This window comes from Nocardia coffeae (assembly GCF_019890715.1).
Taxonomy (GTDB): Bacteria; Actinomycetota; Actinomycetes; order Mycobacteriales; family Mycobacteriaceae; genus Nocardia; species Nocardia jiangxiensis.
The window spans coordinates 571893-687235 of sequence record NZ_JAINZY010000003.1; the positions used below are offsets into that span (position 1 = coordinate 571893).

A 115343-nucleotide genomic window follows, 5' to 3' on the forward strand; every position below is an offset into this window, starting at 1 on the left:
AAGCTGCTCAAGTTGCGGGTCGCTCATCTATTGGAGGTCGCAACCGGATTCTGTGGCGGGGATCCGCTTCGGCCCGGCCCGGGTGAACCGAAGCCGTGCTACGACCCAGGGGTGACAACTTTGACCCAGCGGCGATGGGCCAAGGTCGAGGAATTGACCAGGCTCGACAAGGACCAGGCCCGGGTGCTCGGTTTGGACAGGGTTGGCTATCGCACGCTGATCAGGTGGGAAGCGCGGCGTCGCCGCTATGGGGCGATCGGCTGCGCCGACGACCGCTGGCTCCGGCCGGCACTCGGGCACTTAACGATCAACGAGCAGGTCCGCGAGGCGATATATGCCGTTCACGGCGAGTGTTTGTACAGATCGCGAATAAGCATGCGTACACGGGAACGGCTGATCCACCAATACGTTCGAGAGCAGTTCGGGCAGGAGGCAACTGGGGATATACCGAGCTACGAGACCTTGCGGACGGCCTGGCACGACTGGTTCGGGTCCGGAGGCGGACGGCAACGCTACGTCCGGTCCGCGGCGAAATCCACCTCCGGTGAGCACGTCGTCATCCACCGACCTGGGCAAGTGGTCGCATTGGACACAACGGTTATGCCGGTGAAGGTCCGTGAGACTGTGTTCGGCGATCCGGTGTCGGTGCACCTGACTCTCGCGCTGGACGTTTGTACTCGCTCGCTGGTGGGGTTTCGGCTCACATTGGTATCGGACAGCTCGATCGACATCGCAATGTTGTTGCGCGACATTACGATGCCCCTGCCGATGCGCCCCGGCTGGGGCGACGACATGGAGTGGCCTTACCCCGGGTTGCCCGCAAACGTGGTGGCGGATTTTGCCGGTCATCAAGTCGCCGGATTGCCGTTCTTCTCTCCGGAGACCGTCACCACGGACCACGGCTCGGTCTACCGCAATCATCACCTTGTCGAGGTCGAGCGCGTACTCGGATGCAACATCCTTCCGGCGCGTGTGCTGCGCCCGACCGACAAACAAGCCGTCGAACGAAGCTTCGGTGCGATCCGGTCGCTCCTGTTCGAGTTGCTGCATGGCTATACAGGCGTCGATGTCGCTGACCGAGGTGAAGATCCAGAGGCCGACGCTGACCTGACGATCGAAAAAGCCGAGCACGTGATCGCAACGTGGATCGTAAAAGTCTGGCAGAACAGGAAGTTGGGAGAGCACGCACCATCGTGGGATCCAAAAGGTGATCACAGTCCCAACTCCCTGTTTGCAGCATCGATGGCACAGGGCGGATTCGCGATGCAGATACCGAGTCCGGAGCTCTACTACGAACTCCTGCCCGCGCACCACGTCCAGATCCATCATGAGCGTGGCGTCAAGATCGGCCGGTTGTGGTACGACGGGGACGCTCTCGACGAGTATCGCGACGAGCCCTCGGCGCGAGGCGGAAAACATAAACGCCGCTATCTGATTCGCAGCGACCCACGCGACGCACGATCCGTGTTCTTCCAGGACCCGAAGACGCACGACTGGCATTCACTGCGCTGGAAGGGGTTACCGCCCGGCGACGAGATTCCATCATTCGGCGATGCTCGAGTTCGCGAAATGCTCACCGCGGCAAGGAAGTCCGGATTGAAGCCGCAGACCGATCGCGAGCTGCTGCCGGTGCTGCTGGATCTCCTCGGCGCCCACGCACCAGTCGAGTCCTGGAAATCGCTCCCGAAAGCCAAACGAACCGAGATAACCCGAGACGACGCACGAGGCCGTGCGGCCGCCGCGGACCGCCCTGTCGAACAGCCGGTGCGGCTCGTCGAGCCCAAACCGGCTGCGGCGCAGGTATCGAAGAGACCGATGGTCGCCGAACCACGCAGGCCGCAACAGGCTCGCGACATCGACAACGCAGTCGACGCCGACCGGCGCGACCGTCGAGCGCAAGCACTGCAACAGCAGGCACCGCTCCCGCCCCCGGCACGGCTGGGTGAAGCATTCCGGCGCGGAAACCTGTTTCTGCTCACCAACGACGAAGCCGCCGATTCGACCCTGGCGGAATAGAGAGGTTGTTTGTGCCCAACAGTACGGATTCGCCAGTGGTGCAGTTCATTCTCCCCGAGCAGGTCCCAGATCGGGAGACCTTCGAGGGCTGGACACGCTGGCGACTGACCCGTCACAGTTTTATTCCAGCACCACGCATCAGCTCGGACGAGTACGAGCTGATGAGGCCGCGGGAGCAGCAACTTCACGATCTCCACAGAGCAGCTACTCACGCGAACCTGCCCATGCAGGACACCCCGATGAGCAATGAACTCACGCGAGTAATGCGGGCCCGGCTGCAGAACAACGCCCTGAAACTCAAGCCCAACACCCGCGCGGGGCTGATGATCACCGGCGGCGGCTTCCAAGGGAAAACCGAGACTGCCTGCGAAATCGCCGCCGCGTTCGAGGACTCTTGGCTGGACTTGCACAACCACCTCAACCCCAACGCAATCCCCGGCACCCGGGACCTGCACGTCCCTGTCGCCTACGTCCAAACCCCGGTCACTGCGAAACCGAAGTCCACGTGCCAGGCGATCTTGGATTTCTACGGCGCCGAGCACAAAAATATGACCCTTCCACAGCTGACCCGCCAAGTCCGGGCCTCGCTCCACGATCACGGCACCCGGGTACTGATCCTCGATGACATCACCCGATTGAAGATGCACCGAGCCGACGATCAAGACACCCTCGACCTGCTCCGGGCCTTCATGAGCATGAACACCACCCTGGTCCTGATCGGGGTGGACATTCCGCGTTCCGGATTGCTACGAGCAGGAAAATATGACAAGCACACCGGCGACTGGATCTTTCCACCGCCCTCGGCGAATCTTGGCGACCGCAAGGAAACACAGACCGAGCGTCGCTTCAAGCTCATTCATTTGGAACCGTTTCGCTACCACACCGCAGCCGGCATAGCCGCTTGGACCAACCATCTCGACGGGCTACAGCAAAGCCTGCGACTGTTCGCTTCCCCACCGGATATGCTCACCGGCGGCCGCATGCCCGAATACCTCTTCCGCCGGACCAACGGCGTCGTCGGGCTTCTCGAACTCCTCGTAGAGGAAGCCTGCACCGAAGCCATCGCCACCGGCACAGAAACCATTACCGAGCAGCTATTGGACAGCATCGCTCTCAACCTGGGCGATGTTCCCGGACGCCCCCGCATCGACAATGAAATCCCTGATGTTCCATCGTCGGCGCCACCCAAGCGTCGCCGGAGCCGTCCCCGAAACACCGTATTCGACGACCGAGGTTTGCCGCCCGACAGCGACAGCGAACATGCCCCCAACGTTGCCTCGTAGCCTGGACCCGCTGCCGGACGAGTCGCTGCCAGGGTATGTACTGCGCTTAGCCCACCGACTCGAACTCACGCCCGCCAGGGTCCTAGCGCTGACACTCATGGCTGAAACCACGCGAAATCCGTATCCCTCGCGCCTCAGCCACGAGCTGATGGTCAAGCTCGACCCCGCAACTCGCGCAACATTTTCTACCGCCACCCGTCTCAACCATGCCGAGGCCGACGCGCTCACACTCCAATTCCTGGCAGGCAGGTACCCGATCCCCGAGGCGCCGCCAGCCCACCGCCGCTACGGCAGCCAGCGCGCATCACGTCAATGGTGGTTGCTGACCGGGCCCACCCGGTACTGTCCAGACTGCTTGTCCGGTGATGGCTCGCCCATCCAACAAGCTCACGGTGGCCCCTGGCGCCGAAGCTGGCGGCTAGCAGTCGTTTTCGCGTGCACTCGACACCGTCTTCTACTGCGCCACAGCTGCCCCGATTGCGGCCGCAATGTCCACGGACACCGTGGCGCGCAGGAACGAATCCCACTGATCGCCGGACAGGGCATTCCCGACCTTCACCCCACTCAATGCCGTTGGGACGCAACCAGATCGTCGCGGACATCAGAGGTAGGCGCACAGTGTCGAGCCAGACTCGATCGGCCCGGATCTCCGGCGCTCGACGCCACCGCGGTCGCTCTTCAACAGCGACTCAATCAGGCACTCGATCCCGACAACCACGAGCCGGTCCTCAGCGCTGGTGAACTCACCGAACCTGTCCGATACTTCACTGACCTGCGCTTGGCGACTCATCTGGTCTACGCCACATGGGACCAGGCCCGTGAGCTTGCCCCGGCCACGGAGTTCACGGCCGCGGTCGATGCCTACGTCCAACGCAATGCCCCGACAGCCAATTTCAAACCCGCTCCGCTCGCCTGGGCTCCGCTCGATGCCAAGGTCGCGGCAGGACTCCTTCTCTCAGCTGACCACATCCTCAATCGTGACAGTGCTGCTGCCGTCCGGCAAGAACTCCACAATCTATTGCCCGACAAGCTATTTCAGGCCGGTCGCACATCCGTGGCCAGGCATTTCTTCGACAGTCGGGATGAATGCTCTCCGGCGCTTCAACGAGCACTGACGCCTGGTGTGCGGCGGTACTCCTGCACTCGCCGCGCCGGCCAGCGCATACGAGCTCCGGAACTTCACACGGACCTACCTCCGGAGAACGTTCCACAGCAGATACCCCACGAAATCGCCGAACCCCACCTGCGGCAGTTCACCGGCATCTCGCACCGTCTTCTGCACCGGTACGCCGCAATCCGTCTAGTCCAGATGATCATCGGCGGATCGCTCGGTGACGCTGCCTTCTATCTGGGGGTCAAAGCGATTCCCAATCCGAGCCACGGCTACGGGAGGGTCTGGGGCAGCGGCTCCACCGTCGGAGCATGGATCAGACGATGCGGAGTGGATGAGGAACTCCGGACCGCGATCGGTGTCATCGCTCAGGATCTTCGGCAGCGGCCAGCGGTGAACTACCATCACCGACGAGCGGCGCTGCACACCTGGGCGTTGCCGGCCCCGCTGTGGCACCGCATCATCGATCAGCATGCGCCCGGCTCCGTTGGCGTCGACTATCGCGACGAGTTCTTCCGGCTACATGCCTCGGCAACCATTTGGAGCAAGACCGTGTTGAGCGAGCGATGCTGTGCACCACCCTGCCTGCTGCCGGTGATAACCAGTCATGCGGCCCCCAACGGCAATCACGTTCAGCAACGCTTACCCATCTGGATTTGCGGCCGCCCGAGCCGGTCGCCGAAGACCTACACCCGAAGGTTGACCGCAGCCCTGGACTCGGTCGCAGCCGACCTCCGCGCCACCGTCGACAGTATGCCCCCCGGTGCAGTATTGATCGGTAAGTGAAGCGGTTTTCGCCCGTTCATGCTGATACCGATTGCGTCCCGTTTCCGGGTTTTGCGTTCCGCAATTTACTGATCAGCGCGGTGCCTGGCTACCCACCACCGCTGACGCGCTTGGGGCGAAGTGAAGAGCAGGCGTCGCAGGTTTGTCTCCCGACGGGGCATTGCAAGGATGGGACCGGCACTGAACAGCGGTTTTCGTGGAGAACGTTTGACAATTGAAGCGAGATTCGGCTACCCAAAGCCGTTTCCACCCGATTGATCGGCTTTGGGGCACGTTGCCGGGCGTAGAAATGAAGGCTCTATAGAGCAAATGCGAGAGTATGATTCTCTTTTATGGAGAGTCAAACTGTGTCGAAGGTGGCTCTGGTCACAGGCGCCAGCCGTGGGGTCGGTGCGGCGGTCGCTCTGGCTCTGGCTGAGGCCGGCTATGCGGTGGCGTGTGCGGGCCGATCGACGCGGGAAAGGCCGCAGCGCACGCCTGGCACGCTCGATGATGTGGTCGAGCGGATCCGTGCGAGCGGTGGGACCGCGATCGCGGTGCCGACCGATCTGGCGGATCGTGGCCAGGTGGCCGAGATGGTCGCGCGGACCGCCGCCGAACTCGGTCGGCTGGATGTACTGGTCAACAATGCGGCGGTGACCTTCGTCGGCGACCTCGACATCCCGCTGCGCCGTCACGACCTGGTGCTGGCGATCGATCTCGACGCCCCGCTGCAAGCCATCCGGCACGCCGCTTCTCATCTGCGTGCGAGCGGCGAGGGTCGGATTGTCAACGTGTCGTCGCTGGCGGCGCTCAAGCCGGTGCCGGGGCTGATGTCTTACGGCATCGCCAAGATCGGTCTCGAGCGGATGACCGTCGACCTCGCTCGCCAGTTTGCTGCCGAGCGTATCGCCGTGAACTGCTTCCGTATCGATGTGCCGGTCGCATCCGAAGGCACCGTGGCCAACATGCCCGACGTCGACCACACCGACTGGGAGCCGCCGGCCGTCGCCGCCGAGGGGATCGCCTGGATGCTGCGCCAACCGGTCGACTACTCGGGCCGGCTCGAGAGCATGGCTCATCTCGCTCGCCGCGAAGGGATCATGCCCACCGTCGCGGCTCGGCCGCTCACGCCGACCGAGATGTTCACCGGTGTTCACGACCAGCAGGAGAGCGTGTTCATCAACGGCTGATTGCGCAGTCACGACGACGCCGCTGAGGCAACGGACGGAACCACCCCGCCGCGGGCGGCATAGGCGAGGACATTTCACCGCCGACTTCCTGGTAGCGGCCGCTTCGATCTCGCCCGCGTGCTCGATGTGCTGGATCGGATCGGCGCGCTGAAGTGGGTGGACCCGAGATCATTTCGAACGGATAGAGGGATAGATATGAGCGAAGATTTGGGAGCGGCCGGGCTGCGCTTCGAGCGCGACGGGGCCATCGGCTGGTGCTTCATCGACCGGCCGGAGGCGCGGAACGCCTTCACCCCCGCGATGTACTTCGGGATCAAGCGGGCCGTGCGCCTGGTCAACACCGACCCCGATCTGGCGGCCCTGATCATCACCGGCACCGGCGACGTGTTCGCCCCCGGTGGCGACCTCGGCAGTCGCTCCGACCCGCGCGACGTGTTGCCGCCCGATCTCGGTGGCCAGGACGTCCTGCCGTTCCTCACCATCCGCGACAGCCGGGCCCCCGTCGTGGCCGCCGTCAACGGCATCTGCCAGGCGGGCGGGTTGTTGATCGCCATGCTGGCCGACATCGCCGTGGCCAGCGACCGAGCCACCTTCCGGGTTCCCGAACTGCTGCGGGGGATCCCCGACGCCACCTTCGCCGCTGTCCTGCCCGCTCACGTCGGCGTGGCCGTGGCCCGCGACCTGCTGCTGTCGGCCCGCAGGTTCGACGCCGCCGAGGCCCAGCGCCTCGGCGTCATCACCCGGGTCGTCCCGCACGACCAACTCCGGGACGCCGCGGTCCGTGCGGCCACCGAAATCCTGCACACCGCGCCGACTGCTCGCGCCCAGGTCAAGCGCATGCTCAACGAGCGGTACGGCCTCATCGACTACCAGACCATGTTCCTGGCCCTCGAGCAGTCACCCGAACTCCGCGAAGGCATGCGGGCTTTCATGGAAAAGCGGCCACCGGAGTGGGTCCCCGAGGATCGTGCGCAGGACCCGGGCCACCGATGACGGGCCGCGTGTGGTGACGAAGCCGTAGAACACGTCGCATCAGGTGAGCAGCACGCCACCATCGATCTGTAGCACCTGACCGGTGACGAACGCGGCCTGCTCGGAGGCCAGATAGACAGCGGCGGCGCCGATCTCGGACGGTCGAGCGGTCGCGCGAGCCAGGGCGGTAGTGCGGCGGAAGGGGGCGCGTTCATCGGCTCGACTGGCGGCAGGATCGGTGAACAACCCTGTCCCCGGGTGGAATCGGCTGCCCGAACTGGTTTCCGCGGCGAAGTCCTCCGGCACCGTCCCGTACGGGGCGATCGCATTCACGGTGACATCGCTCTTACCGACCTCGAGTGCCAGCGCCCGGGTGAACGCGTGCACCGCGCCCTTGGCCGCCGAGTACACCGCCATGAACGGGTCACCGATCAGCGCGGCCATCGACCCGATGTTCACAATCCGGCCGCCTCCGCTGCCGAGCATGTGCGGCAGGACCGCGCGCGTGCACAGCAGGGTGCTCATCAGGTTGATGTCCAGATCGGCCCGCCACTGATCGGGCGTGCTGGACACGAACGGCTCCACCGCCGCATTGCCGCCGACATTGTTGAGCAGCACATCAATTCGGCCGAACCGCTCGATCACCTTGTCGACCAGCCTGCCCACCTCGTCCGCGACCGTCACATCGGCGGCGTACCACAACACGTCGTCGGCACCTTGTTCGCGGGCCAGGTCGGCAACCCGTGCGCCGGCTTGCTCATCGCGGCCCACCAGCACCACTCGCGCGCCTTCCCTGGCGAACGCCAGGGCGGTGGCCCGGCCGATATTCGCCGTCGCCCCGGTGACAATGACGACCTTGTTGTTCAGTCCTGCGTCCACGAACTCCCTCTCGATCAACTGAAATCTCGTCCAGCCTGCGCAATGCGATTCGGGCGGTGGCTGGCTGCATCCCCCGAGTCGCCCGCGACGCAGCGGAGACACGTCGCCCCGCCACTCCATGGTGCGGTCGTCCACGAGCAAGTCCATTCCCTCGGGGGAAGCTCGCCCGATCCGACAGCGCGAACGCCACCACTTCGACCCCTCGTCCGCGATACCCATGCGGCCCAGCGGGGTTCGCCATGGGAGCGGACGCAACGTCCGCGCGAGCAGCGCGGTCCCGATGAGGAGGACGGTGAAGATCCGGAGCCAGTCCGCCATCGTCGGGGAAATACTGGCGGTATAACCAACCGCCCGCAACGTGCCGAGCCGATCGACCCGTTCGACGAGCTGGGCCAGCCTCATGATGTCGGTGATGTCGAGATCGCCCAGAGCACAGGCTGTCCGACCCGTGCTCGATTGGGTCGCGGCGCGCGGTTCGTCACGATCGGTTTCGTCTTCGGCGTCATCTCGCACACTGCGTGCGACGGTCTCACCTGGCGATCCCCGCTTTCGGATGGCTTCGAGGGCATGTGCTCACAGGGGCTATCTATACGTTGATCGACAAGTGTCGAATTTCCTTTTCGAAATGCGGGATCGGTCCATGCAGTCGTCAGCGGACCTCGGTCAGGTCGTAGGCGGTGACGCCGTCGAGGGTCGTGGCGGTGAAATTCCCCCGCACCCAGGCGTCGATCGCGGTCACCTGACCGCTGCCGGCACTGCCCACAGCACTCATGACGCGCAGCATCCCCTCGTCGAGGAAGTAGTGGATCCTGTGTTGTGCCACCGCTGTTTGGAACCATGCCAGAGTCGGCGCCGGGTCGGTGCCGTTGTAACCGCCGACCGCGAGTACCGGGTGTCGGGTGGCCAGTTGGTAGGAGGCGGCGCTGTTGGAACCGATGATGGCGGCCACCCAAGTGTAGTGACCAGCATCGGTGTCCAGAGCCTGCGTCAGTTCGGGGCCTGGTGACACCGCTCCGGAGAACGTGCCCTCGATCAGCCGGCCGAAGGCGTTCAGGCCTGTCATCCGGCCGCCGGGCACTGGACCGTTGCCGTGTGCGGTACTCGTCTGTGCCGAAGCTGATCTCGATTCCGGCGTGACGCTTTGTACCGCAGCGGAATTGCCAGCTGGACCCTCGGGTGTGCCGGACCGTCCGAGGCCGGTCGGGAAATGAAGGCCGGTGCTCGGGCCGGCGCTGGGAAGCGCACCGCCGTGGGGGATGGCCACGGTGGCGAGTGAATAGGCGGCTGGGCCGATCAGGCTTACGACCACAGCCGACAGCGCGGTGGCCGTCGCCGCCGGGTCGGACCGGCGCCTGGTGAACAGCACCGCAGTCGCCGCGGCGATGCCCGTCACGATCACCAGTGGTATCAGCCAGGCATTCCAGTACGGTGTGCGGTGTAGCAGTACGACTGCCAGCGCTGTGGTCACCGCAGCTGTACCTGTCAGCAGCACGGTGCATCGAATATCGTTGCGGCGCTGCCACATCAGCGATGCCCCGATACTGACAGCACCGGCGATGGCGGGAGCCAGTGCGACGGTGTAGTAAGGGTGCACGATCCCGTCGGCGAAGCTGAACACCGCCCCGGTCACGACCAGCCAGCCCAGCCACACCAGCAGCCCTGCCCGGACAGTATCCGTGCGCGGTGCGCGGCGCAGCACCCACAATCCGGCCCCGCCCAGGATCACGGCTGCCGGCAGCAACCAGGCGATCCCACCGCCCATCTCGCGACCGAACAGCCGGTCCCAGCCGGCCTCGGCATTGGTGTTGCCCAGTCCGCCGGTCTCGTGGCCAGTCAGCCGCCCCACTCCGTTGTAGCCGAGGGCGAGTTCGAGCACGCTGTTGTGCTGTGAGCCTCCGATGTACGGACGGGAACCGGCCGGCCACCACGCCACCAGCACCGGATACCAGCCCGCCGACAGCACCAGCGTGGCCACCGCGGCGACCGAGATGGCGAACTTTTTGCGCCAGGAGCCCTGGGCCGCAAGCAGATACACGAACGCGAAGGCCGGTAACACCAGAAACGCCTGGGTCATCTTCGCCAGGAACCCGAACCCGACCGCCACCCCCGCCACCGGCAGCCACCATGCGGCGCCGTCCTGCTCGACGGCGCGCAGCACACCATAGGCGGCGATGGTCAGCAACAGCGCCAGCAGCGAATCCGGATTGTCGTAGCGGAACATCAACGCGGCCACCGGAGTCAGCGCCAGCACCGCACCGGCGACCAGTCCCGCGGTATGCCCGGCGGTGCGTCGCACGGTCACGTACAGGACGCCGACGGCCGCTACCCCCTCGAGCGCCTGCGGCGCTAGCACACTCCAGGAGTGGAAGCCGAACAGCCGGACCGACAGATCCATTACCCACAACGCTCCGGGCGTCTTGTCCACGGTGATCGCGTTGGCGGCGTCACTGGACCCGAACAGCATCGCCTTCCAGCTCACCGACGCGGCCTGGACCGCCGCGGCATAGAACTGATTGCCCCAGCCCGAGGCGCTCAGATCCCACAGGTATAGCGCGCCGGTCATCGTGTGCAGGACCGCGACCGAGATCGGCTGCCACCGTAAGGTTCGCGACCGGACCGTTGGCGTGGTACCGGTGATCGTGGATGAAGTCGTGGATACGCGCACGGGCGTCTTCACAGGCCGGTCCTCTCGAAAACGGTCGGCGTCATCGCGGTCCGGAGACCGGAATATCCAGCGCGGCAGCGAAACTCGGCCAGGCCGCGTGCAGGTCGTCCTGCCAGTACAGCCACGAGTGGGTGCCCGCCGGGGTGAACGTGAAGGCAGCCGGGATCCCGAGGTCCGACATCCGTTGCTGCACACGCCGATTGGATTGCGCGATGAGCGCCTCTTCCGGGCCGCCGCCCAGAATGATCTGTCGCCCCAGCCGCAGCGGGTCACCGGCGGCGATCGCGGTGTCGTGTTTGCCGGGAGTACCGTTGCCGGCGGCGAAGACGACGTCGATGCCACGCAGCTTCTCCAGATTCTGCGGCGCCGCGGGATTGTGGGCAACCCAGTCCGCGCCGCCGACAGGGCCCCACATGTTCGCCGGATCGCCGCGGCCCAGTGCCAGAACAGCCTGGACCGCAGCCGCGCAGACCGGATCGCCGAGATCGTTGCAGCCGCTGAAGGATCCGACGCTGCGGTACAGCCCCGGCGCGGATTCCGCCAGTTGCAGCACCGAAGTCGCCGACATCGACAGCCCGGCGATCGCATTGCGGCCCGTCGCGCCGAAGGCGGTGTCCAGGACCGGCGGCAACTCCTCGGTAAGGAAGGTCTGCCACCGATTGCGGCCGAGGACCGGGTCGTCGTGCAGCCAGTCGGTGTAATAGGTGTAAGCGCCGTCGATCACGGTGACCACGTTGAGGTGTTTGTCGGCGGTGAACGGGATCAGGTCTGTGGTGGATTCCCAGGTCTTGACGCCGTGCGGGGTGTTGCCGTCCTCGGCGCCGTCCAGCAGGTACAGCGTCGGTGCGGGAATGCCGGTGTCGGCGGGCCGGATCACCTGCAACCGGACGGTCCGGTCCATCGCCGCAGACCGGACCTCGACGACGAACCGGCGGGCGTCCACAGGGGTGACCGCCACGATGCGCGAGCCGTCCGGCGCGGGCCGGGCCTGTGGGAAGACCGCATCGACTGCGCTCGGGGGATCGGTGGCCGCGCCGGCCGCGCCGGTGGCGGTGGCTACCGCCATCCCTGCGATGATCGCCGCGGCGATCCGGCGACGTACCCCGTGCCGCAGAGCCATGTCCTGCCTTTCCTCCGAGCCTGTGTCGCCCAGCCTGTTTCGATCCGAACCTCGGTCACACCGCCGGTACCGGCGGTGCGGAGCAGCCGATCACACGTCCCGCCGGCGCAGCGTGTACGCGCAGCTACTCACTGCGAGGACCACCCACACCGCGAATACGAGGGCGCCCGCGGCCGGGGCGAGCAGTTCGGGAGAGCGGGTGTAATGCGAGAACGCGCTACCGGCGTTGGAGGGCAGGTATTTCAGCACCAGCGACCAGCTGTCCGGCAGTAGCGCGGTCGCGATCGGCGGCAGCATGAGGACACCGCCGAGCAGCACGCCGATCCCGATGACGAGTCCGCGCACCAACATTCCCAAGGCCAGCCCGATCGCCGCGACACCGGTCAGATACACGGCGGTGCCCAGCAAGGCGCGCACTACGTCGCCGTCGGTCAGTGGCGGCGCGACGACACCGTCGTGCAGCAGCATCGCGGTGCTGGCGGGGTAGGTGATCAGGACGCTCACCGTCGTGGCAGGTGCCACGATCGCGGTGAAGGCGAGGAGCTTGGCCCACAGCACCGGCAGCCGGGTGGGTACGGCGGCGAGGGTGATGCGGATCATGCCGGTGCTGTGTTCCCGTGCGCCGACCGCCACACCCATCACGCCGACGATCAGCAGCGCGACAGCGGACCCGCTGAGGATTACTCCCACTGGATCGGAGAATCCGCCCGGGGCCCCCGGGCGTGGCGGATGTCCCGGCGCGGTCCCGTGACCGGTCACCGCGGCGCTGAGGATGCCGAGGCCGATCATGAAGACCGTGACGGCGGCCACCATGAACCAGGTCGATCGGAGTGTGACGAGTTTGATCCACTCCGACCGCAGCACCCGCGACAGTCGGATCGGCCGTACGTCGGGCCACTCGGCTGTCGCGGTTCGTGACCGGCTGTGGCCACGGCCATGGTGGTCGTCGACGGCGGTGGTCATCACGCGACCTTCCGGTGGGTGAGGTGGCCCTGGAATCGGGTGGCGTCGGCGGCCAGCGACAGATACGCGGTCTCCAGGGAGGGCTGCACCGCGGTCAGGGCGTGCAGTTCGATGCTGTGTACGAAGGCGATCACGCCGATCTCGGTGGCGGAGCGGCCGGTGATCTCCAGCCGCTGCTCGTCGACGCGGGTGATCGCGACATCCGCGTTCGCTACCAGGCCCGCGAGGGTCTCGGCCTGCGGGGAGACGACCTCGACATGTCCGGCCTGTACCCGGTCGATGAGTTCCGCCATCCCGATATCTGCGAGGAGCCCGCCATGGCCGACGATCACGAGATGGTCGGCGGTCAGCTCCATCTCGCTCATAAGATGCGACGACAGGAACACTGTGCGGCCCTCGTCGGCGAGACCGCGCAGGAACGAGCGCAGCCAGCGGATGCTGTCCAGATCCAGCCGGTTGGCCGGCTCGTCGAGCAGCAGGATCCCCGGGTCGGCCAGCAGCGCGGCGGCGATGCCCAACCGCTGGCACATGCCGAGTGAGAACGATCCGGCGCGTTGCCCGGCGACCTCGGTGAGGCCGACGATCTCGAGCACTTCGTCTACGCGCCGGTTCCCGATGCCGACGGTGGCACCGAGTTGCCGGAGGTGGTTGCGTGCCGTGCGACCGTTGTCGAAGGCATTCACGTCCAGCAGCGCGCCGATCTCGTGCAGCGGCTTCGTGCTGCGTGCGAATGCCCGGCCGTTGATCCGCACCACACCGGAGGTCGGCCGATCCAGGCCCAGCATCATCCGCATCGTCGTGGATTTCCCCGCTCCGTTGGGGCCGAGGAATCCCGTGACCAGTCCCGGGCGCACCGTGAAGGTCAGATCGTCGACGGCGGTTATGCGGCCGTACCGTTTGCTCAGGTGCTCGACCTCGATCACCGTGTTCTCCCTCGTCATCGGTTCCACCGGGAGGTAGTCGCCTGGTTCACCCTGCCCGGGATCGGCGCTGTTGCCATCGTCGCCAGGCAGGCATTCCCGGTACGCCTGCGGTAGTAGCCCGTGGCTTCCTCGTACTGCCCCGGTCGCAGGAACCAATGCTCGAATCGGGCGACAGGTGTTGCGCGAGAACATGTTTCGCTCACGAAGTCCAGGATCGGCAGCGATCTGCGGAACGCGAGGACTCCGGCAGTATCGCCCTCGCGTTCCGCAGATCGGCCGAGGAACTACCGGCTACCAACTGCCGGTATGCGGCCGGAAGGGTCCCGGACCAGGCCCACGGTCATGGCCGTGATCGTGGTCCCAGCCGTTCACCTCGTGTCCCCAGCCGCCGGGGAGGCCGGCCCAGTCGATCGCGGTGATACCGGCGGGATTGTCACCGGTCGCGGCCAGAGCGGGGGCCGCGACGACCGCAAGCGGGGCGGTCACCAGGGCTCCCGCGACGGCGATCCGCACCGCGGACCGCTTCATGCGGACCGAATTGGTTATGGAAGGCAATGGCTTTCCTTTCCGAGGGGATTGATGTTCGATGCAGGTTCGCGGGGCCATCGGGCGGGGCATTTCGAAGCGTGGCCCGCGAGGCAGATCTGCTGTTCGCGCGGCGGCAGCTGCGCGCGCGGGCCACCTGATTCAGTGTGCCGGGCGACCGCGACGGTGCCATCGTCGCCGGGCAGGCTTTTCCTGTACTCCCGGTGCGGTAGCCGATCCGCGATCGGGTGCCGCGCGTACGCCGGAGGTGGTACTGCCGCTGGTCCTCGACCGGATCAGGGAGGCCGCAGTAGCCAGTCCCGGATGCCGGGGATGCTGTAGGCGATTCGCCAGGTCCCGAAGTGCTGTGAGGGTCCGTCGCCTGCAGCGGGCACGGTGCCGGGAAGTAGCGACACATAGTTGATCGGTGCGCCCCGAGAGGCCATCGCGGCAACATCGATGGCGGCCTGTTCCGGAGTCGCGCGGCCGTCCCAGGCGGCGGTCGTGACCTCGGCGCCGGCCTGTTCGACGACCGCCATGATCTCGTTCTCGCCGGGGTAAGCCTTCGTATCACCCTGGGATACGGTGACCCACAGTCGTTTTCGCGCCAGCGGCGCGGCTTGGTCGGCGGGCCACTGGCCCGCGACGATGTAGGAGGATGCGAACAGGTCGGGGTAGCGGATGTTCATTCCCAGTGCCATCATCGCGCCCATCGATTGGCCGGTCGCGTGCAGACGGGATGGATCGATGGAGTACCGCCCGAGGAGGTCGTGCACCAGGCTGATCGTCGTGTCGAACAGCGGCGACGGCCGGTAGTCGTCACTGATCACGACGGAGTCGTATTGCGGTGCGACGACGAAGCATTCGTGCCGGGCCTGATCCTGTGGGTCGGCCCAGCACACGGCGCCGAGTCCCTGGACGAGAGGGCCTTTCACGTCACCGCCGGCGATGCTGGCGTCGTGCATGAAAAGCACCAGCGGGTATCGGCGTGACGGGTTGTAGTTTCTGGGGACGAACAGGTTGTATCGCAGGACCCGGCCGGTCGTGGGTTCGGTGAACGACTTCTGCTCGAACAGGTCCACCAGGGGGTCTACGGCGTGGCCGGTGGTGATCGCGGCTCCAGCGGCGTAGCTCTGCCTGTCGGTGGTCGTGATCGGACCGGTCTGGGTGACGGTGGCGGCCGCCGGTGTGAGGGTCAGGTGGAAGGCGGAGCCCAGCGCTGGTCCGGCGGCATAGGGGTCATGTCCGTCGGACGGCGAGGGGGGTGCGGTCGTGCTCGGTGGCGCGGAACCCGGTGGCAGGCCCCACAATTGCGCCACCGGATCCGACGGGGACAGCTCCACGATCACGTAGCGGCCGTCGGCTGGGCTGGCGGTCACCGCGGTGGCGGTGTTGGCGTAGACCTTGGTGACGGTGCGGCCGGCCACGGAGTACGCCGAGGTGCTCAGTGCCGACGTGGCGATGCCGGTGTCGTACTCGACGGCGACGGCGATCAGTTTCTGGCCGTCACCGAACACTCGGGTGATCGCGGTCGCTCCGCGGATGCGACCTGCTGGAGTGCCGGTCGAGCATGCGGCCGCGAGTGCGGCGGCCGTTCCCGCGCCGATGCTGCCGAGGAGAAATCGGCGCCTGTTCATCGCAGCTCCTGTTCCTGTACTGTCACTGGGCATTCCAGCCGAGGCCGAGCTATGGGTGCAGCTCCCACAGCATCGCGACGATCCTGTCGGCGGCCCGCTCGGCGGCGCCCGCGGCGTACGGGGAATCCTGGGCGGCGTAGGTCGCATGCTCGTAATCCCAGGAGCGGGCCATGTTCTTGTCGCCGCCGTCGAGCATCGACAGCACGAAGGTGATCGGAAACGGTGACCGCTGCTTGATGAACATCGCGGTGGCGCTGGACAATTCGGGAGCAACTCCGGCCAAGGCGCCCGCGCCGATCCACAGCACCCGGATCAGGGTGTCGCGTGCCGGGCCCGGTGTCGTGTCGAGGGTCCGCACGGGGGTGGTGACGTGGTTGCTGCCCCGCAGTCCCGGCAGTGAAAGCGAGTCGGTGACCAGCAGTAACTGTGCTGGCGCGGACGCGGAGGTATCGATGGTCTCGGTGACGCGCACGGCCTCGCTGCCCAGCCGTTCACCCTGCAATGCCAGCAGCAGCCACCCTGCTTCGTGGGAGTCGACCGTCGCCCACCGCAGATCGCGGCCGATCGTGTACCGGTTCGACACGTATGCCGGGGCTTGGTCGCCGCAGGCGCCGACGAGGAAGAATCCGAGTGTGCCGCCGCCGTACTGGCGTTCGACGTGGTCGACGGCCGCGCCGGCGAGGTCGGCGGTCACCGCGAGTCCGCCGTCGCTCATCACCGACGCTGACATCACCGCGGACTGCACGTCGTAGTTCATCAGGACGGCGATCGGGTGACCGGCGGTGTCGTCGATGCGCGCGATGGCCAGTGTCTTGTCCGACGGAAGCGACTGCCCGGCCCCGAGCCACCATCCGTCGGCGGTGCGGGCATTACGGTTCACGTTCACTTCGCAATGTCCGGTGGCGCAACCGATGCGGGCGGACCGCAAAGCGGTGACCGCGGTGTCCGCGGCGGCGGCCGCCGCGGCCGTCACCCGGTTCGCCAGTGTCACCGATTTCGTGGCCTCGGCGGAAGGCAGGCCTGACACGGTGATCGCGTGCGGGGTCGAGAAGGTGTGCGTCACCTGCACCAGAACGTTCCGGTCGGTGGTCGTGGTCGCGGCGGCGACGGCGGTGCGGACGCGCGTGACGAGGTCGGCGGGCAGAGAAGTGAAGTCGGCGACCACCAGCGCGATCCGCGTCGTGTCGTCGTCCACCACCAGGACTCGGACGTACAGGTCGTCGTGCACGGTGGTGAAACCTTGCATGGGCAGCAGATCCGGGCTGATGGGAATCACCGCTTTGCCCGCCCCGGCGCGCAGGTTCACCGGGGGTACGGCGCAGGTGGCTCCTGTCTCGGCGATCGTGACGGCCGCTGCGGTGCCGCCCAGCAGAGTTCGCCGTGAAATGTTCACTGCGGGAGGACATTCCCTTCACCGTTATAGGGCCGGTCATCCGGATCGGTGCGGTGGTTCAGTTCAGGAACCGGCCGGGTTTGGCCAGCCATCGGTCCATGTGGTCGTAGGTGGTCCGGAGTGTGTCGCCGTACTGTCCGGGTTTCTGGGCACATTCCTGGCAGGGGGTGATGATGTGGGATGCGCCGTCGACGAAGGCGATGGACTTGTCCTTGCTGCCGGCGACCTGATAGATCTTCTCGGCCGCGAGGAATTCCCAGTGCCCGGTCATACCCATGGTGAGTAGCGGCACGGTGATCCCGGGGGCGGCGCCGATCGGGGTGGTGTTGCTGGAGGCCCAGTCCACACCGGTGAGACCGTCGGCGTGGTAGGCGAAGTCGGGGCCGACGCGGATGGCGAAGGTGGACAGGAATCGCTTCACCGAGGTCTTCAGCGCGTCCGTCGCATAGGTGCCGGACGTGGGCTGGAGGTTGCTCGGCGGCCGCACCGTGTGGACCACCTCGGTGGTCTCGGTGCCGTCGGCGTGCAGCAGCGGCCAGGCGTCGGTGGTGTGGGCCAGGTACGACGGGTCCTGGGGGAAGAATCTGTTGTCCGGAACGAGGTAGTTCGCGCCGGGCACGGTCATCGAATCGTCGTCGGGAAATCGGGCTGTGCCCGCGGCGATCTCGGCCTTGCGGGTCTGGGCGTCGGCGATCAGCCGGTTCATCCGGGCGGCCACCCCGCGCTGGAACGCGGCGGTGAACGATGGAGTGTAGTGCGAGCCGGTGGGTGTGAATCCGTTGGCCGGGTCGTACAGGTCCAGCGCCGGATCTCGTGTGGCCGGGTCGTTTTCGTCGGTGATGGCAGGGTCGAGGCTGAGCAAGGTCATCGTGGAGATGCCGTAGTTGGCATCCGCGAGGAGAATTCCGTCCGCTTTCGGCAGGTGTGCCACAGCCTCGCTGCACGGCGCGATCTTCTCCGGGCCATTGCAGGCCTGTACGCCGTTCTCGGCGATGTTCTGGTACGACGCCATCATCGCGCCGCCTCCGCTGTGGCCGAACAGGACGACTTTCTTCACCGTCGGCAGGCCACGCAGGTAGCCGACGCCTTCGGCGGCGCCGGTCATCCAGGTTTCGGTGTCGAGGTCGTTGGAGGCCCCGTTCTTGCCGGCCGAGCCGTCGGCGCACAAGACGGTGTATACCCGCTTCGACAGTTCGGTGCAGGCCGAGAACTGGAAGTAGTCCTGCTCGGCGTGCATCACGAAGACGGCGATCGCCGCTTTGTCTGTCCGGACGGCCGGACTGTAGAGCGCGCCGACCACACCGTCGCCCAGCACGACCGCCTCGGGCGCTGACGCCACTACAGTGGTGGTCCCGGTGCTGCTGGAGGTGCAGGCGGTGGCCGCCGCGGCGAGCAGCGCCGCGACGGCGCCCGGGATCGCGCGGCGAACGGACTTCCGGATGCGGCCGGTCACGATGTGGCGCCTCCGGTGAGGTCGTAGACGGCCAGGCCGTCGAAGTGCCGGACCGGGTAGTGGGCCGACACCCAGTCGTAGATGTCGGTGTGGCCGACCGGGTGCCACCAGCCGGCCTCGGGACTGTAGGGCGGCAGACCGGCGGGAACCGGTGTCTTGCTCGTGCGCAAGGTGTCGGGCAACTTGATCTCCGGCACGAGGTAGTAGCCGATCCGGTGGGTGCGGACCAGGTCCTGGAATTGGGCCAGGGTGGGCACGGGGTCCTGGGCGATGAAGCCGCCGATGGCCATGACCGGGGTGCGGCTGGCCAGTTCGAGCTCGGCGGCCGGACCGGACCGGTCGATCGCGGCGGACCAGCGGGTATCGGTGGCTTTCAGCAGGGCGACCACGCGCGGGTCGTAGTCGCCGGTACCGAGCAACACGCCTATCAGGCTCTGGAATGGTTGGGCCGCACCGGATTTCGACTCATGGCGGGCCGGGCCCACGAACAGCACGCTGCCGATGTGAGCCTGCGGCAGGGTCGCGGCGGTGTAGGCGGCGGATCCCGCGAGCCCGCCCACGAGGCCGAGCACCAGCAGCATCGCAGTGGCCCGGGTGGGCACCCGCCGGGAGACCGCCCCGACCGCCGTCGCGACCAGCGCGAGCACTGCGACCACGGTGATCACGAGGATGGTCCAGCGCAGCCACGGCTGCCACGCGGGGTTACGGTGCAGCAGAACGAAAGCCCAGATTCCGGCGGCCGCGATCAGCAGCGCGGCCGCGGTCTTGCCGTACACATCCCCGCGTCGCCGCCACGCCTCGTGTGCGCCGAGTGCGACACTGCCGGCGATCGCCGGTGCCACAGCGAGGGTGTAGTAGGCGTGCAGGCCGGTCTGCATGGCGGAGAACACCACGGAATCGATCAGCAGCCACAGCCCGCACAGCAGTGCCGCCCCGCGCACCAGATCGGTGCGGGGTTCGCGCCATCGCAGGATCAGCACCAGCACGAACGCCACCAGCGCTGCGGGCAGCAGCCAGGAGATCTCCACACCGATCTCCCCGCCGAACATTCGCGTCAGGCCGCGGTCCTGCCCACCGAGGTTGAACATCGGCAACCGGTAGCCCGGCGGCGGTGCCGAGAACAGATTCTGGCCGAAGCCGCTGTCCCCGGAATAGCGCGCGAATCCGTTGTAGCCGAAGACCAGATCCAAGAAGGTGTTGTTCGTGGACCCGGCCAGATAGGGACGCATGGACGTGGGCCAGACGATGGTCAGCAGCACATACCACCCGGACGAGACGATCAGCGCCGCTGCAGCCGCGCTCAAGTGCAGCACTCGCCTGCCCACGGTGGTGGGTGCGACCAGCAGATAGGTCAACGCCAGCGCGGGCAGCACCATGAGGCCCTCGAGCATCTTGGCCAGGAACGCGAAACCCAGTGCGACACCAGCCCAGACCAGCCAGCGCATGCTCGCTTGCGGCAGGGCCCGGATCGTGCACCAGGCGGCGGCGGTCATCGCCAGCACCATTGCCGCGTCCGGGTTGTCGAACCGGAACATCAGCGCCACAACGGGAGTCACCGCGAGGACCAGCCCGGCCAACAGTCCGGCGCCGCGGCTGCGCGTCACGCGGGTGACCGCGTCGTACAGCAGCGCGACCGCGACGACGGCCATCAACGCCTGCGGAACCAGCAGGCTCGCGCTGGAGAAACCGAACAGCTTCCCGGAGATTCCCATGATCCATTGGGAGACAGGGGGTTTGTCGACGGTGATGAAGTTCGCCGGATCCAGGGAGCCGAACAGAATCGCTTTCCAGCTCCACGACCCGGACCAGGCGGCCGCCGCATAGAAGCTGTTACCCATGCCGTTGACGGTGATGTGCCACAGATACGCTGCCGCGGTACCGGCCAGCAGCAGGACCAGGCCCGCACGCTCCGACCGGCGGGCAGGCGGCAGCGCCCCGGACTCGGCGGAGAGCGGGGTGTTGGCGTCCGAACCGTTATCGGCGGTGGTCGCGACCGCCCGGGAAATCGTCACCGGACCAGCCTGCCGGGTGGTTTCGCCGCGGCCATCCGCCCCGGGCAGGCTTTTCCGTACTGCCTCAGGAGTAGTCGCTCGCTGTCGTCGCGTCGCCGGGATACCACTCCAGGTGTATATTGGCCGGCCGAGTCCGGCGGTGGCTCGGTGGACATCTACCCGGTCGTGTACCGAGGGCGCCGCCGGGCCTGGGCGCCGAGTGCGCGGTGGTGGACGAAGTGGTCGGTGCCGGGTAGATCGGTGCCGGGTGGGACGACCTTGTCGATCGCGTCGAGGACGTCGTCGTCGAGCCGGATGTCGGCGGCGGCCAGCGCGTCGTCGAGATGCCGCATTGTGCGCGGCCCGACGATGGTCGAGGTGATGGCGGGATGGCTGCCGACGAAGGCCAGGGCCAGCGTGGTCAGCGAGATACCCGCCTGCTCGGCGAGCACGTGCAGGGCCTGCACCGCGTCGAACCGCATTACGGACGTGAGGTCCTCGGCGGTGCTGACCGATCCCCGCATGAAAGGGCTCGCGGGATCGAATCGTGAACCCGCGGGCGCTTTTTCGCCGCGACGGTACTTCCCGGTCAACCAGCCACCGGCCAGCGGGCTCCACGGAATCATCGCCATCCGGTGCCGTCGGCAGGCGGGCAGCACCGCCTGCTCCACCGATCGGGCGAAGATCGAGTACTGCGACTGCTCGCACACGAATCGCTCGGTGTGCCGCCGCGCGGCTGCCCACTGGGCCTCCACGATCCAGTCCGCCGGAAACGAGGAGGAGCCCAGGTAGAGCACCTTGCCCTGGCGCACCAGGTCACTGAGCGCGCCGAGGGTTTCCTCGAGATCGGTGTCCCAGTCGAGCTTGTGCACCTGGTAGAGGTCGATGTAGTCGGTACCCAGACGCCGCAGACTGGCCTCGACCGCCTGGGTGATCCACCGCCGCGAGCCGCCGCGCTGGTTGGCATCCGGGCCCATCGGGTAGAAGCATTTGGTGGCGATCACGACCTCGTCGCGCCGCGTCCGTACCGCCTGCCCGACGATCTGTTCGCTCTGGCCACCGGAATACACGTCGGCGGTGTCGATGAAATTGATCCCGTTGTCCAAGGCGCGGCCGATGATCCCCAGGCAGTCGTCGACGTCCGTATTTCCCAACTGCCCGAACATCATCGAGCCCAGGCATTGGACGCTCACGGTGACACCGGTGACACCGAGTGTGCGGTACTGCATATTCTCCTTTCCTGCCGCAGAGGTCCGATCCTCAGCCGGCTGTGCGGGCTGCGTAGCGCTGTGTCCATTCCTTGCGGGATCGGATGGACAGGTCGACGTCGGTGGCCTGGGCCCGCAGTGCGCCGACGGTGGCCTGTTGTTTCGGGATGTGCTCGAACGGATCCCATTCGAGGAAGCGGCAGGCGTTCTGCCAGGTGATCTTGTCGATGTCGGCGTCCGGCGCGTCGGCGGCGTTCAGTTCGCGCAGGACGAATTCGGGGGCGTTGGGCCACAGTGAATCCGCATGGGGGAAGTCGCATTCCCAGGCGATGATGTCGATGCCGATCTTGTCGCGGTAGGTGAGCGCGGTGGGATCGGTGACGTAGCAGGCCATCACGTGCTCACGGAACACCTCGCTGGGCAGTTTGCCGCCGAAGTCGCGACGCAGCCACTTCTGGTTGGTGTAGTGCCGGTCGGCGCGGTCCAGGAAGAACGGGATCCAGCCGACACCGCCCTCGGACAGGGCGACCTTCAGGCCCGGGTAGGAGCGGAACGCCGGGCCCCACAACAGATCCTGCACGGTGATCTGAGAAATCGTGGGCGCCAGGCACATCAGATTGTCGATCGGTGCGTCCGGGGCCAGTCGCAGTGCGCCGAACCCCGCGCCGATGTGCAGGTTCATCACCGTGTGGTGGTCCTGCAACGCGGAAAATACCGGGCCCCAATAGTTCTGGTCGAAGTAGCTGGGCAGGCCCTCGAGGTGGGGGAGTTCGGGCATCGAGACCGAGCGGCAGCCCTTCGAGGCCAGGCGCTCGATCTCGGCCACGGCCAGCTGCGGATCCCACAGCGGCAGGATTCCGAGCGGGATGAACCGGCCCGGGTACGCACCGCACCAGTCCTCGATGTGCCAGTCGTTGTAGAGCTCGATGATCCGGACGGTGATCTCGTCCTTGACCTTCGCCAGATGCCCGGCGCTGAAGCCCGCGTAGGTCGGGAAGCACATCGAGGCGAGCACGCCGTTGGCGTTCATGTCCCGCACCCGCTCGTGCACGTCGTACACACCCGGGCGCATCTCGGCGTAACCGGCCGGATCGTGGTCCCACTCCTCGGGTGGCCAGGACACCACCGCGTTGAGGCCGGTGACGCCGACCGGGTTACCCCGGTACACCCAGCGGTCGATGCCCTGATCGTCGACGACGACGCGCGGCATCACGTCGGCCAACGCGGCCGGGGTGTGGTTCTTGAACATATCCGGCGGCTCGACGGCGTGGTCGTCGATGCTCACCAGGATCAGATCGTCGATATCCATGGCAAATTCTCGCTGTCTGTTCACCGACCCGGGAGTCGGGTCGGTCACATCTTCCGGAAATCCCAGCTGGTGATCTTCTGGGGTGACAGCCGCAACCAGGCGTGGCGGCCGTCGTAGTGCATCTCGTCGCGGCCGGTGTACTTGCGGGCGAACAGCCGCTCCGGTTCCGCGAGCACGGAATCCGTTGTGCCGGTGCGCGGTACCTCGCCGACGGGGTCGAGCCGGCCACGGATCTCCACGCCGCGCAGTTCGTTGAACGCGTGTCCGCCGTCGACGAGCACGGCGACCTGTGGATCGCGCGTGATGTCGGTCCAGCGCTGGCTTTTCACGACGGAGTTCAGCCACAGGGCGGTGCCGTCCCAGACGAACCACAGCGGGGTCAGGTGCGGTCCGTCCGGGCTGGAGGTGGCCACCCGGCAGGTGCGTTCCTGTGCGAGGAACGCGTCGACCTCGTCCCGGCTCATCGCGATCTTGCGGCCGCGGCGTTGTTCCTTCATCGAATCCTGTTCCCTTCCAGGGGTTTACCGGCCGAGCATGAACGTGACAACGGGCGTCGCCGCCGGAAACGATCCGGAAACACCAGCGGTGAAATACCCGTGGTCGGCGGTGAGAGTGATACCGGTGATCGAGGAGGCCGCCTCGCTGCACAGGAACAGCAGCGGCCCGGCCTGTTCGATCGGCTGTGACACCTCGACCCCGGCCGCATCCCGGTAGTCGGTGCCGAATCCGAGCCAGCGCTCGGCATTCGCGCGCGCCAGCGGGGTGTCGGTAGCGCCGGGGCAGATCGCGTTGATGCGGATTCCCTTGCTCCGCAATGTCAATGCCCGGGTGGCGACATAGGCGCAGACTGCCTGCTTGGCGAACATGTAGTCGGCCTTGCCCTGTTCGACCACCCAGCGTGCCGCGTCGTGGAAGTCCGGGATGGCCAGATACTCCTGCAGCAGTGGCAGATTCGACTCCCAGCCCAGACCCGCCGCCGAGGAGATCAAGCCGATCGCCGCACCGCGCGGCAGTAGATCATCTGCCAGCAGGCGGTCGATCAGGTAGCGGTGGCCGAGGAAGTTGATCCGCTCGATACCGGGCGTGCCGTCCGCGACACCCGCCGCGCCCAGCAGCGCGTGCACCGGGCCACCCAGCGACTCGACGGCCGTGTCGATGGAGTCGGTGTCGGCGAGGTCGATCGGGATCGCCTTCACCCCGTCGGCGGTGATCGGCGCGATGTCGGCCACCAGCACCTCCGCGCCCGCGTCGAGCGCGAGTTGTGCTGCCGCAGCGCCCATTCCGCTGGCTCCGCCGACGACCAGCACCCGCTTGCCGTCGAACCGGAACGCATCGAACAACGTCATTGTCTCTCCTGTCACTGAAGTTCCCGCAAGGTCTTTCGCGCCGATCAAGTGACCACGCCCGCGATCTTCAGATCGAGCACCTCTTCCGGGGCGAGGCCGAGTTCGGCGAGCACCTCGTCACCGTGTTCGTTGAATTCCGGTGCGCGCCCGGGTATCGCGGGCTGCTCACCGAATTGGACCGGGGCCGCGGCCAGGCGGAAGCGGGCCCCGGTGGCGGTCGCGCACTCCTGGACGTAGCCGTTGGCGACCGCCTGCGGGTCGGCTGCGGCCTCGAGCGTGTGCTGTACCACCGTCCACTGACCGGTGAAGGCGGACAACCGATTCCGCCAGTGTTCCAGCGGCCGCGCGGCGAACGCGGCGGTGAGGATCTCGATCGCCTCGCCGCTGTGCGCCATCAGCGCGGCGTGATCGGCGAAGCGCGGATCCCGCGCCAACTCGGGCCGCTCGATCGCTGCACAGATCGAAGGCCAGTAGCGGCCCGCCTGCAGGCAGGTGAACGAGAGCCAGCGCTCGTCGGCGGTGCAGTAGTTGCCGGTCAGTGGGTTCGATCGGGTACCCACCGGCGGCGGTGTCCACGGCACATCCAGCTGCAGCGATAGCGCCATCGCCTGACCCATGGACCAGATCGCGGTGCCCATCAGCGAGACGTCCGCCGTGGTGGCCTCGCCGGTGCGTTCCCGGTGGAACAGCGCACTCGCGATCCCGCCGGCGATGGTCATGCCGCCGATCGAGTCGCCGAATCCGGGTGCCGGTGGAACGGGAACGTGCCCGTACTCGGGCCGCATGACCCCCGCCGCGACGCCCGCCCGGGCCCAGAAAGCCAGCGAATCGTAGGCGCCGTGATCCGCCTCCGGGCCGCGCTCGCCCTGCCCGGTACCGCGCACATAGATCAGGCGCGGGTTGTGCACTCGCAGATCCTCGACGTCGATGCCGAGCTTCGTGCGCACGCCGGGCAGTTTGTTGGTCAGGAACACATCCGCCGTGGCGACCAGCCGGTACAGGACCTCGCGCCCGGCCTCGGAGGTCAGGTCCAGGCCGAGGCTCCGCTTACCGCGATTGGAATGCTCGAACAGCACGTGCACGTCGTCCGGCACGACCGCGATCCCGGAGGACGCCAGGCCCCGCATCGCGTCACCGCGTTCCACGTGCTCGATCTTGATCACGTCCGCGCCCCAGTCCGCCAGCAACGCGGAAGCCGCGGGCACGAACGTGTGCTCGGCGACCTCGACGATCCTGACACCCTGCATCACCGCAGTCACGGGCATCCTCCTGATTCCTCACCCGGCCGCCTCGGCGCACGGAATACTCTGTGCCCAAATACAATTCGAGCGCGCGCACCGGAGCACCTCTTGCGCGGCAACCGCTGCCGCTCCCCGTAATGCGATCACCGATCGCATTACTTGATTCGGTATTATGCGAGCGTTGATCGCACAATGTCAAGGTTCGGTACGACAGGACGGAGCGACATGCACTCTCACCCGCTGGACTCCGCGTCCCGGGGCCCGGCCACCCGCTCGTGCGAGCCGGGCCCGGCCGATGCCGCGGACATACCCGGTGCCGAGCCGGGATCGGCCCGCTGGTGGGCCGATCGCGCCACGACCGAGAATCGGCGCCGGCCGCGTGCCGGTGGCCTGTCCACCGCGCGGATCATCGAGGCCGCGCTGGAGTTGCTTCGCGAGGGCGGTGTGGACGCGCTCACCGTGCGCGCGGTCGCCGATCGGCTGAACACCCGCAGCGCCTCCCTGTACCGCCACATCGCCGGCCGCGAAGAACTGATCGCGCTCATCGCTGACCACGTCATGGGTGACATCCGCATCTCGCGCACCGGTCGAGGCTGGCGCGCCGACGTCGAAGCGTTGATGCACGAGATGCGCCGCGTCATGCTCTCCCAGCCCCTGCCCGCGTCAGCGGCCCGCAACACCGCCGGATACGGACCGAACACGCTGCGCCTCATCGATGCCGCCCTCGAGTTGTTCCTCGAGGCCGGGCTGGCACCAGAACAGGCCGCGTACACCACCACCGCCATGATCCAGCTCGTCGCCGGTGGCGCCGACATCCAGCGCAGTGCCGTGGGACGCGGCCCCAGCGGCGCCACCCGGTCCGCCGGATTCGCCGAACTCCTGCACGACCTGCCCGCCGACCGCTTCGCCGCCCTGCGCGCCGCCGGTGCCGACTACGTCGCGGCGCCCGCGGACGAGGTCTTCACCCATACCGTCCAGATCTTCCTGGACGGTATGGCAGCCCAGCTGGGCGGTCAGGACCGAGCCGGTCACAGGCGACGGTTCCGTCCGGTGTCGACCAGCCCGGATCGGTAGGCGAGCACGACCAACTGCGCCCGATCCCGGGCGTCGAGCTTGCTCATCGCCCGGTGCACGTGGGTTTTGACCGTCAACGGGGAAAGCACCAGATGCGCGGCGATGTCGTCGTTGGACAATCCGTGTGCGACCAGCGCGACGATCTCTCGTTCACGGTCGGTCAGAACGGAGAACACCCGGTCCGGATCGTGCGCTGTCGCGGGCGCCGAGCCGCTCGGGGCCGGTGCGGCTGCAAGTCGGGCGACCAGAGCGGTGGTGGCTTTCGGCGAGAGCAGAGCGTCGCCGCCCGCGACCACCCGGATACCGTCCAGCAGCACGGCCGGGTCGACGTTCTTGCCCAGGAAGCCGCTGGCGCCGCGCTGGATGGCCTCGATGACGTACTCGTCGTCCTCGAAGGTCGTCAGCACGATCACGTGCACGTCCGGCAGTGTTGAGTCACCAGTGATCCGCCCGGTGGCGGCGAGACCGTCGACGCCGGGCATCCGGATGTCCATGAGCACGACGTCGGGTTTCGTCGTGCGAGCCAGCGCCACCGCCTCCGCACCGTCCCCGGCCTGTCCCACGACCTGCATATCGGGTGCACTGTCGATCAACACCGCGAAGCCCGCCCGGATCAACGCCTGGTCGTCGGCCAGCAGAACTGAAATCGTCATACGGGTTCCTGTCCGGTCGATACCTGATCGGCCGCCAGCAAGGCACGGACCACGAACACCCCGTCGGCCGAGGGCCCCGTACTCAGATCGCCACCGACCGCGGCCACGCGTTCGCGCATGCCGACCAAGCCCTGGCCCGCACCGGCCCCGTCCGGATGTACACCGGGTGCGACACGATTGCGAACCTCGATGTCCACCCTCCCGGGAACGAACCGCATGGACAGATCGGCCTGCCCGTCGCCGTACTTCATGGCGTTGGTGAGCGACTCCTGGACCAGCCGAAACGCGGTGAGCTCGGTGATCGGATCCAGCTCCGCCGGTTTGCCCCGGGTCGTCCACCGCACGTCTAGCCCGGCGGCCCGCATCGACGCGATCATGCCGGGCAACTGATCCATCCCCGGCGCAGGCTGAACGAGGGCCACATCCTCGGACGTTCGCAGCAAGCCCAGCAACGTGTGCAACTCACCGAGGACCTGCCCACTGGCCTTGCGGACTTCCGTGACCGACCGCCGCGCATCCGCGGGACTGGTGTCGAGAACATGCAGCGCCACCCCGGAATGGACCGCGATGACCGCCACATGGTGCGCGACGACATCATGCAACTCCCGCGCGATGCGCACACGCTCGTCGACTACCCGCCGCTGGGCCTCCTGTTCCCGCGACTCCTCCGCTCGGCGCGCCCGCTCCTGCGCGGCCTCGATGACGGCGCGCTGAGCTCGCACCGCGACTCCCGCGGCAACCGCCAGCCCCGAGGTCGTCGCGATGAGGTAGGCGCCGTCACGATCGGTGAATACACCGTGGTGCGCGGCGATCGCGCCCAGAGTGATCACCGTATTGCCGACGCCCGCGGCGACGGCCCGCCACCGGGATCCCGCTGCCGCGACGCCGTACAGCGCGACCAGCGCCGGCACCCGATTCGGCGAATCCGGTGTCACAGTCAGCAGGTCGACCACCGAGATCGCCAGGCAGAACCCCCACACCGCCATCGGCGCGTAGCGCCGAACCGCCAGCGCGCCGCACGACAACGCCAGCAGTACCAGCATCACGGCATACATCTCCGCCGATCGAGGGCCGCCCCGAGTAGGCATCGAGGCCGCGGACACGAAGACGACGACGGCCAGCACGGCATCCCGGACGCCCGGCATACGCCAGCGCGTCCGGATCCCGGATACCAGCGTCGCGGAGACCACGGATGAACGGTAGCAACGAGGCTGTTCGTCGGCTCTGCCCGGCAATCGAGCCGAGAGCCTCTGAACAGCCAGTTTTTCCCGGATTACGACGGCAACCGTGGATCTGGGACCGGAAGATACTCCGCTGGGAGTACCCAGATGCCCGCCCGTTCCCTCCGACTACTACACCCGGAGTACCCGCGCCGAAAGGCGAAGACGAGGGGATGCTCCGTAGAGCATTCCCGCCCGGACTGAGATTCTCATTTCAGCGAATGTCATTCTCCGGAGGTCTTGTGATCGGTTCGCACCACCACCCGGGCGATCCATGGCGGCCCGTCTCGCTGCGGACTAGGGAGACACACCCAATGCAAGCTTCGTTCGTGGGTCCGTCATATCCAGTCAGGCGGCCGGGAGGCCCCCCGGTTGCGGACATTCCGGGCGTGGGCATCGCGCGGTTGCCCTCCGGGCTGCGCCTGGCCTGTGTCGACACCACCTTCGACTCCGACCCGTTCATCCTTCCCGCCTTCGAATCGATCGCCCGCACTGCGCCTGCCGGCGTCTGACTCCGCGACCGACCACGAGCACCCCACCCACGGCTTGCCACTGCCAAGAACGAGCAGGCATCTATCACGGCTGATCGAAGGCCGCCACAAGTGGCCCGGCAGCCATGACCGTGTTGTATCCCATCGCCTTTGAACCCGAATCTCATCGAAGTAGCTAGGTAGCACATCGTGGCTGAACCGACAGACATCCAACATTCACAGCCAATGGCAGCCGAGGACGCGGGCCGGATCGACTCCGCGCGCTGGGGGCGCTTGGTCGCGATCCTCGTCGCGCTGGTGCTGTACTCGGAGATCGCGCCGATGCAGCTCGGCATGGTTTCGATCATCGTGCCGAAATTCGCGGCGGCCTTCCCCGGCGCGGGAGCCGGCGTGACCTGGGCGGTCACCATCGTCGGCATCGCGGGCGGCGCCACCATGGCGCTGCTGGGCAAGCTCGGCGACCTGATCGGCAAGAAACGCATGACGCTCCTGTGTGGTCTGCTGTTCCTGATCGGCGCCCTGCTGTGCGTACTTACCTCGAGCTGGCCGCTGTTCCTGGTCGGGCGTGCCCTGGGCGGCGCGTCATGGGCGCTGACCGCGGTCGAGTACGGCCTCGTCCGAGACCTCTTGCCGCGCAAGTGGATCCCGGTCGCGATCGGTGTCATCGGGACCGGGTTCGGTATCGGCGCGGTGCTTACGCCCATCATTTGCGGTGCACTGACCGACCACTACAGCTGGCGGTCGGTGTTCTGGTTCCTCATCATCTATGTCGCGGTCACGACACCGCTGGTGATGGTCTTCGTCCCCGAGTCACCGTTCCGGGTCAAACAACGCCTCGACATCCTGGGCGCCGTACTGTTCGGCAGCTCCATCGGCCTCATCCTGCTGTACATCAGCGAGGGGTCGAGCTGGGGCTGGGGACGCGCCACCTGCCTGGCCTACCTCATCGTGGGTGTGGTTCTGCTCGCCGCGTTCATCGGATGGGAACTGCGGGTACCCGAGCCGATGATCGAGTTGTCGCTCCTGCGGTCCCGGGCAGTCGCGATCCCGATGGCGGTGGCATTCCTCATCACCCTGAGCATCGCCACAGTGAACATCATCATCGCTTATATGTTCCAGACACCGAAGGCTCCGCAACTGGAGGGGCAGGTCGTGGCGGGTGCGGCAGCCCAAGCGCACGTTCCGCCATCGCTTGTGGAGAAGTTCGTGACCTTCCGGGGCGACATCAGCTATGCCAACGGCTTCTCGGTCTTGCAGATGGCGCTGCACATCACCGTGTGGACCGCGTTGTTCGGCATGATCTTCGGCGTTGTCGGCGGCTGGCTGTGCCGCCGCATCGGCGCGCGCCTGCTACTGATCACCAGCGGCGTCTTCCTGCTCGTCGCCTGCGCGTTGTGGATCAAGTGGCACTCGACCTGGCAGGAGCAGGTGCTCATCGGCGTGCTGTACGGAATAACATTCGGGTTCTACTACGCCGCCAATCCCAACCTGCTCATCGATGCCGTCCCCGCCGAGCGTCAGGGAATCAGCGCCGGCATGCTGGCGGTCTTCGGTTCCATCGGCACCTCCGTCGGCACCGCCGTATTCACCGCGATCGTGGCCGCTCACCCCTTCCAGCTGGTCGCCAACCAAGGGGGAAAGACGATCGTCAGCAATATTCCGAACGTTTACACCGACACTGCCTACAGCCTGTCCTACATCGTGGTGGGCGTCGTACCGGCCGCCCTGGCAGTGCTGCTCGCCATCGCTTTGCGCACCGGTCGGACGCCCGCGCGCGGGGGTGCCTCCGAGGCGACTCTGTTGACCGCAGAGGGAGGCGCCGGAGCGGTCTGACGAACGCCGGAAAAGCCGCCGCTCGTTCGGGCAGGCAGGGCGGCTTCGACGGGCGCGAATTCGATGAAGCGGAACCATCGGCTGTCTTGCGGGGCTCCGACGAAGTGGATCCATCATCTGGATGCGCAGCCTCAACTTCCAGCGCGCGGTAGTCGCGCCCTGCTGCAAGCGGGCGCCGAGGCCGCTCGCGTCAGGCCGGGGAGGTGACCGCTCGGCTGTAGTGTCTGGCGAAGAACCGGACCGCGCTGTCGGCCTCGAACCGTGGCAGCTCCTTGTGCTTACCCGAGTTCACGTGCAATGACTTCTCCTTCGAGGCGAAGGCGTCGAACAGCACGAGACCCTCCTCGCGCGAGATATGTTCGTCGTCCCACTGCAGGTCGAACTCGATCGGGATGGTGATCTGCTTCGCCTTCTCGGCCAGGGCATCAGGCCAGTGCTGACCGAAGACCGCGGCCGTGATCCGGGGTTCGATCGCCACGAACGGTATGCCGATCGCGGTGCCCATGTTGATGCCCCAGAAGCCGACTGGCCCACCGGCGCCGATCTCCGGGAGTTCCTGCAGGGCGTCCAGGGTTGCCTGGTACTCGGGCACGGCGAGCTCGGCCAAGTGGTCGTTGTAGCGCACGACGATCGGGCCTTCCGGCTCGCCCGCCGCCCTGGCCCGGAACAGCTCGGCGGTTTCCGCCTCGTCGTGCCCGCTGCGTGGCCGGTCTCCGTGACCGGGCGCGTCGAGGACGGCGACGTGGTAGCCGCAGCCGGTCACGAGCAGGTGGGCTCGGCCGGACATCGCCGGGTGTTTCTTGTGGTTGCCGCCGCCGTGGGCCATCAGGATCAGGGGCGCGTGATCGGCCGGGCTGGAAGTCGGCGACCAGAGGACGCCGGGGACGCCGCCCACGGTGAAGTCGCGTTCGAGTATGCCGTTCGAGGACGATTCGGCGGTGAACTGCAGAGAATGCACAGGTAGTGCCTTTCGGGAGTGCCTTGTTGTCGAGGCGCTCCCGGCGACATTTACATCAATCGCCCGACCGTGACGAAAAGGGGGAGCACCCACTTGGATACAGCGTTCATGGGTCCCACCTCCTCGGACGATGTCGCGGTCACTGAAAACTACCAGCCGATCATGGTCCAGGCCAGCCCTTTTCGTCGCCACGTGGACAGATTCTCGACGGCATAGTTCGTGTGCTTCGTTTCTGTACAGTGAGCGAGATCCCAAGCAAGGTTTGGGATCTCGCTATCGGTTCTGCGGCAGGAGACCCCGGAGCGAGCGGAGGTTCCGCCTCAGCCGGTTCGTCCGGTGACAGCGTCGCCGAGTTCGGTGCCATCGAAGCTCTTCGGCAGTGTCAGGGACAGGATCTGGAATGGCTTGGTGGTCAGGTCGGTCGGGTTGCCGAACAGTTGAGTGCGTTCGGTTTGTGGAGCGGGGACGTACAGTCGGCGATCACCGCCGATGAAGCCACCGTCCGGGCTGATCAGCCGGGAATCCGATGCGAGTGTGACCATCTTCCCCGTGGGCGGCAGTAGCAGGATGCGGTGGTTGTTGATGTCCGAGAGGTAGAGGTTTCCCGCGGTGTCCATGGCGCACCCGCCCGAGAGGGGTATGTTTGCCAGCTGTTCGACGTGAGTGGCGAGTTCGTCGTCCGAGAGGCTGCCGTCGCGCAGGATGTCGGTCCTGATGCGCCGGAACGGGCCTGTGGGAGCCGCCCAGTAGAGCCAGACTCCGTCGGCGCTCAGCTCGATCAGGTCGCTCTTCGGTGTCTTGTGCCGGTTCTGGTGCGCACCGGCCGCGGGTGTCGTTGTGGGCGTGGGTGTTTCGACCGCCAGCATCTCCTTGCGTCCCGAGAGGCGGCGCAGGGTCGTGCCTGTTGCCAGGTCGTGGACGATGAGTGCGCCGAGGCCGGATTCACTCAGGTAGATGATGCCTCGGGAGATTCGCAGATCGTTCAGCTGCGCGCCGTTCGGCAGGATGTCGCTGCCGAACCGGATGACGTTCAGGACGTTCCCGGTCCTCGGATCGAGTTGGACCAGTTTCTGCGCTCCGGGTTTCGGGGTGGCCAGTTCCGGGGGTGACGCATCCGGCCGCAACCCGCCCTGGTCGACGCACCAGACCGTGTCGTCGGCGAAGATGTGCACCGAGTTGACGTAGACGAAGGCGTTCTGGCCGTCGTCACCTGCCTGCCACTCGTTCCACGTGTTACCGGGAAAGGCGGTGACGGTGCCGTCCGGCTCTCGGCGAGCGAGCGAGGGGGTCTGCTCGTGGCCGGGGAATCGCGGCAGGCCCAGGAACATGGTGTTGTCGCTGGTGAGTGCGACCTGGTTGGCCATCCACGGTGAGGTGGCCGCGACCGTGAGTGAGAGCAGCGGATCGGCCGGGGCCGGGCCACCGTTGTCGGTGTTACCTGCGCGGGTGCAGCCCTCGATCATGCTGAGACCGAAAGCGCCTGCTGCATAAGCGAATTGGCGACGTGTAATCTTCATCGACTACCTTCTCGTTCAAAATCAGCGGAAACGGGGAAGGACGTCCTCCCCGAATGTCCGCAGCATCTGCTTCAGTTGCGGCATCGGGCCGCGGTTGGCCAGCCAGAGACGGCGGATCCCGGCGGTGTGCAGTTCGCCGATGCGGTCGATCCAGTCGGCGACGTCTCCGGCCATACCCCAACGGTCCAGCGCGAATTGGGTGAGTCCGAGCCGATCCATGAGTGCTTCGTTGAGACCGCCGGAGTGCTGGTGATCGGCCAGGGTGTAGTTCCGCACGTACTCGCGCAGGGCGGTGTGCTGCTGCTCGGGCACGAGCCGGTCGGTGACCCCGTGTCGCATGCTGTGGTGCAGGATCGAGGCCAGCGAGGCCCGCACTTGTGCGCGCGCCGTGTTCCGGTCCGCGCCGAGTGCGCTGCGCACGGTGAACCACGGCTCGGCAGGCGTGCGGCCCCGCGCCTGCGCGCCGCGCGCGACCTGGCTCAGTGACCAGCTCACGACTTCGGCGGTGAGCCCGGTGCCGATGGAGACCGCGTCGCCGATCGCGCCCGCCAATTCGAGCATGCGTGGCCCCTCGGCCCCGACCGAGATCCGCACAGGTCCCCGGGATTCTCCGAAAGTCCTTATCTCCCTTCCCCGAAACGATCCGTGCCCGGTGGCGAGAACGTCACGGACGCAGGTGACGTACTCTTCGAGCCGGGCGCGGGTGGCCGGTTTCCGGCCGATGCTGCGCACTGCCGAGTCACCCGTCGCGATCTCCATGAACGCCCGGCCCGCGGTCAGCGAGTCGAGTGTGGCGAGGAAGGCCGCGGTTACCTGTGGGTCCCGGGTCCACGGGTTCGTCGGTCGCATGCCGACGAATGTTCGAGTCGTCCCGAGCGCCAGTAGCGTGACTCGCGCCGTGGCTTCGTTGAGCCGGAATCCGGTGTCGCCGATCCCAATCGAGTGCAGGCCGTAGCCGTCGGCCATGCGGGCGAGTTCGATGAGTTCGCTCGCGTGCGTGCGAGTGAAGACCGGCTCGGTAATCGTGAACTGCATCGCGAACTCGAGCGTCTCGCTCATGGTCCGCCCGGCAGCGCCACGATTCCGTCATCCTGGATGTGATCACCTGCGGTGAAGCCGAAAAGAGACTGGTTCACAGTTAATTTCGTGTCCATCCGGGACGTTCGCCGTGGTCTGCGCGCTCACTGTCGGCCCTGGGCACTCGGCAGGCGCATGTGGCGGCTGAGAACCGCGCGGGAAGTGCGCACATCCACGACCGCGAGGCCGGGGGCGAGCGCCGCGCGGGCTGCGGAATACCCGTTCTCCCCGTCGATCGTCGCGGACCGGACGCCTCCGAAGGCTTCGGCCAGCGCGGCGAGGTCGGGTGGGGGCACCACAGCGGCCTCGGCATCGTCGGTGTCCTTGCGAAGTCGCTGGTACTCGGTGCCGAGGGCCTCGTCGTTGAGGATGAACAAGGTGAGGTCGACGCCGGACCGGATGGCGGTGTCGAGTTCCTGAGCGTGCATCATGAACCCGGCATCGCCCTCGAACACAACGGTTTTGCGTCCGGGCGCGCCGAGCGCGACACCGATTGCCGTGGTCAGGGTCTGCCCGATCGAGCCGAAGCCTTGTGCGGCGAAGAACCGGCCGTGGCGTGGTGCGCCGAGGAACGCTGCGGCGAACCCGGAGCAGTGCCCGTTGCTGATGACGACGATCGCGTCGTCGGGGATGTGGGTGCTGATCTCGGCGACGGCCCGCCGGGGGTCCACGGTGCCCGGTGCGATGGGCGGGGCGAAATCGCGCAGGTCCTCTTGCCAACATTCGGTGGATGGTCCTGTGGGGGTGAACCACGGCCGTCTCGTGGCTTCGGCATCGGTGAGGGCGACCAGGTGCGTCATGGCGCCCGCCGCGGTGGCCGGTAGAACCTCGCCCTTGCCGGCTTCGTCCACCACCTTGATCACGCGGGCGTCGGCGAACAACCTTCCGCTCTGCGTCGTGCTTCGGCCCATGCTCGCGCCGACCGCGATCACCAGATCCGCTCGGCGCAGAACGCGTTCGGCCGCGGGATGCGCCAATCCACCGGCGATCCCGAGATCGAGGTCGTGGCCGTCGAAGAGTCCCTTGGCGGGAAGGGTTGTCGCCAGTGCGGCACCGAAACGATCAGCGAGCACTCGCATCGAGTCGGCCGCTTCGAAGGCGCCCTTGCCTGCGATCAGCACCGGCCGTGCCGCCGTGGTCAGCAGTTCGTGCAGGTGTTGCGCGGCCGAGAGGTCATCGCTGTCGTCCACCAGGATCGTGCGGGCCAGGTCCGGATCAGCTGCCCGCACAGGTGCCGTGAGCAGGTCGGCCGCGATCCCGAGCACCACGGGACGCCGCGTGCCTTCGGTCAGTGCGATCGCATCGGCCAGCGCGGCGGCAGGGTGCTCGTCGAGCGTCATCCGCCGGTAGGTCGCCTCACACGAGGTGACGAAGGCTTCCTGGTCGAACGTCTGCGCCCCTTGGTAACCGGCCGGGGTCTCGGCCGCGATCAGCACGAGTGGCGACCGGTTGCGCGAGGCGACGACCAGCGATGTAGCCACATGGGTGAGTCCTGGTCCGTGGGTCACCGAGCAGATGCCGGTGTGGCCCGAGGACCATCGGTAGCCTTCGGCCATCGCGACCGCGGCCGACTCGTGCCGTACTTCGACGATCGCCACACCCTGTTGCCGCAGCGCGAGGAACAGGTGCATGTTCCCGTCGCCCATCAGGCCGGGCACATGCGTGCACCCGGTTCGCGCGATCGCCTCGGCGAGTGCCTGGGCGTGCGTGCAGGTGGCTTCGACTTCTGTGATGGTGCTCAAAACTGGTACCTCCGCAATCCGCCGTCGACCGGAATGACCGTGCCGGTGATGTATCCGCCCAAGGGGGAAGCCAGGAGCGTGACGAGCCTGCCGATGTCCTCGGGCTCGCCGTAGCGACCGAGCGGAATCTCCTTGACGTGCTCGGCGCGGTCGGCGTCGGTGTAGTTGCGCAGCATCTGTTCGGACAAGATGCGTCCGGGAGCGATCGAGTTCACTGTCACGCCGTCCGGGCCCACCTCGCGGGACAGTCCTTTGGACCACGCGTGCATCGCCGCTTTCGCGCAGAACTCACCGCTCACGCGCGTGGGTTCGGACTTGCCGGTGATGTTGACGACGCGTCCCCAGCCGCGTTCGCGCATCGCGGGCAGGAACCGAGTGGTGAGCTTGCGCTGCGCGATGAAGTTCAACGTCATCGCCACGTCCCACTCCTCGTCGGTCGCGGTGAGCCCGGACGGTCGGCGCCCGCCAGCGCTGTTGATCAGGATGTCCACCTGTCCGAGTGCCTGTTCGGCCTTGGCGCGCACGGTTTCCCGCGCGGCGTCGTCGGTGACGTCGGCGGCGATCACGGCCGGTCGCGCAAGCCCTTGCGCGACCAGTTCGTCGGCGAACTCGGTCAACGCCGCCTCCCGGCGCGCGACGACGGCCAGCCGCACGCCCTCGCGCGCCAGGCAAGTCGCGATACCGCGACCGATGCCCGCGCTGGCTCCGGTGACCACGGCGCCGCGGTCCTTCAACTGCATATCCATATCTCTCCTTGGCTCAAGGGGTTTCGCGGCGCTGCCACGCGGGCGCGGTCTCGCCGGGGTGTAGTCGCGCGGTGACTTTGTCGCCGGACTGGATACCGCCCGGGCGGCGAGCGAGTTCCACTTTGAAAACCTGCGCACCGCTGCGGCAGGTGATCTCCGTGCGGTTGCCGAGGTATTCGACGAGGGTGACCTCGGCCGGGATCCCATCCGCTCCGTCGGCACGCGGCTCGACGACGAGCGCCTCGGGACGGATCAGCACGTCGATCGGTGCACCAGCTGCCGGGTGAGCGCCGTCGTTCCCGAGGGCGATCGGCACGACGGATCCGCCGTCGTGGGTGATCAGTTGTGCGGATCCGCCGTCGACGGCTGTGGCGGGCAGGACGTTGACCGGTCCGAGCGCTTCGGCGACGAACCGGTTCACCGGCCGGTCGTAGAGTTCGTCGGGGCTGCCGATCTGCTGGGCGATCCCGTTGCGCATGACGACGACCTTGTCCGACAGGGCCAGCGCTTCGGTGCGGTCGTGGGTGACGTAGAGCATGGTCAGCCCGAGTCTCCGTTGCAGCGAGTGGATTTCGGTGCGCATGCGGGTACGCAGTTCGGTGTCCAGATTGGACAGCGGTTCGTCCAGCAGGAGCAGTTTCGGCCTGGTGACCAGTCCGCGAGCCAGCACGACGCGTTGTTGCTGTCCGCCGCTCAGGCCGGTGGCCGGGCGCGGCCCGTAGCCGCCCAATCCGACCAGCTCCAGCATTTCCTCGGTGCGCTCGGCGATCTCCGCCTTGGGCAGCCGCTGCGCTTTGAGCCCGTAGGCGACGTTGGCGAAGACGGACATGTGCGGCCACAGGGCGTAGGACTGGAAAACCATGTTGACCGAGCGGCGTTCGGCACGCACATGCGTCTTGTCCGACGCCACGGTCCGGCCGTCGAGTGCGATCGTGCCGTCGCTGACGCGGTGCAATCCGGCGACGCATCGCAGGGTGGTGGTCTTGCCGCATCCGCTGGGCCCGAGCAGCGTGACGAACTCGCCCTGCTCGATGGTCAGGTCGAGTCCGGCCACGACGCGGTTGACGCCGTGGTAGGCCACCAGGTCCTGCACCTCGAGCACAGTCGTGGACCGCCGGTCCTGTCCGGGCACAGTCGTTTTCCGTCGTTCGACGCTGGTCATTTCTTCCTCTCCGCAAGCCGGAACAGGCCGCGCAGCACGCCCATCCCGGCGAAGATGACGACGAGTTGCAGTAGTCCCACCGCCGCCGCCTTGGTCAGTGCGCTGCTGGAGTCGTTCCACGCGACCACCGACAGCACGCCGGTGTCCGAGGTGGACAGCACGACCGCGACGTTGAGCTCACGCAGTGTCAGTACGAAGATCAGGATGAACGCGCTGATCACCGATGGTCGGATCAGTGGCACCAGGACCGACCACACCGTCTTCATCGGAGACACGCCGCAGACCTGCGATGCTTCCTCCAGCGAGCGGTCGATCTGCTGCACGCCGTTGGACACCAGCCGGACGGCGTGCGTGACCGAAATGGCCACCAGGCCGACCCCGATGAACGACAGCGTCCCGTAGAGCGGGGTACGGATCAGCAACAGCAGTAGACCGGTGCCCATCACCAGGCCGGGCACCGCGAGCGGCATCGTGGCCACGTACGTGAGTGCCCGCGCGGTGCGCACCTTGGCACGGTCGGCCAGATACACCACCGCGATTCCGACGACGATCGACAGGACGGGCACCGCGATCGCCAGTGCCAGTGAGTTCAACGTCGCGGTCCACACATCCGAGGTGGAGATCGAATCCCAAAGGTTGCGCAGCGACAGGTGCATGCCGGCCAGCGTCGGCGCGAGGTACTGCGACATCGCCATCAGCACCATCGCGATCAGCGGGATCACGAACGTGATCACCCCGTAGACCACGGTCACCACCCAGACCACCGCCGCGGTGACCCGGGACGGCCTGTTCTTCGTCTCGGAGTGTCCGCGCCCGCTGACCGACACGTACTTCGTCTCGTTTCGCACCGATCGCCCGTACAGGAACAGCCCGACCAGGCACACGATCATCAGCTCGCTGCTGACCGCGGCGGCGAACGGCAGATCCTGCGATTCGCTGTACAGCGCGTTGTATACGTTCACCGACAGGGGGGTGAACGCACCCCGCTGCCCCAGGATCTCCGGCACCGAGAACTCCCCGAGGGCAAGGATCCCGACGAACAGCACCGAGGACAGCAGCGACGCACGCAACAGCGGGAGCACGACCCGGAACGTCGTGTAGCCGATGCCGCGGCCGCACAACAGTGACGCCTCCTCCATCCGGCTGTCGATGCGGCTCATCGACGCCGACACGAACAGGTAGGCGTAGGGCACGTAGTGCGCGACGAGGACGAACACCATGCCGGGCACGGAAAGGATGTTCGGCTGTAGCCAGCCGGGGATGCCGATCGCGCCGAGCGCCTTGTCGATCACGCCGGTCTCCGGGGTGGCGAGCCACACCCAGGCCACCGCGGTGACGAACGGCGCCATGAACATCGATCCCATGCACAGGTTCTCGCGCAACCGCGAGCCACGCATGTCAAGCCGGACCGTCGTCCACGCCAGCGCCGTGGCCAGCGCGGTGGACAGCACACCCACGACGAGCGCGAAGCCGAGGGATTTGACCAGCAGGCCCAGCATCTTCCCGGTGGCGAACACCTTCACCACCGAGTGCAGGGTGAACCCGGCGGAAAGATCGGTGGCGTCGTTGGAGAACGCGGCGATGACGATGTAGACGATCGGCCCCGCGATCAGCACGAGGACGACAACCCAGGTCAGGACCAGCAGAAGCAGGTCCTGCGGTGAGCGCGATCGATTCGCGGGCGCTCCCGGCCGGGCCACCGAGGGGCGGGGAGTGGCGGCGCGCAATGTCGTGGTCATGAGGACACCTGGAACGTCTGGTCCCACTTGTCCACGAAGTCCTTCAGCTGATCACCCGCGTACCGTGGATCCCGCTGCCAGTCCACCCACACCTGCTGCGGCGCCTTGTACCACGGCAGCGTTCTGGCGAACCGCCGGTTCTCCTGCCAACCCTGGATCGTCGAGCGGCCACCGGTCGCCGTGGTCATCGCCTGCTGACCCGCCAGGCTCGACGACCATTCGGCGAACAGCCTCGCCGCGGCCGGGTGTGGCGCCTTGGACGGAATCTCCTGGTAGAACTGGCTGGCATTCATCGGCGAGATCGACGAGAACCGCACCGGTGCGCCGCTGGCGGCGAGTGGGCCGAAGATCGCGTCGTCGCCGAAGATCGTGGCGCTGTAGATGCCGGCCGAAACCTCTTGGGAGATCGTCTGGATGCTGGAGACGATCGCTGGTTGCTGCGCGGCAAGCTTTTTCAGGTAGCCCCAACCGTATTGATTCGCGAGATTCGCCGCGAGGTTGGCGTAGTAGGCCATGCCCGAGCCGCCGACGCCCGGGTCGATCAGCACGATCTTGCCTTTCAGCGCTGGATCGAGCATCCCCTCATAGGGGTTGGCGGCCAGTCTTTTCTGCGTGGCCTGCGGCACGGTCTTGGTGTTCCAGGCGATCGCGCCGGTCGTCTCGTACAGCGGGTACGCATACCCCGGAATCGTGCGATCGGCAGGATATTGGTCCGCGCTGCGCGGTGTATACCTGGCGAACCATTTGTCGCCGTTGAAATCCTGGAGCTGCCCGAGGTTGCTGGTCTGGTAAATGTCGGCCTCTACCTTGTTCGCCCGCTGCTGCATGCTGAACGTGGTCGCCAGCGTCGAGGATGCCTGCCGCTGAATGTTGACCTTGATCCCGTACTTCTGCGTGAATGCCCGGGTCCATTGCGCGACTTCGGACTGCACGATCGGGGTGTATATGGTCAGCGCCCCTTCCGCTTTCGCGGCGGTAACCAGTTCGCTCAGCGAGCCGGGGGTCGATCCTCTGCTCGCCCAAGGGCTCACCGGGCCGCTGTTCCCGCAGGCAGCTAGCGCCGAAGCCAGCAAGGCCAGCGCCACCGCGCCGTACCGCGCTTTCTCAGGGATCTTCGTCATCGTTGACTGCCTTTCCGGTCGGAACACGCGAAATCACTCAATCAACAGGCATCGTCCCCGGTCAACGCAGAGTTTTTTGGGGTGGCGAAAACCAAAACTAATCACCGGTGAGTGATAACCCGGGGCCACCGAGCCCATAAAAAGTTCTCGTTTGACCGGGCCCGGTGCGGCTCGGTTGAGTTGAGGAGAACCTTCGCGACTTCGAAATCCCTTGTGGGAGAACCAACCAGGAGAGTGGTAAATGTCTTCGGAACGCCCCATGTCCATTACCGTGGCGGGCGAGTGCATGGTCACCCGCCCGTTCGGGGTCCACAATGAGCCCGAGTTCGACGAGGTGCTCAACCGGCTGCGCTCGGCCGAGCTGACCTACGCGCACGTCGAGACGAACTTCGGGCACTTCTCCGAGGTCGAGGCCCCCGCGCGCGGCGACCAGGTCGGCAGCTACTTCCTGACCCACCCACAGGTCGCCGCCGACCTGCGGGCCGCGGGCGTGGACATCGTGTCGCTGGCCAACAACCACAGCATGGACTTCGGCGCGAAGGGCGTGCATGCCACGATCGCGCACTGCGACGCCGTGGGCCTGGCGCATGCCGGCACCGGCCGCGATCTCGAGGAGGCCCGCGAACCCGCTTACCTGGAGACCCACCAGGGCCGCGTCGCGCTGGTGTCGGTCAGTTCCGGCAACAAATCGCACGAGTGGGCCAGCCATCCCAAGGCCAGTCTGCCGGGGCGGGCCGGGGTGAACCCGCTGCGGCCGATCATGCGCTACCTCGTCGAACAAGAAGCCGCCGAACAGCTCAAGAACATCGGCCGTTCCCTGGGCATCCTGCGCGAGACCAAGGCCGGTGCGGAGGGCTCCAGCGGTCTGCTGATGAACGCCGAGCCCGGTGAGTTCAGCCTCGCCATGCCCACCGACCAGTCCACGACCGGCTCCAACCTGTGGCGGCCGTCGGACCACTTCGAGGTCCTGTCCAGCAGCAACACATGGGACCTGTCGGGCAACCTGCGTTCGGTGGCCGAGGCGGCGACGATGGCCGACCTGGTCATCGTGGCGCACCATTTCAGTGTGTCCGAGGGGCCGCGCGGCAACACGCCGCCGCGGTTCGTCCAGGAGTTCGCGCACGCCTGCATCGACGAGGGCGCCGACATCTTCGTCGGACACGGCTGGCACAAAACCCTCGGCATCGAGATCTACCGCGGCAAGCCGATCATCTACGGCCTCGGCAACTTCTTCGCCCAGTCCGAATTCGTCCGCCGCGTACCCTACGACGCCTTCGAGACCTGGGGCCACGACATCGAACGGCTGCAGACGCTGACCCCCGCGACACACCCCCTGCACCCCGGCCTGAACCAGGGCAACGAGACGTGGTGGAGTTCGGCGATCCTGGAGATCGACCTCGACGGCGGGACGCTGGACTCCATCCGCCTGCACCCGGTCGAATGCGGCCGTAAGGTCGGCCGCGAAGTCGACATCCGGCGCCCGATCGGACACGGCGAGCAGCCGCTGACCGACGGCCGCCCGTTCACCGCCCACGGCGAGGACGCCGAACGCATCCTCGAGCGCTACCAGCGCCTGTCCGCCGAATTCGGCACCACCCTGCAGATCGAAGGCGAATCCGGCCTGATCAAGGTCTGACCCGCAGCCTCGCGGGCCCGTGCGAATCCGCACGGGCCCGCGGATGGTGAGTGGTAGCGTGACACAAGCAAATTCGAAGACCGGAGGCGACGACGCCCGTGCGCACGCGAGGCCCTGACCAGCACCGGCTCCTGCACGGTCTCACCTTCGACCAGCTGCACGCGATCCGTACGATTGCGGCCACCGGGTCGTTCCGCGAAGCCAGCAAGATCCTGTGTCTCACCCAGCCCGCGATCTCGCAACGGGTCCGGCAGATCGAACGCATGCTCGGCGCCCCGATCTTCGAACGGCACTCCGGTGTCGGCGTCACCCTCACCGCGGCCGGCGAGACGATCCTGCAGTTCTGCGAACGCTCGATGCTGAGCCTCGACGAACTCGCCGCGGACCTCGAGTCGGCCCTGGCTCCCCCGAACGACTCCGAGTTGCGGATCATGGCGCCTTCGGACCTGATCGAGTATGTGCTCCTCCCGATGCTCGCCCCGTTCCACAGTCGGCAACCGCACGTCGAGGTACGGGTGCGTCAGTCGGTCGACCGCGCCGAGATCGTCAACATGCTCTCCTCGGGCAAGGTGGATCTGGCCTTCGACCGCTCGCCGACACACCCCTCGCTGACCACGCTCGCCCGCATGAACGAGCACCTGTACCTGGTCGCGCCCAGCGACCACGAACTACTGAAGCTCTCGCCCAAGGATCGCCCCGCGGCGATCGCGGACCATCCCTTCGTGACCTACGCACCCGGTATGCGCACCTGGAACCTCACCCAGCGCTGGGCGGCCAAGGTCGGCGCCACCATCGTGCCCACCATCGAAACCCGCAACGTTGCCCTCATGAAGCACGCGATCAAGCAGTACGGCACCCTGAGCATCCTGCCCGGCGTCGCCGTGTCACAGGAGATCCAGGACGGCAGCATGGTCGCCGTGGAAATCGCCGACATGCCGCTGACTCGCACCACAGCAATCGCCGCACATCCCGGTGAGGACCAGGCACCGGCCATCCACAGCTTCGTCGAGGAACTCGTCGCCGCCTACGCGCAACGCTCGGACACCACGGCCGCCGAAATCCGCTGGGTCGCACCCCAACAGGAATCCGCCACGAGCTGACACAGCCGCCGCGCCGACTCATTCTTCCTGCGTCGGATAGGCATCTCGACTATGCCCGGCACTCGCGTGGCTCGACCCGGTCGGCGCACCGGTAAGGCGCGTGACGAGTGCGCGCCGACTGCAGCCTTGCCGCCGACGCCGCCATCTCGGTGTCGACCGGACGGATCCTATGCGCGACGGTCTATCACACTGGTTGCTGACCAGTAGCCGTTCCTAAGGCGCTACTCGTTGCCGGAGCAGCCTGATCGCCGCCACCGAGAGGCAGATGTTCGGCCAGGACAGCGCCGACGAGCCGGATGATGGCTTGCCGGTCGGGGAAGATGCCGACGACGTCGGTGCGGCGGCGGATTTCCTTGTTCAACCGCTCTTGGGGATTGTTGGACCAGATCTGACGCCAGATCTGTTTCGGGAACGCGGTGAATACCAGCAGATCCGCGCGGGCGACATCGAGGTGACCGGCGACTTTCGGCAGCTTCTCTGCCAGCGCGTCGAGCATCCGATCATATTGCGCGGCAACCGATGTGGCGTCTGCTTGGTCGGAGAACGAGTGCAGCAGCGTCCGGACCCACGGCCAGGAACTTTTCGGGCAGACGCTCATCAGGTTGACCATGTAGTGGGTGCGGCAGCGCTGCCACGACGCGCCGGGCAGGGGGCGCCGATCGCTGCCACGAGCCCGGCGTGGGCATCGGAAGTGACGAGATTGACACCCGACAGGCCGCGGGCGACCAGGGTCACGGAAGAACGCCAGCCAACCAGCACCGTCCTCGCCGGAAGTGACTTGGATACCGGGGATTTCGCGGTATCGCTCGGCGTTGACGCCGGTGGCGACGAGGCAGTGCACGTTCACCACACGCCCGTTCTCGCGGACTTTCAGCACCAGGGCATCAGCGGCGGCGAACGTGTACGGGCACTGTCCAGTGGCCGGGTCCGGAACGCTTCGACCCGGCCGTCGAGGTCGCGGGCCATCATCGAGACCTACGATTTCGACAGGCTTTTGATGCCCAGGGATTCGACGAGTTTCTCCATCCGCCGTGTCGATACCCCGAGCAGGTAGCAGGTCGCCACCACCGAGGTGAGGGCTCGTTCGGCGCGTTTGCGGCGTTCGAGCAGCCAGCCCGGAAAGTAGCTGCCCGACCGTAATTTCGGGATCGCGACGTCGATCGTGCCGACACGGGTGTCGAAGTCTCGGTGCCGGTACCCGTTGCGGGAGTTGGTCCCGTCGGTACTGCGTTCGCCGTAGCCGGCGCCGCACATCGTGTCGGCCTCGGCGCTCATCAGCGATTGCACGAATGAGGACACGATCTCCCGCAGCAGGTCAGGGCTGTGAACGGCGAGTTGGTCTGTGAACGGAGCATTCGGGTCGATCCGCTGGACAGCGGTCATCGCGTGAACTTTCTCCTCGAAGACTTTGGTCGGTCTGGTGAGGATCACGCGGTGACCATCCTCTACTCGGCTACGACACGCTCAGACTTTGCTGATGCTGGGGGTCGTACACCACCTTGCCGGACGCAACCGCCATCCGAGTCCAGGGCAACGGTCGGCATGACGCTTCTGCTGGGGTAGCCACGACTCGCCGCGTCCGAGTGCGCTTGCCGCCAACTGGCGCGGAGCGCTTTCTTTGCCCAGTGGCTGGATCGCTTTGTGGGCCGGAGCTCTCTCGGCTAGTGGGTTCGTGAGCTGGGCGTGCGCTTGCGCGGGCCAGTACTGCTCGACAGATGATGTTCGGCGTCGGCCAGGAGCGCTGAGGGGGTTGTGGCCAGTGCTTCGGCCAGATCCCATAACCGGTCGATTTGCACGCTGCTATTGCCCAGCTCGATGCGGGCGATGGCCGGCCGGGACACTCCCGATGCGGCCGCGAGCTCGTCCCGGTTCATGCCGGAGGCTTCGCGGGCGCGGCGGACTGCGGCACCGACGGCGTCCCTCCTCATCTTGCGCACCTTCCGTTGTTGCGGAGACAGTGAGGCTTCCGGTACCGGCATGGCCGCATCATCGCACGCCACCGATGGTCCGCCCGCTCGTCATCCGCGCAGGGCGAACCGAATACCTGATCCGCAGCATATCTCATGCGATACAAGGACCAGTTAGGAGTGTGCGACACGCGGTGGCAAATCTGGCCTGATCGAACTCCGCGGTGCGAGGCTGTGGCGGGTCATCCAGCGGGCGTATCGAAGCCCCACTCTCCATCACCGTCACCGCAATATTCGAACAACCGAAAGGGACAGCAGTTGTCGACAGTGATCGCGAAGGGTGTCAACAAGGGGGTCAGCGCAGAGGCTGAGTCATGGCTCGCCGCAACGGATCTTGCTGGCAATCACAAGGCGGCTCTGCAGTTGTCACGAGCGGTGGACCCGGCACGGCATGGGTTCGCCCGTCGTCGCCCGCTGAGCTTGGACTGCTCGGTGGAACGCACGGAGTCGATCCTGGGTCTATTGAGAGCCGAGCAGGTACCGTCCGCCCAGGCCGTTGAAGCCTTGGAACGATGCCCACGCACCGATCGTCGCGACGCCGAGCGCCAGGCACGTCATGAGCAGTTCACCCGTGCGAAAGAACTTGTCAGGGCAGAACGCCATGCGCTGGGGCAGGAACTGTCCTCTGCGGTCGCGGAACACTGGGCACAGCACGGCATCGGCCCGAAATGGCGCGAGGCATGGATGTTCGATGCGGTCGCCACCTGGTGGATCCGGCGAGCGGGATGTGTGCCGGCCTTCTGGCTGGTCGGTGAGACCACGTTCGGGATGCTGCACCGATCGGGATGGCTCGCCTCCAACCACGCCATGCACTCGCTGTGCCAGGGCCGACGCTTTTACACCCGCTTCCACGGTGATCACGTCTCGGCGATGCCACCGACAGTCGTCGGTTTCGGTGTCGCCCGATTCATCGGCATGTATCGGCGACTGCACGAGGACCGCAGCCCGGACTGGGCCGAGGTCGCCGCTGAAGCGACCGATCCCACTGGCATGCCTCTGTTCTTCAACACCGCCGACGCAGAAGCTCAACAGCGATGGCTTGTCACCGATGGATGGGTTCGCCTCGACGACCACGGTTTGCGCCGCGGCGCACGAGCCCGTGCCGAGATCCGCAGACGGGCCGAACTCAAGGCGAAGAACATGGCTCCGGCGAGTACCCGCCGGTGATCGAGTCCATTGCCGACTTGTCGTTTCATTGCTGGCGCCAGCGTCCCTGGCGCCGCACCGGCAGTAGTTACGGGAGGTGATGATGCACGAGAAGGTCAACACGGATGATGCGGACTTGGGGAGGTTCGTTGTTCGCAGGATCAAGGAGTGGACCGCAGCTCTCGGCGAACAGCCAGCAGGAGTACCGGTTTGGGAATTCCCTCTGCGCGCGTTCGAAATCGCGGCCGATATGGCTCGCAGCGGGGCCGATCCAGACGCGCCACCGATGCCTGCTGAGGTATGCCTGGAGTTGTTGGCATACACCCCGATCCGGCTCCGCAGCCGCGACGGAGCCGAGGTCACCACCTGCCTCGCGCAATGGGCGAGCGATACCGGACAAACCGTCCTGGAAGTTGTCAGAGACTTCCAGGACGGGCACCACGGCGGTGAGTTCTCGTGGGAGGAAATCGATAGCGACGGAGTCCACCACACTCCGATCTACAGCAGGCGACCGTCATGAGGCCCGATACAGGCATAAGTCATCAGGCGTGGAAGGAAGCGGTAGGCCACAGAGGGGCGAGCTATTGCTGTGCAATTACCGCGACACGCGAATCTGTCAGTAGGACAAGCTGATTCGGAGGTAGCTGCCATATGGATCCATGGACTGACGGTGAAACCGACCCCGGGGAGCAGATGCTCGCCGAACTGTTGGCCGCTTACGGCCCGGACTGGCCCACACGGCTCACGCAGAACGTGCGATTCGATCCCAATGCCGAACCCATCGAGTTCGCCCCACCGGACACCGATGCCATCGTTGTGAGAAAAGTCTTCCTTCGGTTGGCACTAGCGGAGGCCGAGCAGTTCAAACGACTGGGCAGGAAGTCTGGCCGCACACCTAGTGAACTGGTATCGACCTGGATCGCGGCCCGCCTCCGCACCGAGCCCGACACCGATACGGTCCCCGACGAGGCCGATCCGCAACAGTAGCCGGGCCCGCATACGTTCATCGGCAACGAGAACCGGGTGCTGGTCAAACTGCCAGTTGGCGTTGTGATCGGCATCGTCCTCCAACATCGTCACTGACCGCAAACTCGATGTGAGCGATATGGTCCAGTCGTCATGAACACGGCGGCAAACGGCCCTGTGAATTCGTTATTCGATTTCCGTTGGCGCATCACCATGATGTCAGTGGCCTAATTGTCTGTCTTCTGGTCGATCGAGTCGAGGAACTCGGCGAACTCCTCGGGGTGGGCGATCGGCAGGAGGTCGTTTTGCAGGTCGTGAGTGGAGTCGTAGGTCTGATTGCCGAATTTCATCCGACTGTGGTCACTGATCAACGCCATCTCGGCGAGTTGGGCCACCGTCTGCAGCTCTGCTGTGACCGGCCCGGGGTCGACGTCATGCGGAGAGCCGAACCTGCCACCTGGTCCTGGTGCGGAGTCCACGTAGAACCCTTCCTGCTTGTCTTTGTTCAGCTGCTGGATCTGTGCCGGGCTCTTCAGCGGCGCAATGTTGTCGTAGTCCCCCCAGAACGGGCCCAGGGCCCGACTGTAGTCGTCGGTGGCCTCGATCTTGTCCGGGTGCTTGGTTGAAAAACTGAGATGCTGTGCCGGGAACTCGCTGGTCCCGTGGCCGTCGCTCCAGTTCTGTTGGGCGGTGTCGTATACTGCGTTAGCCCGAGCCAGCTCTTCACGAGCCAGGATCAGCAACGACCGCGCCCGCCCGGCGGAACCGCGTCCGAGCAATACCTCTGCATCGCTGATCAGCCCGACCACGTTGGTCATCAATGTCCGCCAATACCAGCGGGACCGCTGCGGATTCATTCTCACACCCACTACTGCATGATGACGTACTGCACGCGCTCTATTCCGATGTTTGGGCGCAGTTGGTCAGATCGATGAATCTCGACGGCGCCCGGACGGGCGCGATGCCGTATCAGCGAAATCCGACGTCACGATGAAGTCGATGTCGCTCACTCTCCTACGCTGTAGCGCTGATAGGCGGTTCGGCACGACCGCCCCGGGGCGGCCTCCGGCGTGCTCGCTTCCATCTTCAGCTGATGATCGCCATGTAGCGGCGTGCCACAGTCTGGGCCGGCCGCGGATGAAGGTTGCGACGTGAACGGGCGCGCATCGGCACGCTGGCGGATGTCGTTGATGTGTGCCATGGATGACGATTGGAGTGGGCGGCGAGCGGGCAATGAAGGCGATATCGATCTTCTGCGGTTCGACCTCATCGTCGATACCTTGTCGTAACTGTGACCGAGCCTCGTCTGTTGCCCTTGGCGATCGGGCTGCTGGGGTGACTGGGCTCGGGCAAAAGTTCGCTGATTTCGTTGACGCGGCTCAGTTGGAAAGCAGAAGAACTCCAGGCCGGAGATCACCGTATCTGTGTGTGCCGTTTAGGCCGTGGAGGCCAGCGACTCACGCAACAGGGCGGCGGTGGATAAGCGGTCCGACTCGATCAATGCCAACGAGGCATTCTGGTGCTGGCGTCCGCTGACATCGGGGCGGGCGAGGCAAGCGCTGTCCATGTGGCCGTCAACCGCTATAACTGTGTAATGCGGTGTCTGGCGTTATCGCGGCACTGCACAATCAGGCGGGTGCTGGCTAACCGTCCCTGACATTGGTGCGTATTAAGCGATAGAGGCCAGCATCGGGGACCTGCTCGCCTTCGTCGATTAGTTGTGCGAGCGTCCTTGTGATAGGTGCAAGTAGGATACGAAGTTGCCCATAGTGTCCACCGCTACTTCGGATCAGACGTCTGTAGTAGTCGTATACCCGATTGTAGAATAATTTATCAGGAATTTCTGACTGCAGGGCTCGTAGAGGTGCAGGCGCGAAAATATATTCTCCGTTTGTGACGAGCGTCCAAATATACATAGAAACAGCTTGGCGCTTATTGTTGTCGAGCATCGGGTTCTGCCCCGAGGAACTACTTGACAGGCTATCTAGCAGATAGTTCCAGGAATCCGTGTCTATTGCCCAATCTTGAAGCGCGATCCGACGCTTCCGGTAGTCGATCAGAGAGGAGCTTTCTTCTAGTTCGAGTGCAAGTCTGCGAACTGAGTTTGCAAAAATATATTCAGACTCCGACCAGGCTCGGAATTGCGATCGCCCAGCTGGTTTGTACGGGATGTCAAGATATGCAGCGGCTTCGTTCTGCGCTCCGCCCATGGATAATTGAACAAGTTTGATCGCAGCGAGCCGTCTGGCTGTGCGAAGGTTTCTAGTAGGCACTGACGAGAAATGCTTGTCCCACCATCCCGGCTCGAGAAATGACGGAATGCTGCAGGGGGCAAAGTTATAGGAATGAAGTCTACGTCTATCTCGAACATCTCGGGTACTGGTCATGCCAACTGTGTTGAAGTACTCCATGATCGGTGCAGAGATTTTCTTAAATTTTTTCGAGCACGTGATGGATTGTAGATTCACGTTGTGCGCCCAAGTCGCGTCATTTTTTTCTCTATCAGGGTATGCGGCCTGGAACATGAAATTAACGAGGTCGTAGACCTCGGTGCTGTTCAGGATTGCGTCTGCGGTCGACAGTAGAGCTGCGGACCTGATCGGGGTAGTTGGCGGTGAATCGATAGGAGATTCTTTTCTGTAAGACTTAGGGTAGCGTAGAGCAAGACTCTCAACGTGAGCATCTACGGCATACCGCAAATTGGCCTTCACGAAATCGGAAGACTTTGGCCAGGATGCGGTAATCAATGCGGCCGTCAGGCGGAGATCGGTTATATTGAACTCCTCGTGTGTAATATTGCCGTGAAGTACATTTAGAATTCGTTTCTGGCAGTTAATTATCTCTGCGTCTGGTTTATCTACGTGTGAATACTCTGCGGCTTTCAAGTAGGTGCGGCAGAGCCTATCGGCCGATCGTCGATGTGAGATGTCTGTTGATATTCGGCATTGCGACGGGTGCGCAACGAGGGAGTTTGGATTCCATATCAGGCTGTCGCTGAGCGCGCTGCGTCGTGCGTGGAATGATTCTCGTGGGCACTGATCTGATAGGATGCAGTTATGTTCAATGCATGCGAAGGCGACAGGTAGGTGCCAGTATTTCATCCGGGCGCCGCCAAGCTGCCGTTGCATTTCTGTCGAATTCCCCGTTAGGCATTGTGGGCAGAACCTAGGGGTTATGTGAAATATCCATTTATCCCATCTTCCTGCAAGCGATAATCCGATAGAGGGATATGCGTCCTTCCATGGGGAAAGGGTCAGGTTTTCAACCTCGGATTCGTTTAACTGGGTTACAGTCATGAACCGTTCCAACTCCGCATCGGACAACTGCAGTAGTTTTCTTCCGTTCACGAAGTCTGGGCGGTTCGCAGCCAACCCTGATGCTTGACAGAACTGCAATGGAGTCAGGTCGAGACGGTGTGCTGACCGCAACACGTATCCAACCAGGGACTCACCTGCCAGTGGCACCAAGCTGCGAGGAAGCCGGGACCCTCGTGGTGGGGTACTCCTGCGGCTCACGTCGGCTGTGCCCAACGACTCTGTCGTGTCAGAACCATCCGCTGACCGTAGGGCACCAAGCTCTGACCGGCCAGCCAAACGTGTCAAGTCGTGTGGTGATCCTATGAAGCAGAGCCAATGACCGCACGAGTGGTGGTGACAACTAAGACTTGTATGTGACAACTATGATCTGTCGTCACAGGCTCGCGGAAATGGGGTATTTCCCCGATGGTCGGTGTCGGTGGGGCGTGTCAGTATCGAGACATGTATCCGTCCATGCCCGCCTTCGATGCCCGTGGGGTCGAGTCCACCGCGCCGCGAATGCAGCGGCGGTCCGGGGGCCGTGTCGTGGGCGGGGTGGCCGGTGGCATCGCCGATCATCTCGGGGTCGACGTGTTCAAGGTGCGTGTCACCTTCGTGCTGCTGTCGGCGCTGATGGGTGCGGGTATCGCCGCGTACGGGATGCTGTGGGCGTTCACTCCGTCCGGTGCGGAGGGTCCGGCGCCGACGGCTCGGGAGCGGCGGCAGGGGGCCGGGCTGGCGCTGCTGGGTGTGGCGCTGGCCGTGTCGATGTCCTGGTTGTTCAGCGGTTCCGCGGCCCGGGTGGTCGGGCCGATCGTCGTGGTCGCGGTGGGTGCGGCCCTGGTGTGGCGGGAATTCGACGCGGAGGGTCCGCGGTCGATGTTCGGGCTGCCCGCGCGGCCCACGGTGCTCACCTGGACGCGCATCGTGGCGGGCGCGACGTTGATCGTGGTCGGGTTGGGCGTGGTGGTCCTGGGTCGGATCAATCTGAGTTCACTGGGCTCCGCGCTGATCGCGGTCGCGGTCACGCTGATCGGGGTCGGCCTGCTGACCGTGCCGCTGTGGCTGCGCATGATGCGGGCGCTGAACTCCGAGCGCGCCGCCCGCATCCGCAACGAGGAACGCGAGGAGATCGCCTCCCATCTGCACGATTCGGTACTGCAGACGTTGGCGCTTATTCAACGGCAGGCCGAGGATTCCCAGGAGGTGGTGCGGCTGGCTCGCAGTCAGGAGCGCGAACTGCGCAAATGGCTGTTCGAGGACGCCACGCCCGCTCAGTCGAGTCTGGCCGCCGCGTTGCGCACCATCGCCGGTGAGGTGGAGGACCAGCACGGGGTGAAGGTCGCGCCGGTGACCGTCGGCGATGTGTCGATGGATCCGGGCGATACCGGATTCGGGCTGCCCCGAGAGCATTTCACCGCACTGCTCGGGGCGACCCGCGAGGCGCTGGTCAATGCCGCCAAACATGCCGGGGTGCCCACCATCGATCTGTTCGCGGAGGTCGAACCGCATCAGGTGGGTGTGTTCGTGCGCGACCGCGGAGCCGGTTTCGATCCGGCCGACGTTCCGGCGGATCGTCAAGGCCTGGCCAAATCCATCCATGCCCGGATCGAGCGTCGCGGCGGCACAGTGGTGATCGATTCGACGCCGGGACGCGGTACCGAGGTGCGGATCACGTTGCCGCGCAGTGATTCGGAGGGTGCGGAGGATGCGCCGGGTGCCGGAGGTCCCGGTGATGCGGTGGATCCCGAGAGACCGGGCGGGATGCCGGGTGCCGGACCATCGGGTGATGCGGCGAATTCCGGGGTCGTCGGATCCGCGTGGCCGACGGACGCGTCCGAACCCGCCACCGTTCCCGAATCCGATTTCGGAAGGCACTGAGGCGCAACCTGTTCCGCGTGCGCCTACGACGTGCGAATCGGTTCGGCCAGGACGGTCCCGACCCCGCGTCCAGGAATCCGTGCCGTGTCGGGCCGGCCGGGCCGCTGCGGTCTTCCGCGGACCTGTTCGCGCGTCGAACAGGCATGATGAGTACGGGCGGGGCGGGGTGCGATGTGGTACCGATGATGGCGATGTGCCATGCCCACAGCATGTGTGAGTTTCGGTCTCAGGTGAGGAGATGCAGTGTCCATCCGGGTGTTTCTGGTCGACGACCATGCCGTGTTCCGCTCGGGTGTGCGGGCCGAACTGGGCCGTGAATCCGATATGGAGGTCGTCGGTGAGGCGGGTGGGGTGGCCGAAGCCGTCGCCGGAATCGCCACGGCCCGTCCGGATGTGGTGCTACTGGACGTGCACATGCCCGACGGCGGCGGAGTCGCGGTGCTGCAGGGTCTCGAACGCGGCAGGCAGGGCCCGGTCTGCCTGGCGCTGAGCGTGTCCGACGCCGCCGAGGACGTGATCGCGGTGATTCGCGCGGGTGCGCGCGGCTACGTCACCAAGACCATCTCCGGACCGGAACTGGCCGACGGTATCCGGCGGGTGGCAGGCGGGGACGCGGTGTTCAGCCCGCGCCTGGCCGGTTTCGTCCTGGACTCGTTCACCGGACGTTCTCCGGCCCCCGAGCCGCCGCTGGATCCGGAGCTGGATTCACTGACCCCGCGCGAACTCGAGGTACTGCGCCTGCTCGCCCGCGGCTACACCTACCGGGAGATCGCCGAATCCCTGTTCATCTCGGTGAAGACCGTGGAAACCCACGCCTCCAACGTGCTCCGCAAAACCCAGCAGTCCAACCGGAACGCCTTGACCCGCTGGGCCCACCGCCGCCGCATCGACTGAGCTGTTCCGCCTCTCCGGGACTTCAGCGTGTCGTTGGGGAGCGGAAGGGTGCGGGCGACGAGATCCATCAGGGTCGCGGCTGCGGTTATCAGGGTGTCGCTCTTGCCGGTGCCCGGCGGCCCAATGAACGTGAGATTGTATTGCGCGCGAACCCATTCCAGACTCGGCAGGTAGTCGAACGTGGCTTGCGGGATCGAGGATGCCGACACCTGCTGTCCAAGCTGGACTGAAACGCAGACGAGAGCTCATCTCGGACCCCGTGCGGCGAGCAGTTTTCGGTTGCGCAGGAACGGTTTCGACTGCGAAGACCAGGTCGTTGCCTCGTGTCTGACGTGATCCGACTCGATCAGGGCTTTCCGGCGCCCGGTGCGGGTGCCGGATAGGCCACCACTCGCCCAGTGGGTTCCGACGACTCGGTGCCGCCATAGTGCTGTCCGACGACGAACAGACGCGGATTGTCATCCCGGCTGAGCGTGCAGGCGAAGGCTCCCCGGTCGAATTCGACGGTGGCCAGTACCTCGCCGCCTTCGTGCACCCGGACGCAATGCTGGTTGCTCACATCGGCATACCAGACCGCGCCCTCGGTATCGAGGCAGATCCCGTCCGGATGGTCGCCCGGGGTGTGCGCCCATACGCGACGGTTACCAAGGTCGCCATCGGGTCCGATGTCGTAGGCGGTGAGCCGGTTGGCGTAGGACTCGGCGACGATCAGGGTCTTGCCGTCCGGCGTGAGTGCCATCCCGTTAGGGAAGGCGAGGTCGTCAGCCACCTGACGGACGCTGCCCTGCGGAGTGACCACGACGATGAGCCCGGGAGTGAATTCACCACCGGGGAAATCGAAGCCGATGTTGTTGACGAAGGCGTTGCCGAGGTCGTCGACCACGACCTCATTCCACGGCTTGTCCGACACCGCGGAAAGGTCGGCGTGCCTCACGAGTGACCCGTCGGGGCTACGGCGAACGAGCTGTCGCTGTGCGGAGTCCACGACCAGCAGTTGCCCGTCGGGCAGAAAGTCGATGCACATCGGGAACGATGGGATCGTCGCGATCACCTCGTGGCGGTGATCGGCGCCGAGCGCAATCACCTGGTTCGCTCCCCAGTCGGAGAACCAGAGTCGTCCGTCACGCCAGCGCGGCGACTCGCCGAACACAACTCCATCGAACAGAACCTCGGGCACACTCAAGTCGGGTCTTCCTTCCTTCGTTGGTCGTAGTACTGACGTGGTAAGCCTCGAATACTCATCGCGCCTGACGGGGCGAGATTTCGCCATTCGAAGCCGGGGCCATGACGAATTCCGAGGGCCTTGGTCGATGCGAGCTTGGAGCGATCAGGCGTGGTCGGGCGGGTTGGCGAGGTGGGCGTTGATGCGGCCGAGCAGGCCGAACAGTTGCGCGCGTTCGTAGTGAGTGAGCGGGGTCATTATGTGCTCGTTGACGCGGTCGAGGACGCGGTCGAGTTCGGCGAGGCGGGTTTCGCCGTTTTTGGTGATGGTGATGACGTTGCGTCGTTTGTCGGCCGAGTCCGGGGTGCGGCGGACCCAGCCGTGGTCTTCGAGGTCGTTGAGGACCGAGACGAGGTCGCTCTTGTAGATCCGGGTGTGGCCGGACAGGGCTGCCTGGCTAGCGGGGCCGAACTCAGCGAGAGCTGCGAGAACCATGAAGTGGTCCCGGTGGGCCTCCACCGTGCGCAGGGCGTTGCTCGCGACGCGCTGCGTCTGGACGGCCGTCATTGCGACCAGGCGCGTGAACAGGCCCTTGAACCGCTCGGGGGTCTGATCGCCGTGGTCGAATCGCAGGTCGTCGCCGGTCTCCATGTGGGTGAGCCTACTCCTCTTGCGTTAGTGCCACTAACGATCTAATTTCGTTAGTGGGGCCAACGTTAGTTTGTCCCACTAATTGAGGAGGCCATCATGACCAGCACCGACGCCCTGATTCGCGAGCTTGCCGACCGCACCGAACTCGCCGACCTGGTCGCCCGCCACAGCGTGTGGGCCGACGAGCGTTGCTATGACGAGACCGACCAGCTCTTCACCGAGGACGTCGTGGTGGTCTCCCCGCGCGGACAGGTGCACGGCATCGCAACGCTCGTCGAGCTCGTGCGCTCGGGTGATGACAGGTACGTTCGCACCCTGCACAACAAGTCGAACCTCGTCATCGACCTCGACGGCGATACCGCCACGGTGCGCGCTCACGACATCGCCGTGTTTGTCATCGACGACAAGACCGAGGCTGTGGCGGCCGGGTTCCACCGCTACGGTGCGCGCCGCACCGAGGGCGGCTGGCGCTTCGACCGCCTCGAAATCACCCCGATCGCACTCACCGAAGCCCTCGACCGGGCCCTGTAGGTCCTGTCCCGATGGGGTGAATCGATCAGCCCCTGGGTTCGAGGGCCGGTCGCGCATCATGGCGCGACGAACAGTGGGAACTGCTGGAGCTACTGCTGCCGAAATCCGAAGGCCACGTTGGTCGTAACTTCGCCAACAACCGCCTGGTGGCGTTGAACAGGGCGTATGTGTCCAGTCGCAGATGAGAGCAGTGCTGCACTTCCCTCGCATCTTTCCTGTTCACCCGCCTCGCCCCGGCTGCGCGAGCCCAGGTGCCTGTCTCGGCTACGGACACCGTATCCGCTGGTAGCGGAGGTGCCGAAGATTCTGCGATTCCTTTCCGGCCTGAGGTGGATCTACATATCGGGAGGCAACAACCTCCTGCGGCCTTTCTCGAAGGCCGCTGCCTTCGACAAGAGATGGTGTGTTCATGGAACAGCAGGTAGTGATCGGTGTCGAACAGCTTCGCCAGGCCTTCGCCAGTACCCGAGCCATCCTGGAGGAAGTCCGCCGCGACCAGCTGGGGTTGCCGACGCCGTGTGCGTCGTGGGACGTCGCGGCGTTGATCAACCATTTCGTGGGCTCGGCCCGGTGGGCCGCGTCAACCGTGTCGGCCGAGGACGGCCCGGCCGAATGGGACTTCGCGGCCGGGGATTTCGTCGCGGCCTACGACGACAGCATCGAGATGGTGCTGGCAGCATTCGGGGTCGATGGCGTACTCGACGAAGAGTTCGTGCTGCCGTTCGGCGCCTACTCCGGGGCGAGAATGCTGAGTCTCACTGTGCGCGAGCAGTTCATCCACGGTTGGGATCTCGCCAGATCGATCGGCCGTCCCGCAAACCTGCTGCCGGAGCTGGCGACGGACCTGCTCTCCGACGCGCGAGTGGAGATCACCGACGAGCTGCGTGGACCGGACACTGTCGCCTTTTTCGGTCCCGCCGTCGACGCAGGCGACGATGCCTGCCCCGCAGACAGGCTCGCCACGTTTCTGGGACGTTCGATCTGACACAATCGCACCGGCCGTGCTCGGAAGGAGACGTCACAGGTGCCGGATCAGGCGAGCTTCGTGCAGCAGACCGAACCGTTCCGGCGTGAGCTGCTGGCTCACTGCTATCGCATGCTCGGATCCGTTCACGATGCTGAGGATCTCGTCCAGGAGACGTACCTCCTCGCGTGGCGCTCCTTCGACAGTTTCGAAGGCCGGTCCTCGCTGCGCAGTTGGCTCTACCGCATAGCGACCAACGCCTGTTTGAAAACGCTGCAGCGGCAGAGCAACCGACTGCTGCCCAGCGGTTTGGGTGGCGCCGAGCTGAATCCACTGGCCCCGCCGGTTGCCGGCGGGGCGGAAGTGGTGTGGCTGGAACCGATTCCCGACGCCATGATCGGTTCGCTGTCGGGAGATCCGGCCGCCGTCGCTGCCACGCGCGAGGGGGTGCGACTGGCGCTGATCGCATGCTTGCAACACTTGTCCGCACCCCAGCGCGCGGTGCTGATCCTGCGGGATGTGTTGGCCTTTCCGGCACATGAGGTGGCCGCCATACTCGGCACGACGACGGCAGCTGTGAAGAGCACACTGCAACGCGCGCGGGCTCGGCTCCGACAACTCGACCAGAGCAGCGATCGGACCGCCGAGGTGAACGACCCACGTGCGCGTGCGTTGCTCGACAGATACATCGCCGCGTTCGATGAGTCCGACGCCGCCGCGCTCGAGCAATTGCTCAGCGAGGAGGCAACTTTGGAGGCAACCACGATCCAGACGTGGTTCGCCGGGCGTGCCACCTGTGTCCCCTTCCTGCGTGAGCACATGCTTGGTGCTCCCGGCGACTGGCTCATGCTTGCCACCTGGGCCAACGGACAACCTGCCGCTGTGGCTTTCCGCCGCGTAGGCGACACCTACCACCCGTACGGAGTCGTCGTGCTCACGGTGATCGGTGACAGGATCACCAGGGTGGTCTCCTTCGCGGACCCGACCCTGGTGCCCCTGTTCACTCGATACACAGACAGTTGAATTCGGCACGGGGTGATCATCGGCTCGGGCACTCTCGAAGAGAATAGTGCCGCGCCGGGGGCGCGAACCTGCGACAACCGCTCTTCACCCGCTGCCCATGATCAGCGCGGTACGGCTGGGTAGCAGATATGGGTGACTCCTGAGCAGGGCTCCACGCTGTATGTCGTGCTCGGCATCCGGGTGTTCATGAAGCTCCAGGTGATCCGGTCGTAGGCGACGTTGGCGTGCTGGCTGCCACGCTGATGCAGACGGAGTTGCACGATCTCGGCCAGGGAGGTTAACGCCGGGCAGGTCGAGGCGGGGGTTCATGAAGGTGTTTCACCAGATTCCAGCAGGCTGGGTCGGGCCGGTGCACCACCGGTGAGTCGCTGGGATCGGTTGTGGCCGTGTGCGTTCGACTCCTCGAAGGGGCCGGTCGGTGTCAGGCAGGGGTACACGCAGGCGATGGTGAGGTGGGCGCAGCGCTTTCTCGTCTCACGGGTTGGGGCGCAAATTGTGGACCGGCCGCCGCTCAGAGACCGCACGAACCAACGACACTGGCCACCGTTGACGATGACACCAATCACACGCTGGTTCTGTGTGAGTACATGGAGTTACCCATGTTCTTGCGAAACCAGTTGTTGCGTGGGTGGCGGGGTCGGTGGGTGCCGCGAGGTCCGCGTTGCCGGGCGGCGGTTGGGTTTTCGGCTTCTACATGATTGCTACGACGATGACTATCAGGATCAGGAGGCCGATGAGGAGGCCTACCGCGACGGCCAGGGGGGCGGCGTTGGGGCCGAGGGAGGAGAGGGTGAAGGACGGTTTGCGTTGGGGGGCGGGCGCTTTGGGGGCATTGGCGCGGGGCGGGCGCGGGAGCGGGGTGGAGTGCGGGCTGCGCAGGCCCGCTGCGGAGTTGCGGGCCGCCCAGGCCGGGATGGTGCCGTCCTCGGTGCGGACCGGGGCGCCGAGGATATAGGGGCCGGTGCCGGGACCGAATACGGCGGTGAGGATTTCGTTGCGGGCCTCGGCCATGGTGGGACGGCGCTGCGGGGCGGGTTCCATCATGTGCAGCAGGACCTGGGTCAGTGCGCCGCTGCGGGTGGGCGGGATGATCTGGGCCATCGCGGCGCGCGTCACGATGACCTCGTTGTCCTCCTCGATGCCGTAGGGCGGATGCCCCTCGATCGCGGTGTACAGCGTTGCGCCGAGCGAGAATACGTCGCTGGCCGCGGTGGGCTGTGCGCCGCGCGCCACCTCCGGCGGCAGATAGGCGGGGGTGCCGGTGATCACGTCCTCCGGCTCGTCGGACAGGTCACCGGCGCCGCGTGAGATACCGAAGTCGCTGAGTTTGACCTTGCCGACCTCCGCGCCGCGGTCGGCGACCAGGATATTGCCGGGCTTGATGTCGCGGTGCACGATGCCCGCGGCGTGCGCGGTGGCCAGCGCATCGGCGACCTGTGCGCCGATCTGTGCCACTTCGATCGGCGAGAGCGCATCCGCCAGCGCCATCGCCTTGGCGACGCTGCGGGAGGGCAGATACTCCATCACCAACCACGGCTCACCGGCCTCGAGTACCACGTCGTAGACGGCGATGGCGTGTTCGTGCGACAGCTTGGCCGCGACCCGTCCCTCGTGCACGATCTGATCGCGGATCACGCGGGCTTCGTCCTCGCTCAGTCCTGCCGTGGACAGGACCTGTTTGATGGCGACGTCGCGGTTGAGCAGCCGGTCGGTCGCCAGCCAGACCGCACCCATACCGCCGCCGCCGAGTTTGGACTGCAGACGGTAGCGGCCGGCGACCAGATAGTCGGGGCCTACGATGGAGCGGGCGCGTTCGGTCACGGGCGCGAGAATAGCCGAAAACCATCCTGACTGGCCTGCTTCGGGACCATGAGGTTGAAGGGCGCACCTCGTGGCGGCAGGTTTTCACCGCTGTCCGGAGCGGAGATCGGACTTCGGGTGCGGGTGCCGCCGCAGGTCACGATGGTGCTTCCGGCTGCTGCTGCCGCTTTTCGACGAATCGGCGGCAACGCGTCCCATGAATGCATCACGATCGCCCGTCCGGATCACGGCGGCGGGTCACCTACCCATCACCGACGTCTCGCTGGAGGAGACTGGGACTCGTTGCGGCCCAATTCGGTCGACACTCGCCGAGTGTGTCCGGGCATCTTTGCGGGATCTCCGGCCTGCCTGATGCCATTGTCGGACAGTCGATTCGGGCTCTTTGCCCGGAAAGTTCCTGTAGCAGTTGATGTATCGAGATACTCGGGTTCTGGCGCATCACTGCCGCAGCCGGGTGGATCCCGGGCTCGGTCACAGACGAGGGCGGCGTTGTTGTCGCGAGTAACCGCCGTTGCGGCGATCGGCCGCGACCGAGTAGGCGAGACCAGCGCAGAGTCCGGACCTGCTCACTGTGGCTTCGCGCAGCGATGACGCCCACGCTCGAACCCGGCATCGGTACGCCGACTCCGGTGACGGATGTAACCGGCGAGTGACGGATGAGACCTGTCGGCACGGTCACTTGACGTGGTCGGGGGTGGGGGTTCTACTGACAGTGAATCGAACGTATATTCGATTGGCATCGATAGCTGGATCGGTGCTGGGATCCACTCGGTGGAGATAGGCGGTCGAGGATGGGTTCGCCCGACGAAGTGCGGCACGAGCGGTTGGCCGAGCTGCGGCGACGGATGGCCGCGATTCCGGCGCGCGGGGCGGCCTCGACGACGCGGGCGCCGCTGTCGCGGGAGAGCCGCGGGGAATCGTTGCCGGTGCCGTCTGCTCTGGGCGAGCTTTTGCCTGACGGGGGACTGGTCAGGGGGTCGGTGGTCGAGTACTGGGGTGCCAGTTCGTTGCTGGCCGGGCTGCTGGCGGCGGTGACCGGAGCCGGCGGGCATGTCGCGGCGGTCGGTCTGCCGCGACTCGGTCTGCTCGCCGCGGTCGAAATGGGTGCGGATCTGGCGCGACTCGCGGTGATTCCCGATCCCGGGTCCGACCCGCTGGAGGTTGCTTCCGTATTGCTGGATGGTCTCGATCTGGTGGTGCTCGGTATGGGCGGCCGGGAGGTGCCACCTGCGCGGGCTCGTGTCCTCGCCGCACGCGCTCGCGGTAAAGGCGCCACGCTCGTGGTGGCGGGCGGGCGCTGGAGTGGTTCGGTGCTGCGTATCGATACCCGGATCGCCGGTTACGGCGGGCTGGGCCGTGGTTGTGGACGGCTGCGCACCATGCGGCTGGATGTCCGCGTTCGCGGCCGTTCGACCCCGCAGCGCACCGGCGCACTCGATCTGACGCCTCGGGATGGACGCATCGAATGGGTTGCGGCGCAGTCGGATTCCTTCGTGCCGAAGGTGGTGGAGGCACGTCATGCGGCATCGTGAGCGGTGCCGGTGAGCGCTCGGCGTACGTCCCGGGTGCTGGCGCTGTGGTGCCCGGACTGGCCGGCCGTCGCGGCCGCCGCGGCGGCGGACGTCGCGCCGACCCGGCCGGTGGTCGTGCTGCACGCGAATCGGGTCGTGGCGTGTTCGCAACTGGCGCGGTCCGCCGGGGTGCGGCGCGGCCTCCGGCGTCGGGAGGCGCAGGCGCGCTGTCCCGATCTGTATGTGGCGCAGGACGATCCGGACCGGGACGCGCGGCTGTTCGAACCGGTGGCGATGGCCGTGGACGTGACCGTGCCCGGGGTGGAAGTGCTGCGTCCGGGTCTGCTGGTGCTGGCGGCACGGGGTGCGACGCGGTTCTTCGGTTCCGAGGAGCAGGCGGCCGAACAGCTCGTCGACGCGGTGGCGGCGACCGGGGTGGAGTGCCGGATCGGGATCGCGGACGAGATGTCCACCGCGATCCTGGCCGCCCGCCGGGCCGCTCTCGTGCCGCCGGGAACGGGTGCGCAATTCCTGGCATCGCTGCCGGTGAGCGAGCTGGCCGTCGAACCGAGCCTGGCCGGTCCGGAACGGGTGGATCTGACGGATCTGTTGCACCGCTTGGGATTACGCCGGATCGGTGATTTCGCCGCACTGACCCCGGCGGAGGTCGCCTCCCGGTTCGGTGTCGACGCGATCGCGGCACATCGCTGCGCCCGCGCCGAACCCGAACGTGCGCCCGCGGCCCGTCCGCCCGCACCGGATCTGACAGTGGAGTACCCCTGCGATCCGCCGATCGACCGGATCGATGCCGCCGCCTTTGCCGGTCGCCTGCTGGCGGTTCGATTGCACGATCGCCTGGCCGATGCCGCGGTGGCCTGCACCCGGCTCGCCGTGACCGCGGAAACAGCTGCCGGAGAACGTCTTTCCCGAATCTGGCGATGCGCCGAACCGCTCACCCCGGAGGGGACCGCGGATCGAGTGCGCTGGCAGTTGGACGGCTGGCTCACCCAGCGCGCGCTCCGCGGCCACCACTCCGACCACGACGAGTGGACCGGAATCGCGACGATCGGTGGTCGGGCCGAGCATCCCGGAGCATCCCGCACGCAGCGAACGGCACCGCCGAACGGGAGTGCGGACGACACCGTGGCTCCCGGACGCGCGGTACCGGCGGCCCCGATCGTCCTGTTGCGCCTGGAACCGGTCGAGGTCGTCACGGCCGGTGCGTTGCAACTCGGTCTCTGGGGCGGGGAGGGCGAACAGGAGGAGCGGTTCCGGCGCGCACTGGTCCGGGTGCAAGGTCTGCTGGGCGGGGAGGCAGTGCTGAAAGGAGTGCTCAGCGGTGGCCGCGGCCCCGCCGAACGCATCACGCTGATCGCGCTCGGCGACGAACTGTCACCCGCCGCCGACCCCGCACTGCCCTGGCCCGGTCGTCTCCCCATCCCCGCCCCCGCGGTGGTCCTGGTCGATCGTCCCGAGGTGATCCTGGAATCCGCCGCCGGCGCCCCGGTCTGGATCACCGACCGCGGCCTGTTCACCGCCGACCCGGCCCGCCTGCGCTGGGGAACCAAGGATTGGCAGGTCGCCGCGTGGTCCGGCCCCTGGCCACTGGACGAACGCTGGTGGTCCGACGGCCACGCCGACGCCGCCCGAGCCCAGATCCTGCTGCGGGACGACGTCATGGTGCTGCTGCTGTTCGGCCGCGACCACATCTGGCATGCGGAGGGCCTCTACGACTAGCCGCCGATCGTGCTGTCCGCGCGTTCCGGCGGCGACCACACGTACGGGGTGGTCGTGGTCACGGCCCGAAAACCCAGACGCCGCAGAATCGGGGCACTGTCGGGCGAAGCGTCCACCTGGAGATATCGCACACCCCGGGCGACGGCGAGCGCGGCGCGGGCAGCCACCAACGCCCGATAGATTCCCCGGCCCCGCCACCGCGGCAACGTCGATCCGCCCCACAGTGCGGCGAATTCGGTGCCCGCACGAAATACCAGCCACGCCGCCGACACCACCTCGCCGTTGCTCTCGGCGACGAGAACCCGGATCTCGTCCGGATGGGTGCGCACCCGGCCGATCAGGTCGTCCGCGAGCCAGCTCCAATCCTGCTGCCACACCGTCGATTCCATGGCGGCGATCCGGTGCATATCGGCGTCTTCGGTGACGCGGCGCACGAGGACCTCATCCGGTAGTGCCGGGGCCGCGGCCATGTCGTCGGCCAGGCCGATCAGAACTGTCTCCTGGTCCTCCGCAACGAAGCCGGCCGCGCGAAGGCGGTCGGTCAGATCGTCCGGCTTGTCGTGTCCGCGCGTCTTCCACTCCACCGATTCGCCGCGCGCGGCGAAGTAGTCGCGCTGCCGGGCGATCAGCAGGTCCAACTCGGCGCCACCCGGACCGAGGTCCGGCGGGGCGCTGACCAGGCCGCGGAACTGGCCGACGATCCGAAGCAGTGGACCGTCCTGTTCACAGCGCACCCCGTCCGGAAGATTGGGCGGTGTTCCCCGCATCTGCTCGTCGTAGGCCGCGAGCAGGACACCGATATCCGTCACCGTATCGACACTACGAGGCAGGGCAACTCCTTTGTTCGTTGCACGATCCTCGAACTGCTCGGCGGCCCGTATCCTGGCTGATCGTGGAGTCGATGGTTACCAGCGTTTCGCTGCGGGGCGTGCAGATCGCCTATCGCGATTCCGGACCGGCGGCCACAGCGCATCCGCTGTCCGAGGTTCCGGTGTTGCTGGTGCACGGTATGGGCGGGGACGGGCACACCTGGGATCGGTTCGGGCAGAGGCTGTTTCGGCTGGGACGCCGGGTGATCGTGCCGGATCTGCGCGGGCACGGGCGCAGTGCGCACACCGGCTCCTACCGGTTCGACGAATTCGGCGAGGATCTGTTGCGGCTGTGCGAGCAGCTCGAGCTGACCTCGGTGGATCTGGTCGGCCATTCGCTCGGCGGCTACGCGGTGTCGTGTGTGGCGATCGAGCGACCCGGACTGGTGCGTCGCCTGGTGATCGAGGAACAGCCGCTGCCGTTGTGGTCGGATGCGGAGCAGCTCACGCTCACCCGTCGGCTGCCGACGGTGCCGGAACTGTGGCACGCGTCGACCAGTCTGCTGCGTCATCCGCGTACGGTGCTGGCCTTCGACCGGTCGATGACCCGGATCGCGTTGGAGCAGTTCCGCACCCCGAATCCGCGCTGGTGGGAGCGGCTCGGCGAGATCACCGCGCCGACGCTGATGTTGCGTGGCGGCCCCGGTGGCATGGTCGATCCGGACAAGCTGGCACTGCTGCAGGCCGGTATCGGGGACTGCACGATCGAATCCTTCGACTGCGGGCACAGCATCCACCGCGACCGCAGTCGCGAGTTCGCCGCCGCCGTACTGCCGTTCCTCGGGCACTGACTTTTCGGCGCGTCCCGCGAAATGTGTTGCCCCGGGACTCCCGAGGGCGGCACCATCGTGACATGGACAGTGCACGCCCCGCGGTGCTGACGCCGGATGCCTCGCCGCCCGAACGAATCGACCTCGGCGACTTGGTGATTCGGCGGTGGCAGCGGTGCGATTCGGAGGCGCAGTTCCAGGCGATCGAGGCGTCGTACGAGGAGTTGCACACCTGGATGCCGTGGCTGCCCGAGCGGCGGACGCGTGCGCAGCAGCGGGATTTCATCGAGGCCGCGGCCGCGAACTGGCCCGCCGACGGGAACTGCAACTACGGCCTGTTCGATTCGGCGGGAACCGTGCTCGGCTCACTCGGCCTGCACGACCGGGTCGGCCCCGCGACGCTGGAGATCGGATACTGGTGCCATACCGGATATACCGGCCGCGGCGTGATCACCCGTTCGGTTGCCGCGGTGACGGCGATCGCGCTGGCCCTGCCCGGTGTCGACCGTATCGAAATCCACTGTGACGCCGCGAATGTCCGCAGTGCGGCGGTGCCCCGGCGGCTCGGGTGGCGATTGGAGCGGACCGAGCCGCGCGAGCGGCCTGCGCCGGGGGAAACCGGACGGGGGCTGGTGTGGGTGCGCGAACGTGGCGATCTACCAGTGGGTTCCGGGGACCAGACGTCCCGCGCGGCGCAGGACGGTGCGGCTGACGCGACCGGCCGGTGACCGTTCGTGATGTGGTTTTCCTTGCGGGGCAAGCTTTTCCAGGGCCACATCGGGTGCGACCTCACCTTTGGCGGCGGGGGAGTCCGGCAGGGCGCGGTAGTAGCGGTGCAGGACCCAGTCCTTGAAACGCGGGGTGAACAGGCTGCCGTATTCGGCAATGGTCCCCAACGGGACGTCGATGCGCCTGGGGCGTTCGGACAGCGCGCGCACGATGGTCGCCGCAGCCCATTCCGGAGATTCCGAGGGGCCCTGTCTACCGCTGGGGGCGATCATCGGGGTGCGCACCAGCGGCATGTGGATGGTGGTGAAAGTGACGTTGTCCGCGCGCATTTCGACCGCTGTCACCTCGGTGAACTTGTCCAGCGCGGCCTTGGACGCCAGATAGGCGGCGAAGCGCGGGGTGGCAGCCTGCACACCGGCGCTGGAGATGTTGACGATGTGCCCGAACTTTCGTTCGCGCATCTGCGGCAGCAGCGCCAACGTCATCCGGACCGCGCCGAAATAGTTGACCGCCATGGTGCGCTCGAAATCGTGCATCCGGTCGGTGGAGCGGTGCACGGCTCGCCGGATGGACCGTCCGGCATTGTTGACCAGCATGTCGACATGTCCGTGCTCGTCGAGAACGGCCTTGACGGTCTGCTCGACCGATTCGGCATCGGTCACATCGCAGCGATAGCCGTATGCCTGCCCGCCCGCAGCCCGCACCTCGGCGACCACGGCGGCCAATTCGTCCTCGCGGCGGGCCAGCAGGAGAACCACCGCGCCCTTGGCGGCGACCGCCAGCGCGGCGGCCCGGCCGATGCCGGAGGAGGCCCCGGTGATGAGCACATACCTGCCGGTCAGATCCCGCCGGCGGCGCCGGGGTCGATCGGCCGCGTGGTTGTCGGTCATCGTCGCTCCTTTGCAGATCGATTCGACACGAACTTACTCCTAAGTAAGTTCCGGCGGCAACGAGGATGGGCCACGCGTCACACTGCCGGTTCCGAACCGAGAGATGGCGACGACTCCGGCAGGGTGTCACGTTCGGGTGCGGACGTCGGCGTACCGGCCCAGCGGTGCAGGGCTGCGGTGAGGTCGGCGGTGGCGTCGTCGTCGACGATGTCGCAGGCCCAGGCGACCACGCCGTCCGGGCGGACCAGCAGCCCGGCAGGCGTTCCGGTCGGGTGGCCTTCGACTGTGCCGCTCGGGTGGCCTTCGGCCAGGCTGCGCACTCGGCCGGACCAGGCTGCGGCGAGGTGGGTGAATACGGTGTCCGGGCTGCGGTCGAGCAGCAGGAATCTGCCGTCGTGACCGTGGTCGGCCAGGCGGGAGCCGTCGCGCAGCCACAGGTCGGGGGCGTATCGGCCGACCAGCCGGTGCGCACCGGGCAGGTCGATGCGCTGGGTGACTCCGGCGATCTTCTTGACCGCGTAGGTGGCGCCGTCGCGGGTGTCCAGCAGATCGGCGACGACTTCCCGTAGCGCGGCGGACTTGGCATCCCCGCGCAGCACCGCGATCTGGGCTCGGGTCCAGCCCATCACCCAGGCGCCCAGGGGACGTCGCTCGGCATCGTAGCTGTCCAGCAGCCCTTCGGGGGCTTGCCCGGCGATCACGGCGGCCAGCTTCCAACCGAGGTTCGTCGCGTCACCGACCCCGAGGTTGAGGCCCTGACCGCCGAACGGAGGGTGTACGTGCGCGGCGTCACCGGCCAGCAGCACCCGCCCCGATCGGTAGGTCGCGGCCTGGCGGGTGTTGTCGCTCCAGCGAGTCGCCGGGGCGCGCAGTGCGGTCAGCGTGACCTCGGTGCCGGAAACCCGGCGCAGGCTCGCCTGTAGTTCCGCGAGGGTGACCGGTGCAGTGCGGTCGGCGACGGCCCCGAACTCCATGATCGCCACCCGGCCCGGCTGCGGTCCGCAACGATAGACACCCTGGGCCGACCACACCCAACCGTCGGCGAGTTCGTTCGGGTCGGCGATATCGACGACCGCCTGATAACCGGTGAGTTCGGGTGCGGCGCCGGGGAAGTCGATACCCGCCAGACGTCGCACGGCGCTGTGCCCGCCGTCGCATCCGACCAGCCATCCGGTGCGCACCGGACCGGCCGTCGTGCCGACCAGCACCCCGTCGCCGGTGTCCTCGACTCCGGTGACCTCCACCCCGCGATGTACCGGTACGCCTAGTCGCGCGACATGCTCCGCCAGCAGTGCCTCCAGCTGCCGCTGCGGCACGATGCGTGCTCCGGACGCCACGGCGTGCGCGGTGAAGTCGGGATCGGACCAGTCCACGAGTTCGGGGTCGAGGCTCATCCCGGCGAAATGCCCGGTGAATTGCGATGCGGGCCCGCCCGCGCCGGACGTCCGGTCACGCACCCACTCGGCGAGTGCCCCCACCCGGGCGAGCGTCTCGCGCTGCATCTGCTCGGCGGCGGGCAGCAGGCCGCGACGGTCGAGGGCTTCCGCGGTCGGAATGTTGATCGACTGCGCCTTCATCGCGTCGTCCGGTGCGGCCAGGCGCTCGAGCACCTGTACCGATACTCCCGCCAGTGCCAGCTCGGCGGCGAGGATCAGCCCCACCGGTCCGGCTCCGGCCACGGTCACGTCCACGTCCTGGTTCACGTCAGCTATCACGAACACTGTTCTAGTTACGAACAGTGTTCGTGTCAAGGTATGGTGATCGGGTGAACCCCAGAGAGCGGCGCGCGGCGCGACATCGGCCACCGAATCCCGAAGCTCCGGCCGGAGCGCGACGCCGTAAAACCGTGTTCACCGTGGAGCAGGTCGTCGACACCGCGCTGGACCTCGTCGCGTCGGAGGGGTACGAGGCGCTGACCATGCGCCGACTGGCCGGCGTGCTCGAGACCGGCCCCGCCTCGCTCTATGCCCACGTGGTCAACAAGGCCGACCTCGACGAGCTGCTCATCGGACGGCTGTGCGCCGCACTCGCTCTCCCTGAGCCGGATCCGGCGATCTGGCGCGACCAGATCCGCGACGTATGCGCCCAGTTCCGTGATCAGTACCTGAAATATCCGGGCATCTCCCGCGCCGCCCTGGCCATGGCGCCCACCGACCTCGAGATCGTGCGCGTCAGCGAGGGCATGCTGGCGATCCTGCTCGCGGGTGGCATCACCCCGCAGGCCGCCGCCTGGGCCGCCGACGCCCTCCTGCTGTACGTGGCCGCCTACTGCCTCGAGGTGTCGATCGCCCGTCGGCGCGCGACCGACGACGACACCGCCTGGGTTCTCGACCGTGACGAACTACAGCGCCGCCTCACCACCCTGCCTGCCGAAACCTTCCCGCACACCACCCGTTACGCCACCGAACTCACCGCGGGTGAGGATCACGACCGATTCGACTTCACCCTCACTCTGCTGCTCGACGGCCTCGCGCATCGCTAGTCATCCTGCGGCGCAACCGATTCGGTGATCGGCGTATCCGTCGGGTGGTTACCGGTCTTCGAGGTGGGCGAGTGCGGTGATGATGCGTTCGGCGATATCCGGCGGCCAGCGGAAGGCGGGAGACGCCACCCGCTGGTGGGCGAGTCCGTGCAGGCCGAGCCACAGCGCGACCGTGTCGGCGGGCAGGTCGGTGCTGGCTGCGCGGCCCGCGGCCACACAGCTCGCGAGCTGTTCGGCGAGCAGTTGCATACTCGCCTGACCGAGTGAGGCCAGGTCGTTCTCGTCCACCGAACTCTCGTTCAGATCCGGTTGCCAGAGCCCTCCGAACATGGTGCGGTAGCGGCCGGGGTGGGTCCGGGCGTACTCCAGATAGCCGTCGCAGACCGCGAACAGCCGCTTGCGGGGGTCGTCGTCCGCGGCGGCCAGGCTGTCGCGCAGATGCTCGTTCAACTCCGCGAAAGCCTGCTGTATCACCGCGAGCACGATGGCGGGCTGGTCGGGGAAGTGGCGATAGATCGAGGGGGCGGCGATGCCGACGCGGCGGGCGACGGCGCGCAGGGTGATGGTGTTCGCGTCACCGGATTCATCGAGTAGTTCGATCGCGGCCGCCAGGATCTCGTCGCGCAGCTTGGCGCCCTCCCCGCGGCGGTTGGGAACACGGGTTCCGGTTGCCGCCCTGTCCTCTCCCATGCCGTCACCTTACAGAACAAAACTTATGCATGTTAGCCGTTCTGTGACCAACGCTTCTCTCGATCGAATGTATGTTCGACAATAGAAGGAACCGGATGGTCTGTCGGAGGTGCGTATGGGCATGGGGCTGGGCCCGCCGAGCTGGGCGGAGCTGGAGCGGGTGCTGTCCGGGCGACCCGGGCGCGACCGGCCCGAGGGTGACGGTGGTGACAGTCCGGCCTGGTCACGTAAACGCGGCGCGTATCGCGCGGGGGAGCGGCCGCGCGATACGGAACCGGTGGTGCCGTATGCGGAATTGCATGCGCACTCGGCCTACAGTTTTCTCGACGGCGCCTGTCAGCCCGAGGAACTCGTGGAGGAGGCGGTGCGGCTGGGACTCGAGGCGCTCGCGCTGACCGATCACGACGGGTTCTACGGTGTGGTCCGCTTCGCGGAGGCCGCGGCCGAATGGGGGCTGCCGACGGTGTTCGGCGCGGAACTGTCACTGGGCGATGCGGTCGGGGACGGTGTGGGGGATACCGAACCACGCGCGGGCAGTCCCGATCCGGGCGGCACGCATCTGCTGGTGCTCGCTCGCGGACAGGAGGGCTATCGCCGGTTGTCGCGGGAGATGTCGTTCGCGCACATGACGGGTGGGGAGAAGGGGATCCTGCGCTACGACCTGGATCGGCTCACCGACGCTGCGGCCGGGCACTGGCAGATTCTCACCGGATGTCGCAAAGGCCATGTGCGCCGGGCACTTCGCGAGGGCGACGCGCAGGCCGAGGCCGCACTGCGGGACCTGGTGGAGCGGTTCGGCGCCGACCGGGTCACTGTGGAACTGACCCGGCACGGCACCGCGACCGACGACGAGCGCAACGCCCGGCTCATCGCCCTGGCCGATCGGGTCGGACTGCCGATCGTCGCCACCACCGCGGCACATTTCGCCGCGCCCCGGCAGCGTCGGCTGGCGATGACGCTGGCCGCGGTGCGGGCCCGGCAGAGTCTGGACGGGATGGACGGCTGGCTCGCTCCCGCGGGCGGGGCGCATCTGCGTTCCGGTGCGGAGATGACCCGGCTGTTCGCCGCCTGTCCGCAAGCGGTGCCCAATGCCGTTGCCCTGGCCCGGGAATGCGCCTTCGATCTCCAGCTGATCGCGCCGAAACTGCCGCCGTTCGACGTTCCCGACGGACACGACGAGGATTCCTGGCTGCGCAGGCTCACCTACCGGGGGGCCGAGCGGCGCTACGGCTCGCGGACGGCGCATCCGGACGCCTACCGCCAGCTCGACCACGAACTGCGGGTGATCTCGGATCTGCGTTTTCCCGGCTATTTCCTGGTGGTGCACGACATCGTCGAATTCTGCCGAGACAACGACATCCTGTGTCAGGGCAGGGGTTCGGCGGCCAATTCCGCGGTCTGCTACGCCATCGGCATCACCAATGTCGACCCGGTGGCCAACGAGCTGCTGTTCGAACGTTTCCTGGCGCCCGAGCGCGACGGGCCGCCCGATATCGATATCGATATCGAATCCGATCGCCGGGAGGAGGCGATCCAGTACGTCTACCGCAGGTACGGCCGGGAATATGCCGCACAGGTGGCCAACGTGATCACCTATCGCGGTAAGTCCGCGGTTCGCGATGCCGCACGGGCGCTCGGTTTTTCGGCCGGACAGCAGGATGCGTGGAGTAAACGGGTGAGCCGCTGGCACGGCGTCGCCGAGGAGACGGATTCCGATATCCCCGCCGAGGTCCTGGAATTGGCCGGCCGGATCGAAGGTCTGCCACGGCATCTGGGCATTCATTCCGGTGGCATGGTGATCTGCGATCGGCCCATCGCCGACGTGTGCCCGGTGGAGTGGGCGCGCATGCCCGGACGCAGCGTCCTGCAGTGGGACAAGGACGATTGCGCCGTAGCGGGATTGGTGAAGTTCGATCTGCTCGGTCTGGGCATGCTCTCGGCGCTGCACTACATGATCGATCTGGTGCACGAGCACGAGGGCGAACTCGTCGAGTTGCATCGGCTCGATCTCGCCGAATCCGCTGTGTACGAGATGCTTTCGCGCGCCGATTCGGTGGGTGTTTTCCAGGTGGAGTCGCGGGCCCAGATGGCCACACTGCCGCGGCTGAAGCCGCGTAAATTCTACGACCTCGTGGTGGAGGTGGCGCTGATCCGGCCCGGTCCCATTCAAGGGGGTTCGGTGCATCCCTATATTCGCCGTCGCAACGAGCAGGAGAAGGTCACTTACGATCACGAGGTCCTGGAGAAATCGCTGTCCCGCACGCTCGGCGTTCCGCTGTTCCAGGAGCAGTTGATGCAGATGGCCGTGGACGCGGCCGGTTTCACCGCGGCTGAGGCGGATCAACTGCGCCGGGCGATGGGTTCCAAGCGTTCGCCGCAGCGGATGGAGCGACTGCGTGAGCGGTTCTATCGCGGTATGCGCGAATTACACGGCATCACCGGTGAATTGGCCGATCGGATCTACGAGAAGGTGTACGCCTTCGCGAATTTCGGTTTCCCGGAGAGCCATTCGCAGAGTTTCGCCGCACTGGTCTTCTACTCGGCATGGTTCAAACTGCATCATCCGGCCGCGTTCTGTGCCGGACTGCTGAACGCCCAGCCGATGGGGTTCTACTCGCCGCAATCGCTGGTCGCCGATGCCCGGCGGCACGAGGTGGTGGTGCACGGCCCCGACATCAACCGCAGCCTCACCGCAGCCACCCTGGAACAGCGCGGGACGCAGGTGCGGCTCGGGCTGGGCGCGGTCCGGCATATCGGCGAGGATCTGGCCGACCGGATCGTCGAGGCTCGGGCGAGCGGTCCCTACACATCCTTCCTGGACCTGACCGGACGCGTGGAACTGACTGTGCCGCAGGCTGAATCGCTGGCCACCGCGGGCGCGCTGGACAGTCTCGGGATCACCCGGCGCGAGGCGCTGTGGGCCGCGGGCGCCGCGGCGGGGGAGCGCGCGGATCGGCTGCCCGGCACCGGCGCGGCCACCGCCGCGCCCGCACTCCCGGGGATGAGCGAATTGGAGTTGGCCGCCGCCGACGTCTGGGCGACCGGCGTCTCGCCCGGCAGTTATCCGACCGAATTCCTGCGTCCGCAACTGGATGCGCTGGGCGTGATACCGGCCGCCGGACTACTCGCGGTGCCGGACGGTTCGAAGGTGCTGGTGGGTGGAGCCGTCACGCATCGGCAGCGGCCCGCCACCGCCGCCGGGGTCACCTTCGTCAATCTGGAGGACGAGACCGGCATGGTGAACGTGGTGTGCTCGGTGGGGCTGTGGCAGCGTTATCGCCGCATCGCCCAAGGCGCGTCCGCCCTTCTGGTGCGCGGACGTGTGCAGAACGCCGAGGGCGCGGTCACCGTGGTCGCGGAACATCTGCAACGCATGGATCTGCGCGTCGCCTCACGCTCACGCGACTTCCGATGAGCCCGGCGGCGGATGTGCGGTGCGCATCCGCCGCCATCGGCTCAGAAGTCGCTGCCGCCGCCCCCGCCGCCGTCACCGCCGCCACCGTCGAATCCGCCGCCGCTGTCGCCGCCGAAGCTGTAATCGCCTCCGCCGCCGCCGAACTGGTCGCCGCCGCCCTGGTAGCCCTGGTCGTAACCGCCCTGGTCGTAGCCCTGATCGTAGGCGCGGTCGCGCTCTTCCTCGCGGCCTTCCATCTTCCCGAGTTCGTAACCGAGCAGGCCGCCGCCCACCGCGCCGCCGACCGCGCCGATGCCACCGGCCATACCGGGGCTCATCCCGCCACCCTGGTTGTAGCCCGGACCGTAACCGCCGCCGGGACCGTAGCCGCCCGGACCGTAACCACCGGGGCCGTAGCCGCCCGGTGCGCCGCCGCCACCGGGGAATCCGCCGCCGCCACCACGACGTCGCCGGATCACCGCCACGACGACGGCCACGAGCAGCACCACGATGATCAGCGGGCACAGCCAGCTGACCCAGCTGGTGCCGTGGCCGCTACTCGTGGCGTGGTGGTGAATCCGCTGCGGCGCAACGTTGTTCGCGCTGTGTGGCGCGGCCTGGTCGGCGGTGCTGGCCAGTGATTGCAGCGCGGCCACCGTCGCGCCGGTGTAGTCGCCGGAGCCGAAGGCGCCCTTGAACGCCGCGCCCGCGGACGAGGTGTCCCGGATGTGCGAATTCGAGCCGGTCTCGATCGCCAGATGCCGGGACTTGGTGTTGATCGCGATCACCACGTCGGTCGCGTTCTTGACGTCCTTCTTCGCCTCGCTCTCGAAGGCGGAGTTGTCGTCGGAGAACTTCTCGGTGGTGTAGATCTGCACCGGATCGGACAGGGTGTTCCCGGCCGTGGTCACGCGCCCGGCGTCGAGAACCTTCGAATCGTCGTGAATGGTGACCGGACCGGCCAGGGCCGCACCCGTCGTCGCCAGGATTATTCCCGCTGTCATCGCCAGCAGGACTGTCAATCGCTTGGACATACCGCACTCTCTGGTCGTTGCCAGGGCCCTGCCGCCCCCGTTCCCACGCGAGCCTACCGGGTCTCACAGACAAGACTCGGCGGTCTCGTATCAGGATGCCCGCGTAGGGGAGAGCGCGCACCTCCATTTCGTTCCCGCACCCCTTACGAGCTGCGAAAAGGGTGCGTATTCCGGTAACGGGTGCGGCTGTCGCTCGACTCGTGACAGGCACGTGCGGGGCTGGATACGGTGCCCGCAGTCGGTGAGCAGTGCTTCGAACGAGGGGGAAGAATGTCCGGTTCGGGTGTGGTCGGTGATTCGTGTGTGGTCGACACGGATGCGGTACGGCAATTCGGTCGGCTCGCACGGCAGGCGGGCGAGGAACTCGACGGAGTCCGCGGCGCGGCGATCCAGATCGCCGCGCTGATCGGAACTCTGGTGCCGCACAGTGCCGCGGTGTCGCTGCTGTGTCGATCGGCCTGCACCGCAGCGGATCTGGTGCAGCGCAGTGCCGATCGTCTCGGCGGGCTGGCCGAGCGCACCGACCGCGCGGTCACCGCGTTCGTCGAGGCCGATCTCGCGCACGGCCGTCTGCTCGCCGGGCTGGAGGTGCGGATATGACCCCGCCGCGTTCGGTGCTGGTGACCTGGCGCGCGCTCGAGGCGGCCGACCGGATGCGCGCCGAATTCGGCAGGCACATCGCGGATCTGGAGACGTTGTCGGCCGCGGTGCGCAGGGAATGTCATCGGCTCGACGGTGACGGCTGGCAGGGCGTGGCCTTCGAAGCGGTGCTCGCCTCCGTCGAGGCGGCGCACCGGCACGATCGGATGCTGTGTGACCATGCCGAGGGGCTGTGCGCCGCGGGCGCCCAGGCCCTGTCCGATCTGCACTACACGGCGATGGCGCTGCTGGACTATGTCGCCGATGCCGAAGCGGCCGGATGCACGGTCGCCGACGATTGGACGGTCACCTCCGGATCCGCGGCGGCCGCCGAATGGTCCGAGGTCATCGCCGAGGCCGTGGCCTCGGTCGATCGCGCCGAAGAACGCGGCAGGCAGGCGATTCTGGCCGTGGAACACGAAATGCGACACCTGGCCGCCGCCACGGCTCCGGCCGCTGCCACGCAGACCCGTCCCGCGGCGAATTCGGCTGCTGCCGTGGATTCGACTCCCGCACAGCCTGTTCCGAGCCCGGAGGCAGACGACTTCGGCGGTGGATTTCGGGTAGCGAATATCGCCGTCGAAAATACCGCTCTCGCAGCGGTATCGACACAGCCCCCAGCACAACAACCCGCGCCGCCGCCGGGCATCACGGCCGAGCAGCTCACCGCGATCATGCCGAATCTGCCGATGGATCGGGCCCAGCAGTATCTGCCGGCCCTCGATGCGGCCATGCGGGAGGGCGATATCAGCACATCCGCGCGTCGAGCCGCCTTCCTGGCGCAGCTGGCCCACGAGAGTTGTGAATTCCGGTATTTCGAGGAGTTGGGTGACGATGCCTACTTCCACCAGTACGACCCGGGCCAGCCGAATACCGCCGCCGGTAATACACAGCCGGGCGACGGCCCGCGCTATCACGGCCGCGGCCCCATCCAGCTGACCGGCCGCGCCAACTACCGCGCCGCGGGTCAGGCCCTGGGCCTGGATCTCGAGGGCAATCCCGAACAGGCCGCTGCGCCGGATGTCGGATTCCGGATCGCGCAGTGGTACTGGACCTCTCGCAATATCAACGCCCTGGCCGACGCCGGTGATTTCGCCGCCGTCACCCGCGCGGTGAACGGCGGATACAACGGCCTGCAGGCTCGTGAGACCTACTACCGCCGAGCCTTGGAGGTACTCGGATGACCGGCCGTAATCCCTGCGGGGCAACGATTTCGGCGCTGATCGGGTGCGCGCTGATCGTCTCGGGCTGCGCCGCCGGAATATCCCCGGCGCGGCCGGATACGGGCAGAAGCGCCGATGCGTCGGCGAGTGCGCGGGCGTTCATCTTCCGCACTCGCACCGAACTGGTCCTGGCCACATCGCAGCGCGTGGTCGCGCGATATCGCGGGAGCTATTCCGACAGCGGTTTCACACAGGACAATTCCCATATCTACGCCCTCGACGGCTCCGGTGCACTCACCGCGATGGAGGCGGTGCGCGGCACGGCGCTGCCGGGTCGCGTGGACTGCCACTGTGCTCGCATCTTCCCGCTGCACGGGACGACGGTCGGCTGGTGGAACGAGCCGGACACTTTCATCCAGGCCGACCTGCGCGATCCGCATCCCATCACGCGCGCCAGGATCACCCTGCCGCCACCGGATCCGATCGCGCCGGGGGCCGTGGTGTCGGGCCCACACCTGCTCGCGGCAGGTGAGCGGGTGCTCGTTCTCGACCGGGTCGAGTCGCCACCCGGTGCGTCCTGGGGGATCAATCATCTCTCCCTCGTCGATACCGACACCGGCGTCGCACGCGCGCTGGGCCGGATCGAAGGCGTCAACACCGCTTTCGACCGGGCGGCGCTGCGGCCGGACGGGCAGGCGGTCGCGATCGCGGGCCGAATCCGCGACGGAATTTCCTGCGGCACAGCGCGATTACTGCGTATCGACCTGCTGAACGATCGGATCCAGACGCTGGACCCGCCCGCGGCCTCGGACTGTTCGGCCCTCGAGGATCTGCGCTGGGACGGCGCCGATCTGACCGCCACCTACGCGAACTGGGAGTCCGGATCTCCGGGCCGCCTCGCCACCGCCGTCTGGAACCGATCCGGCACGCGGTGGGAGCGGCGCGGCGGCGGCGAGACGCTCCGGTACGGCTCGCTCACTCCGGCGACCGCTCTCGAACTCCGCCGTACCGGTTCCGAGCAGCCGCGCACCACCCAGACCGGTGATCTGCTACTCACCACACCCGGACAGTTGCAGGTCCTCGCGCACGACGTCCTCGACATGCGGCTCCCACATGTCTAGCCGGCGGATGTGGGATCGCGAGGCCCGTGGTTACGCTGTGCGACATGCCGACAGTGGTCCGGGCGACCATCACGCCCAACAGCCGCAAGGGCCCGCTCGTCGAGGTCCTCGAGGACGGCGCCCTGCGGCTGTACGTGCGCCCACCGGCGGTCGAGGGGAAGGCGAACGAGGCGACGATCGAACTGCTCGCCGCGCATCTGGGTGTGTCGAAGAGTTCGGTTCGTCTCACCGGTGGCGCCACCTCCCGCTTCAAGCGTTTCGAGATCGCCGACCGGTACCCGCCCGGCCGGGCTTAGACCGCCCCCGGAAAGCCCAGCTGCCGCCACGCCTCGTACACCGCGACCGCGGCGGCGTTGGACAGATTCATCGACCGCCGGCCGGGCAGCATCGGAATCCGCACCCGCTCGGTGATGTGCGGATCGGACAGCACCTGCTCGGGCAACCCGGTCGGCTCCGGCCCGAACAACAGCACATCGTTCTCGCGATAGGCGATATCGGTGTAATGGGTGTCCGCCGCCGCGGTGAAGGCGAACGTCCGCTCGGGGTTCAGGGATTTCCATGCGGCGGAAAGGTTTTCGTGCACGGTGACCGAGGCGAGGTCGTGATAGTCCAGCCCGGCCCGGCGCAGCTTGGGCTCGGACAGATCGAAGCCCAGCGGCTCGATCAGGTGCAGCGAGAACCCGGTCCCCGCGGCCAGCCGAATGGCGTTGCCGGTATTCGGCGGAATCCGTGGTTCGAAGAACATCAGCCTCAGCACAGCAGAACGCAGCCTTTCCTCACGTCCGGACGGGATGAACCCTACGTCCCCTCCCGTCCCCACCCGGGCGCCGGGAGGTTCCGGCGAACGAATGCGAGAATCGGGGGGTGACCGATGCTTCCGCGACCGCTCAGTCCGAACGTCCGCTCGGATTCCTGCGCAACCAGCTGCCGATGGTCCTGGTGGCGGTTGTGCTGGTGGTGGCTGTGGTGTTCCTGGTGCAGGATCGGTGGCGACGTGGGGCGTTCGTCATCGGCGGCGCACCGCTGCTGGCCTCGGCATTGCGGCTGGTACTGCCGGAGGTGCGGGTCGGCCTGCTGGCCGTGCGCAGCAAACCCTTCGACGTCGTCACCTACGCGGTGCTGGGCGGCACGATCATCGCGCTGGCGGCGACGATCAGCAGCCTGGGCGTGGGCTGAACCGAACCCCGCACCGCATCGCCCGCGGTCACGGGCGTGTGGTGCGTGCCAGATCCATCGTCTGGGCGAGCAGTTTGCCGACCGCCTCGGTCTCGGTCAGGAAGCCGTCGTGGCCGTCCCGGGAGTGCACGACCTCGAGCCGCGCGCAGCCGGGCAGCAGATCGGCCAGTTCCTGTTGGGTCCGCAGCGGATACAGCCGATCCGAATCGACACCCCCGACCACGCAGGGCACCGATGTCGCGGCGAGTGCCGCTGCCACCCCGCCGCGCCCGCGGCCGATGTCGTGCCGGTTCATGGCCTCGGTCAGCAGCACATAGCTGGCCGCGTCGAAGCGGTTCGCGAGTTTGCGGGCCTGGTGGTCCAGATAGCTCTGCACCGCGTAGCGGCCACCGCGCCGGGGGTCCTCATCGCCCTGGGCGTGATTCTCGAAACGGTGATCCAGTTCGAAATCGGTGCGGTAGGTCAGATGCGCGATGCGCCGGGCGATGCCCAGACCACTGGTCGGGGCACGGCCGGTGCCGTGATAGTTCCCGCCCTGCCAGTCCGGGTCGGCGGTGATGGCGGCGATCTGCGTGGTCTGGGTGCCGATCTGGTCGGCGGTCGCACGCGGCCCGACGGCCAGCACCAGCGCCGCGCCCACCCGCTCCGGATGTCCGACGATCCACTCCAGCACTCGCATGCCGCCCATCGAGCCACCGGCCACCGCGGCGATCCGCTCGATGCCCAGCAGGTCGAACAGCGCGACCTCGGCGGTCACCTGGTCGCGAATGGAGATTCCGGGAAACCTTGCTCCCCAAGGCTTTCCGTCCGGCCCCGGAGTTGCCGGACCGGTGCTGCCCTTACATCCGCCCAGCACGTTGGTGGCGATCACACACCACTCGTCGGTGTCCAGCGGCGCGCCCGGTCCGACGATGCCGTCCCACCAGCCGGGCAGTGGATGCAGGTCGTCGGGTGCGCCGGTGACGTGCGAGTCGCCGGTCAGCGCGTGCTCGATGAGCACGACGTTGTCCGCGGTGGGCGACAGCTCGCCCCAGCGCTGGACGGCCAGTTCGACGCCGGGAACCACGTCCCCGCTCTCGAGCCGGATCTCGCCGACGGCGATCGTGCCCAGACTTCCGTCCGGCGGCGGCAGCAAGGTTGCTGCGTGATTACTGAATGCGCTCCGGTCGATGCTCACGGTCACCGCGCCACCGCCGCCTCGGGAGGCGAGATCCGCTCATCCCTGGGACCGGCGATCATCGCGCGGACTGTCCGCGCACGGGTGCCCGAAACCGGGTCGACGACGGGGGAACACACGTCCTCGATGGTAGCCACAGCGTTCCGGGGCCTCGGCGTCGCGCGGGCATACCCGGGGCGATCAGCGAATATCGATGTGTGTTGTGGGCTGCGCGGCACGGAGTCCGGATCGGACGCGGGCGCGGTGGAGTTACTCATGTCATGCTCCGAGAGGTCTGCCGGCGGGCGTCAGCGGGGTCCGGATAATGGACGGCTACAACACATTTCGGAATTCCTCCTGATGATCGCGCTTGCTCCCGACCCTCGGGAGCCCGGTCATCACCCGGAGCACCCCACCGCAACAGGAGGGTTGCCGACCAGCGAGCCGGGGCTTGGCGCTGGTGCTCATGACCTTCCGGACATCGTAGCCGGAGCCCGCGGGAGTTCGAAACCCGTGGTGGATTTCACCAGGTCCGGCCGGAATTTGCCGCCTACCGCAGGGGTTGTACGCAGTAAAGTCGACATGCGTAAATGTGACAGATGTATCAATCGAGGTAGGTCCGATGCCGATGAGATCCACCGCACCAGTACGCTTGTTCTGTTTGGCACCTCGAGTCTCGTGGACAACACGGGGCGTATACGTTGTCTGTTGAACAGCTGGGTCCGCTCACAAGCGTGTTCACCTGGCGGAACAATGGGAGCACCATCCTAGGAGGACACGAAGATCCATGTCCAAGATCAAGGTTGAGGGAACCGTCGTCGAACTCGACGGCGACGAGATGACCCGAATCATCTGGCAGTTCATCAAAGACAAGCTGATTCACCCGTACCTCGATGTGAATCTCGAGTATTACGACCTCGGTATCGAGTACCGGGACAAGACCGACGACCAGGTGACCATCGACGCCGCCAACGCCATCAAGGAGCACGGCGTCGGCGTGAAGTGTGCCACCATCACCCCCGACGAGGCGCGCGTCGAGGAATTCGGCCTCAAGAAGATGTACCGGTCGCCCAACGGCACCATCCGCAACATCCTCGGCGGAACCATCTTCCGCGCACCGATCATCATCTCGAACGTTCCGCGTCTGGTCCCGGGTTGGACGAAGCCGATCATCATCGGCCGCCACGCCTTCGGCGACCAGTACCGCGCCACCGACTTCAAGGTGCACCAGGCCGGTACCGTCACGCTCACCTTCACCCCGGAGGACGGCAGCGAGCCGATCGTCCACGAGGTCGTCAAGATGCCCGAGGACGGCGGCGTCGTGATGGGTATGTACAACTTCAAGAAGTCGATCGAGGACTTCGCGCGGGCCTCGCTGAACTACGGTCTGCAGCAGAACTATCCGGTGTATCTGTCGACGAAGAACACCATCATGAAGGCCTACGACGGCATGTTCAAGGACACCTTCCAGGAGGTGTTCGAGACCGAGTTCAAGCCGCAGTTCGACGCGGCCGGTCTGACCTACGAGCACCGCCTGATCGACGACATGGTCGCCTCCTCACTGAAGTGGGAGGGCGGTTACGTCTGGGCGTGCAAGAACTACGACGGCGACGTCCAGTCCGACACCGTCGCGCAGGGCTTCGGCTCGCTGGGCCTGATGACCTCGGTGCTGATGACCCCGGACGGCAAGACCTGCGAGGCCGAGGCCGCACACGGCACCGTCACCCGGCACTACCGGATGCACCAGCAGGGCAAGCCCACCTCCACCAACCCGATCGCGTCGATCTTCGCGTGGACCCGTGGCCTGGCTCATCGCGGCAAGCTGGACAACACCCCCGAGGTGATCGGCTTCTCGCAGACCCTCGAGGACGTCGTCATCAAGACCGTCGAGGACGGCCAGATGACCAAGGACCTCGCGCTGCTGGTCGGCGGCGATCAGGGCTACCTGACCACCGAGGAGTTCCTCGGCGTTCTCGATGCCAACCTGGCGCGCCAGCTGAGCTGAGCTGGTTGCTCGTCCGGCGCGAACGCCGCCGCGACGAGCTGAAACACCGGGCACCCGCCCCCACCGCATGCGGTGGCCGCGGGTGCCCGAACTGTTTCCGGTGACCGGTGTGCTTCGCCGGAAGCGGCGCGAACCCCGGCTCGCCACCGGCGGCCGATCGGGCGCGCGGTGCGGTGATTCCGGTTACAGCGCGGTGTATCCCGGTCGGGTCCATAGCGGAAACCGTTGCCGCCGAGCCGATTCGGAATCCGCTCGGAATCGACGTCGCGGACGGTGAGGGAGATCACCGACGACCCGGGTATCGGGCCCGGTCGTCGTCGCGTTGCCGGTGACCGTGCCCGAATCCCTCTCCGCGTCCGAAGTGTCCGCGCAGCCCTCGCCCGCCCGTCGTGACAGTGATCCGGCCGTCCAGTCGCCGCAGGATGTGCCGTCGCCGCGCACGAGCTGGCACATTCCCGCGATGCTGGCGCTGGCGCTGGGCGGATTCGGCATCGGCACGACCGAATTCGTCACGATGGGCCTGCTGCCGGATATCGCGCAGGCCATGCACGTGTCCGAGCCGTCGGCCGGGTACAGCGTGTCGGCGTATGCGCTGGGTGTGGTGGTCGGCGCGCCGGTGATCGCCGCGCTGTGCGCGCGGGTACCGCGCAAGCGGCTGCTGATCGTGCTCATGGTCGCGTTCACGGTGGGCAATCTCGCGACCGTGCTCGCACCGACGTTCGGCACGCTGGTGCTGGCCCGGTTCGTCTCCGGACTGCCGCACGGCGCGTACTTCGGCGTCGCCTCGTTGGCCGCGGCGACGTTGGCTCCGGCGGGACAGCGCGCGAAGGCGATTGCCGCGGTTATGCTGGGGTTGAGCGCCGCCAACGTTGTCGGCGTTCCCGCTGCTACCTGGCTCGGCCAGAATCTGGGCTGGCGGGACGCTTATCTCGTGGTCGCCGCGATCGGATTGGCGACGGTTTTCACCATCGTCCGATTCGTGCCCGAACTCTCCGGAATCCGGGTCACCGACCCGCGCACCGAACTCGGTGCGCTGCGCCGCAAGCAGGTGTTGTTGACCCTGCTGGTCGGCGCGGTCGGCTTCGGTGGCATGTTCGCGGTCTACACCTACATCACCACGACGCTCACCGATGTGGCCGGATTATCGCTGAATCTGGTTCCGCTGGTGCTGGCGCTGTTCGGGATCGGCATGATCGTCGGAAGCATCCTGGGCGGCGTGCTGGCCGATCGTGGCGTGGACTCCTCGGTGTTCGCCGCGTTGATCGCGATGGTGATCATCCTCGGGGGATTCGTTGCCGCAGCACATAATCCGATCTCCGCGGCGGTGGGCGCATTCCTGGTCGGCGCGGCGGGCGCGGCATTGTCACCCGGCTTGCAGACCCGGTTGATGGATGTCGCCCACGACGCCCAGACCCTCGCGGCCGCACTGAACCACGCCGCACTGAACATCGCCAACGCGGCGGGTGCGTGGCTGGGCGGACGCGTGATCGCGGCGGGACTCGGCTACACCGCACCCGCGGTGGTCGGAGCCGGGCTCGCCGTGGCCGGCGTGCTGCTGTTCACCATTACCGTCCGCCTCGCCCGGCGTACTGCCTGACCCGCGTCCGGCGAGACGACAGCGAACGACATTTCCATTCACGCCTGAACGTAAGTGTAGAATTCCCGGAATGACCAGGCCCGCACCGTCCAAGCCGCTGCGCCGGACGCAGGAGCAGCGCAGCAGTGAGATGCGGGTGCGGCTGCTCGATGCGACCATCGACTGCCTGGTCGAGTACGGCTATGCCGGGACCACGACCCCGCGGGTGGCCGAGCGGGCGGGCGTCACCCGTGGTGCGCAGGTGCATCATTTCGGCTCCAAGACCGATCTGGTGGTGGCCGCGATCAGCCATCTGGCGCAGCGCCGCACCGAGGCGGCCATGCGCGAACTCGGCCGGGTGCAGGTCGGGGGCGATCCGATCGGCGCGATGCTCGATTCGCTCTGGACGCTGCATCAGGGCCCGCTGTTCATCGCCGCGATGGAGCTGTGGGTGGCCGGCCGCACCGATGCGGTGCTGGCCACCGAGCTGGAGAAGGTCGAACCCTTCGTCAACAACGCGGTGCTGATGTCGGTCGCGCAGTTCGTCCCGGACGAGTTGCGGCGCAAAGAGGTTCGCGATTTCGTCTACACCGCCATGGACGCTCTGCGCGGAATCCTGGTGTCCAACTTCATCTCTCCCGATCCTGAACGCGCCCAACGCCGTTGGCGTCGCGCCTCGGCACATCTGCGTGCGGCCGCCGAATCCTTGCTCGCGGGTCTGGACCTCACCGTCGACTGATCCCGCTCGGCTTCGCTCCCGTCGAAGCCTCGGTTGGCGGCGAAGCATTCCGAGGGCGGGAGTGCGTCGCGGGGTGTATGTCATCGGCATCGCCTGAACTCGACATCTTCTCAGGGAACATCTCTTGCGGTGTTACATACAGGTTTGTATGTTTGTTTTATTCGGTCCTGCGGGAGTCGTGGCCGCCGTCGCCCTCGTGCGGTCGGCGGTGAGGAGGTGAGGAGTTCCATGGCGAACAAGGTCTACGTTGTCGGCGTCGGCATGACGAAGTTCGAGAAGCCGGGGCGTCGCAAGAACGAGGACGGCAGCGACTGGGACTACCCGGATATGGCGCGCGAGTCGGGCACCAAAGCCCTGGCCGACGCCGGAATCTCGTACGAGCAGGTGCAGCAGGCGTATGTCGGCTACGTCTACGGCGAATCCACCTCGGGCCAGCGTGCGGTCTACGAGCTGGGGATGACCGGTATTCCCGTGGTCAACGTCAACAACAACTGCTCGACCGGATCGACCGCGCTCTACCTTGCGGCACAGGCGATTCGGGGCGGTCTGGCCGAGTGCACCCTCGCCCTGGGATTCGAGAAGATGCAGCCCGGCTCGCTCGGATCGACCTGGGACGACCGGGAACAGCCGATGGGCAAGCACATCATGGCGATGGCCGAGATCTCCGAGGTGCTCTTTCCGGTCGCACCCTGGATGTTCGGCGCCGCGGGCCGCGAGCACATGAAGCAATACGGCACCACCGCGGAGCATTTCGCGAAGATCGGGTTCAAGAACCACAAGCATTCGGTCAACAACCCGTATTCGCAGTTCCAGGACGAGTACACCCTCGACGACATCCTCGGCGCGCGGATGATCTACGACCCGCTGACCAAACTGCAGTGCTCGCCGACCTCCGACGGATCCGGTGCGGTGGTCCTGGCCTCGGAGTCCTTCGTCGACGAGCACGATCTGGCCGGACAGGCGGTGGAGATCGTCGGGCAGGCGATGACCACCGACTTTCGGTCCAGTTTCGACGGCACGGCCAAGAACCTCATCGGCTACGACATGAATGTGCAAGCCGCGCAACAGGTATACGCGCAGTCCGGCCTGGGTCCGGCGGACTTCCAGGTGATCGAGCTGCACGACTGCTTCTCCGCCAACGAGTTGCTGACCTACGAGGCGCTGGGCCTGTGCGCTCCGGGTGAGGCCCCCGCGCTCCTGGACGCGAATCAGACGACGTACGGCGGCAAATGGGTGGTCAACCCGTCGGGCGGACTGATCTCCAAGGGACATCCCCTGGGCGCCACCGGATTGGCCCAGTGTTCGGAACTGACCTGGCAGCTGCGCGGCACGGCCGACAAACGCCAGGTCCCGAATGTGACCGCCGCACTGCAGCACAACATCGGCCTCGGCGGCGCGGCCGTCGTCACGGCATACCGGCGCGCCGATCGCTGATCGCTGATCGCGGCCTGCTCGGTCCGCATCCACCGGAATGTCATGTCCGGCAACCGAACTCGACGAGGAGTAGCAGCATGGGACATATCGAGTACACCAAGAAGATGGCAGCCGGACCCGAGGCGCTGTGGGCCGTGGTCGGCAATCCGAACACCTGGGGCGACTGGTTCTCCATTCACGAGCGCTGGATGGAGGAACCACCGGCCACGCTCGAGGTCGGCAGCAAGCTGGTCGCCAAGGTCGTGATGCTGGGTATGGCGAACAAGTTCGAATGGAACGTCGTCGCGGTCGAAGCGCCGAGCACCCTCACCTTGGGCGCGACCGGAATGGCCGGTGTGAAGGTCGAATTCACCTTCCGGATCTCCGGTGCCGGGGAGGGCAGCGAACTCTCCCTCCAGGGCGATTTCGAGGGCGCGCTGATCAAGGGCGCACTCGGCAAGGCCGTGGAGAAGGACGGCATGAAGCAACTCGAGACCTCCCTCGATGCGCTCGACACTCTGGCCGCGGCATGAACGGCCGCTGTACATGCCAGGGGCACGCAGCGTGAGTGGCGTCAAGACAGTCGAATTCGACGACTCGGGGCTGAACACCTGGTCCGACGAGGAACGTTTCGAGGTGACCCGGGAGCGGATCGCCGAATACGCCGCTGCCACGAACGATCCGATCGCCGCGCATCGCGCCGGTGAGGTCGCCTCTCCGGTTTTCGCGATAGTCCCGGTGTTCGACGCCATGCTGGTTCCGGTGATCGACGTGGCCCCGATGGATATCTTCGGCCGAGTTGTGCACGGAGAGCAGGACTTTCACTTCCACCGCCCGATTCGGCCGGGTGAGACGCTGGTGGCCAGGGCCCGCGCGATCGGCTACGCGAGTCGCAGCAGCGGCAGCACGATCACCATTCACATCGAAACCCGTTCCGCGGCAGGGGATCCGGTCAACGAGCAGTATCTGACCGCATTCTTCCGCAATGTCGACGCGGGCCGCACGGTCGGGGAATCGGCTCCGCCGCACGGATTCGACGAGGCCCTGCGCGCGCAGGAGCCGATCGCGGTGGTGCCGCAGCATGTGGATCAGGACCAGACCTTCCGCTACGCTCCGGCATCGGGCGATCCGGTGCCGCTGCACCTGGACGAGGAGGTCGCGAAGGACGCCGGACTGCCCGGCATCATCGCGCACGGCCTGTGCACGATGGCCTTCGCCTCCTGGGCGGTGCTCACCGAGGTCGGTGAATCCGACGTGAGCCGGGTGCGCCGGTTCGCCGTCCGGTTCGCCGGACTCGTGTTCCCCGGCGACGATCTGGTGACACGCATCTGGAAAGTGAAGTCCGGCAACGGCATCACCACGTACGCATTCGAGACCGTGCGCGGCGAGGACGTCGTGCTCAGCGACGGTCTGGCCGAGATCGAGGAGAAGTGATGGGTGCATTGGAAGGTAAGGTCGCGGTGATCACCGGCGGCGGCCGGGGGATCGGGCGCGAGCACGCGCTGCTGTTCGCCCGTGAGGGCGCGAGTGTGGTGGTCAACGACCTCGGCGGCGACAACACCGGTGCGGGCGCCGACAGTGGTCCGGCGCAGGAAGTGGTGGACGAGATCGTCGCCGCGGGTGGTCGCGCCTGTGCCAACACCGACAGCGTCGCGCTGTGGGATGGTGCGAAGAACCTTGTTGATCAGGCTGTTTCGGAGTTCGGTCGACTCGACGTGGTGGTCAACAACGCGGGCATCCTGCGCGACGGATTCGTCGCGGGACTCGAGGAATTGCAGTGGGACGCGGTGATCGCGGTCCATCTGAAGGGGCATTTCAACGTGCTGCGGCATGCGGCTACGTACTGGAAGGACCAGTCCAAGAAGGGGAATCAGCCCACTGCCGCGGTGGTCAACACCGCCTCGGCCTCGGGCGTCACGATTCCCAATGCGGGACAGGCGAATTACGGTGCGGCCAAGGCCGGTATCGCCGCGCTGACACTGGTCGCCGCCGAGGAGCTGGACCGATACGGCGTGCGGGTCAACGCGATCGCCCCGATGGCGCGCACCCGGTTGACCCTGGCCACGCCCGGTATGGGCGCGATCTTCGCCGCGGAGGTCCCCGAGGGCGAGTTCGACGCGTTCAGCCCGGCCAACATCTCCCCGCTGGTCGCCTATCTGGCCTCGGACAAATGCCCGATGACCGGCAAGGTGTTCGCGGTGCAGGGCGGGGCCATCTCCGAGTTGGCGGGCTGGCACGACGTGAAGACGATCGAGACCGAGGGCCCCTGGACGATCGACGACATCTCCGTCCGGTTGCCCTGATCCCCCCCGGTTCGAAATATTTGGAGGACAACGATGTTCGAATGGTCCGAGACCGATGAGATGATCCGCGCCGCGGTGCGAGCGTTCATCGACAAAGAGGTTCGGCCGCACGTGGATGCGATGGAGAGCGGCGAGATGACGCCGTATCCGATCATCCGCAAGCTGTTCGCGGAGTTCGGGATCGATGCGCTCGGTGCGGAGTCGGTCGAGAAGATGCTGGCCAAGGAGCGGGCTCGGGCCGAAGCCGGGGCGGATTCGGAACCGAAGCGGGAGAAGTCCTCCGGCGGTGGGCCGTTCGGTGGGCAGCAGTCGATGATGGCGGTGCTGATCGGCGAATTGTCCGGTGTCTGTATGGGTTTGGTGTCCGCGATGGGCGTCAGCCTCGGTCTCGGCGCGACCACCATCATGTCCCGGGGCACGCTCGCGCAGAAGGAGCGCTGGCTCGCCGACATCGTGACCATGAAAAAGGTTGCGGCGTGGGCGATCACGGAACCCGACTCGGGTTCGGACGCGTTCGGCGGAATGAAGACCTACGTTCGCCGCGACGGCGAGGACTACATCCTCAACGGTCGTAAGACGTTCATCACCAACGGTCCGTACGCGGACACGGTGATCGTCTACGCCAAACTCGACGAGGGCGACGGCGCCGACCGGCGCGAGCGCAAGGTGCTCACCTTCGTGCTGGACAAGGGGATGGAGGGCTTCACCCAGGGCAAACCGTTCCGGAAGATGGGCCTGCACGCCTCGCCCACCGGTGAACTGTTCTTCGACAACGTGCGGCTGGGCCGTGATCGCCTGCTCGGCGAGACCGAGGAGCACAAGGGCGGCGACGGACGGGAAAGCGCCCGTTCGAGTTTCACCGCCGAGCGGATCGGCGTGGCATTCATGGCACTGGGCATCATCAACGAATGTCACCGCCTGTGCATCGATTACGCCAAGAACCGCACCCTGTGGGGCCAGGAGATCGGCCGCTTCCAACTCATCCAGCTCAAGTTGGCGAAGATGGAGGTCGCGCGAATCAATGTGCAGAACATGGTCTTCAACGCCCTGGAGAGCGCCCAGGCCGGTAAACCGCCCACCCTGGCGGAAGCGTCGGCCATGAAGCTCTACTCCTCCGAAGCGGCCACCGAGGTGGCCATGGACGCCATCCAACTCTTCGGCGGCAACGGCTACATGACCGAATACCGAGTCGAACAACTGGCCCGCGACGCCAAGTCCTTGATGATCTACGCAGGCAGCAACGAAATCCAGATAACCCACGTAGCCAAGGGCCTACTAGCCCACTAACCCAACACTCACCAACCCGACAACGATGCCGCAGGCGAGCCCCGCGCCTCCGTGAGGGACGGGGCTGACCGGGCTACGTCCCGCGTGCTCAGCGGCGAAGCGTCTCCGTCCCACCGGTAGTCGCCCACACCTCGAAACACTCCCCAGACCACCCACACTCCCCGATGCCGCAGGCGAGCCCCGCGCTCACGTGAGAGCCCGAGCCATCCCCGGCCACCTCCCGCGTGCCCAGCGGCGAAACGTCTCTATCCCGCTGGTAGTCGCCCGCGAAGCGAAAGGCTCAACAACACCAACTCCAAGGTTTTCGGCGCGGGCTCGTCGCTGCGCCCTCGAAGCGCATGGCCGAAGGCCGAGTCTCGAGGGCGCAGCGACGAGCCTTACAGCGCCGAAAACCCGCCGCAGCGAAGCGGAGGCCAAAAATACAGACCTACTCCCGCCGGAGCCTGCGGAGGCCGCCAGCCCCTCACTCACTCCCGCCGGAGCCCGCGGAGGCGAACACCCCTACCTTCGCCCAATCACACAGCCCGCAAATGCGACCGACTCGCATAAACATGCTCCGCGATCAACGTCGCGATCCGATCCGGAGCCTCCAACATCGGCACATGCCCAACCCCGTGCACCAGTATCCGATCCGCGGACTCGGGCAGCTCACGCAGAAACCGTTGCGCATAAGGCTGATTCGGTATCACCCGATCGTTCTCACACATCAGCAGCCGCACCGGCGTACGCAAGGTGGACATATCCTCGAGCGCGGGCATCCGCAGCCCGCTGGCCAGCAGCGGCAGCATCGCCGGGCAGTGCATCGCCGAGGTGATCGCCGCCTCGATCAGCCGCCGCGGCACCGCCGAGGTGTTCTTGCTCAGGAACAGCGACGCGAATTGTCTTGCCGGAGCACTCAATTTGACCGTGCCACCGATCCGCTTACCGATCTCCACCATCGGCACCAGGGACAGGAATTTCACCCCGACCCGAATCTGCAACAGTGACGGGTTCGCCCAGCCGCCGGCCGGGGCGATGGCGGTGAGTGTGCGGGCCCGCCCGCGCCGGGCGAGTTCGAAGCCGACCCAGCCGCCGAGTGAATTTCCCGCGATATGGCAGGTGCGCCAACCCAATTCGTCGAGTTGATTCTCGATCTGATCGGCGAGTGTGGCGACGTCGATATACCATCCGTCGAGTTGCGGACCGCCCCAGTGGCCGCGCAGGGCCGGAGCGTAGACCTCGCAGGTGCTCGACAGTCGCTGCGCCACCGATTCCCAGCAGTGTGGGGAGAGCATGAATCCGTGCAGCAGCAGAAGTGGATCGCCCGAGCCCGTGTGCAGGGCTTTGGTCGGCGTGAGCGGGGCGGTGCCTGACATCATCGTCCTCACCCCTTTCTGGACCACGGTGTCCGCAGGGAGTGCGTCTGACCAGCATTGTACGGTCTTTCGGTGGCCAATATCATCAGTTCGATCAATGTCAACGGGGTGCGCGCGGCCACCGGTAAGACGGGGAAGGGCATGCTCGAGTGGCTCGCGGTCACCGAGGCCGACGTCATCTGCCTGCAGGAAACGCGCGCGACCGAGGAGCAGACCCGCAAGGCGCTGACGCCCGCACTCGATGCCGGCTGGCATCTCGCCCATGCCGAGCCGGGTACGAAGGGGCGCGCCGGGGTGGCGATCCTGTCCCGCCGCGAACCGCTGGCGGTGCGCATCGGATTCGGCAGCGCGGAATTCGACGGGCTCGGCCGCTATATCGAGGCCGAGTTCGAGGAACTCACCGTGGCCAGCGTCTATGTGCACACCGGTGAGGCGCAGACGCCGATGCAGGACGAGAAGTATCGTTTCCTGAGCGAGCTGGGTGCCCACATGAAGGCACAGACCAGCGATTTCGTGATCAGTGGCGACTGGAACGTCGCACACACCGAACTCGACATCAAGAACTGGAAGGGCAACGTCAAGAAGTCCGGATTCCTGCCCGGCGAACGTGCCTGGATCGACGAGATGATCGCCGCAGGCTACGTCGACGTCGTCCGCACCCTGCACCCCGGCGTCCCCGGCCCGTACAGCTGGTGGTCCTACCGCGGCCGCGCCTTCGACAACGACGCCGGTTGGCGGATCGATTACCAGCTCGCCCGCGGCGGTATCGCCGAGCGCGCCAAACAGGCCATCGTGGAGCGCGCCGCCGACTACCACCTGCGCTGGTCCGATCACGCTCCCGTCACGGTGCAGTACCGCTGACCCGTTCGGGGAGGGAATTCGGAACCGGGCGGCGGGCGATGTTGCGGCCGTGTTGCGCGGACGGGCAGGTGACGTAGATTCGTGTTCCATGACTGAGAGCCGTGCGGCCGGTGAGGCGCGTAACTTGGCCTGTATTGCGGGATCCGACCACACTCCGGTGACGGTGCAGTGCCGATGAAGCTGTCCAGCAAGAGAATTCAGAGTTTGCTCGGGCTCGGTGCGGCGATTGTCGTGATCGTGATCGGGCTGTTGGTGTCGCACGGGCATTCGTCGCAGTCGTCGTCGGTGGGGGCGAGTACGTCCTCGAAGGCGGCTGCGGTGCAGGCGAAGGGGACTGCCGCGCCGGCCACCAGTCATGCCGCGAGCGTGCCCGATCACGCCTATCAGACGTTGACCGAGATCGATGCGGGTCGCTGGCCCGGTTCGGCGAACGCCCCGGGCACCAAGGGCGGGGATCAGTGGATGAACCGCAGCGGTTCACTGGCCAAGACCGATTCCTCGGGTAAGGCGATCAGCTACCAGGAATGGGATGTCAACCCGAAGAAACGCGGTCAGACCCGCGATGCCGAACGCATCATCACCGGCAGCGACGGATCGGCCTACTACACCGGCGACCACTACAAGACGTTCACCAGGATGCGCTGACGGGCTCGGAGCGGGTCTCGCGGCGGTTTTCGAAAGGGATGCTCTCGATGGGTGAGGCGACGACACTCGCACACTTTCTGACCGGTACCGATCCGGATGCGTCCACCGCATCGGTCCTGGGTTCGCTGACCGTGGATGCGGGCGGATTCAGCGGCGTGCGGTTCCGGGCTCCGGAAGGCTTTGTCGTGCGCGAACTGCGCGGGTCGAAGATGCGCACCCTCGCGGGTGTCTTCGACGAGTTCGCCGCGGCTTTCCAATTCCCCTACTACTTCGGGCAGAACAAGGACGCCTTCGACGAATGTCTGCGGGATCTGGACGAATTCGTCGGCCTGGCACCGGGATATGTTGCGGTCGTGCGTGATTCGGTACAGTTGCTGGCCGAGCGGTCCGCCGAACGGGATTGGTTCGTCTCGGCGATGACCGACTGCGCGCAGTACTGGTCCGCGCACGAGGGCCTGTTCCGTGTCGTATTGCAGGCCGCGCCGGAGGGGCTGCCGGTGGTCACGCTCAGCATGTGAGCCGCCCGCCGAACGACCGACCGGGGTGCTCAGCGCAGGCGACGGGCCAGGTCCTCGCCCAGCAGGACGAACACCTCGGTGGTGTGGTCGATGAGCTGATCGCGGGTCATCGGCAGATCGCCGTGCAGCCAGCTGGTGAGGGTCTGCACCAGACCGCCGACCAGGTAGGTGGCGCGGAAGCCGATCGAAGGATCCGCGTTCGGTCCGGCGATGGCGTAGAAGTCGCTGCCCTCGGCGGCGACCAGACCGGCGAAACCGCGGATGGAGTCCATGGTCCGCGCCCGCAGTTCGGGAGTGGCAGCGCTGATGATCAGCGCGATCTGCGCCTTGCGCGGGTCGTCGGTGAGGACGTGGATGCCCGCGGCGATGGCCGCGTGCGCCCGGCCGTAGGTGTCGCTCGGCGCGTCCTGCGCCGCGGCGAGGATGGCGGTGGCGAGTTCCTCGGCGATGCCGTCGAACAGCGCGACCAGCACCGCGTCGCGGCCGTCGAAATTCTCGTAGTAGTAGCGCTCGTTCAGCCCGGCGCGGGTGCACAGCCCGGCCACGGTCAGGCGGTCCAGCCCCTCGGTGCCGATGATGTCGAGTGCCGCCTCGAGCAGGGCGGCACGACGCTGCGCGCGGCGTTCCTGTGCGGAGACTCCGCCGTAGGTCCGTTGCGCTGCCATCCGTCGATTCTGTCATGCCGACAATTCTGGTTCTTCCCATTGCCAGAATTATCGATCTGGGGGATGCTTTTGCCAGATGCTCTGAGCTAGGAGGCAACGATGCCCGACAGTATCTTTGGCCGTCGCCCGCTCCGGCGGCTCGCGGTCCCCGGAGTCTCGAACGCGGGTTACTTCGCCGACGATTCGATGATTCGCCGGGTCATGCGCAAGCGGGCGGTCGGGCTCACCTACGGGCAGCGCGCGCTGGTCGTCGGTGCGGTGAATCCGCTGCTGTACGTCGGCACCGCGGAGCACACCGCGCACCGCACGACGCCGTACACCCGACTCGCCATCACCGGCCGGTTGTTCGAGGCGGTTGCCCTGGGCACCAAGGCCGAGGCCGATCGGGCACGGTCGTACACGGACAAGAAGCATGCGAAGGTGCACGGCGCGCTGCCCGAGGATGCGGGCGCACACCACCCCGCCGGGACCGGCTATTCCGCGCACGATCCGCAGCTGATGTTCATGACCATGGCATTCACCTTCGACTCGGCCGAGGTCATGCACGACCTGCTGGTCCGCAGGCTGACCGCGACCGAACGCGAGGATCTGTATCAGGACTACGTGTACTGGGGTGAGCTGTTCGGCATGCCGCGCGAGGCCGCGCCCGCGAGCTATCCGGAGTTCCGCCGCTACTTCGACGGCTACCTCGATTCCGAGGAGCTCTACCTCACCGACGAGGCCCGCCTGGTGGGCTCGTACCTGGCCGGACAGCAGGTGCCCTATCCGCTGCCGCTCCCGCTGAATCAGGTCGTGAACAGCGTGCACCTGCTGGTCCAGGGCAGTCTGCCCGCGCGCATCCGCGAGATGTACGACATCCGTTGGGGTCGACGCGAGGAACTGGGCTTCCGCACCCTGTCCCGCGCGGTCCGCACCGCGCACACCTCCGTACCCCTGACCCCGCGCGTCCTGCACGGCACCCTCGCCGGACCCAGCGCCCCGGTCTACCGCATGCTCGGCCGCCGCGAGAAGGAACTCGTCGGCTCGGGCCGCCCCAGCATGCCCGGCGTGGACCCCCGCAGCCACGCGGAAAGGCATGCGGTCTGAAGATGCGTGCTCGATGAGTCACCCATGTGCTTTCCAGGCTGGTCGTCCCGTTTAGGATCGGCTCATGTCCAGTCCTGCACCAACCGGTGAGCGCAAGCAGCGGGTCCTGTCCGGGATCCAGCCGACGAGCGATTCTTTCCACCTCGGCAATTACCTTGGCGCGCTGCAGTATTGGGTGCAGTTGCAGGAGGACTTCGAGGCGCTCTACTTCATTCCGGATCTGCACGCCATCACCGTGCCGCAGGATCCCAAGCAGCTGCGCAATCGCACCAAGCGCGCGGCGGCGCAGCTGCTGGCGCTGGGCATCGACCCGAAGCGCTCGACGCTGTTCGTGCAGAGTCAGGTGCCCGAACATGCCGAGCTGACCTGGGTGCTGAACTGCATCACCGGATTCGGCGAGGCCAGCCGGATGACGCAGTTCAAGGACAAGTCCGCCAAACAGGGCACGGACAACGCGACGGTCGGCCTGTTCACCTATCCGGTGCTGATGGCCGCGGACATTCTGCTGTACCGCCCGCACCTGGTGCCGGTCGGCGAGGATCAGCGCCAGCATCTGGAGCTGACCCGGAATCTGGCGCAGCGGTTCAACACTCGCTTCAAGAAGACGTTCGTGGTTCCCGACCCGCACATCGTGTCCGGTACCGCCAAGATCTACGACCTGCAGGATCCCACCTCGAAGATGAGCAAGTCGGCCGCCACCGACGCCGGCCTGCTCAATCTGCTCGACGATCCGAAGGCGTCGGCGAAGAAGATTCGCTCCGCGGTGACCGACACCGAGCGCGAGATCCGCTACGACCCGGAGACCAAACCGGGGGTGAGCAATCTGCTGGTGATCCTGTCCTCGCTCACCGACACGCCGATCGTGACACTCGAAAAGGATTATGTCGGCAAGGGATACGGCGAGCTCAAGGGCGACGTCGCCGACGCGCTCGTGGAATTCGTCACCCCGCTGCAGGCGAAGGTGCAAGAGTATATGGGCGATCAGGGCGAACTCGATCGCGTTCTCGCCGCGGGAGCGGAGCGGGCGCGAGAGATCGCCGGCAACACTCTCGCGCAGGTGTACGACCGGGTCGGCTTCCTGGCTCGCTGAATCCGCGCGAGGGAGTGGGCCTGCGCGGACGTGGTCTTCGCTGCCTCGGCCTGCGGCCGCCGCCCTGATGCGAGATCGGCCAGTCGAGTTACCGTCCGCGCGGATTCATGTGTCGAGGTCGCCGTCCGCGCGGACGTCCGAGCGTTGCGGGAGGTTGGGTGTTCGGCAGGATGAAGGCGCGGATCGCGGACGCGGTCCGGACCCGCCCCTGGCTGGATCATCTGGTGCGAGCCGGTGCGAGCTATCAGCGTCAGCGCGGTGACTACTACGCGGCCGGAATTACGTATTTCACTGTGCTGTCGTTGTTTCCGATGCTGATGGTCGCGTTCGCGGTGGCCGGATTCGTGTTGTCGCACAATCCGCATCTGCTCGACGAGATACAGGACAAGATCGTCGCGAATCTGCCCGGATCGCTGGGCGGGCAGGTCAACGACCTGGTCGATCAGGCGGTCAAATCCCGTACCGGCGTCGGGGTGATCGGTCTGGTCGGCGCGTTCTACGCCGGACTGGGCTGGATGGCCAATCTGCGGGCCGCGCTGACCGAGCAGTGGGAACAGCAAGCGCCGCAAGGTAACTGGTTCCGCACCAAGATCTCCGATGTGATCGCACTGCTCGGTCTCGGTGTCGCGCTGGTGGTCTCGTTCGGTATGTCGGCGCTGGCCTCGAGCAATCTGGGCCGCGAACTGCTCACGCTGATCCATCTGCAGCACGCCCCGGGCGTCGGGCTGCTGCTCACGATATTGTCGCTGGTCCTGGCGGTGCTCGCGTCCTGGGCGGTCTTCGCCTGGGTGATCGCGCGGCTGCCGCGTCAGCCGGTCACCCTGGTCAGCGCCGGACAGGCGGCGTTGATCGCCGCGATCGCCTTCGAGTTGTGGAAACAGGTCGCCAGTTACTACCTCAAACATGTTCTGACCAGCCCGGCCGGTGTCGCCTTCGGTCCGATCCTGGGTCTGATGGTCTTCGCCTACATCACCGCGCGGATCATCCTGTTCGCCACGGCATGGGCGGCCACGGCTCGGGAGAACATGCTCGAGGCCGAGGTGCCCCCGCCCGGCCCCGCGGTGATCCAGCCGCGGATGTCGGCGGGGATGACCGCGAAGACGGGCGCGGTGTTGTTCGGGGCGGGTGCGGTCGCCGCGACGGCGCTGACCCGATTCCGGCACTCGAAACGGTGAAGCCGACCGAAAACCATTGACCCCGTGCGTATTTCGGTCGCCGTTACGGCGCGGGCCGGATGGTCACCGTCGCGGCTTCTTGCGCGGGAACCAGGAACCCGGATCGAAAACCCTTGCCTGACTTGTCAACGTCTCGCGCCAATCCACGCGCTCGCCTTCCAGCAGCAGGAAGGTGGCCAGGAGTAGCAGTCGGCTCACCCGCGGGTCGTGGACCAGGAAGCGATATCTGTTGGACACCCCGGCCCGTCGTTCGACCTCGAATCCTCGGCTGTCGCCGCTCTCGAACCGGACGTGCAGATTCATCGCCAGCGTGGCGATGTCGACCGTATCGAGCAGCCGCAGGCCACGCCGTTTCAGCAGATTCGAATCGGCTCCGAGCTGCTTGCCCGGTAGGGTGCCCAGCCCCTCCTGATGGAAGGTGTAATTGCGGCCCACACTCTGGAAACCGATCGCCTCGGACTTGAAGTAGCCGATCGAGCGTTTGTCGATCCCCACGGCCAGGCCGGGAATGATGGTGCCCGCCAGGACATCGAGGTCCGGACCGGTATGCACCGGGAACGGCACCGCATTCGGACCGGTCATGGCCTCGGTACGGCCGAACCGCGCGATCGGCCGATCGGAATCGGGCCGGAGTACGTCGTAGGTGGTACTGCGAACCTGGTAGTCGGGCGCCACCACGAATTCCGTGACATCTTCGAGCACGACAAAACCCCCTTCTCAGGACACCGACGGCAGCATCGCGATGCGCGCGGTGCCCGCCGCCGGATCCCAGCTCTTGTTCTTCTCGAAGTCGAATCCGCGTTGTTCGACATCGTCGACCAGGCTGCCGATGCTGGGCATCGGCGAGCTGAACGCCGACTCCACGGCCTTGATACCGGAGGTGATCTTCTCCACAGCGGTCTTGATCTGGCCGTAGAGCGTGAAGATCTCGTTGACCGCCGCGACGACGATCTTCACCTTCTTGTAGATCTTCTCCATCCGGTACGCGGTCCAGGCGGCGGCCGCGATATCGGCCAGCGGATCCTCCGGACCCAGTCCGATCGCCTCGATCGCGACATCGCCGCCGATCGTCTTGGCCGCCTCGATCGCGAGATCCTTGATACATCCCTCGAATGCCGCGCTGATCTTCGTCACGATCATTGTGACCAGTGTGGTGATCGTCTCGTAGACGTCCTTGAAGACCTTGGCGATCTCCTTGGTGCCGTCGCCGATGCCGCCCAGGCCCATCGTCCAGCGGAACAGGTACGTGTCGAATGCCTCGGCGGTGTCGCCCTGCCATTCGGCGCCGATCTTCCACGAACCCTTGCGCAGCGTGCCGGCGACGGTATAGCAGGCGTCACCGAGGGTGTCGTAGGCATCGTGCAGGTACATCAGGCGATCCCAATCGCCCACCAGCGGCTTGAACAGCTGATCGATGAAGCTGCTGCCCGTGACGTATTTGTACATCTTGTCCGCGACCCAGATCAGGCTCCCGCCTTTCAGAGCCTGTTTCACCCCGCCGATCATGCCGGTGGAAATCGTGTCGGGCTTGCTCGGGGCCTTCAGGGTGACGTCTTCGTCGGTGAAATTGCCCAGCAGTGACGCGCCCGGAATCGCCGAGATATCCGCGGCGCTGCCCGCCGAGGTGCCGAACAGCGTCGATATCGCCGTGGCGTTCGTATCGTCCTGGGAGCGCAGCTCCTTCTCGACCGTGGTGACCTTGCTCCGGATCTGCCCCATGCCGGTCTGGCACTGCTTCAGTTTGCCGTCGAACAGATCGGCCACCTTGGGGACGATGGTCTTGCCCGGGGACAGCAATCCGTCCAGCCCGTCGACCTCCGCGCATTCCTTGGTGGTCCACGCGACCATCGGCGTCAGATGATCGCCCTGTTTCGACACCAGTCCCGTGTAGGCCGTGAAGTCTTCCGTCGGCGGCACATTGAGCACAGTCGCCACGGGCCCCCCTTTTCGCTCTCGATCCGATCCGCCGCAGGCTGCTTCGGCCATCCGGGCCGTCGCGGGTACCTGTCTGATGGATTGGACGCAGCGCGGCGCGTGCCGGTTCCAGCGTTTTTCGAATCGCGTCAGCGACGCGCGCGCCCGCTCATCCGCCAGACCAGCACGACCAGGATCAGGATCACTGCCAGGCCGACCACGATCAGGGTCGTGCGCAGGTTCTCGTGGTCGTGGTTCGTGCTGGGCGCCGATGCGCCGACGCTGTGCACCGGCGGGGTGGCCAGGGCCGCGGTGGGTGCCTGGTCGGCCTCGGAGCCGGGGAGTGCGCCGACGTTCGCACCCGTGGGCAGCGAGAAGCCGTAGTCCAGCAGGCGGGCGGCCTGTTCGGGCGGGCGGATCGGCAGGACGTCGGCCTTCAACAGGGTGACGACTAGGCGGTGGCCGCCACGCTGGGCGGCGGTGACGAAGGTCTGCCGGGCGTCGTCGGTGTAACCGGTCTTACCGCCGAGATCGCCCTCGTAGTCGTAGAGCAGCCGGTTGTCGTTGGCGATGGGGAAGCCGGGGTGATCCTTGTCGCCGGGGATCTTCGGATCGGCCGGGAAGCCGGGGAAGTTGTACTCCTCGGTGTGCACGATGTCGGCGAACGCGGGGATCGTCATGTCGTGGCGGAAGATGGTGGCCAGGTCGTAGGCCGAGATGCTCATGCCCGGCCCGTCCAGGCCGGACGGGGTCGCCGCCCGGGTGTCCAGGGCGTGCAGTTCCTTCGCCTTCGCGTCCATCTGCGCCAGGGTGCGGTCCACTCCGCCCAATTGCATGGCGATGGCGTGCGCCGCGTCGTTGCCCGAGCACATCAGCAGGGCGTGGAAGATCTGGTCGTTGGTGTAGCGGCCGCCGGCCCCGATGCCGACGCGGGTGCCGTCGGCATTCGCGTCGTCCTGGGTGCCGATCACGACCTTGTTCAGGTCGAGCTGCGGTAGTGCGACCGCGGCCAGCAGCGTTTTCATCGTGGAGGCGGGCCGGTAACGGCCGTGTGGATCCTTCGCGGCCAGCACCTTGCCGGTGTCCAGATCGGCGATCATCCAGGCCGTCGCGGAGATGTCCTTGGGCACCGGCGGCGCTCCGTCGGGCAGCAGCACGCCGCAGCCGCCGAGTTTGCCGCCGCCGACCGGGCTCGCGGGCACCGGCAGCGGCTTGGGCGCTGTCTGGCCCGGTTCGGGGACCTCGGATTCATCGATCGCCGCGGGCGGGGAGATCCGGTCCGGGCAGGAATCGGTGTTCGGCGTGACGAACGGGACCGAGGTTCCGGTCGGCTGCGCGCTCGCCGGGCCGGAGAGCGCGACGTCGACGCCGGTCAGCGTGGTGACGCCGACGAGTCCGGCGGCCAGGGCGACGGCGAAGGTGGCGAGCGAACGTCGGCTCGCACGAAGGGTGCTGGTGCGGCCGTCGGGCCGGGGTGTTCGAGTGCGCATCGTCGTCGAGCTTATGCGGAACCGGTCCGGGCGCGACTGTGAGCTGGTCGAGTACCGGGCTGGGGTCGTGGCGTACTCGGGACATCGCAGGCACATCAGATATTGACATGAACTATGAAATGAGAGCTACTATCAAAATATAGAACCATCCAAACGATTGGATCTGTCATGAAGGCAATGGATGCGCGCGACAGCGGCCCGGTCACCGGGGCGCCGGGGGTTGCGGCACAGACGTCCGGCAGGGCGCGCTGGCTGGCGCTGGGAGCGCTCGCGACAGCCATGCTCGCGATCGGGCTGGATACGACGGTGCTGGTGGTGGCGCTGCCCACCATCTCGGTCGATCTGCATGCCGGAACCTCGGCGCTGCAGTGGTTCACCACGGCGTACACGCTCGTCCTGGCCGCGCTCATGCTGCCCGCGGGTGCACTCGGAGATCGATACGGCCGCAAGCGGTTTCTGCTCGCCGCACTGGTGCTGTTCGGTGGCGCCTCGCTGTGGTGCGCGCTGGCGACCTCGTCCGGTGAGCTGATCACCGCGCGTGCGCTGCTGGGCCTGGCCGCCGCCGCGATGATGCCGCTGTCGATGTCGGTGCTCCCGACGCTGTTCCCCGAGAAGGCCGATCTGCAACGGGCGTTGACGGTCTGGGTCACCTCCACCGCGATCGGGATGCCGCTGGGCCCGATCGTCGGCGGCTGGCTGCTGCAGAACTTCTGGTGGGGCTCGGTCTTCCTGATCAACGTCCCGATGGTGCTGATCGGCCTGATCGCGGTGGCCGTGCTGGTTCCGGAATCGCGCAGCGAGAGGACCTTCCGGATCGATCTGCTCGGTGTGGCGCTGTCCGCGGCCGGGATGCTCGGGCTCACCTACGGTTTCATCCGCCTGGGCGGACAGGGCTGGGGTGACCCGCTGGGCTGGAGTACGGTCGCCGCGGGTGTGGTGGTGCTGGTTCTCTTCGCCGGGTGGCAGCGCCGCACCGATCACCCGCTGATCGATCTCGGGCTGTTCCGGGTGAACGGATTTCGCTGGGGGACAACATATTCCATTGTCATCAACTTCGCGATGTTCGGAATGTTCTTCACCGTGCCGCAGTATTTCCAGGCGGTGCTGGGAGTGGATTCGCTCGGCAGCGGATTGCGGCTGCTGCCCTTGATCGGCGGGCTGCTGATCGGCACTCGGCTGGTGGACAAACTGTTGCCGCGGGCCGGACTGCGCGTGGTGCTGGTGATCGGATTCCTGCTGCTGGCAGGCGGTCTGGTGATCGGCGCGCTGACCACGGTGAGCAGCGGCTACGGGTACACGGCGCTGTGGATCACGCTGCTCGGCGCCGGAATGGGATTCGTGATGCCCGCCGCGATGGGCATGGCGATGGGCGAACTGGATGCCGAGCGGTCCGGCTCGGGATCGGCGCTGATCCAGGCGCTGCGACAGGCCGGCGGGACGATCGGGGTCGCGGTCCTGGGAACCGTGCTGTCCACCCAGTACCGCGCGCAACTGGGCGGTTACAACCATTCGCCGATCTCCGACGGCGTCAGCGGGGGAGTCGCGGTCGCGCACAAACTCGGCGACGGCCTGATGCTCTCGAAGGTGCAGTCCGCCTTCGTCGGCGGAATGGGCGCGATGCTGTGGGTCTGCGCGGGAATCTGCCTGATCGCGGCAGTCGTCGCCGCGATCCGCACGCGCAGTACGGCATCGTCCGCGCGGACCGCGGACGATGCGGGAGAATCGCTGCATGTCGGCTGATTCGAAGGCGCCGCCAACGCAGGCCCATTCCGCGGCGAGTTCGCCCCGGATGGGCCTGCGCGAGCGCAAGAAGGAACGTACCCGCCGCACCATCCGGACCGAGGCCATGCGGTTGTTCTCCGAGCAGGGCTACGCCGAGACGACGGTCGAGCAGATCGCCGAGGCCGCGGACATCTCGCCGAGTACGTTCTTCCGCTACTTCCCGTCCAAGGAACAGGTCGCCACCGCCGACGATCTGGATCCGCTGATGATCCGGGCGGTCGAGGCGCAGCCCCCGGAGCTGTCACCGCTGCGGGCGTTCGTGCGCGCCACCGTCGAGGTCTTCGATGCGCTCGAGCCGGACGATCTGGAATTCGAATACCAGCGGATGAGGCTGATCTACTCGGTTCCCGAACTGGCCAGCGTCATCGCCCGCGAGACCGAGCGCAATGTGCGGATGGTCGCCCAGCTGGTCGCCGAACGGGTCGGCCGGTCCGCGGACGAGCTGGAGGTGCGCGCGTTCGCGGGGGCGTTGATCGGCGCGATGAGCACCACGTTCGATCCCACCACCGGCTACGGGCTGGATATGGACAAGATCATGCGGGTCGCCGATTTCCTCGAGGCGGGGATGGCGCTGTAGTGAGCTCGGCGACGATGTCGTCGGTGACCGTGGCGAAGAATCCGCCCACCACGTCCTCGATCTCGGAAATCGAAGCCGCGCAGTACAGTACGGGCTGGTAGTGGGTGATGTCGTAGGCCGCCGTGCCCATCTCGTACACGTTCAGCGGACGTAGCTGGGCGTCGCGGAACTCCTCGATCTCACCGTAGGAGGACAGCAGGCCCGCGCCGTAGCAACGGATCCGGCCGCGTTCGCGGACCACGCCGAACTCCATCGAGAACCAGAACACGTCGGCCAGGAACTTCAGTGCCGCATCGGTTTCCAGCCGGGCCACCGCCGCGCCGACCTCGGCGTAGATCGCGGCGAACCGGGGACTGGCCAATTGATTGGCGTGGCCGATGATTTCGTGGATCGCATCCGGTTCGGGCGTGTAGAGCGGGGCCGAATGATGCCGGATGTACTGCGTGGAGTGGAAGACGCGGTCGGCGAAGGAGCCGAAGAACTCCCGCAGCGGCACCAGCCCGGCCGCGGGGACGTAGCGAAATCCGGTGAGCGGCACCAGTTGCGCGGACACCTCGTCGAGCTGGGGAATGTGATCGCGCGGCAGGCCCAACCGGTGCGCGCCCGCGAGCACCTCCGCGGACGCGTACCTCCGGTGTTTGCGGGACAGCTCGGCCGAGGCGATCCGCCATACCTGCTGTTCGTCCTCGGTGTATTCGATCCGGGGCGTCGGCTCGCCCCGCCGGTAGGCCAGGGCCCGTGCGGCGATCGCGTTGCGGCGAGCCCGGTAGGCGGGATCGTGCACGCCGGGGTGCTCGTCGCTCAGGTGCACGGTCACATCACCGTCGGTGCCCGTGGTCACCGGCGAGTACAACTGAGCTTCGTTGAACATGCCTAGATGCAATCACCGCTGGGCTCAGCCGACAATAAAAGACCGGTTACCTTGACAAATTGCCTAGCAGATCCGGTGTCGATCGAGGTTCGGAGCCATCAGAAGAAGCCGTCGTCCCGGCGTTCGTCGGCGTAGCCACCGTCCTCGAATCCGCGTTCGTAGGCGCGTTCGGAGTCCTGGTCGTCGTCGAAGAGCACTTCACCGAGCAGCATGCCGCCGACCACGCCCGCCGCACCCGCGCCTACCACCGCGGCGGTGCTGTGCCCCTGACGCTGGGGCGGATACCCGGGCTGTCCCGGATAGCCCTGCTGTGGATAACCCTGCTGCGGATAGCCGGGCTGCGGGTAACCAGGCTGTGGATAACCCTGCTGCACGGGCTGATAGTAGGGCGGCTGCGTGGTCTGAATACGTTGCGCACACATCTGGCAGACCTCGACGGGCCGGGGCACACCCCACTGCGGCTGCCACATCGCCTGCGTGGTCGCCTGGCCGTGGGAGGAGTCGAAGAAGCAGATCACGGCACTGTCCTTACTACGAATACGCCCGTCCCCGTGCGGGATCGGGCTTCGAGCCTGTCTGCACTCCCAACGCCGCACCCGGCGCACGGAGTTCCCGCTCGCCGCCGCGCGGTGCTGTGATCTACGACGAAGGCCGCTCACATCCGATGATGTGAGCGGCCTTCGGGGCCTTGCCTTTCCGGGTGATCCCGGAGCGCATTGCTACCGCGCGAACAGCAGTGCGCGCTTGACCTCCTGGATCGCCTTGGTGACCTCGATACCACGAGGGCAGGCGTCGGTGCAGTTGAAGGTGGTGCGGCAGCGCCACACGCCTTCCACATCGTTCAGGATGTCCAGGCGCTCGCGGGCGCCCTCGTCGCGGCTGTCGAAGATGAAGCGGTGCGCGTTCACGATCGCGGCCGGACCGAAGTAGCTGCCGTCGTTCCAGTACACCGGGCACGAGGTGGTGCAGCAGGCGCACAGGATGCACTTGGTGGTGTCGTCGAACCGGTGCCGGTCGGCCTGGGACTGGATGCGCTCGCGGGTGGGCTCGTTACCCGAGGTCATCAGGTACGGCTTGACCGCGCGGAACGCGTCGAAGAACGGCTCCATGTTCACCACGAGGTCCTTCTCCACGGGCAGGCCGCGGATGGGTTCGACGGTCATGGTGAGGCTCTTGCCGTTCTTGGGCAGCATGTCGCGCATCAGCACCTTGCACGCCAGCCGGTTCACGCCGTTGATGCGCATGGCGTCCGAACCGCAGACGCCGTGTGCGCAGGAGCGACGGAAGGTGAGCGTGCCGTCCAGATAGGACTTGATGTAGATGAGCACGTTCAGGAAACGGTCGGTGGGCAGCACCGGCACCTGGAAGGAATCCCAGTGCGCGCCCAGCTCGTTCTCCGGGTTGAACCGGGCCACCTTCACGGTGACCATGACCGACCCGTCCGGAACGGGGGCCGGTTTCTGCCCTGCGGGAGCTTCGGCTACAGCAGTCATCAGTACTTACGCTCCATCGGCTCGTAACGGGTCTGCACGACCGGTTTGAAGTCCAGCCGGATGTCGGCGATCAACTCCGCCGGCGCACCGGGCTCGACCTGCTTGTACGCCATGGTGTGGCGCATGAAGTTCACGTCGTCACGGTTGGGGTAGTCCTCGCGGGCATGGCCGCCGCGCGACTCCTTGCGGTTCAACGCGCCCACCACGGTCACCTCGGCCAGCTCCAGCAGGAAGCCCAGCTCGACGGCCTCGAGCAGGTCGCTGTTGTAGCGTTTGCCCTTGTCCTGCACGGTGATCCGCTCGTAGCGCTCCTTGAATCCGTGGATATCGGTGAGCACCTTCTTCAGCGTGTCCTCGGTGCGGAACACACCCGCGTTGGCGTCCATGGTCGCCTGCAGCTCGCCGCGGATGTCGGCGACGCGCTCGTCGCCGTGCTCGGACAGCACGTTGGCCAGCCAGTTCTGCACCATGGTCGCGGGCTCCGGCGGCAGCTCCACGAAGTCGTGGCGCTGGGCGTATTCCGCGGCGGCGATGCCCGCGCGACGTCCGAACACGTTGATGTCCAGCAGCGAGTTGGTGCCCAGCCGGTTGGAACCGTGCACCGAGACGCAGGCGCACTCACCGGCGGCGTACAGGCCCGGCACCACGTCGGTGTTGTTGCGCAGCACCTCGCCGCGGATGCGGGTGGGGATGCCGCCCATCACGTAGTGGCAGGTCGGCATGACCGGCACCGGCTCCTTGACCGGGTCCACACCCAGGTAGGTGCGGGAGAACTCGGTGATGTCGGGCAGCTTCTCCTCGAGCACGTCCTCACCGAGGTGGGTCACGTCGATGAACACGTAGTCCTTGTTCGGACCGCCGCCGCGGCCCTCGGCCACCTCGAGCACCATCGACCGGGCGACGATGTCGCGCGGGGCGAGGTCCTTGATGGTCGGGGCGTAGCGCTCCATGAACCGCTCACCCGACGCGTTGCGCAGGATGCCGCCCTCACCGCGGACCGCCTCGGAGATCAGGATGCCCAGACCGGCCAAACCTGTCGGATGGAACTGGTGGAATTCCATGTCCTCCAAGGGAAGTCCCTTGCGGAACACGATCGCCATACCGTCGCCGGTCAGCGTGTGCGCGTTGGAGGTGGTCTTGTACATCCGGCCCGAACCGCCCGTGGCGAAGATGATCGCCTTGGCGTGGAACACGTGCAGCCGGCCGGTGGCCAGCTCGTAGGCGACCACACCGGTCGCGACCGGGCCGCGGTCGGTGTCGGTGAGCAGCAGGTCCAGCACGTAGAACTCGTTGTAGAACTCCACGTCGTGCTTGACGCAGTTCTGATACAGCGTCTGCAGGATCATGTGACCGGTGCGGTCCGCGGCGTAGCACGCGCGCCGCACCGGCGCCTTGCCGTGGTCGCGGGTGTGCCCGCCGAAGCGGCGCTGGTCGATCCGGCCTTCGGGGGTCCGGTTGAACGGCAGGCCCATCTTCTCCAGGTCCAGCACCGCGTCGATGGCCTCCTTGGCCATGATCTCCGCGGCGTCCTGGTCGACCAGGTAGTCACCACCCTTGACGGTGTCGAAGGTGTGCCACTCCCAGTTGTCTTCCTCCACGTTGGCCAGTGCGGCACACATGCCGCCCTGGGCCGCGCCGGTGTGGCTGCGGGTGGGGTAGAGCTTGGTCAGCACGGCGGTGCGGACGCGGGGCCCGGCCTCGATCGCCGCACGCATTCCCGCGCCACCGGCACCGACGATCACCACGTCGTAGCGGTGTTCCTCAATCGGGTTCTCGGTCATCGAAGAGGCCTGTTCCTAACTGATGTTGGGGTCGAAGGTGAAGATGACGTAGGTGCCCACGCCCATGATCAGGATCATCGCGACGGCCAGCAGGGTCTTGAGCCAGAACCGGGTGGAGTCCTTGCGCGAGTAGTCGTCGATGACGGTGCGCAGGCCGTTGCCGCCGTGCAACTGAGCCAGCCACAGCATGGTCAGGTCCCAGATCTGCCAGAACGGGCTGGCCCAGCGACCGGCCACGAAGGCGAAGTTCAGGCGCTTCACGCCGCCGTCGAGCATCAGCATGATCGTCATGTGGCCCAGGACCAGCACGATCAGCAGGATGCCGGAGAAGCGCATGAACAGCCACGCGTACTTCTCGAAGTTGTTGCCTGAGGCCCGGCGCGGCGCGCGGGGCGAGTCGAGGCTCGCGGGGCGGTCGTAGGACTTGCCGAGGACAGGTGCGGTCATGGTCTCAGAGCTCCGTCGTGATCATGTAGAACAGCTGGCGTCCCACGCCCATACCGGCGACGATCACCCAGATCGCGAGCACGATCCACAGCATCAGCCGCTGGTACTTGGGGCCCTTGGACCAGAAGTCGACCAGGATGACCCGGACGCCGTTGAGTGCGTGGAACAGCACGCACACGACCAGGGCCATCTCCATCAGCGCGACGAGCGGGTTCTTGTAGGTCTCGATCGCCCGGTTGTAGGTGTCCGGACTGACCCGCACCAGCGCGGTGTCGAGCACGTGGACGAAGAGGAAGAAGAAGATCGTCACACCGGTGATCCGATGCAGCGCCCAGGACCACATGCCAGGGTCGCCGCGGTACAAAGTCTTCCGCTTCGGCTGAGCCGGAGCTTCCAGCGTGGTGGTCATAGAGTGCGGTGCCTCCAACGTCGTTGTGGACCCGCCGGGCGGGCCGGCAGTCTGATCCGGTCGCAGATTTCGGCGCGCGGACAGTAGGAGCCGTTGGATCTGAATACACCAGCTCTGTGCCCGGAGCCGACACCCCGAAGGCGGTGGCCGACGGTGCATGGCCAAACCCGAACCGATCTTTCAGAACTGTAATCCCCGGACATTCGCGGAACTAATTCGGCGTGCCGCTCGTTGCGCCGTAATTCCATGAGTTAGGTTTGCCTTGCCTGACGTCTCGAAGTGCTCGAGGTAGCTTTTTCTCGACCGTTGACGAACAGCTCGAGCGGAGTCTCGGAATGTCGGAAATTGATTGGGATATATTGCGCCACAATGCATTCGAAGTTATGCAGAATGCGTATGCACCGTACTCGGGGTATCCGGTGGGCGCTGCCGCGCGCACTGTCGACGGCCGAATGGTGCTCGGGTGCAATGTGGAAAATGTCTCATACGGTTTGGGGCTGTGTGCTGAATGTGTACTGGTCGGTAACCTCTGCGCGTCCGGCGGCGGAAGGTTGCTGGCGATTGCTGTGTGCGATTCGCGCGGGGTGGTCCTGATGCCGTGCGGGCGTTGTCGGCAGCTGCTCTACGAGCACGGAGGCGGTGATCTGATGGTCGATCACGCGGACGGGCCGGTACCGCTGAACCGTTTGCTGCCGTTTGCCTTCGGACCCGATGATCTTGCGGCGGGACGGAAATGATGTGAGTTTTCGCACGACTTCCCAGTGGTGCTGACCGTTCGCTCGACGGGGTATGGGTCCAGGTGGAATCGAGTGGCCGGACCGGCCGCGCGGGCGGGTTTCGGAAAGCCTTGTCGTACAACGTATTACGACATCCCGCTGAGCGACTTCGGAGGTGGATGTGAGCTGCGTTACCTGCTGTTCGAGGGTGTTCGGGGCGCGGTCGCGCATTCGCCGACCGCACTCCGGAGATATCCGGCGGCCGCGGATATCTCCGGAGTTCGCTCGTGAATCATGTCCGTGTGCCCGGTGATGGGCAGTGCACCGCGGGGAATCCTCTGAGAGTCTGTCGGGCATGGTGAGCGTGCATTCGGCGGTGTCGGTGATCATGGCCAAACGCGACGGCGGGGAGTTGTCGGACGAGCAGATCGACTGGGTCGTCGATGGATTCACCCGAGGTGAGGTGGCCGACGAGCAGATGTCGGCCTTGGCGATGGCCATTCTGCTTCGCGGCATGAACCGGCGCGAGATCGCGCGCTGGACCGGCGCGATGATCGAATCCGGGCAGCGGATGAGCTTCGCGGATCTGCCGCGCCCGACCGTGGACAAACATTCCACCGGCGGCGTGGGGGACAAGATCACCCTGCCGCTGGCGCCGCTGGTCGCCGCGTGCGGTGCGGCGGTGCCGCAGTTGTCCGGGCGCGGTCTGGGGCACACCGGCGGCACCCTGGACAAGCTCGAATCGATCCCCGGCTGGCGTGCCGATGTCCCGGTTGCGGACATGCGCCGGATACTGGCGGATCCGGCGATCGGCGCGGTGATCTGCGCCGCCGGGGCCGATCTGGCGCCGGCCGACAAGCGGCTCTACGCGTTGCGGGACGTCACCGGGACCGTGGAATCGATTCCGCTGATCGCCAGCTCGATCATGAGCAAGAAGATCGCCGAGGGCACCGCGGCGCTGGTACTGGACGTCAAGGTCGGGGCGGGCGCGTTCATGAAAACGCTCGACGCGGCCCGCGAATTGGCGACGGCCATGGTCGAACTGGGCACCGACGCGGGCCTGCGCACGGTTGCGCTGCTGACCGCGATGGACACTCCGCTCGGCCGGACCGCCGGCAACGCCCTCGAGGTCGCCGAAACGGTCGAGGTGCTCTCCGGCGGCGGTCCAGCCGATGTGGTCGAGCTGACCCTCGCCCTGGCCCGGGAGATGCTGGCGCAGGCCGGAATCCACGACATCGACCCGGCGGACGTCCTCGCCGACGGCCGCGCGATGGATCACTGGAAGGCGATGATCCGGGCCCAGGGCGGTGACCCGGACGCCGCCCTGCCCGCCGCCGCGCACACCGAGATCGTCACCGCCGAACGATCCGGCACGCTCACCCGGCTCGACGCGATGGGCGTCGGCCTGGCCGCGTGGCGGCTCGGGGCCGGGCGAGCCAGGCAGGGCGATCCGGTCCAATTCGGTGCGGGCGTGGAGATGCATGCGAAACCCGGCGACGCCGTCGTCGCGGGGCAGCCGCTGCTCACCCTGCACACGGACACATCCGAGGCATTCGCCGCGGCCCGCGAGGCCCTGCGCGACGCCTGTGCGATCGACGCGGCCCAGCCCGCGCCGGGCCCGGTCGTGCCCGCCTCGATCGTGCTCGACCGTATTGCCCCCTGATCGCCCTCGCCCCGGTCGTGCCGGCTCTCGTCGCCTCGCCTTCGAGAGCATCGTGTCGCAGTCGTGATCGTCATCCGATCGGATCACGTCTCCGCCGCGATCGCCTTCGATCGGTCGTGGTCGCTCCCGACCGGGTCGGCTTCGCTCGCGTCGGCCCGCGAGGAGAATCGCCGGCGGGAATCGGCCAGGCTACGTGCGGGCAACCGGAAGGGGACGATTCACCCTCGAAGGGGTGGACACCGGGAGAGTCCGCTGCGGAACTCGGCGGATGCGGCTAGCGTCGTTACATGACTGGACCGATGCCTTTGACTCTTGCCTCGATCCGCCAGGCCCCGAAGGCCGTGCTGCACGATCATCTCGACGGTGGGTTGCGCCCCGGGACCGTGCTGGATCTCGCGGCACAATGCGGTTACGACCAGCTACCCGCCCAGGACGCCGAAGCGCTGGGCAACTGGTTCCGCGATGCGGCGGACAGCGGATCACTCGAGCGATATCTGGAAACCTTCGCGCACACCACGGCCGTCATGCAGACCGCCGAGGGCCTGCGCCGGGTAGCCCGCGAATGCGCCCTGGACCTGGCCGAGGACGGCGTGGTGTACGCCGAGGTGCGTTTCGCACCCGAACAACATCTGCAGCGCGGCCTCTCGCTGGACGAGGTCGTCGAACACACCCTGGCGGGCTTCCGTGAGGGCGAACAACTGGCCGCCGAGGCGGGTACACCCATCCGGGTGGTCTGCCTGCTCACCGCCATGCGCCATGCCGCGCGCTCACTCGAGATCGCGGAGTTGACCGTGCGGTGGCGCGATCGCGGCGTGGGCGGATTCGATATCGCCGGGGCCGAGGCGGGCTACCCGCCCAGCCGGCACCTGGACGCCTTCGAATACATGCGGGCCAACTGCGCGCACTTCACCATCCACGCCGGTGAGGCCTTCGGCCTGCCGTCCATTCACGAGGCCGTCGCGTTCTGCGGCTGTGAACGGCTCGGCCACGGTGTGCGCATCACCGACGACATCACCGATTCCGAATCCGAGCCGAAACTCGGACTCGTCGCCAATTACGTTCGGGACCAACGGATTCCGCTGGAGTTGTGCCCGTCCTCGAATGTGCAGACCGGCGCGGTGCCCTCCCTGGAGAAGCACCCGTTCGACCTGCTTGCGCGGCTGCGCTTCCGCGTCACGGTCAACACCGACAACCGGTTGATGAGCGACACCACCATGAGCCGGGAAATGCTCAAACTGGTGGACACCTTCGGCTACGGCTGGAGCGACCTCGAGCGGTTCACCATCAACGCCATGAAGTCCGCCTTCATCGCCTTCCCCGAACGCCTCCGCATCATCGACGAGGTGATCAAGCCGGGTTACGCGGTGTTGCTCGGCTGAACCGCGACCCGCCGTCCGTCACCCTTGGATAGGTGGGAATCCGAAGGGATCGGTGTCGTCCTCGGCAGAGGTGGTCGGCTCGTTCGCCTCCGGTGCGCCCCGACCTACCCGGGGGTGCCCGGTACACCTCCCACAGAGTTCCGCGGCGTCGCCGATCGCCCGGTCTCCCGGCGACCGCAACCTGTCGCCGGGTGCGGGAGACGTCAGCCCTTGTTGAGGCGGGTTTCGAAGGCGCGTTCCAGGACTCGCCAGGCTTCGGCCTCGGCGGCGAACGGTGCGCTGGGCGCCATCCGGCCCGGGTCGGGCTCGAGCAGGTACGAGACGTACGAACCGAGTGAGGTGGACTTGGTCAGTGCCTGCTCCACGGTGTCGTCGTCGGCGTAATCGGCTGCGTCGGTGAACAATTCGACCGCGAGGTCGAGCTGATCGAGATCGACGGCCTCGGGGCCCTCGCCCAGATCGTCGGCCAGGCCGGGCAGGACGTAGACGTTCTCGTCGGAGACCTCCACCTCCAGTGACCCGTCGATCGCCGCGGTGTGCACCTCGCCGTACGTGCTCACCGCGGCCAGATCGTGATCGTGGTCGTCGGCCAGGTAGCGGGCCAGGGCGCGCTCGGAGCTGAACACGGTGATCTGGCCGTTGCTGCCGAGGAACACCGGCTCGTCGTCGAGATAGCACCGCAACGTGAAGAACTGGCCCTCGGAGGTGACGATCCGGACCGGGTCGATACCGACTCCGTGCCAGAAGGTCTCTTCCCCCTCGTCTTCGGGTTCCTCGTCCTCCGCGTCGAGGTCGACCTGTTCGATCTCGTCGTCCTCGTCGTTCTCGGCCGCATCCTCGGCATCGACGATGTTCTGTTCCGCCGCAAGCAGTTCGGCCTCGGCGACGGACACCGCCTCCGCATCGACCTCCGGCGATTTCACCACCGCGTCGATGGCGTCCACGACCTCGTCCCAGTCCTTGACGATGGCCGCACCGATCTGCCCCCACAGCTCCTCGCCCTCACGCCCGAAGAACGCGCCCATGCCCGAGGACAGCGCGCCGATCTCCTTGTGTGAGTCGAAGAACTTGGTCACCACCTCGAGCTCGCACACGTCTCCGATCGTGCGGGCCATATCGAGCGTCGCCTCGAGCTCGGCGACGGCATCCGGATCGGGATCGCCCGCCGCCAGCTCCGGCACCGCGACCAGATCGAAGATGTGCTCGTCCTCGGGCTCCAGTTCCGCGGCCGACAACCCGGCGATGACCTTCCACGCCGGATGGTCGACCAGATCGTTGTCGTCGTTGGTCCGGATGAACGCGACCAGCTCCGCGACCGAGTCGAAACCGTACAGCGCGTCCTCGTGACCGAGGAATGCCTCCCACTCGTCCTCACCGTCGCGCCAGCGCGGTGCCCATAGGGTGACGAGATCGCCGTCGGTCAGGCCGAGCTCGATCGGGACGATGTCTCCAGAAGCCATGACCGTGAGCCTATCGACCCTGCGCCTGTGGCACTATTCGGCCCGCCCCCCAACATTTCCCGCCTGCGGTGCGGTGAAGCTCGAGTTGAGCGTTGCCACGACCGCGGAGCGCTGTTCCCCCGCATCCTGGGCTGCCTGTGTACAGGCCGCGATGATGGCCTGGCCCACTTCGGCGGGGGGACGGGAGGTGATCGACTCGGCGAGTCGCAGGCCGACCATGGCGCCGTCGCTGTTCACCTCGACGCTGATCAGACCATCGTCGGTGGTGTGCGTACCGCGCACCTGCCCGAGGCCGTGCAATGCGGCCTCGAGTGCCTCCAGCTTCTCGGTCGCCGCGGCGACGAGAGCATCCATCTCAGCACTCATGCGCTCAAACCTGCCTCATCCAGCTCGTGGGTCCGGTGTCTTCGTCGTCCATGCGGTCCAGCTCGTCCACGGCGGTCTGGCGGGTGGGCAGGCCGAGTTTGTCGAGGATCTCGACCGGCATACCCGACTCGGCCAGCAGCTCCCGCCGCCGGGCCTTGGCCACGATCGCCGAACGCTTGGTCAGGCGCAGTATCTCACCGGCCAGAGCCTGTGCGCCGTAACGGTATTCGCTGCGCTCGAACTTGATCTCCACGGGCATGCCCTGATCGGTCGCCCGCACGGAGATGGTGCCGGAACGATTGGCGCTCGAGGCGACCGTGACGTTCGGGATCTCCTTCGGCGGCTGCTGCGGCGCGCTCATGACGTGGGCCTGTAGAAGCCGTGGAACGCCATTCCCATGTTCTCCGTTCGAATCGCATCGATCTGCACCGGATCTCCGGCCTCGACCATCTTTCCGTTACCCACCACCATCGCGACGTGACCATCCCAGATGGCCAGATCGCCGGGCTCCACATCACCGGGGCTGACCTGTGTCGCGCCTTGACTCTGATCCGCCGCCAGGCGCGGCAGGTCGACCCCGGCCTCGCCGTACGCGTACTTGGTCAGACCACTGCAATCCAGGCCCTGACCAGGTGTGTTACCGCCCCACACGTATGGGGTGCCGCAGCACTTGATCGCGGCGTTCACCGCCGTCGCGGCCTTCTGATTGGGCGCTTCGACCTTGGTGCCGTCGGGCAGCGTGATCATCACGCCGCCGTTCTTGGTGGTCTTGTCGGTGCTGCTGTTGGCCGCGGTGGAGGTCTTCGAATCCTTGGCCGAGGCCGGAGTGGTCAGCGAACTGACCGCCGAACCGCCGCTGGACAGGACCCCGCCGAGCAGTGAGGAGGCCGTTTGGGCGCCGCTGCTGGCCTGGGAGATCAGCGAGGCCGTGTTGGCCGGGGTGCCGACCGTGGACGGGGTGGACGGGGCCGGGGTCAGTTCGGTCATCGACGCGGTATGCGTATCGAGGTCCGAACGCACCTGCCCGACCACGCCGACCGCCTGGCCGAAGTGGTCGATCGCGGAGGTGACCACGGTCGTCAGGCCCACGGGTGTGGTGGCCGCGGGGCCGAGCACGTTCACCTGATGCACGAAGTCCTGCAGGATTCCGGCCAGTTTCTGCTGACCGGTCTGCACCGTGGACGCGGCCTGGCTGACTACGTCGGCCATGTTCGTGCCGCGATCGGAGATGTTCGCCGCGGAGGTCTGCACCTGCATCGCCTTGTCCATGGCGGCATCACCGGCGCGCCCGTTCCAGGCGTTGGTCATCTGGTTGATGCTCGTGCTGCCGGCCTTGTGGATGCCGTCCAACGTCGTGGAGGTCTGGCGCAGCGCGTCGGCGGGGCCGCCGGTGGGTAACACGCCGGTGCCGAAGCTGGCGACCAGATCGACCAGCGGCTTGGCCAGGGCGTCCAGGTCGATCCCGGCGATCATGCCTGCAACTCTTCCTGGACGGCGTGCATGGCGGTGACGCGCTCGGCGTCGTTCTCCGCGTAGCTGACCGAGGCTCCGGCCGCGGCGGTGCCCATCGTGCCGAGCACCGCGGACAGCTGGCCGATCGAGGCCACGTGTCCGGCGTGGGCGGCGGAGTACGCCGTGAGGAAATCGCCACCGACCAGCCCGAAGATCGGGCCCAGGAGAGTCGGTTCGGCGGCTGCCGCCGCGGTTGCGGCCGAGGCCATTTCTCCGGCCAGTCCGCCGGCTGTCGCACCGTAAGCGGCAAGGCCTTCGGTGTCGACCGAGATCTTTGGCATCACAATCCCCCATCGTGCTGGTCTGGTGGCAGATTACGTCATCCGAGTAGTTTGACGCAGGTTCCACGAGAACGGTTCCACTCCGCGAGCGAGAAAAATCCGGGACGGAGTGCGGGCCTGGACCCGGTGGAAACCTTATCGTTCCCTCATGCGAACGCACATCGTGGATCACCCGCTCGTCTCGACTCTGCTGACCATCATGCGTGATGTGCGCACACCCAACCCGGGTTTCCGTGGCGCACTGCGTGATCTGACCGCAATCCTGATCTACGAGGCCCTACGCGAGGCCCCGCTGACGACGTTCGAAGTCACCACTCCGGTCGCGGTCACCGAGGGTGTGCGCCTGGCACATCCGCCGCTGCTGGTGCCGGTGCTGCGGGCCGGGCTCGGCATGGTGGACGCCGCCAGTGAGCTGATCCCCGAATCACGTGTCGGTTTCGTCGGCATCGCCCGCGACGAGCACACTCACCAGCCGGTGCCGTACATGGAGTCGCTGCCCGAAACCCTGGCCGGGGTACCGGTATTCGTCCTGGACCCGATGTTGGCGACCGGCGGTTCGATGCGGCACACCCTGGAACTGCTCGCCGCCCGCGACGCCACGGATATCACCGCGGTGTGCGTCGTCGCCGCCCCGGAGGGCGTCGCGGCGCTCGAGCAGTCCGGGCTGCCGGTCCGGCTGGTCACCGCGACTGTCGATGCCAGGCTCAACGACGACGCGTACATCGTCCCGGGCCTCGGTGACGCGGGCGATCGGCAGTT

102 protein-coding genes, 2 pseudogenes and 1 riboswitch (2 of these 105 cut by a window edge) are annotated in these 115343 nt (G+C 66.5%); of the genes and pseudogenes, 49 read left to right on the forward strand and 55 right to left on the reverse strand.

The window, feature by feature from the left end; genetic code table 11:
* The 5 genes from K7711_RS16055 to K7711_RS16075 all read left to right on the forward strand — a co-directional run.
* On the forward strand, positions 1-2016 hold the 3' portion of the coding sequence (locus tag K7711_RS16055; RefSeq protein ID WP_222970158.1) for a hypothetical protein. 246 nt of this gene lie to the left of the window's left edge; only the last 2016 of its 2262 coding nucleotides appear in the window; the start codon falls outside the window, past its left edge; its stop codon occupies positions 2014-2016.
* Positions 2017-2051: 35 nt separating this feature from the next.
* Positions 2052-3299 (forward strand): AAA family ATPase, encoded by a 1248-nt coding sequence (locus tag K7711_RS16060; RefSeq protein WP_222970160.1) that lies wholly within the window; start codon positions 2052-2054, stop codon positions 3297-3299.
* Positions 3277-5196, forward strand: a complete 1920-nt coding sequence (locus K7711_RS49635) for a TniQ family protein (protein WP_222970162.1) — start codon at positions 3277-3279, stop codon at positions 5194-5196. The genes K7711_RS16060 and K7711_RS49635 overlap by 23 nt, the downstream gene beginning before the upstream one ends.
* 332 nt (positions 5197-5528) lie before the next feature.
* Positions 5529-6368: an SDR family NAD(P)-dependent oxidoreductase gene (locus K7711_RS16070; protein WP_222970164.1), complete on the forward strand. Its 840-nt coding sequence runs from the start codon at positions 5529-5531 to the stop codon at positions 6366-6368.
* A gap of 195 nt (positions 6369-6563) precedes the next feature.
* Positions 6564-7361, forward strand: a complete 798-nt coding sequence (locus K7711_RS16075) for an enoyl-CoA hydratase/isomerase family protein (protein ID WP_222970166.1) — start codon at positions 6564-6566, stop codon at positions 7359-7361.
* Positions 7362-7400: 39 nt separating this feature from the next.
* Here K7711_RS16075 and K7711_RS16080 read toward each other — a convergent pair whose 3' ends face one another.
* The 15 genes from K7711_RS16080 to K7711_RS16150 form a co-directional block, all read right to left on the reverse strand.
* Positions 7401-8621, reverse strand: coding sequence for an SDR family NAD(P)-dependent oxidoreductase (locus tag K7711_RS16080; RefSeq protein WP_235747219.1), 1221 nt, complete (start codon positions 8619-8621; stop codon positions 7401-7403).
* A gap of 247 nt (positions 8622-8868) precedes the next feature.
* Positions 8869-10782, reverse strand: coding sequence for a glycosyltransferase family 39 protein (locus K7711_RS16085; protein WP_222970168.1), 1914 nt, complete (start codon positions 10780-10782; stop codon positions 8869-8871).
* 142 nt (positions 10783-10924) lie between these two features.
* Entirely contained in the window at positions 10925-12004 is a 1080-nt protein-coding gene (locus tag K7711_RS16090) for an alpha/beta hydrolase (RefSeq protein WP_222970170.1), read from the reverse strand.
* A 90-nt stretch (positions 12005-12094) separates the two neighbouring features.
* The gene (locus tag K7711_RS16095) at positions 12095-12967 is read right to left on the reverse strand and encodes an ABC transporter permease (protein WP_222970172.1); all 873 of its coding nucleotides are present in this window, start codon (positions 12965-12967) and stop codon (positions 12095-12097) included.
* Positions 12967-13890, reverse strand: a complete 924-nt coding sequence (locus tag K7711_RS16100) for an ABC transporter ATP-binding protein (protein ID WP_222970379.1) — start codon at positions 13888-13890, stop codon at positions 12967-12969. The genes K7711_RS16095 and K7711_RS16100 overlap by 1 nt, the downstream gene beginning before the upstream one ends.
* A 291-nt stretch (positions 13891-14181) precedes the next feature.
* Positions 14182-14445, reverse strand: coding sequence for a hypothetical protein (locus K7711_RS16105; RefSeq protein ID WP_222970174.1), 264 nt, complete (start codon positions 14443-14445; stop codon positions 14182-14184).
* Positions 14446-14711: 266 nt separating this feature from the next.
* On the reverse strand, positions 14712-16052 hold the full coding sequence (locus K7711_RS16110; RefSeq protein WP_222970176.1) for a hypothetical protein: 1341 nt from the start codon (positions 16050-16052) through the stop codon (positions 14712-14714).
* Positions 16053-16101: 49 nt separating this feature from the next.
* Complete coding sequence (locus tag K7711_RS16115; protein WP_222970179.1) at positions 16102-17445, reverse strand: hypothetical protein; 1344 nt, start codon at positions 17443-17445, stop codon at positions 16102-16104.
* Between the two features lie 58 nt (positions 17446-17503).
* A complete protein-coding gene (locus K7711_RS16120; protein WP_222970181.1) occupies positions 17504-18898 on the reverse strand; it encodes an alpha/beta fold hydrolase in 1395 nt (464 codons plus the stop codon).
* Positions 18895-20910: an ArnT family glycosyltransferase gene (locus K7711_RS16125; RefSeq protein ID WP_308014759.1), complete on the reverse strand. Its 2016-nt coding sequence runs from the start codon at positions 20908-20910 to the stop codon at positions 18895-18897. Before K7711_RS16125 ends, K7711_RS16120 begins: the two co-directional genes overlap by 4 nt.
* A gap of 155 nt (positions 20911-21065) precedes the next feature.
* On the reverse strand, positions 21066-22118 hold the full coding sequence (locus tag K7711_RS16130) for an aldo/keto reductase (protein ID WP_222970183.1): 1053 nt from the start codon (positions 22116-22118) through the stop codon (positions 21066-21068).
* Positions 22119-22149: 31 nt separating this feature from the next.
* Complete coding sequence (locus K7711_RS16135) at positions 22150-23406, reverse strand: amidohydrolase family protein (RefSeq protein WP_222970185.1); 1257 nt, start codon at positions 23404-23406, stop codon at positions 22150-22152.
* A 44-nt stretch (positions 23407-23450) separates the two neighbouring features.
* Positions 23451-23903: a pyridoxamine 5'-phosphate oxidase family protein gene (locus tag K7711_RS16140; protein ID WP_222970187.1), complete on the reverse strand. Its 453-nt coding sequence runs from the start codon at positions 23901-23903 to the stop codon at positions 23451-23453.
* Between the two features lie 24 nt (positions 23904-23927).
* On the reverse strand, positions 23928-24752 hold the full coding sequence (locus tag K7711_RS16145; RefSeq protein WP_222970189.1) for an SDR family oxidoreductase: 825 nt from the start codon (positions 24750-24752) through the stop codon (positions 23928-23930).
* Positions 24753-24796: 44 nt separating this feature from the next.
* The gene (locus K7711_RS16150) at positions 24797-26011 is read right to left on the reverse strand and encodes a CaiB/BaiF CoA transferase family protein (RefSeq protein ID WP_222970191.1); all 1215 of its coding nucleotides are present in this window, start codon (positions 26009-26011) and stop codon (positions 24797-24799) included.
* Between the two features lie 207 nt (positions 26012-26218).
* Here K7711_RS16150 and K7711_RS16155 point away from each other — a divergent pair, with 207 nt between their 5' ends.
* Positions 26219-27067, forward strand: a complete 849-nt coding sequence (locus tag K7711_RS16155) for a TetR/AcrR family transcriptional regulator (RefSeq protein WP_222970193.1) — start codon at positions 26219-26221, stop codon at positions 27065-27067.
* Here K7711_RS16155 and K7711_RS16160 read toward each other — a convergent pair.
* Together K7711_RS16160 and K7711_RS16165 are read right to left on the reverse strand one after the other, a co-directional pair.
* On the reverse strand, positions 27022-27720 hold the full coding sequence (locus K7711_RS16160) for a response regulator transcription factor (protein ID WP_222970195.1): 699 nt from the start codon (positions 27718-27720) through the stop codon (positions 27022-27024). The two genes, K7711_RS16155 and K7711_RS16160, sit on opposite strands and share 46 nt — an antisense overlap.
* The gene (locus tag K7711_RS16165) at positions 27717-28910 is read right to left on the reverse strand and encodes a sensor histidine kinase (RefSeq protein WP_222970197.1); all 1194 of its coding nucleotides are present in this window, start codon (positions 28908-28910) and stop codon (positions 27717-27719) included. The genes K7711_RS16160 and K7711_RS16165 overlap by 4 nt, the downstream gene beginning before the upstream one ends.
* A 419-nt stretch (positions 28911-29329) precedes the next feature.
* Between K7711_RS16165 and K7711_RS48415 the strand changes: the two genes are divergently transcribed.
* Together K7711_RS48415 and K7711_RS16170 are read left to right on the forward strand one after the other, a co-directional pair.
* Complete coding sequence (locus tag K7711_RS48415; RefSeq protein ID WP_268929292.1) at positions 29330-29452, forward strand: hypothetical protein; 123 nt, start codon at positions 29330-29332, stop codon at positions 29450-29452.
* Positions 29453-29656: 204 nt separating this feature from the next.
* The gene (locus K7711_RS16170; protein ID WP_222970199.1) at positions 29657-31264 is read left to right on the forward strand and encodes an MFS transporter; all 1608 of its coding nucleotides are present in this window, start codon (positions 29657-29659) and stop codon (positions 31262-31264) included.
* 190 nt (positions 31265-31454) lie between these two features.
* Here the strand turns inward: K7711_RS16170 and K7711_RS16175 are convergent, their stop codons facing one another.
* From K7711_RS16175 to K7711_RS16210, 8 genes are all read right to left on the reverse strand, one after another.
* Positions 31455-32222 carry an alpha/beta hydrolase family protein gene (locus K7711_RS16175; protein WP_308014761.1) on the reverse strand — a complete coding sequence of 256 codons (768 nt, stop codon included), beginning with the start codon at positions 32220-32222 and terminating at the stop codon, positions 31455-31457.
* A 320-nt stretch (positions 32223-32542) separates the two neighbouring features.
* Positions 32543-33739: an SMP-30/gluconolactonase/LRE family protein gene (locus tag K7711_RS16180; protein WP_222970201.1), complete on the reverse strand. Its 1197-nt coding sequence runs from the start codon at positions 33737-33739 to the stop codon at positions 32543-32545.
* A gap of 21 nt (positions 33740-33760) precedes the next feature.
* Entirely contained in the window at positions 33761-34798 is a 1038-nt protein-coding gene (locus K7711_RS16185; protein ID WP_222970203.1) for an LLM class flavin-dependent oxidoreductase, read from the reverse strand.
* Positions 34799-34920: 122 nt separating this feature from the next.
* Positions 34921-36558 (reverse strand): thiamine pyrophosphate-binding protein, encoded by a 1638-nt coding sequence (locus K7711_RS16190; RefSeq protein ID WP_222970204.1) that lies wholly within the window; start codon positions 36556-36558, stop codon positions 34921-34923.
* The gene (locus tag K7711_RS16195) at positions 36555-37304 is read right to left on the reverse strand and encodes an SDR family NAD(P)-dependent oxidoreductase (protein ID WP_222970206.1); all 750 of its coding nucleotides are present in this window, start codon (positions 37302-37304) and stop codon (positions 36555-36557) included. The genes K7711_RS16190 and K7711_RS16195 overlap by 4 nt, the downstream gene beginning before the upstream one ends.
* 13 nt (positions 37305-37317) lie before the next feature.
* On the reverse strand, positions 37318-38466 hold the full coding sequence (locus K7711_RS16200; RefSeq protein ID WP_222970208.1) for an ABC transporter ATP-binding protein: 1149 nt from the start codon (positions 38464-38466) through the stop codon (positions 37318-37320).
* A complete protein-coding gene (locus tag K7711_RS16205; protein WP_222970209.1) occupies positions 38463-40205 on the reverse strand; it encodes an ABC transporter permease in 1743 nt (580 codons plus the stop codon). Before K7711_RS16205 ends, K7711_RS16200 begins: the two co-directional genes overlap by 4 nt.
* Positions 40202-41290 carry an ABC transporter substrate-binding protein gene (locus K7711_RS16210; protein ID WP_222970211.1) on the reverse strand — a complete coding sequence of 363 codons (1089 nt, stop codon included), beginning with the start codon at positions 41288-41290 and terminating at the stop codon, positions 40202-40204. The genes K7711_RS16205 and K7711_RS16210 overlap by 4 nt, the downstream gene beginning before the upstream one ends.
* Before the next feature lie 295 nt (positions 41291-41585).
* Between K7711_RS16210 and K7711_RS16215 the strand changes: the two genes are divergently transcribed.
* Together K7711_RS16215 and K7711_RS16220 are read left to right on the forward strand one after the other, a co-directional pair.
* Positions 41586-42962 (forward strand): CapA family protein, encoded by a 1377-nt coding sequence (locus tag K7711_RS16215; RefSeq protein ID WP_222970213.1) that lies wholly within the window; start codon positions 41586-41588, stop codon positions 42960-42962.
* 98 nt (positions 42963-43060) lie between these two features.
* On the forward strand, positions 43061-44062 hold the full coding sequence (locus K7711_RS16220) for a LysR family transcriptional regulator (protein WP_222970215.1): 1002 nt from the start codon (positions 43061-43063) through the stop codon (positions 44060-44062).
* A gap of 268 nt (positions 44063-44330) precedes the next feature.
* Here the strand turns inward: K7711_RS16220 and K7711_RS49310 are convergent.
* Both K7711_RS49310 and K7711_RS16230 read right to left on the reverse strand, forming a co-directional pair.
* Positions 44331-45445: pseudogene (locus K7711_RS49310) on the reverse strand (IS256 family transposase); the annotation flags it as partial.
* A gap of 278 nt (positions 45446-45723) precedes the next feature.
* Positions 45724-45990 carry a helix-turn-helix domain-containing protein gene (locus tag K7711_RS16230; RefSeq protein WP_235747221.1) on the reverse strand — a complete coding sequence of 89 codons (267 nt, stop codon included), beginning with the start codon at positions 45988-45990 and terminating at the stop codon, positions 45724-45726.
* A gap of 213 nt (positions 45991-46203) precedes the next feature.
* Between K7711_RS16230 and K7711_RS16235 the strand changes: the two genes are divergently transcribed.
* The 3 genes from K7711_RS16235 to K7711_RS16245 all read left to right on the forward strand — a co-directional run bounded on the left by K7711_RS16235 (position 46204) and on the right by K7711_RS16245 (position 48162).
* Positions 46204-47196, forward strand: coding sequence for a hypothetical protein (locus tag K7711_RS16235; RefSeq protein WP_222970219.1), 993 nt, complete (start codon positions 46204-46206; stop codon positions 47194-47196).
* Positions 47197-47278: 82 nt separating this feature from the next.
* Positions 47279-47695, forward strand: coding sequence for a hypothetical protein (locus tag K7711_RS16240; RefSeq protein ID WP_222970221.1), 417 nt, complete (start codon positions 47279-47281; stop codon positions 47693-47695).
* A 131-nt stretch (positions 47696-47826) separates the two neighbouring features.
* Positions 47827-48162, forward strand: a complete 336-nt coding sequence (locus K7711_RS16245; RefSeq protein WP_222970222.1) for a hypothetical protein — start codon at positions 47827-47829, stop codon at positions 48160-48162.
* Positions 48163-48368: 206 nt separating this feature from the next.
* On the opposite strand, the gene K7711_RS16250 is transcribed toward K7711_RS16245, so the two are convergent.
* Both K7711_RS16250 and K7711_RS16255 read right to left on the reverse strand, forming a co-directional pair.
* Complete coding sequence (locus tag K7711_RS16250) at positions 48369-48998, reverse strand: AbiV family abortive infection protein (protein ID WP_268929293.1); 630 nt, start codon at positions 48996-48998, stop codon at positions 48369-48371.
* A gap of 786 nt (positions 48999-49784) precedes the next feature.
* A complete protein-coding gene (locus tag K7711_RS16255) occupies positions 49785-51656 on the reverse strand; it encodes a TniQ family protein (RefSeq protein WP_308014787.1) in 1872 nt (623 codons plus the stop codon).
* Positions 51657-51899: 243 nt separating this feature from the next.
* Here K7711_RS16255 and K7711_RS16260 point away from each other — a divergent pair, with 243 nt between their 5' ends.
* The gene (locus K7711_RS16260; RefSeq protein WP_222970228.1) at positions 51900-53318 is read left to right on the forward strand and encodes an ATP-binding protein; all 1419 of its coding nucleotides are present in this window, start codon (positions 51900-51902) and stop codon (positions 53316-53318) included.
* Positions 53319-53567: 249 nt separating this feature from the next.
* Complete coding sequence (locus K7711_RS16265; protein WP_222970382.1) at positions 53568-54212, forward strand: response regulator; 645 nt, start codon at positions 53568-53570, stop codon at positions 54210-54212.
* A 346-nt stretch (positions 54213-54558) separates the two neighbouring features.
* On the opposite strand, the gene K7711_RS16275 is transcribed toward K7711_RS16265, so the two are convergent.
* Together K7711_RS16275 and K7711_RS16280 are read right to left on the reverse strand one after the other, a co-directional pair.
* Positions 54559-55389: an SMP-30/gluconolactonase/LRE family protein gene (locus K7711_RS16275; protein ID WP_308014788.1), complete on the reverse strand. Its 831-nt coding sequence runs from the start codon at positions 55387-55389 to the stop codon at positions 54559-54561.
* Between the two features lie 150 nt (positions 55390-55539).
* On the reverse strand, positions 55540-56025 hold the full coding sequence (locus tag K7711_RS16280; protein ID WP_222970232.1) for a MarR family winged helix-turn-helix transcriptional regulator: 486 nt from the start codon (positions 56023-56025) through the stop codon (positions 55540-55542).
* 96 nt (positions 56026-56121) lie between these two features.
* Here K7711_RS16280 and K7711_RS16285 point away from each other — a divergent pair, with 96 nt between their 5' ends.
* The 3 genes and pseudogenes from K7711_RS16285 to K7711_RS16295 all read left to right on the forward strand — a co-directional run.
* A complete protein-coding gene (locus tag K7711_RS16285) occupies positions 56122-56556 on the forward strand; it encodes a nuclear transport factor 2 family protein (protein WP_222970234.1) in 435 nt (144 codons plus the stop codon).
* Positions 56557-56965: 409 nt separating this feature from the next.
* On the forward strand, positions 56966-57541 hold the full coding sequence (locus tag K7711_RS16290) for a TIGR03086 family metal-binding protein (protein ID WP_222970236.1): 576 nt from the start codon (positions 56966-56968) through the stop codon (positions 57539-57541).
* A gap of 30 nt (positions 57542-57571) precedes the next feature.
* A pseudogene (locus K7711_RS16295) lies at positions 57572-58543 on the forward strand (RNA polymerase subunit sigma-70); the annotation flags it as partial.
* A gap of 690 nt (positions 58544-59233) precedes the next feature.
* Here K7711_RS16295 and K7711_RS16300 read toward each other — a convergent pair.
* Positions 59234-60364 (reverse strand): serine/threonine-protein kinase, encoded by a 1131-nt coding sequence (locus K7711_RS16300; RefSeq protein ID WP_222970240.1) that lies wholly within the window; start codon positions 60362-60364, stop codon positions 59234-59236.
* A 791-nt stretch (positions 60365-61155) separates the two neighbouring features.
* Here K7711_RS16300 and imuA' point away from each other — a divergent pair.
* Positions 61156-61896, forward strand: coding sequence for a DnaE2-dependent mutagenesis accessory factor ImuA' (gene imuA', locus K7711_RS16305; RefSeq protein ID WP_222970242.1), 741 nt, complete (start codon positions 61156-61158; stop codon positions 61894-61896).
* A gap of 9 nt (positions 61897-61905) precedes the next feature.
* A complete protein-coding gene (locus tag K7711_RS47610) occupies positions 61906-63612 on the forward strand; it encodes a DNA polymerase Y family protein (protein ID WP_308014766.1) in 1707 nt (568 codons plus the stop codon).
* Here K7711_RS47610 and K7711_RS48920 read toward each other — a convergent pair.
* Positions 63609-64421 carry a GNAT family N-acetyltransferase gene (locus K7711_RS48920; protein WP_222970243.1) on the reverse strand — a complete coding sequence of 271 codons (813 nt, stop codon included), beginning with the start codon at positions 64419-64421 and terminating at the stop codon, positions 63609-63611. The genes K7711_RS47610 and K7711_RS48920 overlap by 4 nt on opposite strands.
* A 92-nt stretch (positions 64422-64513) precedes the next feature.
* Here K7711_RS48920 and K7711_RS16320 point away from each other — a divergent pair, with 92 nt between their 5' ends.
* Both K7711_RS16320 and K7711_RS16325 read left to right on the forward strand, forming a co-directional pair.
* Positions 64514-65272 (forward strand): alpha/beta fold hydrolase, encoded by a 759-nt coding sequence (locus K7711_RS16320; RefSeq protein ID WP_222970244.1) that lies wholly within the window; start codon positions 64514-64516, stop codon positions 65270-65272.
* Positions 65273-65334: 62 nt separating this feature from the next.
* The gene (locus tag K7711_RS16325) at positions 65335-65979 is read left to right on the forward strand and encodes a GNAT family N-acetyltransferase (protein ID WP_222970245.1); all 645 of its coding nucleotides are present in this window, start codon (positions 65335-65337) and stop codon (positions 65977-65979) included.
* Here the strand turns inward: K7711_RS16325 and K7711_RS16330 are convergent.
* Both K7711_RS16330 and K7711_RS16335 read right to left on the reverse strand, forming a co-directional pair.
* The gene (locus tag K7711_RS16330) at positions 65908-66870 is read right to left on the reverse strand and encodes an SDR family NAD(P)-dependent oxidoreductase (RefSeq protein WP_222970246.1); all 963 of its coding nucleotides are present in this window, start codon (positions 66868-66870) and stop codon (positions 65908-65910) included. The two genes, K7711_RS16325 and K7711_RS16330, sit on opposite strands and share 72 nt — an antisense overlap.
* Before the next feature lie 77 nt (positions 66871-66947).
* On the reverse strand, positions 66948-68585 hold the full coding sequence (locus tag K7711_RS16335) for an FAD-dependent monooxygenase (protein ID WP_222970247.1): 1638 nt from the start codon (positions 68583-68585) through the stop codon (positions 66948-66950).
* Between the two features lie 50 nt (positions 68586-68635).
* Between K7711_RS16335 and K7711_RS16340 the strand changes: the two genes are divergently transcribed.
* A complete protein-coding gene (locus K7711_RS16340; RefSeq protein ID WP_222970248.1) occupies positions 68636-69352 on the forward strand; it encodes a TetR/AcrR family transcriptional regulator in 717 nt (238 codons plus the stop codon).
* A 48-nt stretch (positions 69353-69400) separates the two neighbouring features.
* Here K7711_RS16340 and K7711_RS16345 read toward each other — a convergent pair whose 3' ends face one another.
* The gene (locus K7711_RS16345) at positions 69401-70042 is read right to left on the reverse strand and encodes a TetR/AcrR family transcriptional regulator (protein ID WP_222970249.1); all 642 of its coding nucleotides are present in this window, start codon (positions 70040-70042) and stop codon (positions 69401-69403) included.
* Between the two features lie 115 nt (positions 70043-70157).
* Between K7711_RS16345 and K7711_RS16350 the strand changes: the two genes are divergently transcribed.
* Complete coding sequence (locus K7711_RS16350; RefSeq protein WP_222970250.1) at positions 70158-73457, forward strand: error-prone DNA polymerase; 3300 nt, start codon at positions 70158-70160, stop codon at positions 73455-73457.
* A 41-nt stretch (positions 73458-73498) separates the two neighbouring features.
* On the opposite strand, the gene K7711_RS16355 is transcribed toward K7711_RS16350, so the two are convergent.
* Positions 73499-74470, reverse strand: a complete 972-nt coding sequence (locus K7711_RS16355; RefSeq protein ID WP_222970251.1) for a hypothetical protein — start codon at positions 74468-74470, stop codon at positions 73499-73501.
* Between the two features lie 270 nt (positions 74471-74740).
* Between K7711_RS16355 and K7711_RS16360 the strand changes: the two genes are divergently transcribed.
* Genes K7711_RS16360 through K7711_RS16375 form a run of 4 tightly spaced genes read left to right on the forward strand, consistent with a single transcriptional unit; the run spans position 74741 to position 77689 of the window.
* Positions 74741-75070, forward strand: a complete 330-nt coding sequence (locus K7711_RS16360) for a hypothetical protein (RefSeq protein WP_222970252.1) — start codon at positions 74741-74743, stop codon at positions 75068-75070.
* Complete coding sequence (locus K7711_RS16365) at positions 75067-76293, forward strand: glycoside hydrolase family 19 protein (RefSeq protein WP_222970253.1); 1227 nt, start codon at positions 75067-75069, stop codon at positions 76291-76293. Before K7711_RS16360 ends, K7711_RS16365 begins: the two co-directional genes overlap by 4 nt.
* Positions 76290-77393: a hypothetical protein gene (locus K7711_RS16370; protein ID WP_222970254.1), complete on the forward strand. Its 1104-nt coding sequence runs from the start codon at positions 76290-76292 to the stop codon at positions 77391-77393. Before K7711_RS16365 ends, K7711_RS16370 begins: the two co-directional genes overlap by 4 nt.
* Positions 77394-77437: 44 nt before the next feature.
* Entirely contained in the window at positions 77438-77689 is a 252-nt protein-coding gene (locus K7711_RS16375) for a DUF167 domain-containing protein (protein ID WP_222970255.1), read from the forward strand.
* Here the strand turns inward: K7711_RS16375 and K7711_RS16380 are convergent.
* Positions 77686-78150 carry a tRNA (cytidine(34)-2'-O)-methyltransferase gene (locus tag K7711_RS16380; protein WP_222970256.1) on the reverse strand — a complete coding sequence of 155 codons (465 nt, stop codon included), beginning with the start codon at positions 78148-78150 and terminating at the stop codon, positions 77686-77688. The two genes, K7711_RS16375 and K7711_RS16380, sit on opposite strands and share 4 nt — an antisense overlap.
* A 173-nt stretch (positions 78151-78323) precedes the next feature.
* Between K7711_RS16380 and K7711_RS16385 the strand changes: the two genes are divergently transcribed.
* Positions 78324-78569 (forward strand): DUF3017 domain-containing protein, encoded by a 246-nt coding sequence (locus K7711_RS16385; protein ID WP_051192753.1) that lies wholly within the window; start codon positions 78324-78326, stop codon positions 78567-78569.
* A gap of 28 nt (positions 78570-78597) precedes the next feature.
* Here the strand turns inward: K7711_RS16385 and metX are convergent, their stop codons facing one another.
* Positions 78598-79752, reverse strand: a complete 1155-nt coding sequence (metX, locus tag K7711_RS16390; RefSeq protein WP_372460145.1) for a homoserine O-acetyltransferase MetX — start codon at positions 79750-79752, stop codon at positions 78598-78600.
* A gap of 334 nt (positions 79753-80086) precedes the next feature.
* A riboswitch (SAM riboswitch) is annotated at positions 80087-80197 on the reverse strand.
* Between the two features lie 315 nt (positions 80198-80512).
* Between metX and K7711_RS16395 the strand changes: the two genes are divergently transcribed.
* The 8 genes from K7711_RS16395 to K7711_RS16430 all read left to right on the forward strand — a co-directional run bounded on the left by K7711_RS16395 (position 80513) and on the right by K7711_RS16430 (position 89048).
* The gene (locus K7711_RS16395; protein WP_222970257.1) at positions 80513-81730 is read left to right on the forward strand and encodes an NADP-dependent isocitrate dehydrogenase; all 1218 of its coding nucleotides are present in this window, start codon (positions 80513-80515) and stop codon (positions 81728-81730) included.
* 460 nt (positions 81731-82190) lie between these two features.
* Positions 82191-83327 carry an MFS transporter gene (locus K7711_RS16400; protein ID WP_222970384.1) on the forward strand — a complete coding sequence of 379 codons (1137 nt, stop codon included), beginning with the start codon at positions 82191-82193 and terminating at the stop codon, positions 83325-83327.
* A 70-nt stretch (positions 83328-83397) separates the two neighbouring features.
* A complete protein-coding gene (locus K7711_RS16405) occupies positions 83398-84045 on the forward strand; it encodes a TetR/AcrR family transcriptional regulator (RefSeq protein WP_222970258.1) in 648 nt (215 codons plus the stop codon).
* Positions 84046-84273: 228 nt separating this feature from the next.
* The gene (locus tag K7711_RS16410) at positions 84274-85479 is read left to right on the forward strand and encodes a lipid-transfer protein (protein WP_222970259.1); all 1206 of its coding nucleotides are present in this window, start codon (positions 84274-84276) and stop codon (positions 85477-85479) included.
* Positions 85480-85556: 77 nt separating this feature from the next.
* Positions 85557-85991, forward strand: coding sequence for a type II toxin-antitoxin system Rv0910 family toxin (locus tag K7711_RS16415; RefSeq protein ID WP_040819279.1), 435 nt, complete (start codon positions 85557-85559; stop codon positions 85989-85991).
* 13 nt (positions 85992-86004) lie between these two features.
* Positions 86005-86892, forward strand: coding sequence for a MaoC/PaaZ C-terminal domain-containing protein (locus K7711_RS16420; protein WP_222970260.1), 888 nt, complete (start codon positions 86005-86007; stop codon positions 86890-86892).
* The gene (locus K7711_RS16425; RefSeq protein ID WP_222970261.1) at positions 86892-87761 is read left to right on the forward strand and encodes an SDR family oxidoreductase; all 870 of its coding nucleotides are present in this window, start codon (positions 86892-86894) and stop codon (positions 87759-87761) included. The genes K7711_RS16420 and K7711_RS16425 overlap by 1 nt, the downstream gene beginning before the upstream one ends.
* A gap of 33 nt (positions 87762-87794) precedes the next feature.
* Positions 87795-89048, forward strand: coding sequence for an acyl-CoA dehydrogenase family protein (locus K7711_RS16430; protein ID WP_222970262.1), 1254 nt, complete (start codon positions 87795-87797; stop codon positions 89046-89048).
* A gap of 515 nt (positions 89049-89563) precedes the next feature.
* Here K7711_RS16430 and ephH read toward each other — a convergent pair.
* Positions 89564-90406: an epoxide hydrolase EphH gene (ephH, locus tag K7711_RS16435; RefSeq protein WP_222970263.1), complete on the reverse strand. Its 843-nt coding sequence runs from the start codon at positions 90404-90406 to the stop codon at positions 89564-89566.
* Positions 90407-90475: 69 nt separating this feature from the next.
* On the opposite strand from ephH, the gene K7711_RS16440 reads away from it, so the two are divergent.
* The 3 genes from K7711_RS16440 to K7711_RS16450 all read left to right on the forward strand — a co-directional run bounded on the left by K7711_RS16440 (position 90476) and on the right by K7711_RS16450 (position 92427).
* Complete coding sequence (locus tag K7711_RS16440) at positions 90476-91264, forward strand: exodeoxyribonuclease III (RefSeq protein ID WP_222970264.1); 789 nt, start codon at positions 90476-90478, stop codon at positions 91262-91264.
* Positions 91265-91438: 174 nt separating this feature from the next.
* A complete protein-coding gene (locus K7711_RS16445; protein WP_222970265.1) occupies positions 91439-91909 on the forward strand; it encodes a guanyl-specific ribonuclease in 471 nt (156 codons plus the stop codon).
* Positions 91910-91956: 47 nt separating this feature from the next.
* Entirely contained in the window at positions 91957-92427 is a 471-nt protein-coding gene (locus K7711_RS16450; RefSeq protein ID WP_222970266.1) for a barstar family protein, read from the forward strand.
* A 29-nt stretch (positions 92428-92456) separates the two neighbouring features.
* Here the strand turns inward: K7711_RS16450 and K7711_RS16455 are convergent, their stop codons facing one another.
* Positions 92457-93092: a TetR/AcrR family transcriptional regulator gene (locus K7711_RS16455; protein WP_040819291.1), complete on the reverse strand. Its 636-nt coding sequence runs from the start codon at positions 93090-93092 to the stop codon at positions 92457-92459.
* Positions 93093-93191: 99 nt separating this feature from the next.
* On the opposite strand from K7711_RS16455, the gene K7711_RS16460 reads away from it, so the two are divergent.
* The 3 genes from K7711_RS16460 to yhjD all read left to right on the forward strand — a co-directional run bounded on the left by K7711_RS16460 (position 93192) and on the right by yhjD (position 96443).
* On the forward strand, positions 93192-94178 hold the full coding sequence (locus K7711_RS16460; RefSeq protein WP_222970267.1) for an oxygenase MpaB family protein: 987 nt from the start codon (positions 93192-93194) through the stop codon (positions 94176-94178).
* A gap of 64 nt (positions 94179-94242) precedes the next feature.
* Positions 94243-95268 carry a tryptophan--tRNA ligase gene (gene trpS / locus K7711_RS16465; protein WP_222970268.1) on the forward strand — a complete coding sequence of 342 codons (1026 nt, stop codon included), beginning with the start codon at positions 94243-94245 and terminating at the stop codon, positions 95266-95268.
* A gap of 170 nt (positions 95269-95438) precedes the next feature.
* The gene (gene yhjD / locus K7711_RS16470) at positions 95439-96443 is read left to right on the forward strand and encodes an inner membrane protein YhjD (protein ID WP_222970385.1); all 1005 of its coding nucleotides are present in this window, start codon (positions 95439-95441) and stop codon (positions 96441-96443) included.
* 63 nt (positions 96444-96506) lie between these two features.
* Here the strand turns inward: yhjD and K7711_RS16475 are convergent, their stop codons facing one another.
* From K7711_RS16475 to K7711_RS16485, 3 genes are all read right to left on the reverse strand, one after another.
* A complete protein-coding gene (locus tag K7711_RS16475) occupies positions 96507-97145 on the reverse strand; it encodes a hypothetical protein (RefSeq protein WP_222970269.1) in 639 nt (212 codons plus the stop codon).
* A gap of 15 nt (positions 97146-97160) precedes the next feature.
* The gene (locus K7711_RS16480; RefSeq protein WP_222970270.1) at positions 97161-98378 is read right to left on the reverse strand and encodes a hypothetical protein; all 1218 of its coding nucleotides are present in this window, start codon (positions 98376-98378) and stop codon (positions 97161-97163) included.
* Positions 98379-98506: 128 nt separating this feature from the next.
* The gene (locus K7711_RS16485; RefSeq protein WP_222970271.1) at positions 98507-99847 is read right to left on the reverse strand and encodes a D-alanyl-D-alanine carboxypeptidase family protein; all 1341 of its coding nucleotides are present in this window, start codon (positions 99845-99847) and stop codon (positions 98507-98509) included.
* Positions 99848-100126: 279 nt separating this feature from the next.
* Between K7711_RS16485 and K7711_RS16490 the strand changes: the two genes are divergently transcribed.
* Both K7711_RS16490 and K7711_RS16495 read left to right on the forward strand, forming a co-directional pair.
* Positions 100127-101587, forward strand: a complete 1461-nt coding sequence (locus K7711_RS16490) for an MFS transporter (protein WP_235747334.1) — start codon at positions 100127-100129, stop codon at positions 101585-101587.
* Positions 101577-102206, forward strand: coding sequence for an acyl-CoA-like ligand-binding transcription factor (locus K7711_RS16495; RefSeq protein WP_372460146.1), 630 nt, complete (start codon positions 101577-101579; stop codon positions 102204-102206). The genes K7711_RS16490 and K7711_RS16495 overlap by 11 nt, the downstream gene beginning before the upstream one ends.
* Here the strand turns inward: K7711_RS16495 and K7711_RS16500 are convergent.
* The 6 genes from K7711_RS16500 to sdhC form a co-directional block, all read right to left on the reverse strand.
* On the reverse strand, positions 102163-103077 hold the full coding sequence (locus K7711_RS16500) for a phenylalanine 4-monooxygenase (protein WP_222970273.1): 915 nt from the start codon (positions 103075-103077) through the stop codon (positions 102163-102165). The two genes, K7711_RS16495 and K7711_RS16500, sit on opposite strands and share 44 nt — an antisense overlap.
* A 98-nt stretch (positions 103078-103175) precedes the next feature.
* Positions 103176-103595, reverse strand: a complete 420-nt coding sequence (locus K7711_RS16505; RefSeq protein WP_051192739.1) for a hypothetical protein — start codon at positions 103593-103595, stop codon at positions 103176-103178.
* A gap of 201 nt (positions 103596-103796) precedes the next feature.
* Positions 103797-104570: a succinate dehydrogenase iron-sulfur subunit gene (locus K7711_RS16510; protein ID WP_222970274.1), complete on the reverse strand. Its 774-nt coding sequence runs from the start codon at positions 104568-104570 to the stop codon at positions 103797-103799.
* A complete protein-coding gene (sdhA, locus tag K7711_RS16515; RefSeq protein WP_040819308.1) occupies positions 104570-106351 on the reverse strand; it encodes a succinate dehydrogenase flavoprotein subunit in 1782 nt (593 codons plus the stop codon). Before sdhA ends, K7711_RS16510 begins: the two co-directional genes overlap by 1 nt.
* Before the next feature lie 15 nt (positions 106352-106366).
* Complete coding sequence (locus K7711_RS16520) at positions 106367-106798, reverse strand: succinate dehydrogenase hydrophobic membrane anchor subunit (RefSeq protein WP_222970275.1); 432 nt, start codon at positions 106796-106798, stop codon at positions 106367-106369.
* A gap of 4 nt (positions 106799-106802) precedes the next feature.
* A complete protein-coding gene (gene sdhC / locus K7711_RS16525; protein ID WP_083895435.1) occupies positions 106803-107207 on the reverse strand; it encodes a succinate dehydrogenase, cytochrome b556 subunit in 405 nt (134 codons plus the stop codon).
* A gap of 335 nt (positions 107208-107542) precedes the next feature.
* Here sdhC and K7711_RS16530 point away from each other — a divergent pair, with 335 nt between their 5' ends.
* From K7711_RS16530 to K7711_RS16540, 3 genes are all read left to right on the forward strand, one after another.
* Positions 107543-107944 (forward strand): cytidine deaminase, encoded by a 402-nt coding sequence (locus K7711_RS16530; RefSeq protein WP_083895436.1) that lies wholly within the window; start codon positions 107543-107545, stop codon positions 107942-107944.
* A 343-nt stretch (positions 107945-108287) separates the two neighbouring features.
* Positions 108288-109586, forward strand: coding sequence for a thymidine phosphorylase (locus K7711_RS16535; protein WP_222970387.1), 1299 nt, complete (start codon positions 108288-108290; stop codon positions 109584-109586).
* 287 nt (positions 109587-109873) lie between these two features.
* Complete coding sequence (locus K7711_RS16540; RefSeq protein WP_222970276.1) at positions 109874-110965, forward strand: adenosine deaminase; 1092 nt, start codon at positions 109874-109876, stop codon at positions 110963-110965.
* 203 nt (positions 110966-111168) lie between these two features.
* Here K7711_RS16540 and K7711_RS16545 read toward each other — a convergent pair whose 3' ends face one another.
* Genes K7711_RS16545 through K7711_RS16565 form a run of 5 tightly spaced genes read right to left on the reverse strand, consistent with a single transcriptional unit; the run spans position 111169 to position 114584 of the window.
* The gene (locus K7711_RS16545; RefSeq protein ID WP_222970277.1) at positions 111169-112425 is read right to left on the reverse strand and encodes a SatS C-terminal domain-containing protein; all 1257 of its coding nucleotides are present in this window, start codon (positions 112423-112425) and stop codon (positions 111169-111171) included.
* Between the two features lie 33 nt (positions 112426-112458).
* The gene (locus K7711_RS16550) at positions 112459-112791 is read right to left on the reverse strand and encodes a YbaB/EbfC family nucleoid-associated protein (protein ID WP_222970278.1); all 333 of its coding nucleotides are present in this window, start codon (positions 112789-112791) and stop codon (positions 112459-112461) included.
* 4 nt (positions 112792-112795) lie between these two features.
* Positions 112796-113152: a hypothetical protein gene (locus K7711_RS16555; protein ID WP_222970279.1), complete on the reverse strand. Its 357-nt coding sequence runs from the start codon at positions 113150-113152 to the stop codon at positions 112796-112798.
* Positions 113149-114264 (reverse strand): NlpC/P60 family protein, encoded by a 1116-nt coding sequence (locus K7711_RS16560; RefSeq protein ID WP_222970280.1) that lies wholly within the window; start codon positions 114262-114264, stop codon positions 113149-113151. Before K7711_RS16560 ends, K7711_RS16555 begins: the two co-directional genes overlap by 4 nt.
* Complete coding sequence (locus tag K7711_RS16565) at positions 114261-114584, reverse strand: DUF2563 family protein (RefSeq protein WP_222970281.1); 324 nt, start codon at positions 114582-114584, stop codon at positions 114261-114263. The genes K7711_RS16560 and K7711_RS16565 overlap by 4 nt, the downstream gene beginning before the upstream one ends.
* A gap of 148 nt (positions 114585-114732) precedes the next feature.
* Between K7711_RS16565 and upp the strand changes: the two genes are divergently transcribed.
* A protein-coding gene (gene upp / locus K7711_RS16570; RefSeq protein ID WP_222970282.1) for a uracil phosphoribosyltransferase crosses the window boundary here: on the forward strand, positions 114733-115343 show its 5' portion. It continues 13 nt past the right edge of the window; only the first 611 of its 624 coding nucleotides appear in the window; it begins with the start codon at positions 114733-114735; its stop codon lies off the right edge, out of view.

Coding starts and splice junctions, on each gene's coding strand:
- K7711_RS16360 (WP_222970252.1), top strand. CDS start 74,741: ATGTCCGGTTCGGGTGTGGTCGGTGATTCGTGTGTGGTCGACACGGAT.
- K7711_RS16245 (WP_222970222.1), top strand. CDS start 47,827: ATGGATCCATGGACTGACGGTGAAACCGACCCCGGGGAGCAGATGCTC.
- K7711_RS16490 (WP_235747334.1), top strand. CDS start 100,127: ATGCTCGCGATCGGGCTGGATACGACGGTGCTGGTGGTGGCGCTGCCC.
- K7711_RS16415 (WP_040819279.1), top strand. CDS start 85,557: ATGGGACATATCGAGTACACCAAGAAGATGGCAGCCGGACCCGAGGCG.
- K7711_RS16195 (WP_222970206.1), bottom strand. CDS start 37,304: ATGGATATGCAGTTGAAGGACCGCGGCGCCGTGGTCACCGGAGCCAGC.
- K7711_RS16135 (WP_222970185.1), bottom strand. CDS start 23,406: ATGGATATCGACGATCTGATCCTGGTGAGCATCGACGACCACGCCGTC.
- K7711_RS16375 (WP_222970255.1), top strand. CDS start 77,438: ATGCCGACAGTGGTCCGGGCGACCATCACGCCCAACAGCCGCAAGGGC.
- K7711_RS16090 (WP_222970170.1), bottom strand. CDS start 12,004: ATGGCTCTGCGGCACGGGGTACGTCGCCGGATCGCCGCGGCGATCATC.
- K7711_RS16230 (WP_235747221.1), bottom strand. CDS start 45,990: ATGAGGAGGGACGCCGTCGGTGCCGCAGTCCGCCGCGCCCGCGAAGCC.
- K7711_RS16155 (WP_222970193.1), top strand. CDS start 26,219: ATGCACTCTCACCCGCTGGACTCCGCGTCCCGGGGCCCGGCCACCCGC.
- K7711_RS16560 (WP_222970280.1), bottom strand. CDS start 114,264: ATGATCGCCGGGATCGACCTGGACGCCCTGGCCAAGCCGCTGGTCGAT.
- K7711_RS16200 (WP_222970208.1), bottom strand. CDS start 38,466: ATGACCAGCGTCGAACGACGGAAAACGACTGTGCCCGGACAGGACCGG.
- K7711_RS16160 (WP_222970195.1), bottom strand. CDS start 27,720: ATGACGATTTCAGTTCTGCTGGCCGACGACCAGGCGTTGATCCGGGCG.
- K7711_RS16550 (WP_222970278.1), bottom strand. CDS start 112,791: ATGAGTGCTGAGATGGATGCTCTCGTCGCCGCGGCGACCGAGAAGCTG.
- K7711_RS16410 (WP_222970259.1), top strand. CDS start 84,274: ATGGCGAACAAGGTCTACGTTGTCGGCGTCGGCATGACGAAGTTCGAG.
- sdhA (WP_040819308.1), bottom strand. CDS start 106,351: ATGACCGAGAACCCGATTGAGGAACACCGCTACGACGTGGTGATCGTC.
- K7711_RS16285 (WP_222970234.1), top strand. CDS start 56,122: ATGACCAGCACCGACGCCCTGATTCGCGAGCTTGCCGACCGCACCGAA.
- K7711_RS16080 (WP_235747219.1), bottom strand. CDS start 8,621: ATGAGGCTGGCCCAGCTCGTCGAACGGGTCGATCGGCTCGGCACGTTG.
- K7711_RS16450 (WP_222970266.1), top strand. CDS start 91,957: ATGGGTGAGGCGACGACACTCGCACACTTTCTGACCGGTACCGATCCG.
- K7711_RS16420 (WP_222970260.1), top strand. CDS start 86,005: ATGCCAGGGGCACGCAGCGTGAGTGGCGTCAAGACAGTCGAATTCGAC.
- K7711_RS16385 (WP_051192753.1), top strand. CDS start 78,324: ATGGTCCTGGTGGCGGTTGTGCTGGTGGTGGCTGTGGTGTTCCTGGTG.
- K7711_RS16460 (WP_222970267.1), top strand. CDS start 93,192: ATGCCCGACAGTATCTTTGGCCGTCGCCCGCTCCGGCGGCTCGCGGTC.
- K7711_RS16345 (WP_222970249.1), bottom strand. CDS start 70,042: ATGGGAGAGGACAGGGCGGCAACCGGAACCCGTGTTCCCAACCGCCGC.
- K7711_RS16085 (WP_222970168.1), bottom strand. CDS start 10,782: ATGACCGGCGCGCTATACCTGTGGGATCTGAGCGCCTCGGGCTGGGGC.
- K7711_RS16545 (WP_222970277.1), bottom strand. CDS start 112,425: ATGGCTTCTGGAGACATCGTCCCGATCGAGCTCGGCCTGACCGACGGC.
- K7711_RS16075 (WP_222970166.1), top strand. CDS start 6,564: ATGAGCGAAGATTTGGGAGCGGCCGGGCTGCGCTTCGAGCGCGACGGG.
- K7711_RS16400 (WP_222970384.1), top strand. CDS start 82,191: ATGCTGGCGCTGGCGCTGGGCGGATTCGGCATCGGCACGACCGAATTC.
- K7711_RS16330 (WP_222970246.1), bottom strand. CDS start 66,870: ATGACCGACAACCACGCGGCCGATCGACCCCGGCGCCGCCGGCGGGAT.
- trpS (WP_222970268.1), top strand. CDS start 94,243: ATGTCCAGTCCTGCACCAACCGGTGAGCGCAAGCAGCGGGTCCTGTCC.
- K7711_RS16405 (WP_222970258.1), top strand. CDS start 83,398: ATGACCAGGCCCGCACCGTCCAAGCCGCTGCGCCGGACGCAGGAGCAG.
- K7711_RS16425 (WP_222970261.1), top strand. CDS start 86,892: ATGGGTGCATTGGAAGGTAAGGTCGCGGTGATCACCGGCGGCGGCCGG.
- K7711_RS16180 (WP_222970201.1), bottom strand. CDS start 33,739: ATGAAGATTACACGTCGCCAATTCGCTTATGCAGCAGGCGCTTTCGGT.
- K7711_RS16495 (WP_372460146.1), top strand. CDS start 101,577: ATGTCGGCTGATTCGAAGGCGCCGCCAACGCAGGCCCATTCCGCGGCG.
- K7711_RS16140 (WP_222970187.1), bottom strand. CDS start 23,903: ATGAAGGAACAACGCCGCGGCCGCAAGATCGCGATGAGCCGGGACGAG.
- imuA' (WP_222970242.1), top strand. CDS start 61,156: ATGGGTTCGCCCGACGAAGTGCGGCACGAGCGGTTGGCCGAGCTGCGG.
- K7711_RS16445 (WP_222970265.1), top strand. CDS start 91,439: ATGAAGCTGTCCAGCAAGAGAATTCAGAGTTTGCTCGGGCTCGGTGCG.
- K7711_RS16070 (WP_222970164.1), top strand. CDS start 5,529: ATGGAGAGTCAAACTGTGTCGAAGGTGGCTCTGGTCACAGGCGCCAGC.
- K7711_RS16325 (WP_222970245.1), top strand. CDS start 65,335: ATGGACAGTGCACGCCCCGCGGTGCTGACGCCGGATGCCTCGCCGCCC.
- K7711_RS16395 (WP_222970257.1), top strand. CDS start 80,513: ATGTCCAAGATCAAGGTTGAGGGAACCGTCGTCGAACTCGACGGCGAC.
- K7711_RS16170 (WP_222970199.1), top strand. CDS start 29,657: ATGGCAGCCGAGGACGCGGGCCGGATCGACTCCGCGCGCTGGGGGCGC.
- K7711_RS16250 (WP_268929293.1), bottom strand. CDS start 48,998: ATGAATCCGCAGCGGTCCCGCTGGTATTGGCGGACATTGATGACCAAC.
- K7711_RS16260 (WP_222970228.1), top strand. CDS start 51,900: ATGTATCCGTCCATGCCCGCCTTCGATGCCCGTGGGGTCGAGTCCACC.
- K7711_RS16095 (WP_222970172.1), bottom strand. CDS start 12,967: ATGACCACCGCCGTCGACGACCACCATGGCCGTGGCCACAGCCGGTCA.
- K7711_RS16510 (WP_222970274.1), bottom strand. CDS start 104,570: ATGACTGCTGTAGCCGAAGCTCCCGCAGGGCAGAAACCGGCCCCCGTT.
- K7711_RS16350 (WP_222970250.1), top strand. CDS start 70,158: ATGGGCATGGGGCTGGGCCCGCCGAGCTGGGCGGAGCTGGAGCGGGTG.
- K7711_RS16205 (WP_222970209.1), bottom strand. CDS start 40,205: ATGACCACGACATTGCGCGCCGCCACTCCCCGCCCCTCGGTGGCCCGG.
- K7711_RS16320 (WP_222970244.1), top strand. CDS start 64,514: ATGGTTACCAGCGTTTCGCTGCGGGGCGTGCAGATCGCCTATCGCGAT.
- K7711_RS16355 (WP_222970251.1), bottom strand. CDS start 74,470: ATGTCCAAGCGATTGACAGTCCTGCTGGCGATGACAGCGGGAATAATC.
- K7711_RS16555 (WP_222970279.1), bottom strand. CDS start 113,152: ATGAGCGCGCCGCAGCAGCCGCCGAAGGAGATCCCGAACGTCACGGTC.
- K7711_RS16110 (WP_222970176.1), bottom strand. CDS start 16,052: ATGAACAGGCGCCGATTTCTCCTCGGCAGCATCGGCGCGGGAACGGCC.
- K7711_RS16565 (WP_222970281.1), bottom strand. CDS start 114,584: ATGCCAAAGATCTCGGTCGACACCGAAGGCCTTGCCGCTTACGGTGCG.
- K7711_RS16185 (WP_222970203.1), bottom strand. CDS start 34,798: ATGAGCGAGACGCTCGAGTTCGCGATGCAGTTCACGATTACCGAGCCG.
- K7711_RS16540 (WP_222970276.1), top strand. CDS start 109,874: ATGACTGGACCGATGCCTTTGACTCTTGCCTCGATCCGCCAGGCCCCG.
- K7711_RS16485 (WP_222970271.1), bottom strand. CDS start 99,847: ATGCGCACTCGAACACCCCGGCCCGACGGCCGCACCAGCACCCTTCGT.
- K7711_RS16520 (WP_222970275.1), bottom strand. CDS start 106,798: ATGACCGCACCTGTCCTCGGCAAGTCCTACGACCGCCCCGCGAGCCTC.
- K7711_RS16370 (WP_222970254.1), top strand. CDS start 76,290: ATGACCGGCCGTAATCCCTGCGGGGCAACGATTTCGGCGCTGATCGGG.
- yhjD (WP_222970385.1), top strand. CDS start 95,439: ATGAAGGCGCGGATCGCGGACGCGGTCCGGACCCGCCCCTGGCTGGAT.
- K7711_RS16240 (WP_222970221.1), top strand. CDS start 47,279: ATGCACGAGAAGGTCAACACGGATGATGCGGACTTGGGGAGGTTCGTT.
- K7711_RS49635 (WP_222970162.1), top strand. CDS start 3,277: ATGCCCCCAACGTTGCCTCGTAGCCTGGACCCGCTGCCGGACGAGTCG.
- K7711_RS16500 (WP_222970273.1), bottom strand. CDS start 103,077: ATGTTCAACGAAGCTCAGTTGTACTCGCCGGTGACCACGGGCACCGAC.
- K7711_RS16530 (WP_083895436.1), top strand. CDS start 107,543: ATGTCGGAAATTGATTGGGATATATTGCGCCACAATGCATTCGAAGTT.
- K7711_RS16215 (WP_222970213.1), top strand. CDS start 41,586: ATGTCCATTACCGTGGCGGGCGAGTGCATGGTCACCCGCCCGTTCGGG.
- sdhC (WP_083895435.1), bottom strand. CDS start 107,207: ATGACCACCACGCTGGAAGCTCCGGCTCAGCCGAAGCGGAAGACTTTG.
- K7711_RS16365 (WP_222970253.1), top strand. CDS start 75,067: ATGACCCCGCCGCGTTCGGTGCTGGTGACCTGGCGCGCGCTCGAGGCG.
- ephH (WP_222970263.1), bottom strand. CDS start 90,406: ATGATGTCAGGCACCGCCCCGCTCACGCCGACCAAAGCCCTGCACACG.
- K7711_RS16280 (WP_222970232.1), bottom strand. CDS start 56,025: ATGGAGACCGGCGACGACCTGCGATTCGACCACGGCGATCAGACCCCC.
- K7711_RS16290 (WP_222970236.1), top strand. CDS start 56,966: ATGGAACAGCAGGTAGTGATCGGTGTCGAACAGCTTCGCCAGGCCTTC.
- K7711_RS16455 (WP_040819291.1), bottom strand. CDS start 93,092: ATGGCAGCGCAACGGACCTACGGCGGAGTCTCCGCACAGGAACGCCGC.
- K7711_RS16145 (WP_222970189.1), bottom strand. CDS start 24,752: ATGACGTTGTTCGATGCGTTCCGGTTCGACGGCAAGCGGGTGCTGGTC.
- K7711_RS16430 (WP_222970262.1), top strand. CDS start 87,795: ATGTTCGAATGGTCCGAGACCGATGAGATGATCCGCGCCGCGGTGCGA.
- K7711_RS16130 (WP_222970183.1), bottom strand. CDS start 22,118: ATGCAGTACCGCACACTCGGTGTCACCGGTGTCACCGTGAGCGTCCAA.